Source organism: Methylobacter svalbardensis, from assembly GCF_037671525.1.
Lineage (GTDB): Bacteria > Pseudomonadota > Gammaproteobacteria > Methylococcales > Methylomonadaceae > Methylobacter_A > Methylobacter_A svalbardensis.
Map to the genome: position 1 here is coordinate 1 of NZ_JAWPOH010000001.1, position 114,843 is coordinate 114,843.

Here is a 114,843-nt window from a genome sequence, read left to right on the forward strand (position 1 = left end):
GAAAAGAAAGTAACCAAAGAAAAGGCGACCCGATTGCCGCTTATTTCCTGCGCTCCTCGCTTTTGTCGAGGGTCAGTAGAAGGGGTTCCTGCCCTTCTACTGACGTGCGGCATACATGCCGCCCCCCCTAACGGGCTATTCTCGACAAAAGCTCCGGTGCTCGGCGCGGCATACGGGACAAAAACCATCCATGCATAACATCAGCTACTTAATTCACCGCAGTCACACGAGGCTTTACCGGTTCACCATTAATTTCAAAATCCATTTTGATACGCTTTGCGGCGGCTTTCATTTCCGTTTTATTTTTAAAAGGCCCGGCGATAACTTGATAGGCATCGTTTTTCTGGATCTTACGGGCAGGTATGATCGGCCCTTGATGATTCAACATCGTTGCCAGTTGTTGAGCCTGAGTTTCATCATTAAAACTGGCCACCAAAATGGACCAGTCACTCTCTTTTAATGCACCAACAACGGGCTGATCATAGAACTGCCCGGGATGTTTCAGTTGCACAGCATTTGCCGAAATTCCCGCCACATCGGCGCTGTTTATCAGTATCGGCGTGGGCACCCCATTTGCCAGCTGGAGTATACGTTCGACTTTATCCCAATCGACTGCCGCATTTTTTTGATCACTGAGGTCATGCAATTGCTTGAGGAGCCGTTTTTTTAACTGGGCTTTATTTTTTGCCCATTTTGGCAACGGTTCGTGCGCTTCAAGGTAGAGCATGCCCTGATGCCAGGCTGTCAGATAGGGCTGATGCAGTATCCGCACCGGCATGCCGACCGCCGCTTTTTTAAACAGCATTTCAATATCCTCAGGATACATCTGTACACAGCCGTGACTGATCTGCATGCCGATACCGTAAGGTTTGTTGGTGCCGTGGATTAAATAACCGGGAATAGCCAGGCGCATCGCATAAAGCCCCAGCGGGTTATCAGGCCCGGCGCCGACGACCTTGGGCAATGCATCGCCTTTTTTGGCGTGTTCGCGATGAATGGACTCGGGAACGGTCCAGCTTGGATTGGCATTTTTAGCGACGATGCGGGTCAAGCCCATCGGCGTACTCCATCCCTGCCGCCCAATACCGACCGGATAGGTATAAACCTTGTTCGACTGTTTTTTAGGATAGTAAAACAGTCGCATATTCGCCAGATTTAAGGCTATGCCTTGATGAGGCGAATCGGGCAGAATAAATTGTACCGGCAACAAAACCCGGCTGCCCGGCTTGGGTGTCCAGGGGGAGACGGCGGCATTGGCTATGCTGATGTCGTTATAGCCTAAGCCGAAATGGCGGGCAATATCCGGCAACGCATCATTCTCGCGGGTGTCGATTGCGGCAATCGTGCCGACCATGTTGTCGCCGTCAGTCAGCTCGAATTCGTGGGTGGCTACGGTTTCGGGTTGAGGTTCAGGAAGCTCGATGGTTGCCGTTGTTTCTTGATCAGAAAAAAGTGACGACATCGTCTGACAGCCACTAAGCAACATTAATCCAAACGCCAGCATAAGCGGCAGGGCTGATTTTTTAATATTGAAATTTTCTTGGCTAGTCATGTACATAATAAGCTACGCGTGGGGGGTGACAAACGCCCAGTATAACGAGTTGAATATTAAGAAATGATTAAATACGGGGCAACGAGCGAACTCGAACACGCGATACATTGTAGGGGCGACCGGCCGGTCGCCCTTACGCAACAGTGTTTATTCCTTAACCGCCCGGTCGGCATTTAAAGCAGTCCAGCCGATGACGATTCTGTATACCATCAGTATTAACGTGGCAATCAGAATAAAAAATCCGACACCGAACTCAAAAGTCAATCCAGCCAAGGCGAAACCGGCCAGAGCTATCCAAACGGTCATGATCTGCCAGTCAAAATGGGATTCCAGCCAAGTTCCCTGAACTTCGGCTTGCTTCATGAAGTTGATAGCCACGCCTACCAGCAACGGCAATCCGGCAAATGCGAAAGCCAGTACCTGACACAGATATACGGCTGCTGTCAGGCGCTTTAATGTCTTTAATTTTTCAGCATCGATTTGATTAGTCGAATTACCATTCATAGCCCACCTGCCCGTTGATTTTTCAGTTATCACAACCGCGAATAATTGTTGCCTTCGTTATTTAGATATACGCTTTAATACAGACATGTCAACCGGAACCAAGCTTATTTTATGCTTTAAATAACCTCAAAAACCAAGTTCGGACAGTCCGGGGTGGTCGCCTGGTCTGATCCCCAACGGCCAATGAAATTTCCGCTCCGCCTCGGTTATCGGCAAGTCGTTGATGCTGGCTATGCGGCGCTGCATCAGACCGTTCCGGTCGAATTCCCAATTTTCATTGCCGTAAGAACGAAACCAGTTGCCGGAAGCATCATGCCATTCATAGGCAAAACGCACTGCAATACGCGCATCAAAAAAAGCCCATAGCTCTTTTATAAGGCGATAATCCAGTTCCTTAGCCCATTTTTGCTGTAGAAACTGCACAATCTGAGTGCGACCGACAAGAAACTCGGCACGGTTACGCCATTGGCTATCAACAGTATAAGCCGAAGCGATTTTTTCCGGGTCGCGGGCATTCCATGCGTTTTCGGCGGCACGTACTTTTTGTGCCGCAGTTTCGGCAGTGAATGGCGGCAATGGTGGACGGATATTTTCGGTCATGTTCTGAGCCTCTTTATTGTTCAGTAGAACCTGAAACGTAGTCTCTACACATCTTTATCGCAACACAAATTTAAGCCCTATTAACATCAGAATAGCCGCCAAAATCGGCCGTAAAATTCTTTCAGGAATCTTGGCGCCCAGATGGCTGCCAATCCAGATGCCGGGTAAAGAACCGATCAGCAGGCTGCCCAATAAAACCAGATCCACGTTACCCAAACTAAGGTGACCCAGTCCAGCGACTGCTGTGAGCGGAATAGCATGAGCCAAATCGGTGCCGACAATTTTCAGCGTCGTCATTCTCGGGTAAAGAAATAACAGCGCGACAGTACCCAGCGCACCGGCGCCCACCGACGACAGCGTCACCAATATGCCCAGCACTGCGCCGATCAATACGGTGGCGGGTATTTGCAGATGCTTGAAGCGGCCGGCATTTTCGGGAGTGCTATGCTCATCGTCAATAGGCTTGAGCTTTGCAGCCCGGCTTAATAACACGCTGCGCACGATCAGCGAGAAAGCGGTCAGCAGCAACGCGACACCCAAGGTAAAAGTAATCGCTCCCGAGGTTTCCTTGCCGATTGCGCTTAAATGTTTCAGTACAAATAAGGTAGCCACAGCAAAAGGTAGGCTGCCCAGAGCCAACCAGCCGACGATTTTCCAATCGACCGAGCTATGTTTATTGTGATGCACCCACACGCCGCCGGTTTTAGTGATCGCGGCAAACAAAAGGTCTGTACCCACCGCGACGGCAGGCTTAAATCCAAACAGGAACACCAGTAATGGCGTCATCAGCGATCCTCCACCTACGCCAGTCAATCCCACTAAAATTCCTACGGCAAAGCCGGAAACAGTGTATCCCCAATTCATCTTAACTAACCCTTGTTTAATGCGTCTAAAAAGCCGCTCATTATAACAGGCGAGTAGCTCTCTATATTAAGAGTTGTTGCTTCGTATTTTGTTTGGGCAGTAAAATTGATGTCTTGTGTTTTAATGATGTCCTCGATGCGCCCCTTTGAGCGCAAAACTAGGATTAGGATAAATAAACCAAAACCAATACATCGATAACCCTAAAAATCTCAGGGCTTTTCGCTTTTTCCCATTTAGACAGTTCTGCAAACCTGCATCTGGGGCAGGCTATTGCTTGACCAGACCCATTGGCAATCTCTACCTGTCTAATTCCTGACGGCGTTCCATCAGCCTAATAAATCCTAATATTTCTTCCAAAATTCATGCTATTGCATATTCTTTATGAAACATAATCGATAATCATATAGTTCTCTGCATGTTATCTTAATTTAAGACCTTTACGACATTGAATCGTGATATGGCTTCTACAAATTCAAGGCATAAAAAACCCGGATTCCAGCAAACAAAGTTATTTACCAAAATCCGGGTTTTGATTAACGCTGCAAGCTAAAGCTTATTTACTCATAATACCGATGCCTTTTAGCAAGGTCAGCGCCTGATACAATGGATAATCTTTTTCCAGGGCCTCCTTCTCCTTCACATCCTCCGAACTCTCTTTGCCTTTGCCGTTTTCCAAATGATGCGACAAATCCGCCTCTTTGACCGGCTTGAACTCCGATGTTTCCAATGCCTCCAACTTAACGTGCGCCAAGGTAATGTCCGGCTCAATGCCCTCGGCCTGGATAGATCGCCCTGAAGGCGTATAGTATCTCGCTGTCGTCAACTTAACTGCCGATCCCTTACTGGTTGGCAATATGGTCTGTACCGAGCCTTTACCAAACGATTTCTCGCCCATGATGACAGCGCGCTTTTGATCCTGCAAAGCTCCGGCTACAATCTCCGAGGCCGAGGCAGATCCGGCATTAATCAACACAACTATCGGCGCCCCGTCAATAAGATCACCAGGAGCGGCACTAAAGCGCATTTCCGAATTTTCAATACGCCCCTCAGTATAAACAATAAGACCACTCTTTATGAAGGCGTCACTCACCTCAACCGCCGCATTCAGCACTCCGCCCGGATTATTTCTTAAATCCAGCACTAAGCCTTTTAGATTGCCTGCGTTTTCCTTTTTCAGCGAGGCTAGAGCCTCTTTAAGGTTTTCACCCGTTCCTGATTGAAAGCTACTAATGCGCACATAGCCATAACCTTTTTCGAGCATTCGGCTTTTTACACTTTTAACTTTTATGATGGCCCGAGTTATAGTAATTTTTAAAGGAGCACCCTCCCCTTCACGAATCACGGTGAGTAAAATCTTGCTACCCGGTTCGCCGCGCATCAGCTTGACAGCATCACCCAAGGCCATGCCTTTTACCGGCTGATCATCAAGCCTGACAATCAGATCTCCGGTTTTAATGCCTGCTCTCTGCGCGGGGGTATCATCAATAGGGGAAACCACTTTAACAAAGCCGTTTTCCATGGTGACTTCGATGCCTAAACCGCCGAATTGCCCGGTGGTGCCTTCTTTTAATTGCTGATATTCATCGGCAACCAAATAAGCGGAATGAGGATCAAGTCCACTCAACATGCCGCGAATAGCATCCTCCAATAATTTTTTGTCCGAAACGGGCTCGACATAATCCCTTTTAATTCGGCCAAAAATTTCTGTGAAGGTGCGCAATTCCTCATAAGGCAGGACTTCTGTCTCCGCCATAGGCTCAACAATTTCCTGCTCCGCAAAGACGCTAGCGCAGATGCCCATAAAAACACCCAACATAATCCCTAAGGACAAAATGAAAATATTTTTCTTTTTTAACATGTACCTGATAACTCCAAACGCTCGATTTCCAAAAATAGGCTCATACACCATTAACTAACTTGATCCCGATTACTTTCGGCACCACTCAAGCGGATCAACCGGCTTACCTTTGTTGCGTATTCCAAAATATAACCCGGAATGACTACGACCACCGCTTTGTCCAACAGAAGCAATGACTTCGCCAACATCCACCCATTCACCAACCTGCCGATATAAACTCTGATTAAATGCATAAAGGGTCATGTAGCCCTTACCGTGATCAATAATAATCAACAAACCATAACCGCGCAGCCAATCGGAAAACACCACTGTTCCGCTGGTAATCGCCCGTATCTCTGTTCCCTCACGGGCATCAATTAACACCCCATCCCAAATAGCCTGAGTACTCTCGGCTCGAACACTGCCGAACTTATTGGTCAGTCGCCCCTTGACAGGCCAAGGCAGCTGCCCCTTAAGCGTAGAAAAATCACCCTTAAGTTTAGAAAAATTATCCCCGGAATCCGGCAAAATTTTGGCAGGTTCGGACAAAACCTCAGTAGTCTTCTGCGATTTTTTTGTTTGCTCGATCTCAACAGCAAGATCGTTAGTCGATCTCTGCAATGAAGATACCAGATTTTTCAGCTTATTTTCGCTTTCTTTCAAGTGAATTATTTGTTGCTCATTTGAAGAAAAGTCTTTTTTTAATTGCGTTAATAACCCAGTCCTTCGTTTTCTAACACGGTCTATGGCTATCTGCTCTGTTATTTTTTGCTCAAGACTTTTCTCTAAAAGCTCGGTTTCATGCTGCTGTTGCTTGTCCAAGCTTTCCAGATGCTGCATAGACTCCGAAATAACAGCCAGTTTTGTCAAACGAGCCTTATTAAGATAATCGTAATACACCAGCATTCGACTGGATAATGCAGGATCTTGCTGATTAAGCAGCAGCTTCAACTTTTCCTTTTTCCCCATTGCATAAGCCGCTTTTATTTGACCCGCTAATTCTTTATTTTGTCTATCAACTTCACTCTTAGACTCACGCATTTCCTGCTGAATTTTACTCAAATTCTGGCGCTTTTGTTCAACCTGTTGTTGCAATGTCCTTAATAAAGCAGCCGTCCTACCATAGAGCGTCTCGACTTCACCCAACTGAGTGCTTAACGTATTTTTTTGCAACTGAATACGTTGCCTATTTTTGCTGGCCGCTTCAATACCCGATTGAACTTGATTTAGTTCCTCGTTTTTTCTCGAGACTTCTGCACTCCCCTCGCGGACAAATACACTCAATAAAAAACAACAAATCAGTTTCTTTCTCATCCACAGATTAAACAAACTTGATAAGTGACCGACCCGTCATTTCAACAGGTTGCTCAACCCCTAACATTGCCAGGATTGTTGGCGCTAAATCCGACAAACTACCGCCCGATTCTAATGGCTGATCACCACCGACATAAACCAAAGGCACTGGATTTGTAGTATGAGCCGTGTACGGCTGCCCGGTCTCTTTATCAACCATTTGTTCGATATTGCCATGATCTGCAGTTATCAACATTTGCCCACCTACCGACCTTAACGCGTCAACTACGCGTTGTAATGAAGCGTCGACCGCTTCCACAGCCAAAATCGCCGCATCAATTATGCCGGTATGCCCGACCATGTCGCAATTAGCATAGTTACAGATAATGACATCATATTTACCGCCGGTGATGGCATTGACCAATTTATCCGTAACCTCTGCCGCATTCATTTCCGGCTGCAAATCATAGGTTCTGACCTTGGGTGACGGCACCAATATCCGGTCTTCTCCTGGAAAAGCAGCGTCTATGCCGCCGTTAAGAAAAAATGTCACATGAGCATATTTTTCGGTTTCTGCCAGCCGCAATTGAGTCATGCCCAACTTGGATATATATTCGCCCAGACAATTTTTTATATCGGTCGGCGGATAGGCCACATCATAATCGAAATCCTGCTGATATTCCGTTAACGTACAATAATAACCAGTGTGAGACGCACGGTTTCTATCGAATGCATCGAATGTTGTTGCCGTTAATGCCAGAGAAATCTCGCGGGCACGATCTGCGCGGAAATTCATGAACACTACCGAGTCTTCGGGATCAAGGGCGACCGTCCGATGCTCGGTATCCAAAATAGCGGTCGGTAAAACGAATTCATCCGTTTCGCCTCGTTCATAAGCCGCTGCCAAACCCTGTAGCGCAGAATCCGCACTAAACTCAGCCTCACCTTTGGCAATCAGGTCATAGGCCTGTTTTACGCGATCCCAGCGATTATCCCTGTCCATCGCATAGAAACGCCCAACAATTGAGGCAATACGACCGACACCCAGCGCCGCAAATTTTGCCTCCAGCAGCTCAAGGGAAGCCATTGCACTCTTGGGCGGAACATCCCGTCCATCCAGAAAGGCATGCAGATAAATTTTATCGAGGCCTCGTTTGACGGCCAACTCGACCATCGCAGCAATCTGCTCCTCATGACTGTGTACGCCGCCAGGCGACAACAATCCCATGATATGCAGCGCCTTGTTTTTTTCTTTGGCAAGATCCACGGCTCGACAAAGAACCGGATTGAAATAGAAACTGCCGTCAATTATTGCGTCATTGACCTTGGAGAAATCCTGAGGAACGTAACGACCCGTGCCTATATGAACATGTCCCACTTCTGAATTACCCATTTGTCCGCTGGGCAATCCTACGACAGCACCGGAACAACTGAGCAGAGTCATGGGACAGTCTTTCTGCAAATTGTCCCAACAAGGTGTATTAGCCATTGCAATGGCATTATTTTCTTTGTCCAACGAGTAACCGAATCCGTCAAGGATCAGCAATACCACAGGCTTTGGCCGCTTAAACATCTTTATCTTTATCTCCCGATATTAAAAAAAATCCGCATCACTATTTCACATACGAAATAAATCACTTTATACGCCATTTTGATTCTTCATTACCCAAAATGGTCGTAGTGATGTATTATTTTGCCAGATTCACTGGTTTTTTTGTATTTTGGCTTGTGCCAGTTACGTAACCACGTAGTCATTATATTAATACACGTTGACAACAGTTGTGTATAAATAATTCTTCACGGGTTGTTTTTTAATCGGATTCAATAAACTAGAAACATTAAGCAGACCAATGAAAATTAAACACAAGCACACAAGCACAGACGATATCAATATAGCCAAAGCGGCTCACTGCTTAAAGGCAATGTCACATCCATTGCGTTTAAAAATATTGTGCCTTCTGGGCAACAATGCAATCTGTGTGCAACAAATTGTCGAACAGGTTGGCACCAGCCAGAGCAACATTTCCCAACATCTGGCCATACTCAGGAAAAAAAACATTCTCGGCTCTAAAAAAGAGGCTAACCGTGTTTATTACTTTATTGACGATGCCCGGATGCTGCTGCTTATTAAAATGATGCAGGATGTTTTTTGCTCCAACGACTAACTTATCTTTTCTCCATTCACTTAACTTGACAAACCTATCCATGGACCGTTATCTAGAATTCATTTTAAATCACTATATTTTATCTCTCGCTTTGGCAGTTGTTACTTATTTACTCATCCAGGAATTGTTCGATACTGCATTTAAAAAATTCGGTACCGTTTCGCCATTACTAGCTGTAACCAAAATGAACGATAGCGATACCCTTGTTATCGACGTACGCGAACCGGAAGAGTTTCTTAAAGGTCATATCGAAAATTCGATCAGCACCCCACTGGGCAGCTTGCCCACTCAGCTGTCAACGCTGGAAACGCACAAAAACAAACCCGTCCTTATTGCCTGCCAAACCGGAACGCGCTCTGCCTCAGCCGGAAAAATATTGACTAAAGCAGGATTCGAGCAGGTTTTCGTTATTGCCGGCGGCATGCAAGCCTGGGAAAAGGACTACAAATTACCTATCAAATCAACCGGCAAGCACAAAAGCTAAATCAGTGTTCCGAGTAGCCCTCACATTCATTAATCCCTAACCTTAGAAATTCATCATGAGCGAAGAAAACAAAGAAATAGAAAAACAATTCTCCATCCAGAAAATTTACACCAAAGACATGTCTTTTGAGACGCCGAACTCGCCCAAAGTCTTCACCGAAAAATGGGAACCGGCGGTCGAGTTTAATCTGGGCACCCATGTTTTGCCCTTAGAAAATTCAATGTACGAAATCGCCCTCACAGTTACCATCACCGTAAAAAATGGCGATGCAACCGCCTATCTTGTTGAAGTCAATCAAGCCGGTATTTTTTCTTTAGGCGGTTTTACCGATGCGGAAATGGGTCCGATGGTTGGCAGTTTCTGCCCCAATATTTTGTTTCCTTACGCAAGAGAAACTATTTCCGACCTCGTCACCAAAGGCGGCTTTCCGCAAATGCTTTTAGCCCCGGTAAACTTTGACGCCTTATACTCACAACAGTTGCAACAAGCGCCAGGTTCTGACGCTATCAATTAATCTGCTTGACCTTAAAAACCGCAGTTAGTCCACAAAAGACACGAAATACACAAACGAAACCAATATGTTATATTGCACAGTCATTCGCCTTCCGGGTGGCGTTCTACAATTTGGCATTTCTTTGAATATTTTCGTGTTTTTCGTGGATCAAATGATTTTTCTAGCGTGATGAATAAAAAAATAGCCGTTCTGGGCTCAGGTTCATGGGGAACGGCCTTGGCAATTCTGGCAGCTAGAAATGGTTACCGGACGCTGTTATGGGGTCATAATCCCGAACACATGGCCTTGCTTGCACAAGATCGCCAAAACCAACGTTATTTACCTGGTTTAGCATTCCCTGCAAACCTCAGCGTCACCTCCGACTTGGCTGAGGTTGCCGCTTTTTCCAGCCTGATGCTGGTTTCGGTACCCAGTCACGCCTTTAAAGATACCTTGCTTAAACTCAAGGCGCATTTAACTAATGGCGTACAAATAGCCTGGGCAACCAAAGGCTTTAATCCTGATGACGGCTCCCTGCTGCACGAAGTCGTCGCCGACATTTTTTCTGCGCAAACCCCGGCGGCCTTGCTTTCAGGCCCCAGTTTTGCAAAAGAAGTAGCGGCCGAGCTACCGACAGCCATCACTATTGCGTCATCCCAGCCCGATTTTGCAGGCCTTCTGGCCGACATCCTGCATAGTGAGCGTTTTCGAACCTATACCAACTCGGATTTGATTGGCGTAGAAGTCGGCGGCGCAGTAAAAAACGTCATGGCGATAGCCGCCGGTATTGCCGACGGTCTCGGCTTTGGTGCCAACACCCGAGCGGCGTTAATTACCCGTGGGCTAAACGAAATCATTCGTCTGGGCGTTAAACTGGGCGGCAAACAGGAAACCTTTATGGGACTCGCAGGCCTAGGCGACCTGATCCTGACCTGTACCGACAACCAATCCAGAAACCGACGTTTTGGTTTAGCCCTGGGACAAGGCAAAGACACCCTGGCCGCTGCACAGGAAATCGGCCAGGAAATAGAAGGTATTTCGGCAGCAAAAGAAACCTATTTACTCGCTAAAAAATACGGCGTAGACATGCCTATTACTGAACAAACCTACAAGGTTTTATATGAAGGCTTAGCACCGCTGGCGGCCGTGCAAAATTTATTGGCCCGCGAACAAAAGGCCGAGTCATGAGAACGCCGATGACACAATTGTATATAGGCGAAGGGCAAAAGGCGCAAGGCGAAAAAACCCCGCTTCAACACGACCGGTCTTTAGCCTTTAGCCTTTAGCCTTATATTTTCGGGCTTTTCGTGGACAATACTTTATTTCTATTGCTAACGCCTGAGAGGCTGTGAAAGATTCGTTTTTAGCATAGATCTAAGAAATAACCACGAAGAACACGAAGTTTTTGATGCATTGAATTAATGCGGTTATTTTCTCCGTGCCCTTCGTGTTCTCTGTGCTAAATAATTTTTTCAGCTCGATCTGGATAATACTTTCACTGTCTCTGAGTCGTTATTTTATCGCAGCCCCCGTAAAACCCAACTGCCGCCAAGCCTCGTACAAAACTATAGACACAGTATTGGACAAATTCAGGCTCCGGCTTTCCGCCTGCATCGGCAAATATAAGCACCGCTCGGAACCTAAGTACGCCAACACATCAGCAGGCAAACCACGCGTCTCGGGGCCAAACAACAAAGCATCCTCAGACTGAAAACTAACTTCACTGTATATTTGCGTACCTTTAGTCGTCAGCGCAAAAATCCGCCCAGGCTTAATGCTATCGACAAAATCGGCCAATGAATCGTGCTCTTTAACCGCCACCCATTCATGGTAATCCAGACCTGCCCTGCGCAATTTTTTGTCGTCCAACTCAAAACCCAAGGGCTTGATCAAATGCAACTGCACGCCGGTATTTGCGCAAAGCCGGATAATATTCCCGGTGTTAGCGGGAATTTCCGGCTCAAACAAAACAATATGAAACACGCTTAAAACTGGTTATCGATACTGACCGGCTTCAGTTTCCAGATCTCATCGTTGTATTCGGTGATGGTTCTGTCGGTAGAAAATTTACCGCTATTGGCGCAGTTTACAATACTCATTTTGGTCCAGTTTTCCTGATCTTGATAAGCCGCTTCTACCCGTTTTTGTGCATCGATGAAGCTGCGGAAATCCGCTGCCGTCATCCAGGGATCATGCGGGCTTTTTATCGACGCCAATATACCGTCGAAAAGTCCCGGTTCGAATTGATTAAAATGCCCGCATTCAAGCAGCTTAATGACTCTTTGAAAATCCTCATCCTGATTGATGATCGCAACCGGATCATAGTGCTGACTCATGGCTTCAACCTGCTCTTCGGTCAAGCCGAACAGGAAGAAATTATCGTCCCCGACTTCTTCGAGAATTTCAATATTGGCGCCATCCAGCGTGCCGATAGTCAACGCGCCGTTCATCATAAACTTCATATTGCCGGTGCCCGACGCTTCCTTGCCGGCCGTTGAAATTTGCTCGGAAAGATCGGCGCCCGGACAGATTTTTTCCATCGCGGAAACCCGATAATTAGCCAGGAAAACCAGCTTTAATCTTTTGCCCACATCAGGATCGGCATTCACGACACTCGAGACATTATTAATCAGCTTGATGATCTTTTTCGCCATATGATAGCCCGGCGCAGCTTTGCCGCCAATCAATACGCAACGATCCGTCCAGTTCGACGTATCGCCGCGCTTAATGCGGTCGTACAGATGAATCACATGCAGCACATTCAACAATTGCCGTTTATATTCATGAACGCGTTTAACCTGCACATCAAAAATGGCGTCCAAATTAAAATCGACATCATGTTCAAGCCTCTTGAAATCAATCAATCTTTGCTTTGCGCCTTGCTTGATTTCACGCCAGCGCCTGCGAAACTCCTTATCTTCGGCAAAAGGTTCAAGCTTCTTTAACAACGACAACTCGGTCAGCCAGCCATCGCCTATGGTCGTCGTGATCAGTTCGGCCAGTTCGGGATTGCATGCTGCCAGCCAACGACGCGGAGTAACGCCATTGGTTTTATTATTGAATTTTTCCGGCCAAAACTGATAAAAATCCCGGAACAAACCTTGCTGCAATAATTTCGAATGCAACGCGGCTACGCCGTTGACCGAATAGCTGCCGACGATAGCCAGATAGGCCATTCTGACCTGTTGTTCGCCGCCTTCTTCAATAATAGACATGCGAGCTAAACGCTCGGTATCGCCCGGCCAATGCGCAGAGACTTTGGCCATAAAATGGGCGTTAATATCGAAAATGATTTCCATCAGCCTCGGCAACATCTGCTTGAACAGGCTAACCGACCACCTCTCCAGCGCCTCAGGCAATAAGGTGTGATTGGTATAGGCCATGGTTTTACGGGTAATAGCCCAGGCATCATTCCAGCTTAAACCATGGACATCCAACAGCAGGCGCATTAACTCGGCAACCGCTATGCTTGGATGGGTGTCGTTTAATTGAAAGGTATTTTTCTCCGCAAACTCCGAAAAATTATTACCGTGACGACCCACCCAGGTAGCGATCACATCCTGCAAACTGGCAGAAGCCAGCAGATATTGCTGGCGCAAGCGTAATGCCTTACCGTTTTCATTGGCGTCATTCGGGTACAGCACCATCGTTATATTTTCGGCAGTATTTTTTGCCGCGACCGATTCTGCGTAATCACCGGCATTAAATTCCTGCAAATTGAATTCTTCAGTCGCCGTGGCTTTCCATAAACGCAAGGTGTTTACCGTGCCGTTCCGGTAGCCAGGAATCGGCGTATCGTAAGGAACCGCGTGAATATCTTGCGTATCGACCCAACTGGTTCGCTTATTGCCGAACTCGTCAATATGGGTCTCGGTACGCCCGCCAAATTTAATCCTGAAAGTGTATTCGGGGCGTTCAATTTCCCAGACATTACCGTTACGCAACCAATGATCCGGTTTTTCGACCTGCTCGCCATTCACTATATCCTGCGAAAACATCCCGTATTCATAACGCAAACCGTAGCCAGTCACCGGCAACTTCAAGGTTGCACAACTATCGATAAAACAGGCGGCCAAACGGCCCAAACCGCCATTGCCTAAACCGGCATCCGGCTCGCTTTCAACCAACTCTTCAATCTCTAGGCCCAAATCATACATGGCCTGTTCAACCGCCTCGGTAATGCCCAGATTCAGCATCGCATTGCTTAAAGTGCGGCCCATTAAAAATTCCATCGACAGATAATAGGCCCGCTTGCAATCCGTATCTTTGTAAGTATTGTAGGTTCTTTTCCAGCGCTCTATGAGCCGGTCGCTAATAGCCATCGACAACGCTTCATAAGCATAATGCGGCGACCTACAGTTTTCATCACGTCCCAGACGGTGGCTGTAATAACGTTTGAAATCGGCAACAAAGTCTTGCTCCGACATGCCCAAATCAGGAAGTATGGTAATTGTGGATTTTGGTTTACTGATTTTAAAACATCTATACGGCATACTTTTTCCACTATAAAATTGATATCGGAGTGATGTTAACTATTTTTTGTTGTTTGGACAAAGATATTCTTTGGCTGGGTGTCTGCTTGCTACCCTGAAAAACCTATTGCCAGAATTCAGCCGGATACTGGGCAAGCCGTTACCGGACAGATCAATGCTTAATGGACTCGCCATTTTATTGGCCTGCGGTTTAAACTATCGAAGCTGAACATCAATCAGCTATGTTCAGCGATATGTTTGTGCGGTAATTCAACTTCGGTAATCACACCCGCTTCCGGGTCGTTATAAATAGCTTCGTCTATTTCATTTTCACCGCGTGCGACGATGCAGGTTACCGTTGCATCGCCGGTGACATTAACGGCGGTGCGTACCATATCCAGCAATCTGTCGACGCCTAAAATCAGCCCGATACCTTCTACCGGCAAGCCGACTTGCTTAAACACCATCGCCAGCATGATTAAACCGACTCCGGGCACGCCGGCTGTGCCTATCGAAGCCAAAATGGACATGCCGACCACGGTTGCATATTCACTAGGCCCCAAATCTATGCCATAGACATTGGCGATAAAAACCGTCGCCACGCCTTGCATGATCGCGGTGCCGTCCATGTTAACGGTTGCGCCCAGCGGAACGGTAAAAGCCGCCGTGGCATTATTAACCCCTAAGCGTTTTTCAACCACTTGCAAGGTGATAGGAATGGTCGCATTGGAGCTGGCGGTACTGAAGGCAAAAATATGCGCCGGACGCATTTTTTTGATAAAAATAATCGGGTTCAGTTTGGCGAACACCGCCAGTAATAGGCTGAGCGTCCCGAAAGCGTGTATTAACAGGGCGACGATAACGACGCTGAAATAACCGATCATCGGCACAATTAAACCGAAACCTTGCTCCGAAAAGGTTTTCGCCATTAAGAAAAATACGCCTACCGGTGCGACATCCATGACCAGCATGACGACTTTCATCATCACTTCATTGAGCTTCTCGGCTAATTGATTCAGTTCCCGACCGATTTCTCCGCACATCAGCATGGCTATCGCAAATAAAATCACAAAGAAAATAATTTGCAACATATTGCCTTCGGCAAAGGCATTGAACGGGTTGCTGGGAACGATGTTGATAAAGACTTCGGATAATGGCGGCGCTGGTGTTGGGGTAAAGGTACTCGCACCTGCAATCCGTTCAAAACCTTTACCTGGTGCTACGATAATGGCGATCAATAAGGCCAACATAATCGCCATGCCTGTGGTTAAGATATATAAACCGAAGGCTTTAAAACCGATTCGCCCTAAAACGCTGACATCGCCTATGCCGCAAACCCCGCAAATCAGCGAGAACGTCACCAGCGGCACGACCAGCATTTTCAAGGCGTTAACAAAAGCCGCGCCGACTACATAAAACAGACCGTTAACCAGATAAGTTTGTACAAAAACGACTTCGCTGAAAAAGACATTAATCAGGCTGCCGAAAATTAAACCGACGCCCATCGCAATCAGTATTTTGATGGAAATGGACATTTTTTTTATCATTATTATTTCCAGGTAATTAAAGTAGGAAACCAAAAGTTTTTTTTAACCAAGCGGAAAAAACTATTTACCACGAAGGACACGAAGAAAAGCAGTAACTTCCGCGTCCTTCGTGGCGAATAAAAGCCTCTACCCCGCTAACAACAGCGCTTAATGCCATTCCACTTTTCATCCTGCCACTGCTTGAAAAAAGCAGTCTTGCTTAAGGCTATATCCGCTTGATGATGCGCAGCATGATGCCGTAAATAACGCTCGTAAGCATCGTCGCCGGAAAGATGACGCACTCCACGCCAAAACGCTTTGATTTTGCTTAACATCAATCCCTCGCCCAATCTTCGACCAAACGGCTCGGGCTATGCGGCGATTCCGAAAGCGCCAACACCGGCTTTCCGGTCAGGTAACGACTGCAAACGCGCAGCATGTCGAGTACGATCAGCCACAATAAAGCCACAAAAAACAGCGTCAGCCAACCGTCCAGATGCAAATTGAAGATCAAATGCGGTGCAATAGCGGCTTTCTCCGGCGGCAAAACGCCTGCCGCCAGTTTGTCCGCCAAATCGTTGGCCGCCGCAAAGAAACCGATGCGCACATTGTCGCTGGTAATTTTCTCCCAGGCTGCCGCACTGGTAATCGTCACCAGCCACGCTAAAGGCAAACAGGTCACCCAGGCGTATTTGAGTTTGCCCGATTTAACCAATATACCCGTTGCGACACTCAGCGCAATCGCTGCCAGCATCTGATTGGCAATGCCGAACAGCGGCCACAAAATATTGACCCCGCCGTTCGGGTCGATCACGCCGATATAGAGGAAATAACCCCAGCTTGCCACCACCAGCGCACTGGTCAAAACCACCGACGGCGTCCACGAGGTTTCGCCCATTTTCGGCCAGATATTGCCCAGCATATCCTGCAACATGAAGCGACCGACCCGGGTTCCGGCATCCAGCGTGGTCAGTATGAAAATAGCCTCGAACATAATCGCAAAGTGATACCACAAGGCCAGCATGCTCTCGCCGAACGCGCTGCCGAAGATACTCGCCATGCCCACAGCCAAAGACGGCGCGCCGCCGGTTCTGGCGAACAAGGTTGCCTCGCCCATTTGATTGGCTAACAGCTGCATCTGCTCTACGGTAACCGGAAAACCCCACGATGAAATCACCGCAACGGCATCGACAGCTTCCTTGCCGACCACGCCCGCAGGGCTGTTGATCGCAAAAAATACGCCGGGATCGAGTACCGTTGCCGCTATCATCGCCATCATCGCGACAAAGGATTCCAGCATCATGCTGCCGTAACCGAGCATAGGGATATCGCGTTCATTGGTCAGCAATTTCGGCGTGGTGCCGGAAGCGATCAGCGCATGAAAGCCGGAAATCGCCCCGCAAGCGATGGTAATAAACATGAACGGGAATAACTTGCCGCCGAAAATAGGCCCGGTGCCGTCAATGAACTGCGTCAATGCGGGCATTTTTACTTCCGGTTGCAACATGACAATCGCCACCGCCAGCAAGGTGATAGTGCCCAATTTAATGTAAGTCGATAAATAATCGCGCGGCGCCAGCAACAGCCAAACCGGCATAATGGCGGCCGCAAAACCGTAAGCCATCACCCACCAGGCCAGCGTCAAGCCTTCTTGATCGAACCAGACCCGCAAAGTTTCATTGCTATCAATCCAGCCGCCACCCATCACCGACAACAACAACAGAATCACACCCAAAGCGGAGGCTTCCAGCACCTGACCCGGGCGAAAACTGCGCATGTAAAGACCGACGATCATCGCAATCGGAATGGTCGCGGTCACCGTAGCCGTCGCCCACGGACTGTGTTTCATCGCGTTAACCACCACCAGTCCCAGCACCGCAATCAGGATGATCATGATCGCAAACGTGCCGATCAGCGCCGCCGTGCCGCCCAAGGCGCCCAGCTCGTCGCGCGCCATCTGCCCCAGGCTTTTGGCATCGCGCCGGGTAGACAAAAACAGAGTCACCATATCCTGCACACAACCGCCCAACACCGCGCCGAACAAAATCCACAGTGTCCCCGGCAAATAGCCGAACTGCGCGGCCAGCGTCGGCCCCACCAGCGGCCCAGGCCCTGCAATCGCCGCAAAATGATGACCGAACACGATCCATTTATTGGTCGGCACAAAATCGCGGCCGTTATCGAGCCGCTCGGCCGGAGTCGCCCGCGTTTCGTCAACCACCAACACCGTGGCGGCAATCCACGCCGCATAAAAGCGATAGGCAATGGCATAGACGCATAAGGCGGCAGTTATAAACCACAGCGCGTTGATGCTCTCGCCGCGATTTAAAGCGATACCGCCGACGGCTGCCGCACCGAGCGCGGCGATCAGTATCCAGACAGCGTTTTTCAGTAATTTATTCATCAGTCATCTTCTTATTATTGATGTTCTTGTATCGAGGTTAAGCGGTGGGTCGTTTTTTTGAGCAATAAATGACTTCCGGCAAGTCCTTAAAATGACCGTCCGCCGTTATCAGCGGCACATCAACCAATCTTGCGGAAGCATAAATAATTGCGTCGGCAAACGATAATCGATGTTGCAAAGCCAAGTCTGCCGCATACAGAGACAGCCGGGTAGTCAACGGCAAAACCCGGCCTTGTTCGGTTAAAGCGATAACTTCCAAGGCTTCAACCTCGCTTTTTTCCCGCTTTGCCCATTTATACAGTTCAAATTGCAGCGTAGTGGGGATGATTAGTTCGGCCGGATCGGCCAGATAGGGAGCAAAGGCATCGGCCAACAGACCGTCGGTTAACCATTCTATCCAGCCGCAGGTATCAACCAGAACGGCCATTAGATTCTGTCCTGATGATCCCTGTAATCGTCTGGATTGCTGTCTTTAAAGCTCCCCCTGGCCGCTGCCAATGAGCGGACAGGAATCAGCTCAATAATGTCGCCTTTAGCGATCAGCGTAAACTGCTGGCCCGCCTTCAGATCAAGCTGATCCCGGATAGCCTTAGGTATTGCCAATTGGAATTTGCTGGATAATTTAGCTGAAATCATACTAACCTTGTGATGATGCTATCGATCGAGTGAAAGTAAAATCATAGAGACTACTCGGGGCTGAAGCAAGGATTGGTTTGATTGTTAAGGCGGATTTGCTTGGGTGTCATAGATGGACGGAGAGAACTTTGCCCTCGACCTCGTTCCCACGCGCTGCGTGGTAACGAGATATGTGACGCGCTGCGTCCTACGTTGAGATTCTCTGTATTTCGGCAAAGCAATTCTGGAGGGAGTGTTTAAAAGCGAACAGGAACGTATGCTTTTAAGCCGACCGGACGATTTGCGGGTTCGTGCGCTAGAGTTCACAGTCTAATTTAGCGCATAATTCATTAAGTTCGGCAGCCAAATTTTTACTTTCACAGTGGCCTAGGCCACTCATTAGTTGATCAACAGCCTCAGCAATGGTTTCTGGATACTGAAAGTTTTTCTACGAATGGTCTGTCCAGTTTTTGATCAATTTAACTAAATCCCTAAGTTTACCAATGGTTAGCGTGTAATATGACAACTAAAAGACAGGGTTATCCACAGAATAATGTGGATAACCACAAGGCATTACTATATTGCACTAACATATCCGCTACGTTAGGAATAAATTATGTTCAACAACTAAGAGTGACATAGCCTTATTTTTTGATTACGTGCAATAGCATCATCAAGCTTAAACTGACGCTTCCCCAGTCGAGGAAATATCCTCTGCATGGGCATTTTTAAAAATTTCTTTTACTCGATCACGCTCTTCGCTGCTATCCGTATGTACAGAAATCAAGGCACTTCCTCCCGTAATCTTTCCTTCATAACGTTTGGCCTCATACTCTGGAATGCCCAGGCCGACCAGAGCGCCAGTAATGCCACCGGTGGCCGCGCCCACTGCCGCACCGCTCAAGGCCCCCATGATCGGTCCTGCGGCGATGAATGGACCGACTCCAGGAATGGCCAGGCTACCGATACCCGCCAGCCATCCCAGCACAACACCCACACCAATGCCGGTTGCTCCGCCGATAGCCGCACCTTCGGGTGCCTTGGTGTGCTTTTCATGGGCGAAGTCCTTGGTACTGGATTTGTCCGGGAACAGCACGGAAATATCGTTATTCGAGAAACCGACTGTTTTCAAATGGCTGACAATATGCTCTGCCTGTTCGATATTTTTGGCGATACAAAAAACTGCTTTTTTCATGATTTATCTCCTAATGCTGGTTAAGGTGCTTTGATTTCGAGTTGATTATCCACCTGCTTCACTCCCCGTATTTTTTTGGCGATTGATTGCAGTGTGTTTTTTTCCGCAGCATTTTTGACAGGGCCGCGTAGGGTTACAACACCGTTGCGGGTGATGATTTTGGCGTTGTGAGCGTTCAGTGACAGTGATTTGTCTTTGACGATGGTTCGGCGGATGGCCGCAGTGATCTCACGATCTCCACGATTTGCGCCTTGATCTTCCGGGGTGAGAGTGGCGCCGCCACTGTCGCGAACATTGCGCTCGGTATTTTCTAGATTCGAATTGGGGGGAGGTGTCGGCCTCTGTTGAACATTGCGTTCGATATGTTCGAGTTCTGAAGCACGAGGTTCTGCTGGCGGCGTATTAGTGATCGGTTCGTCTCGGGCGCAGCCGGTCGCCAGCAACAGGCTCGCCGTCAAGGCGAATGTGAATAACCCTAATCGCTTCGGCATAGTGAAGTCCTTACGCTTAATGTTTCTAAGTTCAATTTTCGTGACTGAGTCGTCGGTGTTGTTTATGTTGTCCAGGGTTTGCATGGCGGTTCTCCTTTGAATGAATGTTAAATCAGGTAATTACTCTTAAAAAACCGTAAAGACTTTGCTGAGACTGCGTCGCCTAATGCGGTATGAGTTGTTTTTCAATGCTTAACGATGACCTAGCCATAAGTTAAGACTTATTCGTTCAACTGTTCGATAGACTCACTGCTCGCCACGAACGGTAGATCCAAACCCTGCGCGTCGCGCCCATCAGCATGTTGAATGCGTCTAACGCACGAATAACGCAATCAGAATAATGATGGGGATAGGGATACCGAGAAGGTACAAAAGTATTGAGCGCATTGTTTGTCTCCTAAGTTAGTTGTAAGTATAATTACATGTCACGCTGCCGACCGCCATAAGTAGCCGCAAAGCTGGCGACGAATGCACCGATGAGCAACGAGATGAACAGCCACAGCGAAGCATAGACAAAAGCTTTGCGTGCGGAGTCGGCCGCTTTTTTAGCCGCAGTTTCCTCTTCGCTAAGCTTGGCCTGTACGCGTGCATAGGTATCAACCACTCGCTTTTCAGCATCCAACTGTGTCAGACCGGTGCGCTGTGCGACAACCTGACCGACATACCGAAGGTCTTCTGCGGGCAATGGTCCCGTGTGAATGCTGTTCATGAAGATGCGGGCAACTTCGGTTCTGTATACGGCAGCGGTTGACTCAGAAATAACGCTAGACATGCCGCCGCTTTCGTCGGGAGTTAAGACGGTTACAGATGCATTGACGTCCTTTCGGAACATCGAATCCACGAAGTACTTCATAGGCTCCCATTTCGCCATTTCTGATCCGCCTGCCATCCCGCTAGTTGTGGCGGTAGCCGCTGTAGTCGCGACTCCCCCAGCCTGAATTTCACCACTGACAATCGATCCAATCACGGATGTCAGTAGCGCGGCGGTTGCAAGCGCGGCGACCGCCCAAGCCAGGAAGCCGTGAGCGGTGTCGCGGAAGTAGACCTCGTCCGTATGTACCGAAACCCACTTTGTCCTCAGCCTGCCGGCGAGGTAGCCACCCATTCCTGAAGAAACGAGTTGCGTAAAGGTCAGCCACAGTATGGACGATACGCCGAAAGTGGTTGCACTTACGCCGCTGTATGCCCAAGGCGACACCAAGGACAGACCTAAACCTGTTCCCAGCATCAAAAGAATCAACGCCAAGGCTGCTGTCGCCGCTGCTCCAGCCACAATAGCGCTCCACGACACAGCACTTGCATTGGCATGCATGGATTCTGGGTAGACACCGGATAAGGTACGTTCACCCCCAAATTCGTTTACGGCTGAGCTATTAGGATAGGTCATGATGAATCTCCTGAAAATTGCGTTTGAAATAGTATTGCGCGGGTCTTCGCCACGCATCTGTACGCCATCGTACATAACGGAAAATAAAGATTGAACAGCCCGACTTTGACATTGTTATGGACTCTTCTTGATCCGGCTAACGTGAACTTTCCCCGTCTTAGTCATCATCCATAGCTTTCCATTGCCTACTGGATTCATCCTTCTCATATCTCTTTTTGACCGAACTCCAAGCCACCTTGTGCGCCCGCTCTTCGTCTTGCGCGTATTCATCCCAAGCGCTGTTAAAAGCCGCTCGGTAAATCTCCTGTGCGTGTGTCATCGTTAGTTATGGAATTTTTTATTTCTTTTTCATAAAATAAGCCATGTAGGTTTTCAATTGGAGATCATCATGAAAAACGCCGAGTTTTTTCAATTAATTACTGCAATCCGTGAATTAGACCATCACCAGCGCAAACTGCTGAACGCTGCCTTAAATCAACTATCCGACGAACCCAAAGTCCTCGAATTGATTGAGTCCTGCTTTGATGCTAGAAATGCCTACCCGCACTGTGCCAGTGTCAAGTTATACCGCCACGGATTGGTCAGTCCGGTAGGCCGGAATAAGCCGATTCGAGCAACAGCGAGGTGGGGGGTGGGGGGCCCACCCCCCCCCCCACCCCCCCCACCCCCCCCCCCCCCCCCCCCGCTACCCGCTTGGATTGGTCTTATTCCGGCTTACGCTATACTGAAACGCTGATCAAACTACCCCATTTCTTCAAAAACTTTACGAAGTTTATTTGGGTTACGCCTACAATCAAGAGCACGAAAGACGATAGCTTTGCTATCAATTATTTTGTAATAAATTGCGTAAGGAAAACGCTTTGCCAGCAGCCGATGAAATCCGAAATGAATTGAATGAATCCCGCCGTAAAGCGCCAGTGAATCGATTTCGGCAAAAAGGCTGTCGAAAAAATAGTCGCCTACGCCTGCTTCTTGACGATCATAAAACTTTCGGCCTGCGGCAAGGTCTTCTATAGCTGACCGGAGAATCTGAACTTTCATTCAAATTGCGAACGTAATGCTTTCTTGGCTTGCTGCCAATCCAGTACGTCAATGTCGCCGGAAAGAAATTTTTTTTCAGTCTCTATGAGTTCGGTTTCATGCCAAGACGGGCTGGAGAGATTATCTTCGTCACCGACCAAATCGCCCCAAAGCGCCTCGATAATCTTTAGCTTTTCTACGGCGGATAACTTGTGAAGTTCTTCGATGCTCATATAGGAAGTACCTGTGATTGATATTGCGTCTTTACCACGAACAGCTTAACCTTAAAGGAAAAGCACTGGTCTTGCAATCACACCTTCCGTCGACTCGGCAACAATGCGGCGGAAAGGACCAGCTCGTTAGCTTCGTAGGTCAACAGTTTTTTCGTTGCCTGACTTTAGCTCATTTGATTATATGGCATAAATAAAATGCCCGACTTAGCTCTACTTTGTCATATTTCATGTGTTGAGCAGACTAAAACCCCGCCCACCCCATTCGACAGGCTCAGGGCGAACGGAGTTTTAGTCTGCTCAACTTCATTTTTTGATAATCTGATAAAGTAGAACTGAGAAACTAAAACCTCTAACCGTATTAACCATGCCCAAAAACAAAACAATCCCAAAAATCAAAGGCGAATTCCTATTAGGTAATCTACGCCAGATGAAAGCCAATCCATTTCAAGCGCTTTGCGACTGGCAGCGTGATTATGGCGATTTGGTCAGTTTCAGATTGGCGACGCGCCATTTTTATCTAATCAGCCACCCCAAGCTGATCGAACAGGCTTTAATCAAGCAAAGCGATATCTTTGTCAAAATGTATGATCCTAAAAAACCCACCGGTCTGGCTTTGGTGTTAGGACAAGGATTAGTGACCAGTCAGAGCGAGTTATGGCAAAGACAGCGGCGCTTAATGCAGCCGGTTTTCCAGAGGAGTAATTTGGCATCTTTGCACGCGCAAATTGTCACGGCCGGCAATAATTTGCTAGCTAGATGGCGGCTATTGGGTGACGGGCGCAAGTTAATCTCGCCGATGAAATGATGCAGGTAACGCTTGAAGTGATCACTCAAACCATGTTCAGCACCAGCGTCCTCGATAAAATCATGCACATTGCGCCGGCTTTAGACACGGCGCTCCGGTATGCGGCTAAATCGGTCATGAATCCTTTGCGCATGCCGTTATTTATACCCACTCAGGCCAATCGGGAATTTAATGCCGCAAGCGCCCTATTGGATGATGTCATTTACGGGATCATCGAGCAGCGCCGCGCGCAAACAGCGGTAAACAACGATTTGTTGGATATGTTGCTGAACGCAAGCGATGACAATGGCAAGCTTATGTCCGACAAACAGATTCGCGATGAAGTCATTACCATTTTTAGCGCAGGCCATGAAACCACTGCCAATTTGTTAACCTGGACGCTGTATTTATTGGCCCGCCACCCGGATGTACTGGCTAAATTACGCCAGGAACTCGATACCTTAGTGCAAGGCAAAATCCCAACGGCAGAAGACTTGCAGCAGCTTGTCTATACCAGAGCCGTACTGAATGAATCGATGCGCTTCCGCCCGCCTGTCGGTATTATGATGCGCCGGATCAGCAGGGATACCGAGCTTGATGGCTATTTATTAAAACAAGGCAGGCTGGTGATTTTCAGTATTTACAATATTCACCATCACCCGGATTTCTGACAACAGCCTGAACAGTTCGATCCCGAACGTTTTCTGAACGGTGAAAATCGCAGGTTTTCATTCATGCCGATTGGAACGGGCGAACGCGTCTGTATCGGCAACCATTTTGCGTTACTGGAAAGCCAGCTTTTGTTGAGCATGATCATTCAGCATTTTGATTTGCAGTTGCTCAGTACGGATGAAGCCGAGATTGAAATAGCGGTAACGCTGAAACCGAAGGGTGGGGTTTCGGCGAAGTTAGCTGTTCGACATGTATGACGCTGATTCCCGACTCTCCAACAGGACAGTGCCATTAAATTAGCAAAGCAGGGCTAACTTATCAGGCTTAAATCTCAAACATATCAACCAAAGTTGCTGAAATCATTTTTTGTGTTTTGGCATCTATAGTACCCAGCTTTTTAACCAGCCTGAACTTATCGACCGACCTTAATTGATCCAGCAAAACAAGCCCGGTCTTATCCTGAAACTGAAGCTCGACCCTTGAGGGCGCATGAAACCCTTTAGTAGTCATGGGTGCGATTAAAACAGTTTTTAGGCAATTCATTTCATTGGGCGAAACGATGACGCAGGGTCTGGTTTTTTTAATTTCACTGCCAATAGCCGGATCAAGTTCGATCAGATAAACGTCAAATCGTTTAACTACCATTCCCACGCCTCGCCGGTCGGAAGTTCTGCGCTATGGTCAAGATTGCTATGGGTGCTGTTAAAATCTTGCTCAATTTGAGCCGCTGTAATGCTTTTGAATTGCTCTTCCCAGCCTTGTCTGGTTTTTTTGATCGGCGTGATTAATAAGCCATTATCGACAACGTGTATTTCAAACTCCTGATCTTGAAGATTGGCTTGTTTAATAAGCGGTTGCGGTATTCTGATGCCTTGAGAATTTCCTATTTTGATTAAATGCGCCATATTTGACCTACTCTTTGTTGCTTGAGAAAATATAGTTACATTGTAATTACTTTTGAAGTCGGAGGTCAAATAGTTCCGTTAGCGCCGATTCCTAAGCTCCAGCCTTTATTACTAAACACAAAGCTGCCCCCAGAGTCGTCCATACTGGCAGGAATGCCGGTATCCAGCGCCATGGACGGTAACTTTCGAAATTTAAGACGGTATCTGCCGGTATGACGGTGACCCGAAGACGCTTGGCATATACCGAGGATTGCTCCAGTTTGGAAGAAACAGCAACTTGACCTATAAATTTACCTCATGGCAAAAAAAAGCCCATCATAAAGACGGGCTTTTTTTAAACGCATAAACCAATCTAAAATCAGTTTTTGGTTTTATCAACAATCTGGTTGGCTTTAATCCAAGGCATCATGCTGCGCAGTTTTGCACCGACAACTTCAATCGGATGTTCTGCATTCAAACGACGCTTGGCGGTCATTTCAGGATAGTTTGTCATACCTTCCATAATGAATTTCTTGGCGTATTCACCGTTACGAATGTTTTTTAAGGCTTCACGCATCGCCCTGCGGCTTTCTTCGTTGATGACTTTAGGGCCGGTGACATATTCGCCATACTCTGCATTGTTGGAGATTGAGTAGTTCATGTTGGCGATACCGCCTTCAAACATTAAATCAACAATCAATTTTAATTCGTGTAAGCATTCAAAGTAGGCCATTTCAGGCTCATAACCCGCTTCAACCAAGGTTTCAAAACCCATTTTTACGAGTTCAACTGCACCGCCGCATAATACCGCTTGTTCGCCGAATAAATCGGTTTCACATTCGTCGCGGAAAGTGGTTTCAATAATACCTGAGCGACCGCCACCAATAGCAGAGGCGTACGATAAACAAATCGCTTTCGCTGTCCCTGACGCATCTTGATGAATAGCGATTAAGTCAGGAACGCCGCCGCCGCGTACAAACTCGGAACGAACAGTGTGCCCTGGTGCTTTAGGGGCGATCATAATCACGTCCAAATCGGCGCGCGGCACAACTTGGTTGAATAGAATCGCAAAACCGTGGGCAAATGCTAATACGGCACCTTGTTTGATGTTCGGTTCAATTTCGTCTTTATATAGCGTAGATTGGAATTCATCAGGCGTCAAAATCATGACTATGTCCGCACCTGCAACCGCTTGTGCAACGGATTGTACGGTTAATCCATGTGCCTCAGCCTTAGCCACTGAAGGTGATCCTGCGCGTAAGCCCACGACAACTGAAACGCCAGATTCTTTTAAATTAAGGGCGTGAGCATGACCTTGCGATCCGTAACCGATAATGGCTACTTTTTTACCTTTTATGATTGAAAGGTCGGCATCTTTGTCGTAATAAACTTGCATGGTTTTTCCTGTTTTTGGTGTGTTTGAAATTAATTAGGCGAAAGGCTAAAGCTTATAAATGCAGCCCTTTTTCGCCTCTTGAAATGCCTGTCGGCCCGGAGCGGACGACTTCGATAATGGTATCGCCGTCGATAGCCGCGATAAAAGCATCTAGTTTGCTGGAGGGACCGGTCATTTCCACAACATAAGTGGTTGGCGTCACATCGATAATACTGCCGCGAAATATGGCCGCCAAGCTTCTGACTTCCTCGCGGGTCTGCTCAGAGGTTTTGATTTTGACCATCATCAGTTCCCGTTCGATATGACCGGAGTCAGCCAAGTCGATCAGTTTGACCACATCAATCAGCTTATTCAACTGTTTGGTGATTTGCTCAATGATGTCATCGCTGCCGCTAGTGACCAGGGTCATACGCGACAGGCTGGGATCTTCCGTAGGCGCTACGGTCAAGGACTCGATATTGTAACCGCGCGCAGAAAACAAGCCTGCCACCCGCGATAATGCACCGGATTCATTTTCAATCAGGATAGAAATAATATGTCTCATTACGCCAACTCCCTGTCGGTCGATGTGCCTGGCGCGACGCGTAAAGTCATATTATGATGGCCTTTGCCCGATTCAATCATCGGGTAAACATTTTCGGTTCGGTCGGTCAGGATGTCCAAAAATACCGTGCGGTCTTTCAGTGCAAAAGCTTCTTCCAGGGCTGGTCTGACGTCTTCGGGCTTATCGATACGCATGCCGACATGGCCGTATGCCTCGGCCAGTTTGACGAAGTCAGGGATGGAGTCCATGTACGAATGTGAGTAACGGCTTTCGTAGGAAAATTCCTGCCATTGCCGAACCATGCCCAGATAGCTGTTGTTCAGGTTGATGATTTTTACCGGCGTATTGTATTGCAGCGCGGTCGATAATTCCTGAATGCACATCTGTATGCTGCCATCGCCGGTCACGCAGGCAACTTCCGAGTCTGGAAACGCCAATTTAACGCCGATGGCCGCGGGCAAACCAAAGCCCATCGTGCCCAAACCGCCCGAATTAATCCAATGCCGCGGCTTGTCGAACGGGTAATACTGGGCCGCCCACATTTGATGCTGGCCTACATCCGAGGTGATATACGCCTCGCCTTTGGTAACTTCGTACAACTGCTCGATCACGTATTGCGGCTTGATTAACCGGCTGTTGCGGTCGTATTCCATACATTTGACGGCGCGCCATTGGTCGATCTGGTTCCACCAGCTTTCCAACGCTTTCTTGGACGGTTTCTTTTTGCTTTCCCTGATCATTTCAAGCATCTGCTCCAATACCGGTTTGACTTCGCCGACGATAGGGATCGCGACTTTAACGGTCTTGGAAATAGACGCAGGATCAACATCGATATGGATAATTTGAGCGTGCGGACAAAACTCGTCCAGCTTGCCGGTGACCCGGTCATCGAAACGCGCACCTATGGCAATAATCACATCGCTCTCATGCATCGCCATGTTGGCCTCATAAGTGCCGTGCATGCCCAGCATGCCGACAAACTGTTTGTTGGTTGCAGGATAAGCGCCCAGGCCCATCAGGGTATTGGTGATCGGAAAGCCCAGTGTGTGCGTGAATTCGATCAATTCCTTGCTGGCCTCACCCAAGATCACACCGCCACCGGAATAAATGATCGGCTTTTGTGCAGTCAATAATAAATCCACGGCTTTTTTAATCTGCCCTTTATCGCCGGAAACCTCCGGATTATAAGAACGGATAGTGACTTTTTTAGGGTATTTATAAGGTATTTTTATCCGGGGATCGGTTATATCTTTAGGTATGTCAACGACAACAGGGCCGGGACGGCCAGTTGTCGCCACATAAAATGCCTTCTTGATGGTTTCAGCCAGTTTGGTAATGTCCTTGACCAGAAAATTATGCTTTACGCAGGGACGGGTAATACCGACCATGTCGACTTCCTGAAATGCATCGCTGCCGATAACCGGCGACGGCACCTGCCCGGAAATAATCACCATCGGGATTGAATCCATATAAGCGGTAGCAATGCCGGTTACCGCATTAGTGGCACCCGGCCCGGAAGTGACCAGTACCACGCCCGGTTTTCCGGTAGCGCGGGCATAACCATCCGCCGCATGCGTAGCGCCCTGTTCGTGACGAACCAGAATGTGTTTGACATCATCCTGCTGGAAAATTGCATCGTATAAATGCAATACCGCCCCGCCGGGATAGCCAAAAATATATTCTACGCCTTCGTCTTTAAGACTCTGAATTACGATTTGTGCGCCGTTTAGCTCCACGCTAATACCCTCAAATAAACTTTCGAATTAAGCCGATTATATGCGTTTTCAAAAATTCAAGACCCAAATACCCGGTGTATTTTAAAGAACGTCATATAGACTGCTGCTGGTAGCTGCTTTTTTCAAGCAACATATATTAATTATTTTACTTGGTTTTTGATGGGATTGCACTCGTGTCTCTTTTAATTCTTGCCTGGCCGATAACAACCGATTATTCGTTTTTGTTAATCGGTGTTATCGGTGGATTTGCGCAAGCCGGTCTTGAGCTTAATACGAATCACGGCCTTGGCTCAAATCCTACGCCGAGAACTCAACCTCGTAACCGGCAAACTTGCGGATATTAATCACGCCGGTATCCAATAATAAATATTGACCTTTTATGCCATGCAGCACCCCGAAAACTTCGGGGTTCTTATCAAGATTAAAAGACTTGACCTTGACCGGATAGCTGTCCACCGGAAAATGAATATCCACAGGCGACGCATCGACTAATAATTCAATCGCCTGCGCGCCAAAATCCCGGGTTATTGCACTCAATTCTACTGTACAAACAGTGATTAATTCATCCCGTTTTGCCACCAGATCGACAGGCTCGGCCTTCATTTTAAGCATTTTCTGCCAGCTGGTTTTATCGCTGACATGCTTGGCAATGGCGATTTCGACCAGACCTGAAATATAACGCGACTGCACTTTAAAAATCGGCAAGGCCTGCACCGCGCCTTGATCTATCCAGCGCGTCGGAATTTGAGTCTGCCTAGTAATGCCGACCTTAATACCGCTGGAATTAGCCAGATAAACCACATGCGGCTGAAAACAAAATTCCTCGCCCCAAGAGGGTTCCCGACAGGTACCTGCTGCATAGTGACAGGTCTCCGGTTTCATGATGCACATGTCGCACTGCGCCAATGAAATAAAACAGGGATAGCAATAGCCCTGATTAAAGCTCTTTTTAATTGACCTGTTGCAATGTGCGCAACAGATTTTACCGGCATAGGTCAGCTTAATCGGCTTACCGATCAGCGGATTTAAAGCGACCAACTGATCACCCACCGGCAATTCATACTGAACCGGCTTTGAACTATCCAGTTCCAACCGGGCGTGCATTTTTCTTAATGGTCCCTGCATTCAGGTGGTTCCTATAAAACTCATAACAACGGGTCGGTTAAAAATAACCGTCGGTATTTTTTACCAGCCAACGCTCGGCTTGGGATTTTAACAGCTCTTTTTTCCAGAAAGGGGCTCTCGACTTTAATGCTTCCATAATGTACCGACTCGCATCGAACGCATCGCCACGATGTGATGTCCATACCGCTACCAGCACTATCGGCTCATTAGGCAGAATATCGCCCACCCGGTGCACCACCAACGCGTCAATAATCGGCCATTGTTGCAGGGCTTCGGCAACGATTTTTTCCAGCTGCTTTTCGGTCATGCCAGGATAATGTTCCAGCGTCATGCCCTTAACATCATCACCGTCATTGAAATCGCGCATCGTGCCGATAAAAACGCTGGTTGCGCCAAACTTTCCGGCCAACTCCTTTGCCGAATGCTGATGCGCCTGAATTTCCTGCCAGGGATCAAAAGCTTCTGCACAAATTTTTATGTGCATGATCAGCCCCCGGTTACCGGCGGAAAAAAAGCCACTTCATCGCCGTCCTTAACCGGACTTTTCAATTCAACATAGTCCATATTCACCGCCGCCAAACTATTATCCGGCAACGCTTTATTCGGATTGGCGTAGCGCCATACATCGGCGACGGTAGCAAGACCTGCAAACTCCAGATGGTCTTCCGAGCGGCCGATAGCTTCTTTCAAGCTGGCAAAATAACGCACCTTAATTGACATAGTCATCACTCAGTCGCAAAAAAATAGGGTTGGCATAGAGAGCATTGCAAGGAAGACAGGTCGGTCGCCTTTTTAGTTTTCTTAACCGGCAGTTGTTATAATAAATCGTGCCTGCCTCTTTCATTGATAATTTTACAGAAAAATGACTGCATTAACTCACTTTAATCAATCCGGCGAAGCCCACATGGTTGACGTCGGCGGAAAAGCGATCACTCAGCGTACCGCCGTCACCGAAGGCTATATTGAAATGCAGCCGTCTACGCTCAAATTGATCGTAGACGGCGGACACAAAAAAGGCGATGTGCTGGCCATAGCTAGAATTGCCGGCATCATGGCCAGTAAAAAAACGGCGGATCTGATTCCGCTCTGCCATCCGCTACCCCTGACGCATGTGGAAATCCAGCTGAGCGCAGAAATCGACAACAACCGGATACGCTGTCAGACCACGGTAAAAACCAACGGACAAACCGGTGTAGAAATGGAAGCACTCAATGCCACGCAGATTACCTTGCTTACCATTTACGATATGTGTAAAGCCGTAGATAGAGGTATGGTTATTCAGTCAGTCCGATTACTGGAAAAAGATGGCGGCAAGTCGGGACACTGGCATTGCAATCAACATTGATATTTGGCTGCTAGAAAGCAGAAAAATACCGCTGATTCGGCTACATTTAAAACCCTTATCAACCAGTATGGCCAACCAATCCAGCTAATGTGGTTGTTTATAGGATTTGGTATACTGAATTTATATTTCCAACAACGTGCCGACTGGTTTGGCGCTATGTATGAATAACAGCAGAGATAACTATGCCGATTATATTAAAAGAACTTGCCGATTTTTGTAGCGCACGAATTGAAGGCGGCGATCCATCAGCAATGATCGAATCAGCGGCAGAGATTACCTCTGCACATCAGGGTCAAGTAACACAGCTGACCAACAGTCGCTATGCTCGGCACATTAAAGGCTCAACCGCTTCCGCCTGCTTTATTGCAGAGGGTTTTGGTGTTGAGAATGTACCTGAAGGCATGGCGCTGTTAGTTTGCTCCGACCCGGAACTCAGTTTCATTAAGGCTGTCGAATTACTGCATCCTGCCAGAACTTATGATCGGCAAATTGCAACGCAGGCAGTGCTTGGAGCTAATGTGACCTTGGGCAATAAGCTGTATATCGGCCCTTACGCGGTAATTGGCGAAGATTCAAACTTAGGCGATGGCAGCGAAATCCACGCAGGCGCCTATATTGGTAGCAATGTAAAGATAGGTCAAAACTGTCGGATTCATCCTTATGCAGTTATTTATGACGATGTCGCCGTGGGCAATAATGTCATTATTCATTCCGGGGCCATTATCGGTGCCGATGGCTTCGGTTATAAGTTCAGGAATAACGAGCACGTTAAGGTTCCTCAGGTCGGTAATGTAGTCATTGAGGATAATGTCGAGATTGGCGCTAACACCTGCATAGACAGGGGTGCATTGGGCAGCACATCAATAGGCGCGGGCAGCAAAATCGATAATCTGGTACAAATCGGGCACAACAACAAAGTCGGCAAACACGTCATCATGTGCGGTTTAACCGGCGTTTCCGGCTCATGTAACATTGAAGATTATGCGATTCTGGCAGGCAGTTCAGGTATTGCCGATCACGTTACGATTGGTAGCGGTGCTGTAGTCATGGCGCGTTCCGGCGTAGCTGGCGATGTCAAAGCGGGTATGCAGGTTTTCGGCAGTCCGGCAAAAGATAAGAAAACGGCTTACAAAGAGCAAATCGCAATCAGCAAACTGCCAGAGCTATTGAAAAGAGTAAAAATGCTGGAAGAAAAAATCCAGATACTGGAAAAAGAGGCGTAGTTAATGCCACGAACTTACGCGAGCCGGCTCAATTCCGAGTTATGTTGAACTATTCAGAGAAGCGTTTTTGAGAGCGTTTGCGCCAGGATACAAGCTCGATACTTTTGTTGCTTAGTACAGGATAGACTTGCGATTGCAAGCTCAGGATACTGGAGTGTTAATTGGAATGTAACAACACCCCCCGTCATTTTTTATAACGGGGGGTATTATTTTTAGTTACCTACGTTACCAGTAACGTTGCTGGTCTTTCTTTTCTCGATATTCTTGAAAGTTTCAGCTTGAAGCTGTTCTACCGCACCACTTTGTAAATGCTTAGTTTCATCTTGTTTCAGCAGTACAACTAATAGAATAACAGCAGCAATAGCAACACCAGCGATCAACCATGTGTTGTCTTTTTCTTTTTCTTCAGCCATTTTAAAATCCTCGAATGTGTATTAATTATATTATATTATTTATCCCCTTTCCTCAAAGGGGGCCACTCAATAAATCACTTTAATGAGTAGCTTGTCGAATTAAGTAATAAACGACAGGGTACTTTTTATCATGAGATACAGCATCGTGTCAAAACTAAAAAAGAAAACCCCCCGCCCGCATCTGGATTCATGATACCAGAAAAGTTGTTTTCGCTTGAGAAACAGCAAGACTTCAGAACTAACACGTTGAATATTAATTCAAATATTTTTCAGGATTGATAAAAAACAGAACAAGTTAAAGATATTTTCAATAAAAAAATATTGCAAATTAGAATATGATGACTTGAAATAAAATCATCAGGATTAGAGCAAAGTATGCTTAAAACCACTGTCCAGGGACATGCGCTAAACGTGCCGAATACGATAAGCAGACCCCAACCCTATACCTCGCCATGATTTACTCTCTGACCGGCTTCTTATCCAGTTTCCGTTGCAAGGTGCGCCTGTGCATGTTTAACGCCCTGGCGGCCGCCGAAATATTGCCATCGTGCTGCATCAGCACTTTTTGTAGGTGTTCCCATTCCAGGCGTTTTACGGATAAGGGATTTTCGTTAATCGAGACCGATGAATCGCCTTCATTTTTATGCAGTGCATTAACAATTTCATCCGCATTGGCCGGCTTGGTTAAATAATGAGTGGCACCTAGTTTTATGGCTTCAACCGCTGTGGCAATGCTGGCAAAGCCGGTTAACATCACGCAAGTGGTATTGTCATCCAACGAGATCAGCTTTTTCACCAGTTCCAGCCCGGATTCATGTCCGATACGCAAATCAATCACCGCATATTCGGGTAGATAGCGCTCGGCAAATGCTATTCCGGTCTTGACATCGTTAGCGACCAATACCTCATAATTTCTTTTTTCTAATGCGCTTTTCAGCACCTTACAAAAGGTCTCATCGTCATCCACCAGCAACAGCCGTGGCCTATCTATTTCCTGAGTTGTCATTATTGCTCTCTGTATTTAAAAGGGGCAGGGTAATTTCCACGCATGCCCCCCCCAGCTCGCTGTTGTAAAGATTAATTTTACCGCCCAAACGATTAATAGAGGAATAGGCTAAAAACAAGCCCACACCCAAACCGCGCTTTTTGCTGATAACGGGTTGCTTACCGGCAAAATTGATTAATTCCGGCGGCAGACCGGGGCCAAAATCCCTGATTTTAATAATGGCGTAATCCAAATCCCATGACGCATGAAATTCAATTCCCTTTTCCGGCGGCGACGCTTCAGCCGCATTATTCAAAATATTAATGATCGAGTGAGTCAGCGTGAGTTCGGCAACAATTTTTGCCTGCATTGCGACTTCAGGATCGATAATAAAATTTAACTTTGCAGTCGCTTTGTGAGTTCGCCATAGATTGATGACTTCATCGATATAATCGGTCAGCAACATGACGCTCCCCGATTCGGCGCGCATTTCACCGGCAGAAGCCGACATCACCGATAAGGCTGTTTTGCACCGGTCAACCTGTTGCTGCATGATTAATAATTTCTCGTGCAAATCCGGAAAACGATGAACCGGGTACTCTTGCTCAAGCTCATGAGTCACGATCGCGATAGTACCTAATGGCGTCCCCATATCGTGAGCAGCGCTGGCGGCTAATGTACCCAGCGACACAACACGCTCATCCCTTAATGCATTTTCCCGAGCTTCAGCCAGATTTCGCTCCTGAGCCTTCAGCGTTTTAGCCAGCTCAACCACGAAAAAGGCAACCAATCCGGCACTAAACACAAAACCAAACCACATGCCAAAAATATGAAGGTTAAAATAATGACTGTCACTCATAGCGTGAACCTGCCGGAACAGCTCATAATTTTTTGTATCGGCATACAACATTGCCGAATCGGGCATGTGAGGCTCTATCGACGGCAGAGGAATATTGTAAGCCATTAACGCGGTGTACATGGATGTGGTTAAAATCACCATATACCAGGCATAGGATTGATGCAGCATGATGGCTGTAATAATAAGAGGCAACAGAAATACCCAGGTAATAGGGTTTGATGCGCCTCCGGTCAAATACAGCAATGCGGTAATAGCAAAAACATCAATCACTAACTGAGAAAAAATTTCCAATTCGGTAACGGGGTCTTCTGTCTCCAAGCGCATCGACGTATAAATATTCACTATAACTATCGACAATATAACCAACCAGAGCGGCTGCTCCGGCAGACGAATATTAAGACCGTATACGGATAGAATAATGAGTATAACCTCACTGAGTATCATCAAGTTCCTGAGAATAAACAGCCATTTCAGGTTTTGCCGGGCAGAAAATTCCGATTTAGGGGAGGCGTATGAGAGCATTTTTTATAAAAACAGTGTGTTGTAGACGTGCCTTAAAATAAGAAACCATTAAGTATTCACGTACATACATTATCGTTTTTTTATTATAAATTAAACAAAAAATAGCTGCGACAATATGTCACATTTTATGTTGCAATATTTGTTGCTATTATTAATCTAACTTTTTAAAGCTCTTGTAGAGCTCCATAGCTGAGAAGTTGCGTTATATTCATCCTAAAGATATTCCAAGGCGGTTTTATAAAAACCGCCTTTTTTTTACCTTTCGTATCAGAAATCCACACCTAACCCACCTAAACCGCAGTAACCCATAGGATTCTTGGCCAGATATTGCTGATGGTAATCCTCGGCATAATAAAATTCGCTTGCCGTCATAATCTCTGTGGTTATTGATTTAAAACCTGCTTGACTGAGTTGTAGCTGATAGCTTTGTTTTGATGCTAGCGCTTCCTCAAGTTGATGCTGAGAGTAGGTATAAATCCCGGATCGATATTGCGTACCGATGTCATTGCCTTGTCTCATACCTTGCGTGGGGTTGTGGGATTCCCAAAAAAGCCGAAGTAATTCACCGTATGAAACAACAGCCGGATCATAAATGACTTTGACAACTTCATTATGCCCGGTTAAACCGGTGCATAATTCCTCATAGGTCGGATTAGGTGTACTGCCGCCGGTAAACCCAACTGCCGTACTAAACACGCCGCGACATTGCCAGAATTTTCGCTCCGCTCCCCAGAAGCAACCCATGCCAAACAGTGCCTGCTCCAGGTTTTCCGGAAACGGCGGAACTATAGGGTTGCCTGTTACAAAATGCCTGTTTGTAACCAGCATGGGCGTATTCCGGCCGGGTAAAGCCTCTTTAGTGCCGGGTAAAGTCAATTTTTTTGATGAAAAGATCATGGCCTGTGGTATTTTTATAAAACGATTTGGGCAAAGATCATTATGATCCTGATGCCATAAAATGCACTACTTTTTAACGGGAAAAACATGATAGAGCAGGATTTATTACGCCGTTTTTTATTTGAAGAGCTGGGCGTTCGCGGAGAATGGGTTAAATTAACCCACAGTTGGCAAGCGGCAAAATTTTATCAGCGCGGCTCTGAAAACGTGCAACAGCAGTTGGGACAAGCTCTTGCGGCCGTAGTCATGTTATCGGCTACGGTCAAGTTTACAGGCTCGATGATCCTTCAGGCCCAAGGCGACGGCGACATTAAAACCTTGGTTGCTCAGGCGACGGATCAGCGAAAAATAAGAGGTCTAGTTCGAGGCAAGGACAACGTAGCCGAAGGTTCCTTAGAAGCCATGTTCGGCCAAGGGCGACTGGTGTTAACCATAGAATCGGAAAATGGTCAGCCTTATCAGGGCATTGTACCTCTCCTGGGCAGCAATTTAGCCGCCGTCGTGCAAACCTATTTTGAGCAATCCGAACAACTTAAGACTCGCTTATGGCTCTTTGCCAATGCAACTCATGCGGTAGGATTATTATTGCAGGAACTGCCGACACAGGAAAATCATCAGGCTGATTGGGAGCACATCGAAATACTGGCAAATACGGTAACCGAACAAGAACTGTTTGATCTGGATTGTGAACAACTACTGTATCGATTATTCAATCAGGAAAAAATCAGATTGTTTGACCCAGAGCCGGTTGAATTTAGCTGCGCCTGTTCACGACCAAACATCGAGAAAACATTATTCGCTATGGGCCGGGCTGAACTAGAAGACATGCTAAAGGAGCAGGACATTATTGAGGTCAACTGCGAATTCTGCGGTGAACAATACCGCTTTGATAAAATTGATGTCGAAAATATCCTGTCACAGCAAAGTAATGTTAATAACTCCAAAACACGACATTGAAACAATCCTATGAAAACCGGAATAATTAAACGAAGTCTTCGCCTTGTTTTTTTACTAGCACTGACAGCTTCATTATCCGGTTGTATGTACTGGATTCGGGCGTATCAAGTCTACTTGCAAATGGATGAATTCGATCGGAACTTTTCCGTCGAGGCCAATGATGAATTTACCTTGCGCTTCAAGAACCCTATTCTTTACAGTAAAGACTTTGTTTCCCTGTCCAAACTTTATGCCAGCCAGGACGATCCGACGGCGGACGGCAGACGCTGGCGCTACTGGTTTCGTAAGGTTGACGGCAACAATGTGCTGATCAAGCCCGAAGTGAAATTTTATTCTGCTTTAAATTTCAATAAAGAAAATAGATTAATTGCCTGGTCGTTTTCTTCACTTTTTTTGGCGATTGCCCCGCCCAAATTTTTAGAGATTTCTTTGCGCTCTATTGGAGGTGCCGAGATTGACAAGGAAAAACAACAACTCAAAGCCAACCCGGCATTACTGGAAAAAATTTCCGCGGATTTGCCCAAAAAACCGGCTGTTCTGGCGCAGTTGGGCGAGCCTTTTGAAATCAAAGATGAAGCGGAGCAGGAAGTGTATATTTACCGTTTTCTGCTGGAAACCAACCATATAGAAGAAGGTTATGAGGATCGCGCCTTAAACGAGGTTAAGATTACCTTTGATAAAAAAACCCAGGAACTGGTTAGAATGGCAGGGCGTTTTGCAGGGCTTAAGGTTTCAATTAATTATCGAAAGTTTCTGAATGAAGCGCAGGATGTCGCACAAAACAAACTGGAATAAACTATATCACTGCTCCCGCACACTTTCCGATTGGCCATAAAAAAAGGCTTAGGCAATCAATGCCTAAGCCTTTTTTACAATACGCAGCTGTGTTAAGACCGCGCACTAATGATCAGCTATAAATTACAGCTTATCGGCATTTTTATCCAGGTACTCTGCAACACCGGCAGGGTTTGCGCTCATGCCTGACTGGCCTTTTTTCCAGCCGGCTGGACATACTTCGCCGTGTTCTTCATGGAATTGTAACGCGTCAATCATGCGCAACAATTCATCCATATCGCGACCTAAAGGCAGGTCGTTAACGACCTGATGCCGGACTTTTCCTGAGCGGTCGATCAGGAAAGTGCCACGGTAGGCAACGGCAGGTGCATCCGCTTCAACATCATAATCTTTACAAATAGCGTGAGACATATCTGCAGCCATGGTGTAACGAACAGGACCTATACCGCCTTTATTAATAGGGGTATTACGCCATGCGTTGTGCGTAAAATGAGAGTCTATAGACACGGCAATCACTTCAACATTACGGCTTTTGAATTCATCGATACGATGATCTAAAGCGATCAATTCACTTGGACAAACAAAAGTGAAATCTAACGGGTAGAAAAATACTACCGCATATTTGTCGCTAGTCGCTTCAGAAAAACTAAATGAATCAACTATTTGACCATCGCCCAGAACGGCAGGAACTGTAAAATCAGGTGCTTGTTTACCGACTAATACGCTCATTGATTATCTCCAATAAATAGTGAAAAAACAAAAGACTGTTAACTTGATGTTAGCCACTGAAGCAGTGGATCAGCGAAATTGTACACCAAGTTAGTAGGGATTTGTCGAAATTGTTGTTATTTTTAGCTTGCTTTAATTTTAATTTTATCCATAATTTGTCATCAATAGCTTACAATAGTCTCAAAGGTTTACCCTATACGGGGATCTTGAAAGCTAGTCGGCCTAACATGGCTGTTAAATTCACATAGCTTACTCGTTTGATGAGGTTCTATCATGGCAAAAAATAAACATATTACCGAACCCGATGTGTTCGGTTTTCAGGTACGCATCGTAAGACGCGGCAAAGAAAGCAGTCGTTATTTTTCACATAAATTATGGGGCAATAAAGGCAAATCGTTGAAAGCCGCAATTACCTGGCGCGACCAGATGCTGACCGTTTTAAAAGGCAGCAAGACCCGGTTTCTTAAACCACCCAAAAATAAAACGACTACCGGCGTCACGGGCGTATCCAGAACCATCAAGTATGATCATCGTAAAGATAAAAGCTATCTTTGCTATACCGTTTTTTGGGTCAGTAATTGCAAATCCAGAAATAAAACTTTTCAGGTAGGCAATGTCGATAAGGTCACGGCGGACGATGAGTTGCATGCGTTTCGTACGGCCAAGCTGTTCAGAAGTTGCTATGAGCATTCAATTGATAATGACCTTGAATTTTATGACAGCAAATTTGCCGGCTGGAAAAAACTACGCTTGTATGAAGACGAGAATTTGAACGCAGTCGCGATATAAGCAAAGATTTCGTGTTAGAGGCATGGGGCCGATCCATCAGCCTTTTGTGAAAACACACCCCGCACAGCTTCCGGTAAATAGCGGGGGTTCCGTTTTTTAATGCTGCTAAAGTTCGATGCGGATACCCAGCTCAATGACACGCTCGACGGGGATTTTGAAAAACTCTATCGCGCTTGAGGCATTGTGGAATAAAAACCGGAATAAGGGTCGACGCCATTTAGCCATAGGACTTTTTTTCCGGAAAGAGAGGCGTTCACTACTGATAAAAAACGATGTCTGTTTGAAATCAATGTTTAAGCCTTCCTGGGCGCACTGCTCCAAAGCTTGCCGCACATCAGGACTTTGCTGGAACCCATAGTAAAGCTTAACCCGGAAAAAATTGCTGTCCTTGCCAAATGCCCGAATTTTGACCCGGTGCGCCACATCAACGTAGGGCTCGTCTTTAGTGACGATGGTCAATACAACGATTTGTTCATGCAGCACATGGTTATGCTCGAAATTGTGCAAAAACACCTGGGGTACGCCATGTAGGCTTTTTGCCAAATAAATGGCTGAGCCTTTAACGGTGACTGCCTGATGACTGATTATCTTATCTTCCAAGTCCTCAAAAAGCATCCGTCTCTCATCCATATATTCTGCCAATAAGGCACGACCTTTAATCCAAGTAGTCATCATTAAGAACAATACGGTTCCGATGAGTAAAGGCAACCAGCCCCCAGTGGGTATTTTTAAACTGTTAGAAGAAAGAAACAAGAAGTCTACGGTTAGAAACGTTGTCAAGAAGGTAATACTAGCCGATCTTCTCCATTGCCAAAGCTCTTGAATGACAATAAACACCAAAACAGTATCGACAATCATAGTGCCGGTAACGGCAATGCCATAAGCAGAGGCGAGCGCCGAGGAAGATTTAAAGCTCAATACCACGACAAATACAGAAACCATCAATAACCAATTGATCGCAGGAATATACACTTGCCCCACTTCTTGACCCGAAGTATGCAAGATATTCATGCGTGGGCAGTAGCCAAGTTGTATGGCTTGTCTGGTGACTGAGAAGGCACCGGATATGACCGCTTGAGAGGCAATAACCGACGCCAGTGTTGCCAAAAGTAATAACGGATACATCGCCCAAGTCGGTGCCAACAAATAGAATGGATTTTTCACCGCCTCAGGGTGTTCAAGCAGTAACGCTCCTTGTCCAAAATAGTTGAGCAGTAAGGCCGGAAAAACAAAGCCGAACCAGGCGTAACGAATGGGTTTCAAGCCGAAATGCCCCATGTCGGCATAAAGCGCTTCAGCACCGGTTATTGCCAATACCACCGCCCCCATAATTAAAAACCCCTGCCATCCCAATTCAATCAATAAATGAATCGCGTAATAAGGGTTAACTGCTGCCAATACGGCAGGAGCATTGATAATATTATTTATACCAAGACAGCCCAAAGTAACAAACCAAAGACACATGATTGGTGAAAACATTTTCCCAACGGTTCCTGTGCCTTTAGCCTGCAAAATAAAAAGAGCGAAGAGTACCACTATGGTAATCGGCAATACATAATGCGCTAAGGGCGGTGCAATGATCTGCAAGCCTTCGACTGCACTTAATACCGAAATTGCGGGGGTAATAATGCCGTCGCCGTAAAACAAGGCGGCACCGAGCAAACCAATAGTGATGATAAAGCGTGTTTTTTTCGGATTATCCTTAGCGCTTTGCAGTGCAAACGTCATTAGCGCCATGATGCCACCCTCACCTTTGTTGTTAACGCGCATAATAAAAATCGCGTATTTGATTGCTACAACCAAGGTTAACGCCCAAAAAATCAGCGATAGCACACCCAGCACATGGGGTTTATCAATCGGCAAATGACTGCCGAAAATTTCCTTAACCGCGTATAAGGGACTGGTGCCAATATCACCAAATACGACACCGATTGCACTTAGCGCCAAAACCGTTACTTGTTGTTTGGAATGACCCTGTGATCTTGTCGACATAGTAAATATTGAATTAGGTGAAAAAATCAGCAAGAAATCAACTGGATGTCATTCTATAGCTATTTTAGGATCGGCCTAAAAATACCGACCATTAATAAGAAAGTGAACTGCGATACTGCCGAAGTAACCCAGCGCGATGACCGGCGCCCATTTCAGATGGCTGGTGAAGGTGTAAATTCCTTTAGCTTGTCCCATTAAGCCAACGCCTGCTGCGGAACCGACCGCCAACATGCTGCCGCCCACACCGGCGGTCAATGTCACCAGCAACCACTGGCCTTGAGATATATCAGGTGCCATGGTCAGTACAGACAGCATAATAGTGCCGTTATCCACGAATGCTGAGGCGATGCCGACCAGAATGTTGGCTACAGTGGGATCGATGCTGCCGTAAAGATGGTGGGATGCCACTTCCATATAGCCGATGAAGCTCAAGCCTCCGACACCCACCATTACACCGTAAAAAAACAGCAAGGTGTCCCATTCCAGGTTGGCGACCTTCTGGAAAATATCAAAGGGCAGTTCCTTGGCCAGTTGTTGATTTGCCTCTGCTTCCGGATTGTTCATGTATTTCATGGGCGCAAAATGATCGATTTTGACATCGGTCAAATCCACGGGTATCAATATTGAATGGGAGTCTCGGGTTTTTTGCAGGTAATAACTGAAAAACTTCAAATAGGTCAAGCCCATCATCATCCCGGCAGCGGGAGGCAGGCTCAGGAAATTTTCGAAGCAAGCCGATGTAATGATGGTCAATACGAACAAAAAGATGATTATCCAGGCGCCCCGCCTCATATTCTGAGCTTCCATTACCGCTGCGGGTCTTTCTCGTGGGATAAAGAAATGCATGACGGCTGCGGGTATAGCGAAGTTAACGATGGCCGGAATAAGCAGGGAAAAAAAGTCGGTAAAAGGCACTACGCCTTTTTGCCAGACCAGCAACGTGGTGATGTCGCCGAAGGGACTGAATGAGCCGCCTGCATTAGAAGCTACCACAACATTGATGCAAGATAAGGTAACAAAGCGCGGGCAATCTTTACCCATAGCCAAAATAACCGACCCCATCAGCAAGGCGGTAGTGAGATTGTTGCAGCCGGACGAGATAAAGAACGCCTGGAAACCGGTAATCCAGAATAATTGCCGATAGCTGAAGTTCTTGCTCAATAACCAAACCCGCAGGCTGTCGAACACGCCTCGGTCTTCCATCGCATTCAAGTAAGTCATCGAGACCATGATGAACAAAAATAATTCGCCATAGCTTTCAAGAGTAGCGCGGAACGCAACCCCCGCTTGTTCGCTCATTCCGGCCTTGTTATAAAAAACGGCAATAAATATCCAGATAAGACTTGCCGCAAACACCATAGGCTTTGACTTCCGTAACTCGGTAACTTCTTCGGTCATGGCGAGGAAGTAGGCAAGGGCAAACACAACCAATGCCAGATAACCAACCCAATGCTGAGTCAAATCTAATGATTGTACTTGGCTAATAGAGCCTGTTTCATCGGCTGCCATTGATAAGGAAGGAAATAGGAGGGCAAGTATAATCGGAATATATTTTGAGCAAAGCGACATTTTTTTCCTTAAGCGATAGGCAAAATTGAATAAAAGCTGTTGATTTTCATACGCATAGTGAAACTGTTTTTATTCAATGCGTTTAAAGATAGGTGCGTTTTGATGAGCAATAACGCATGACTTAATGCAAACAAAATGGATAAAAACACTTCAAAAATTGAATTCGCATAGGTTTTTTTTCATGCAGGAAAGTCTAAAAATTGAATATATGATACATCTGATCGATGAAGGGCGACACCGCCACCCATACGAATCAGTTGAAAGTAGACTAAAAGCTTACGCTAATCAAGGAATGAATTTACATATAGAGTGTATACAAAACATTAGCCAATCACGAAGAATACAGATTTTTTACGGTGACTTTTCTGCGTTTCTTCGTAGCTTTAGTCTTTGAAGGACGGCGCTACCGTTTCTCAGTCACGAACGCTATTTTAGCGATCCCCGAATATTGTACAGTTGCCATGACTTCGGCGACTTTTGCATAAACGACGTCTTGATCGGCGTATAAATGCAAGCCTATTTCAGGATTTTTTAACAGTTCAGCCTTCAGCGCTGTTTCCAATGCGGCAAGGTCCGCGAGTGGAAGCTTGTTCAGTGTTATAGCCCCCTGCGCATCAATGCCAAGCTGCAACGGCTGCGCTTTAATATCCGCAGTGGTCTCGGCGGTTTTCGGTAAGGTCACATGCACCGATACTGGTCGAGCCGCTGGCAGTAATTTCATGCATCGCGTGTATGATGCCTAAAACCGTACCGAACAAACCGACGAACGCCGCAGTGCTGCCGATGCTGGCAAGCATGGTCAGGCCGCTTTCCATTGCGTGTTGCTCCTGTTGCATGTGCACGAGCAGCGAATGCTCCAGTAATTCAGATCGGACGCCTCGGTATTTAAGGCTCTTGCCGGCAGACTGCTGACTTTCATCCAAGCAAACCCTTGCTGGGCTATGCGCGCTTCCGGCCCCCTGGCTACTACTGTGGGCAAGGTTTTTGCCTGCTCCAGATTAGAGGCATCCCAAAACGCTTTGTTATAAGCCCGATTATAAAAACTGTTCTTGGTGAGCTGCCAGATTTTGAAAAAAATAACCGTCTATGTGATCACCGAAAAAGCCAGCAGTGTGTATAAGGTACCGTCGATAATTACTTCCGGCGAAATGTGAGAGGGCATTAAGATCTGCTTTTTTAGTTATTCAAAATAAACGCATGGGTGCAATCATCGGACTGATTGCTGTTTTTTTAAGCTCACGGCATCGGCTGAACAGTTGTCCCGATAGGGGGCAATATAGGCCGGTAAAGCGCAAACCAATTATCTTGTTAATTTAAATTGCAGGGTCTGAACGGCTCTTTGGGTAACCCCGACACCATCAACTATTTTTCCCTTGAATTTCCACCGGCTAATAGCCTGTAGCGCGGCATTATCAAAGATACCCGCAGGCTGAGCCTCTATAACCACGGCATCTTCAACATCTCCGTCTGTGGTGATGGTAAATTCGACTTTAACCCAGCCCTCAATATGACGGTTAGCCGCCCCTCTCGGATATTTGGGCGGAACCCGTTCCAGCGGAACAACACCGGTGCTGACTCCACCAGAAGCGGCGCCTTTACCGGCATCATCTTGTGCATTGCCGGTTTTCCCGGTATCGCTTGTTGTCCCTGCTGTCCCTGCTGTGCCTAAGACGTTCACCGCAGGCCCACTGGATTTTACCGCTTGTACCGGTATATCCAGCTTGGGCACATCCATAGCAGGTATTTCCTGCTTTACCACGGGTGCCTTTTGGATTACCGGCTGCTTTTTGGGCGGCGCTTTCTGGCGTTGCGGAGGCTGCGGCTTATCCTGCACCTGCTCCACCTTTTTTTCAGGCGGTTTTTCGATTTTAGGCTTTGGTGGTGGCTCACGTTTTAAGCGCACAAACTCCATCATGTTCAGGTGTTCGGTTTTTTTAACCACATGCTGGTTACTCATCAGCATGAATTGCATCAGCCAGAACAGGCCCAGCGAGACAAGAATACCGGTCAATAAGGCGGCAACAGACGACTTCACTGAGACTCCGCTTCGGTAGCAATGGAAGCGTTATTGATACCGGCCAGGCGAATCTGATCCATAACGCTGACCAGAACATGGGTTTTGGCCTCCCTGTCAGCGGTAATCACCACCGAACCTAGCGGATTTTCGGCATGCAACCTGGCGACATTGGCTCTAACCGCACGAATGTCGATGACCTTCTTATCTATCCAGATTTCACCGGCGGGGCTAATCGCCACAATAATATGCGCCTGTTCGAGTTTCTCGGCAGTTTTAGCTTGCGGACGATTAACGTCGAGCCCTGATTCCTTAATCGAGGAACTGGTCACTATAAAAAAAATCAACATAATAAAAACGATGTCGAGCATCGGTGTCATATCAAGTTCAGCATTTTTGTCAGCTGACGACCGGCTATTTTTGCGGCGCATGGATGCTCCTAGTGATATTTTAATAAATCGGTCAGGTGATGAACTTCATCATTGACCAGCTCTTCAATACGCTTGCTGAAATAAAGTCCGCCTATTGCGATAATCATGCCGGCCATAGTCGGTATGGTGGCCTGGGATACGCCGGATGCCATTGCCCTGGCGTTGCTGGTGCCGGTCACCGACATCACGTCAAAGACGCTAATCATCCCTGTTACCGTGCCTAGCAAGCCTAACAACGGACACAAAACCACCAACATATTGATAATAGGAATAGTTTTGCTCATTTTAATTTTAGCCTCAGAAATAATACATTCCCTGATGGATAAGGCATGTGGCGTATGCCGGTCTTCCCGGCTGTTCCACTGGTCCACCCAAAGAGCCTTGAGCCCGGGATAGGTCAGCCTGAAAAAAAAGAAGCGCTCAGCCACCAGCGTCCATAAACAGATGGAGGTCAGCAGAATCATCCATAGCACGTCGCCGCCGGTATTTAAGAAATTGCGTAGCGACTCCAGCAACGTTAACAACGCAGACATTACTTGCCTGCCCGGCGGCTGATTAAGCCGGCCGTCTGCTCATCGAGAATTTGCACCAATACCCGGCTGCGGGAAGCGACAATGCTGTGCAGAAACAATAAGGGAATGGCGACAGACAATCCCTGCACGGTAGTCACCAGCGCCTGGGAAATGCCTTCAGCCATCAGTTTTGGGTCGCCTGTGCCGAACAAACTGATCGATTGAAACGTCACAATCATGCCGGTCACGGTGCCAAGCAATCCCAGCAAGGGCCCTACGGCAGCCACCAACTTAAGAATCGACAAGCCTTCTTCCAACGGCGGCACTTCCCGGGTAATCGCCTCATCCAGTAATAACTCCAGATTATCGGTATCCTCAGCATTGCCTTTCTCGACAACAGCAAAAATGCGTCCCAGCGGATTGTCCTCATTAGCAACAGAACTGTTCATCTGCAGCTCCATTTTTCGGCTGACTGACGATAATTGAACCAATCTGACCATGCCATAAATAAAACCGACCACACCCAAGATCATGGTTATGTAACCAATCAATCCGCCTTGCTGCAAACGTTCAATGAAACTCGGCGTTTGAATCAGCATGCCGAGAATAGCGCCGCGGGTAGGATCAAGGGCAATATCGGCTTGTCCTGATGTAGACTCTGCGAATTCTTCAGCCAAATCAAGGAACTTGCCTTCCGGTTGACGCGGCAGATCGGCCAGTTTCCCGGTTTCCGGCAAATAGCGCAAATATTGGCCATCCGCCAGCGCATTGAAGACACCCACCCGCACGACTTTTGCCTGGCGCGGTTCTCCTGCTGCCGACAGGATTTCAGCATCGTAATGGACAACTTTGCCGGATTCGGTCATTTCCTGTTGCAGGGTAAACCATAATTGCTCCATCTGCGCCATGGACGGCAGGGCTTTGTTATCGGCAATCGCAGATAACACGGCGGTTCTGTCAGGGAACTCCGCAGAAATAATAGAATTTTTCAAGTTGGCTTTTAAATCGCCGGCGACTTGCCGGGCGACGCCGAATAGTTCGCCCAACGGCCCGCTACGCTCGGTCAGTTTGGCTTCCAGCTGGTTTAACTGTTCGGTGTTGGCCGTCAGTTGCGCCTTCAGTTGACTGCCGATGCTTTCCTGTTTACTCAGCTCCGCTTTGGCAGCGTCTAATAATTGTTGCTGTTTGCCGGGGTCGGCAACAAACTCGGCTTCCCGAGCGGCATTGACTTTGCCTTCCTCGCCTTGAGTTTGTTTAATTTCCTGTAATAACTTATCCAGATCCAGGTGATCGGCAAAAGCAGTATTGCAAAGCAATAGCATTAAAAAAACAAAGATCAGCTTATTCATTTGGCGGCCTCAGGTGCAGAAACGGGAACGATCAACATGTCGGGCGCGGTTTCCTTGCGGGCAATACGCAAACCGTTACGAATCGAGTTGCTGTAACCGGAAGATAATGGCTGCCAGCGTTTTTCCTCTTTATCCCAGAAACCGGTTTCACTGCCGTCCAGCCGTTGGTAATAAAGGGCCACACGACCCAGGCGTAAAAAATCAACCGAACTGGTCACTCCGTTCAACACGATATTCGCCTTATAGGCTTCAATCGTATTGCCGTATTCATTTTCAACCTGAAAGGCCTCCATGATCCGGCGAAATTTTTCGGCATTGCTGACATCGGCTTTCGTGACCAGCTCTTTTAATTGGCTCAAACGCTGCTTGCGCTCCTCGGGTAAGAACGGCAAATCCAGCTGAATAAATTGATCCAAGCTATCGAGCATGTGTACGATCAACGGCACGATTTCCTGCTTGGTAACTTCAATATCTTGCAGTTGTTTTTCCAGCGAGGCTTTTTCTTCAACCTGGGATGCCAGCATGTCTTTAATATGCTGATTATAGGTTTGCAAAATATCCGTTTGCCGGGTAACTGAGTGGTATTGTTCCTGCAGCGTATTTTTTTGATCGCCAGGCACCGCCGGCTGAGCTATCGTTGCGGCGGTTTCCCGGGCAGGCGCAGCAGCCTGCACCGATAACGCACAAACGCCTAAGAAAGCGGCGGCCAGACAGGTGTGATGTCGGCTAGAATTAAGCATAGTAGTCCAAATAGTCATAGTATGAAGTTAAGAAATTCCGACCGGAAAAGTCGTTTCGATTGCTATCTATTATAAAGCCTGATCTGAGTTTATTATCAAGGTGTCAGTAAAATTACCCTGCCTGCGCTGGCGTTTAAACCGCGTTTTACGGCTTTGCGAAGCGGTTGCGCAACATGATCAGCCCCCCTGATAAAAAAATGCCGACCAACAACTGCCTTACTAGCACCGTCCAAGCTGTGGCCGCAGTCAGCAACGGTGTAAAGATCGGCTGTTGTTGATAATCCGAGGTCGTCATGGCTTGCTTGCCGATGATTCTGCGGACAAAAAACGCCCGCCACCGGTCTTCAAATTGATTAACCGTGTCAATGTATTCGGCATAACGGGGCGCGTCGATACCCGCCAGACGGTCGGCCGTCAACACGACGGCCAAGCCTGGCGACAGTGCGGACCAACGCTGCATAAACTCGAAATGCGCTTTCCGAACCTCATCGAAACGATACATCAACGGCCGCACCTTGCCATCAAGCTCCAGATTGGCGGGCAGACCGGTAATTTCGCGCGAAAGCTCCGATACGGGCGCGATCTCAGGATGAGACAGATACCAGGCCGACAGCAATCCGGCTTGTTGTGTAGCCGTTTGCGCCTGAACACGCCGAATATCGACAATCGCTTCGAGCCGGGAGGGCATGGCTTGCTCGCCGCTTGCCGCCCAGCTTAAACCCGCCGGTAGCGCAAAGGTCGTGACCAGCCATACGCCTAGCAAGCCTACCGCCGCCGCACCCGATGAAACCGGCAGCAACAAAAACAGTCCGGCAATTGCAATCCACAACCCGGTAAACAGCCCGACAAAAACCAGCCAATAACTTGCCACGTAAACAGTCGCGCCGGAATCCAACATAAACGCAAGCAGCGATGCCGCGACCACAGGCACCAGCACCATTACCCAGCGCACCGCGAGTGCGGTAAATACCATCCGCCAAGGCTGGGCCATTTGCGCGCAAACCAAACGCCATACGCCCCGCTCCCGATCTTCCTGCACCAGACCGTAACTAACCGCTATCACGGTCAACGGCAGCAATAACGCCAGTACAGTCGCAAAATCGGGCAAGCCCAGTTCGCGCAGCAGCGGATTGAATAGCTGATCGCTGTTACGGCCATCGGTATGACGACTGCGGCTTGAGATCCGCAGCTCTGAACCGAGCAGATCGACTTGCCGCACGCTCAAGGCCAAACCGCCCAGCGCCGGAAGGCGCACCGTTGTACTATCGGCCAGTTTGCTGGTATAGCCGCCTTGGCCGGTACCCGGCGCATCGTGCATTTCCGTCCGCACCTGCGTGCCTGCGGAGGGGTGTTGCGACGGCAATGCCCTGGCACGAAACTCACTGGCAGCAAGCCCCGACCAAAGCGCGCTGGCCGCCAACAGAGTAAAGAATGCGGCAATAACCCACAGATTGACCGGATTGCGGATGAAGCGCCGCCATTCGGCTGGCAACAACGGCATCATGGCTTCAGCCTCTTGGCAGAAAACAGCAACGCTATCAGCGCGGCGACCAGCCAAGCCAGCAATACCAGCAGGTCCGCCAGCGCATGATGCAAGGCAAAGCCCACCGGAGGCGATTGATAACGGAATGCCTTAACGCTGGCCCAGTCGTCATCATGGCCCTGAGCGCCATGCTCCGTGCCGTGGCTGCGTTCACGATCCCAGTCATCGATCAGGCCGATAAAATAATGCCGGTAATTTTCGGCGGCATCCTCAAAATGGCGCTGATGCGCCAAATCCATGCCCGACAATGTCATCGACACCGAGCGCATCGCGATACTCGGGCCAAGCAGCGAGGCGATATGGATAAACCGGCTTTGGCGTTCGAACGCATCACTCAACCTGTCGAAATGCAAGGTATGAACCCGTTCGGAATAACCGTCATTAAAACTGCGTTTGAGTGCGGTATAGCCTACCGGCAAATCTTCAATCCGCGTCACACCGTACTGTTTTAACAGCTGAACATTGAATAACGCCTCCCGCTTTTCATGGTCGCCATCGTTATCCAGACCCTGCTGAATATCGTCTTTGATCGCCGCCCAAAACGCCGTCGCAGCGGGTATCGGCATCCACACCTCTGCGGCAGCGGCGCCCAATCGCGGCGCAATCAGCACACTGCCAGACCAGAAAGCCAACAACGCAAACAAAGCCAGACGGCTGCTGTTAAAATGGATCGAGGTGGACATAGCCAGGGCCGCGAATACCGCATAATAGATAAAAAAACTAGCGCCCAACGCCAACAGCCTGAGACTGTCGTCACCGGTGAGGTCGAAATTACGATACAAAATAATCATCGCAAGCCCCATTACCGGCAGCAACACCAGCAAAAAAGCCAGCAACAAACCGATAAATTTGCCCAGCAACAGTTGCATAGCCGATACCCCGAGACTGTGCAACATGCGCAACGTACCTTGCTCCCGCTCCAAAGTCACCGCATTAAAAGCCAGCGCCACGACCAGCAGCGGCAACAATGCAACCAACACAAAACCGGCGCCGGCCTGCCCGAAGCGACCGGCTAATCCCTGGTCGGCCGCCGGACTGAAACGCGCGCCGTTGCGTTTGTGCGGCTCCAGCCAGAGCGTCTGACCGGTATAGTGTCTCAAGCCGGGATCTATCGATGCCAGCGGCGAATCCGGCTTAACCACATAAATGCCGAAATGCGCCGCCGCATGCGGGTTCTTGACGCCTTGCGTATCCCATTGTTGCTTGGCGCTTGCGCCCACTGCCTGTTTTTCCTGCTGCAACTGCTGATGTTCGCTGATGGAAGCCAGAAAAAAGCCGCTTAATAGCGCGAACACCGAAAAGGCCAACACCAACAGCCTTCCGTCCCGCACAACCGCCAACAGCTCCTTGCGGATAATCGCAACAATCACAGCAAGCCCCGCGCGTGCGCCAGATATTTGTGTTCCAACTCATCGTGCGCCACGGTGTGCGCATCGAACTCTTCAACCAGACGACCCGCTTTCATGATGCCGATACGGTCGGCGACCTGCTTGGCATTAAACAGATCATGAGTCGCCATCAGCACCGCCATGCCCAGATCGGCGGCCGCCCGTATGCGCTGGGCAAAATCATTGGCCGCACTGGGATCGAGCCCGGAGGTCGGCTCATCCAGCAGCATGACTTTCGCCTGTTTTGCCGAGGCGATAGCCAGACCGACTTTCTGGCGCATACCCTTGGAGTAAGTCGACACGCGCCGGTCATGGGCGTCGGTTTGCAAGCCGGTATTCGCCAGCAAATCGTGCGCGTGCTGCCGGGATAGGCGGATATCAGCCAGCGTACAGAAAAAATTCAGATTTTTCCACTCCGGTCAGGTATTCATACAACGCCACATTTTCCGGCAAATAGGCCAGCTTGGCGCGCACCACCGCCGGGTTTTGCTCAGGCGACTCGCCATCAATCAACACATTGCCGCTGGTCGGCCGATGGAAACCCAAAAAGGTATTAATGGTTGAGGTTTTCCCGGCTCCATTGCCGCCCAGCAAGGCATAGACGCAACCGGCCGGAACCGACAAATCGAGCCCATCGATCGCGCGATGGTTTTTATACTTGACCACCAGTTGTCTGGCTTCAAGCAGGAATTTGTTTGGAGGCATAATTAGTTTCGGCTTAAAGCAATTAAGGACACATCAAGAATCCGATCCGTAGGAAAAAGCACTGTCCACGAAAAGCACGAAAGACACGAAAAAAATCGCGTCGTGGTTTTTCGTGCTTTTCGTGTCTTTCGTGGACATTTCTTTTAGTGGATTGGGCTGAGCGTTGTTTAGCCCATCTTACCGCCTTACTCACCAATAAGTTTCAATTGATAATTCTGCTGCTGCGTTTTCCAGGAAAGATACATCTTCTGCCCATCGCTGACCAAAAACGGCTGATCGCCGGATAGCGCGGTTTGAGCAATCACTTCAGGCTTCGACCAGCTTTTGCCGTCGTCGGCGGATTTGATCAGCTTGATAACATTGTGGGTACCGTCGAACTCCTGCCAAACCACATTGACCCGTGGACCTAACGCCAGCACATGCGGATGGCCTGAGCTTGCCTTGCCGAAGTTAAGCGGCGTGGAAAAATGCCGCCCTGAATCGGTCGAGTAGGCGTAAAACAGGCCCTGATTGGTAGGGGAATTGCTGAACCATACTGCATGATAAATGCCGGAATCGGCAATCGACAGACCGGGGCCGTGATGCGGACAGGCATCGATTTTCCAGTTATCCTGACCTAAACGGTGGGTATCGCCGGGGGTATTCCAATCGTTAAATTTAACCAGCGCGTGATCGCGTATGCCGCCTTCAAAAACATGCCTCCAGGTGACCACCGGCGTATTATCCGGCGCTATCGCGGTATCCAGCCGGCAGCACTGGCAGGTATGGGTGGCGATTCTTTTATTCGGATAAAAATGCTGTCCGCCGTCGTCAGACCAGCTGTAATACAGCGAAGAGCCCTCGAATTTTTGGCCGGCTTTTTTTGCTGTTTCAACGTCTCTGGCATCGAGCCAGGCAATAAATATTTCGCCGTTTTTGCCGACCGCCATACTGTCAAAGCGATGGCTGATGATATCCCGGTTATCGTTGACGGTAACCGGAGCGGAAAAATGCCGGCCGCCGTCAGTCGAGCGACTAAAGCGGATATGGCCGCTATGACGGCCTTCCAGTTTCAGCGTCCAGCTTAAATACATATTGCCCTTGGCATCCAGCTTTATTTTCGGGCGGTATTCGCCTTTGGCTTCTATTTTTTCGGCGACGGGATTGACCATCACCGGCGCGGAAAAGCTTAAGCCCTTATCTTCCGATGATTGCACATAAACATGATCATTGTTTACCCAGGCAATCCATAGCACACCCTTGCTGTCAAACGCGGCGCTTATCGTTTCAGCGCATTGGTTTGAAGGCAACGCTTTGACATCGGCGCAAGCGCCTTTTGCCTCTGCAGAATGAGGACCAGCATGCTGCTGCTTGTCAGCACCTGCCGATTTTATCGGCGCTTCATGTGCACAGCCGGAGACGGCCAGCGCTGCAAGCAATAAAACAGAGGTAAGAGATTTCATGGATTACACCGAATTAAAAAGTCGAACTGAATTATAAAGAGAAAAACAACAAATGCCATTCTACCCTCTATGCAGTAAAGCCTGGCTCTTAACAAGCCAGGCTTTTTTGTTTTCGCTTTATAAAATTAACGTATCAATAATTATACTTCAACTCAGCAAAGTAAGTGCGCGATGGGAAGGGATGAAATAACCAGACTTCCTGGTTGTTAACATTATCAATACCTGCCGAAGCGCTGACTTGCTTGGTAATTTGATATTTGGCGTGTAAATCGACAATGAAGTAAGCAGTACCGCCCGACGCATAAGTGCCTGGATTGGTATCGCTGTTGTTCAATTGGCTAAACTGCGGACTGCTGTAACGGCCGCTTACCGAGGTAGTCAACTTGTCGGTCGGACGATAGGCAACTGTCGCACTGGCGCGCCACTCGGGAACCCTGGGTTGGCGTTTACCGGTTGAAGGCTGGTCGGCGTTGGGGTTGGCGGCAGTAGGGCCTGCGGCTGCGGCGGCCACATCTGCAACCCCGTTCTCGGTGATTCTGGAGTCGGTCCAGGTGGCGTTGCCGGAAAGGTCAAGACCCTGTATGCCTACATCGCTGGCTTCGCCGGCAAATTCAATCCCGTAGGTTTGAATTTCGCCGACATTTTGAGGGGAGTTAACCGTGCTGCCATCGGCTAAAAAGCCTCGTTGCGAAAAATGGCATCCTTTACGCGTTCCTGAAATAAGCTAAGACGCAATTTGCCCTGATCCAGGAAATATTCGCCGGAAAGTTCGGAAGACAGTGCTTCTTCGGGCTTGAGATTGGGATTGCCATTGACAATATTATTTACCCCGCCCACATTAACCGTAGTCGTTTGAAACAGCTCGGTCACGGTTGCAAAACGATAGGCCTGGCCGATAGCTAAACCTGTTTGTACACGATCCATAGGCTTCCAGGTCAACTTGGCCTTGGGCGAAAATTCCAGCTCATTGCGCTCTGCCTGATTGATCGACTGGATTGCTCCGCCAACTGTTGCCGCATTATAGCCATCGTAAGCATGCCAGTTTTCCAGGCGTCCGCCCAAAGTCAAATTCCAGTCTTTAGTAAAATCCCAGGCATCCTGCAACCAATAGCCCTCGGTTTGGGTCTTGCCTTGCGAATCGGAAAAAATGCTGCCACCATCGCTGGATTTCCAGTTGGTCGCGTTATAAACCGTATTATCCAGATTGTATAAATCATGGTGAAAACCGAAGCTGACTTCATGCTTGCCCAGCAGGTCCGCGTCGGGACGCCAGATACCCTTCGCGTCGGCGGTATGCCAGCCGGTTCCGGTCAAGCTGGTGGTTCGGCCGGCGCCGTTATTAGCGGCTTGCGCCGGCGTTTGAGTCGATGTGCGACTCAGATCCGTGCCGTATTCGACCACGCTGCCTGCCAAATCCCAATCGAATAGCCCGCCGGTGTCGGATTTAAGATTCATGCCATGCGACCAGTGCAGTTGTTCGGCGCGGGTTTCTGCGAAATTAACAGCATAGCGCCTTCCGTCAATATTAACGTTGCCGCTGTCTACTATGGCCCCGGTATTGGCATTGCGCAGAAAGCTGTTAAAACCGGCGTTAGCATCATTTTGCCACAGTCCCAATGTATACGCCGCATGGATGGTCGGAGTAAGGTCATAGCCCAATTTCCATTTGAAGTTGTCCTGTACGGTATGATTGAGCGCAGACTCGCCCAACACCAGGGCATTAACACCGGCCCCATTCAAGTTGGCAATAGCGCCGGTTACCGGCGTGTCCACACCCCTTGCATTGGTCGTCGAAACAATCGGATTCACAAAGACGATAGGCTGGCTATGGCTGTCCAGGTGACTCACATCAAAACGAAATGACAGGTCTTTGTAGCGATCGCCGACATTGAAAGAATATTCCTGGCTGTCGAACGTCTTGTTCTTGCCGTAGAAACCATAATCCTGCCAAGTCGATTTTATATCGCCGCCCGCCTCGAATTTTTCCGGCATACGCGTGGTAATGTCGATCACGCCGCCAATGGAATTGCCTGAGTACGCCGCCGAAAACGGCCCATACATCACATCAACCCGTTCGATTTCCGAGGGCGATACCATGTTCCAGCGCGGTGAACCGGTGTTGCCGTTATTATTGCCAAGCAGGGAGGAGAGTATGATGCCATCGGCATAAATCAGGCCGCGGGCGCTCTGGCTGGTGCCGGAAGTACGCCAGCCCACCGGCGCATTGGTGTCGCCGATATAGCGTTTGCGCACTTGAATGCTGGGCAGGTATTTAATGACGTCCTCGGCAGTCATCGCATTGATGGTGTTGTCGATTTTTTCGCGGGTGACGCTTTCTGTGGTCGTCGGCAGCCGGTATCTTTCCTTGGCGGTCGGCTTTATTTTTTCGGTTACCGTCATATCGGTCATCACCGCCTTGGCGTTGTCGGCAGCGGCTGCTTTTCCGTCTACGGTTTGCTTGGTTTCAGCCATAGTATGCGGAGATGCCAGGATCAGCAGGCAGATCAAAGCGCGTCTGGAGTTGAGCGGATAAGGCGGTTTGGAAGGATTCATGTACTCGGACCTGTGGAGATTATTATTATGGGATTTAGCATTTAACGGCAGCACATCCTGGTGCTGCTCAATAAACTGTTTTTTACGCTTCGGTTAATATTTCAGCGAGGCTCGAACATAGTAGGTACGTTGCGGATACGGATGATTTTCAAAGGCATTGACATCAAACACGTTATCGATTCCCGCTGAGAGGGTGCTTTTCAGTTGTGTATTGATAGGCAACTTATACGAGGTTTTCAAATCGACAAAGGTGGATTCATCGGTGCCGCCCATCACATTGGCAGCGGTATCAGAGTTGTCTAATTGTTGAAAGGCGTCACTGCGATAACGAACGCCTACCGACGCATCCCATGGCTGGGTAATATGATACGTTGCCGAGCCGTTGATTTGCAGTTGGGGTAAGCGATCCCATTCGTTGCCGACCAATGAAGGATTGCGACTGTTTTTGGTGATTTGTTTGTTCATGATGGTGGTATTGACCATCAAATCGACCGGCAGGTCAAACACTTCGTTTTGTTGATAAGTCAGATCCACACCGATAGCCTCGGTTTGCTCAATGGGCAAAAAGGTGGTGATGTTTTGTCCGTTGATAGTCTGCAAGGTATTGGCAATTTCATTATTGATCTGATCAAAAAAGAAATTGGCGCGCAGATAACCTCGGGGAATATCGTATTGGGTCATGAAATTATGAAAATAACCATTCTCCGGGCCTAAATCGGGCGCTGAAATACTCAGGCTATTCAGCCTGGATACGCTGGCGAACATTTCTTCGGCAATCGGGAAGCGATACGCCTTGGAAAACGAGTAACGGAATGTCCAGGCATCCGGTGAATATTCCAGCGAGGCTTTCGGCGAAATGCGAGAGGCGTCGCGGTTGGCATAGTTTTGGATATTATTGGTCGCGCCAAAAGTATGCACATGGCCGTCAATCGCCTGCCAATGGTCAAATCGCCCTCCGGCCATCACGCTCCAGTCCGGCAAAAATCGCCATTCCAACTGCGAAAAAGCGCTGTTGGTTTGAGTCGCGCCACCGCTGTCGCCGGTTTTAACATCGGCAGTTCCAGCCGCATAGTTATTGCTGGAGTAAGTATCCAGATTCAGGCTGGCATGGTTAAACTGATAGCCGCCCATAAACGACAAATCATCCCGTCCCAGAAACTTGTCGGTCGCCAATTTCAGGTCGTAAGTGGCCCACCAGGGTTTTTCATCAGTAACCTGGCCTTTGTTTTGGTTTTGCGGATGGTCGGGATTGAGATTTGAACTGACCGTTCTGTCCTTGAACGCGTCGTAGTAACTGGCGGTGGTATCGATGCTCCAGTTATCCGAGATTTTTCCCTTTAACCCCAAGCCATAATTTAAAGTCTGGCGCTCCGAGTCGCTGACCGAAAAAACCGAGCCGGGAACGGTAAACCGTTGTCCGTCAACGGTTCTGTAGTTTTGGTTGGCTGACACTCCGGCTGCTGTGGCGCCGCCCCATGCCGTATTGCCCGCAGCATCTCTTAATAAACTGTTCGGGTCGTCAACTTTTCCTACGCGGTCTTCATAGGCAATAGTAAAGCGTCCTTGCAGTTCTTCGGTAAAGTCATAAGCGAATTTGGCCTTGAACAGATCCGTGGTTTGTTGGGCAACGCCGATATCACCGTAGGCAATCGCCGGATCGCCTTTAGGGGTTTGATAACCTTCTCCGCCGGTAACGGCAATTCCGCCTCTTGCCGAGCTTAATTGGGCGGCATTGATGGTCTGCGGTTGGCCTTCGTTTTCAAAGCGGTTATAAGAAGCCCAGACGCTGAACTTATCAAAACGGTCGCCTGCGGAAATAAAGGTTTTATAGCCCATTAAGGTTTCATTGCGCCCTGAGCGATGCACATTCTGAAAAATCCCCATGGCATCCATTTGGGCTTCAAACTTTTCCGGCATTTTAGTATTCAGATTAATCACACCGCCCATCGAGTTGCCGCTGTATTGCGATGAGAACGGGCCGTAAAGCACTTCCGCCGAATCCAGTTCATTAGGTGACACCATCGACCACCGGGGCGCTCCATTGAATGAAGTGCGCAGAGGGTTGTGCAGCGGCATGCCGTCCGCATAAACCATGGTATGTGCAGATTGAAAGGAATTTGAACTGCGTATGCCCAAGGTGCCGTTTGGATCGCCAATAAAGCGTTTGCGTATCAGTACGCCTGGCGCATACCGAATAGCATCTTCTACGGTCGTCGCATTAACCTTGGTCTCAACCTCTGCTGCGTCAATCGTATAGGTCGGGGTTGCCTTGGCAGTATCCGGAAACTGCCTATCGGTCACGGTCCCGTAGGTGACCATGTCCTCGCCCTGATATTTATCGGTTTTAGTCGCCTTCACCGGTTCGGCCGCAATCCCGCTGCCTAAATAACTCACTCCCAGTAATAGTAGGTACTTTTTCATTTTTTTAATTTTTATTGTTGTGAACGATCCAACAATAAAAGCACATTGCATGCCAAGCAATCAAGGCCGCCGCAGTATCGAATATCAGCGCTACTGAACTTGATTTTTTAATTTACCGCAATTCATTGCTTACACTTAAGCAATCAATCACTTATCTTTTAGCTGCGAATTGATTTTGCTTACTTGACAGCTTTTTTAAATTAATGCGCTTGTCCTATCCTGGCTTACAGGCGCTTATTGGCGGTGTGTTTTTTAATAAAAACACGGCATATGCCGTACTTTAGTATGTTAAATAACACAGTTTAATTAGATTTCTGTCCGACAGGCTAACTTACCTGGACGTCCCGCAGGACAACTTGCAAGACCATGAAAGTGCTGTGCAGGTTGTGGGTTCGTCTCTTTACCGGCGTCCCCACAAAGCACAAATGAACGGGGTGTAAATTCCGTTCAGTTAAGTAGACCGGATGAAGCACTGCTAAACCTGAAACAATTCCGGGGGCGAACTATTCAGGCTTAACGCGCTTCATCCGCTTATATTTGCTAGTAGTTTACCGTCATGCCGACATTGAATGAACGCCCCATGCCGGGTACCGCCGTTCCCGGAATGCTTCTTTCTCCTATATAAGTGCCGCCTAAAGGCAGGGCGTAATTCTTATCAAGAAGATTATCTATGCCGCCATCGATTCGCAAATGTTTCCAGGTATAACTGCTGCGCAGGTTGAGCAATGCGTAACCCGCGGCTTTAGGCTCCAAGCGGACGGCTTGCACGTCGGTTTTAGGCGCGACTATTTGCGTTTCGATCGTGTTGGACCAGCCGCCGCGTTGATGCTCGAGCGCTACCGTCGCATTGAACGGCATCTGTTGGTACAGGTTGCCGCCGGTGTCGTTGTTCTGTCCCCTGACATAATTTAAAACGGTTTTACCGGTCAGGTTGCCGTATTTACCGGTTTCCAATAACAGCTTGGATCCGGAAACATCGACACCGAACAGATGCGCATCGAAGTTGGCCAGTTGCAGCAGATTAAAGCTGCCAGGAGTGCTGACGCATGCCTTGCCATTGGCCAGCTGACAGAGTCTCGCATCAATATAGTTCTCGACATGGGTGTAAAAGGGCGTGATTTTAGTTTCCCAATCCTCCTGATTGGCGTCATGCCAATTGGCTGTCGCGCTGACGGTGTGGGCGACTTCCGGTTTAAGATTGATGTCGCCTACATAGCCGTTGCCATCACCCACCCAGTTATTCATATACATAGCCATTGATCCGCGAGACCAGGCAAAGCGTTCGTAAAGGTTGGGCGATCGGGTTTTTCTGGCAGCCCCCAGCTCATAAGTCTGCATGTCGTTGAAGGTGTAACGCGCCAATGCCGTCCAATCAATATTCACATCGGTTTGTTTTTTATTTTGGCTGTTAACCGTCCGTGCTTCTGGCGTGACTGCGCCATAATCCATCACATCACCCGCATTCATTTCCACGACACCGACACGGACGCCGAGTTGAGTCAGCCATTGCTGATTCCAGCGGCCTTCCCATTCGGTAAACAGGTCGATCCGATCTCGTTTTCCTTCGTTGATATTCCAGAATGGAGCGGGGCCGCGCATCATATTTTGCATCATCATTGCTGGCGGCGGCAGAGTCGGCCCAAGCGGATCCCACCAGTCGTCTAAACGATAACGCTGATACTCGCTGCCCACGGTCAGCAAATGCTTGTCGGTTATATCGATATTGGCTTTTACCGACAGGCCCTGGTTAACGCCATGGGTATCCATTGGCATACTGCGGGTTGGCGTAGTCATTTTGTCCTCGAGGAAGTTCATCTTGTGCTGAGCATCCTCGTGATAGGCGCGGGCTTCCAGATTACCCCACCGGAACTGGCTTTTGGTGAAGACATTGGCAAACCAGCTGTCATCTCCGGTCATGTCCATACGCACATTGGGAAAAGCTTGATAAGGAATGTTTTGCTGCCCTACCTTGATCACGGCAAGATGGTCGTCGTTGCGTAAGGCCAATGACAGCGATTGGTTCTCGGATTTATAAGACGAAGAACTGACAACATCATTGCCGTTTTTGGTATTTCGGGTGGTGAAATTTCCGCCCGCCTTGTAATTGCGCGACTCCACCGTTGAGCCGGTGTACTTGATCTCGGCATGTTCGTTGGCTATCGAGGCGGCAATATTGCCGCCTTGTGCATCGCCGTTGCTGCGATAAAAGACTGAACCCTGACCTTTAATCAATGGCGCTTCGCCATCTTCGGCAAATTCAGGATCGGCCGAATTAACACGAATAGTACCGCCGATACTGTCGCCGCCCATGCTGACCGGCGTGATTCCGGCAAGCACCTGGGCGCTCAACACGCTGGAAGGGGAAACATAAGAAAGCGCAGGGTTCATGTGATTGGCGCAAGCCGAAATCAAATTCATGCCATCGACTTGAACCCGTAAACGGTCGTCGGCCATGCCGTGGATAATGGGTCGGCTGGAAATACCGCCGCCGCCGGAGAAGCTTATTCCAGGTGTACCTTTAAACATTTGTGCGGTGTCGCTGGTAGCCGTTCTGGAAAGGGCTATTTTGGAATGATCGAGATAGCTGCCGAACGGCTGATCGATATTGGATGATTGGGCCTTGATGGTCAGCATGTCCAAAACCAGCGGTTCGCTGTCCTTTTTTATAGCCTGTTTTTTCTGGATCGATTTGTCGGTCGTTACCGGCTCGGCGGCAATTCCAGCACTTAAATAACTTACGCCCATTAATAATACGTATTTTTTCATTTTTTATTTTCTTATAGCGATGACAGATATAACAGCTTAAGCACATTACATGCCAAGTCACCAAATCCCCTGCCAGCACTGGCTATCGCTTATCCATTAAATGGATACCATAATAAAAATAGGTTATATGACGCACCTTAATGCTAAATAACATAGTTTAATAAAATTGCTGCTTCAGTCGGCCATAAGATAAGACTTTGAAGAATTAGCCGACAAGAACCGGTCGATTAGAAAAAGGCAAGCTAATTTACATAGAGTCGACCTGCATGGACACCTCGTAAAACAGAGGTTTGTGACCTTATTTTATGTAGGTTGTGGGTGCGCATTTATTCGCGCGATAGCTGTTAAAAAGCGCGCCTACACTATAACGCAAAACGTTTCGGAGGGGCAGCATGCCTCGTTCAGCTCGGGTACCCTGAGCTTTTAGAAGGATTTAATCAGCACCTTCCTGCACGACTGCTTAAGATGATTGCCGCGCCGGATAATCTCTGTTCCGGCGCGGCAAAAGCAGACCAAGGCCGATTAATATTTGACCGTCAGGCCAACGAAAGCCGAACGACCCATGCCGGCTACGTTTCTGCCCCAAGGCACGGTTACGCTTGCATCAGCCGTTGGATTCATGCCATAGCGATCACCCAGATAGGAGCCTGCCAATGGTTGGTAATACTGCTTATCCAGCACGTTGTCCAAACCGACATCCAAACGCAGCATCTTCCATTCGTAACCGGTACGGGCATTCAGCAAAATGTAGGACGGTATCGTGGTTTCATTTCTGATGCCTTGCACATCGTCCTTGCTGTCAACAAACTGCATTTCCACAGCGCTGTCCCAGCCATTCCGTTTGTGATCCAGACTCAGTTTCATATTGAACGGCATCATGTGATAGAGATTGCCGCCATCCATACGCTGTCCACGCACGTAACTCATGACGGTGTGGGTGGAGAAATCCCCATAGGTTTTATCGCTGAACAAATCCGCGCGGCCGGAAACATCCATCCCCCATAAACGCGCATCGTGGTTGGCATATTGAAGATAAACGAATCTTTCAGTTGCGGTCTGGTTACTGGCGTCACAGCCGCTAGCCCCATTGGTAGATCCAGAGCAACGATCCGCATCGATAAAATTATTCACATAAGTAAAGTACGGGGTCGCCTTGACTTCCCATAAGCTGTTTTTCGGCTCATGAAACGCAGCGGTAAAACTGACGGTATGCGCTGTTTCCTCAGTCAAATCCATGTTGCCGACATAGCCGTTACCGTCGCCAAACGCGCCGTTCATAGCCATATCCATTTTGCGTGCACCCCAGGTATAGCGCTCGTACAAGTTGGGCGCACGATTTTTACGGGCATATCCCAGTTCATAATCGCTGTTGTCGTTAGGCGTGTATTGAACCAAAGCGGTGACATCGAAAGTGTCGGTGTTGCGTTCGCGGTCTTTTGCATTGAAGGCATTGGCGGCACTCAGCGAGAACCCTGCACCCGCTGCCATGGCCCCACCCAGCAGCTTGGGATTATAAGGCTGCACAGCCCCGGTATCGGTGTTGGTATGGTCGTAACGCAGCCCCAATAAGGTATCCCTTAGGAGACCACCTAGCTTCCCATTCGCCAAAGAAGCCGACCCGGTCACGCTCGGCATTGTTGAGATTGACGAAATTTTCCGGCGCCATCATCCAGTAAGCCGCTCGCGCATTTGCCGGCTGGCTCGCAGGAATAGAGGTATTGTTATGGACCGCCGGCCAAAAATCATTGATCCGGTTGCTGTGAAACTCGTTACCGATTCTGAAAGTGTCGCGCTCGGTGACCGGTATTTCCGCCTGAATCTTATACCCTAAGTTCCTGCCGCGGCTTTCCATTGGCATGTAATCATTGGGCGGCGCAAAGCTCCCGCCGCCTGCCGCGTTAAGAAAACGATTATGCTTGTCTTCGCCGATATCCATGCTGTGTTTGGTGCTTTCAAAGTAAAAATTGCTGTCCAGCGAACCCCAGTCGAATTTTCCCTTGTGCGTGATATTGCCAAAAATGCTGTCATTATTGGTCAGGTCCATACGCGCATTAGGAAAGTTCTGATACGGAATATGCTGTTGCCCGCCTTTAATGACAACTAAATGGTTGTCGCTTTTGAATGACAAGGAAGCCGCGTGATTCTGGTTTCGATAGGAGCTGGACTGAACATTGTCGCCATTAGCATCGTTGTAGTTCATGCTTTCGGTATGCGAACCGGTATAGTCCAGGCGCACGTTTTGATTGGCAATGCCGGCGGCAATACTGCCCCCAAAGGCATCGCCGTTGCTGCGATAAAAACTCGAAGCGCTGCCGTCGAGCAGAATATCCTTGCCGGGTTCGGCAAAAACCGGATCAAGCGACTCAACGGAAATGGTGCCGCCGATGCTGTCGCCGCCCATACTGACCGGTGTCACCCCGGACATTATGGTGATTTTGCCAATGTTGCTGCGATCGATATAAGATAGCGGCGGATTCATGTGATTAGCGCATGCCGAAGTAATCGTCATGCCATTCACGTTAATCTTAACCCGATCATCACCTAAGCCATGAATAACTGGAAGACTCGACACCCCGCCAGATCCGTAGAGACTAACTCCAGGTGTATCTTCAAGCAGCTTTGCCGTGTCGCTGACGGCGGCCTGTTTGCTACGGACTTTTTTATCGTCTATCTCCGTTGTATTCAGAGTATTGACGATTGAACGTTTATGGGTAACGGTAATAGGCTCGAGTGTTATCGCCGAACCGGATGGATTGATATTGTTGTCTGCGGCCAATACAGCTGGCGCAAAGCATAGCGGTATCAGTGCAATCATTTTGCTGTTGCACAAATATCCGCTGATAGCGTTTGCGCCGTGCATTTTTTGAACAGATTTTTTCATTTTTACCTGAATTTTAAATTGAAAAATAATTTTGGAAAATTCTAACGTCTGAATAGATAAGGCAAAAAATAGGCCATAATTTAACTTATTAGTATATAAGGAAATTATAATTTACTTACTAAGACAGTTGCGTCATATGCCGCACTTTGTTTAATTAAACTGCGTCATATACCGCAGTTTTTTAATTTCTTATTTACGCCGCCTTCAAGCCTAACGGCCCAATTACCGGATTTATAAGCTTTCAACTGCTGGAGGGTGATGGGTACCTACCCCGCCCGGATTGTCAGGCTAAGCTATTTCGGAATACCAAGAACACTGTCCGAGAGGTTCGCCACAAACGGTAAGTCGCTGATTCCGTTCGTGGCGAGCTTGTCGAGCCATGAATGGAATCAACTTGCTCAGTGCTTCCCTAGCTCACCACATAGATATACCGGCATGTCCCTGGCAAGAACTCACAAAAGCAGTTTAAAATCGGTTAAAATGATAAATTCTGACAATAATCCTGTAACGGGTTGAAAGCGTAATGCATACAAAATATAACACCGACGACTTGAGAATTTGTGGGACTACAGAAGTCATAGCCCCAGTTCAGGTTCATACTGAAATGCCGATTAGCGAGGCTGCGGCGCAAACCACTGCACTGGCCCGGCAGGATATCCACAAAATACTGGCCGGCCTGGATGATCGCCTGGTCGTGGTCGTGGGGCCCTGCTCCATTCATGATCCGATAGCCGCGCATGAATATGCCCGGCTGTTGAAAGCGGTTAAAGACGAGTTAATCGATGATCTGGTAATCGTGATGCGGGTCTATTTTGAGAAACCGCGCACCACGGTGGGCTGGAAAGGCCTGATTAACGACCCCGACCTGGATTCCAGTTTCAATATCAACAAGGGCCTGCGTATTGCCCGACACTTGTTGCTGGACGTGAACGAAGCGGGCGTTCCGGCCGCAACCGAATACCTGGACCTGATCACGCCGCAATATATTTCCGACCTGATCGCCTGGGGCGCCATCGGCGCCAGAACCACCGAAAGCCAGGGACACCGCGAGCTGGCATCGGGCGTGTCTTGCCCTATCGGCTTTAAAAACTCCACCGACGGCACCATAAAAATCGCCATCGATGCGATAGGCGCGGCGATGAGTCCGCACCACTTCATCTCGCTGAACAAAGCCGGTCATTCGGCCATTTTCTCAACCACCGGCAATGAAGACGTGCATATCATTTTACGAGGCGGCAATGATCGCCCGAATTATGATGCGGTCAGTGTGGAACAGGTCGCCGAAGGCCTGGTCAATGCCGAACTAAAGCCGAATATCATGATCGATTTCAGCCATGCCAATAGCTTGAAACAATGCCAGCGGCAGTTGATCGTCGGTGACGATGTCGCCGAACAAATTGCGGGCGGCGACCACCGGATTATGGGCGTGATGATCGAAAGTCACCTTAAGGCAGGCAGCCAAAAAGTTGTTGAAGGACAGCCGCTGGTCTACGGCCAAAGCATTACCGATGCCTGCTTGTCCTGGGATGATACGGTTCCGCTGCTAAGAGAGCTGGCGCAAGCGGTACAACAACGCAGAACCGTGGACACCAGCCGGAGTTTAATCAGATGATAGTTTATGTGAATGGCGAAACCCGCGACTGCACCGAAAACAGCACCGTTGCCGATGTGGTTAGCGATTTGGGCTTAACCGGCAAAAAAATTGCGATTGAACTGAATAAAGAAATTTTGCCGTTTCAACAATACGACACTCAGGTGCTACAGGCAGGGGATCGCCTGGAAATTGTGCATGCGATTGGCGGCGGCCAGGATGATTCTTTCATGCTCGCCGGGGTCAAGTATCACTCAAGATTATTGGTCGGCACCGGCAAATACAAGGACATGGAAGAAACCCGTTTGGCCATTGAGGCCAGCGGCGCGCAAATTGTGACGGTGGCGATTCGTCGTACCAATATCGGCCAGAATCCCGGCGAGCCCAATTTGCTGAATGTCATTTCGCCGGATAAATACACCATATTGCCCAATACCGCCGGTTGCTATACGGCCGAAGATGCAGTCAGAACCTGTCGCTTGGGCAGGGAATTGCTCGGCGGCCACAAGCTGGTCAAGCTGGAAGTATTGGCCGACCAACTGACCTTGTTTCCCGATGTCGCGGAAACTTATATCGCCGCCGAAATGCTGGTCAAAGACGGCTTTGATGTGATGGTCTACACCAATGACGACCCGATTGCCGCCAAAAGACTGGAAGACATTGGTTGCGTCGCGGTAATGCCGCTGGCCGCGCCGATTGGTTCGGGTTTGGGGGTGCGCAATCCTTATAACATTTTGACCATTGTCGAAAATGCCAGGGTGCCCATTTTGGTCGACGCCGGTGTCGGTACCGCTTCCGATGCCGCCATTGCGATGGAACTGGGTTGTGCCGGGGTATTGATGAATACCGCGATTGCCGCCGCTAAAAATCCGATACTGATGGCTTCGGCGATGCGCAAAGGCATCGAAGCCGGTCGTGAAGCATTTTTGGCCGGACGTATGCCGCGTAGGCGTTTTGCTTCGGCTTCATCGCCGATAGACGGCTTGTTTTTTTAATTTTGCCGGAATGCCCAACCCGCAATTTGTCCACGAAAAGCACAAAAGACACGAACAAACCAGCATGCAGTATTGGTTTAGCCATTCACCATTAGTGCGAAGATCGATACTCCGCATGGTCGAGCTTTCGGTTGTTGTAACTCACTGTAGGGTACGCTGTGCGTACCTTTTACGTTGAGTTTTATGGCAATTACTAAAAGTACGCACAGCGTATACTACAAAAAATACCGAAAATCTGACCGTATAAAGTATATAACTTGGCATCTCTTTGGAAATTTTCGTGCTTTTCGTGTCTTTCGTGGACGAAATGCTTTTTCTCAGCCTATAGCTCTTCGTTTTTATGCTCACTCCTGAACAAACTCCCCCACATAGAATCCGCAGCTTTACCCGCCGACAAGGGCGCATTACCCAAGGCCAACAATTGGCTTTGGATAGTCATTGGGACAAGTATTGTCTCGATCCTGATGTCAACTATGACTTTAACCAGGTCTTTGGCCGTGTAGCGCCGCTGATTGTTGAAATAGGTTTCGGTACCGGCGACAGCTTGGCGAAGATGGCGGCGGAAAATCCTGATAATGATTATATCGGCATTGAAGTGCATAAACCGGGTGTCGGGCATTTAATGCTGCTGCTGGATCAACATGGCCTGAGCAACGTCAGAATCTATTGCCACGATGCGATCGATATTATCGAGCACAAGATTGCCGACAATAGCCTGGCTGGAGTGCATTTGTTTTTTCCCGACCCGTGGCCGAAAAAGAAGCATCATAAACGGCGTATCGTCCGCCCCAGTTTTGTTGAACTATTAGCCAGAAAATTGCAGCCTGACGGTTATTTTCATGCGGCGACCGATTGGCAAAATTATGCCGAACACATGTTAAAAGTATTGTCGGCAGGAGTCGGCATCAGCAATACCAGCCCTACCGGGGACTATTGCGAACGCCAGGAATACCGTCCGTTAACCCGATTTGAGCAACGCGGCATTCGCTTGGGACATGGGGTATGGGATTTGATTTTCAGGAAAAAGAATATTTAAGGCTAAAGGCTAAAGGCTAAAGGCTAAAGGCTAAAGGCTAAAGGCTAAAGGCTAAAGGCTAAAGGCTAAAATAGCTTGAGCCTTAGCCTTTTTATCTGTCTACATCCAAGTGCATCATATTAATGATGAACTTCAGCTCGTCACGTTGCCGTTTTAACGGCTCCAGTTCTGCTTCAAGGCTGGCAATGTTTTCAATAATATTGCCTTTTGACTCGTTAATTTTTCTCAGCATTTGCAAGCGACCTTCAATTTGTTTTTTATGATCCTTAATTTGATGCATCAAAGGCGTTAATACCCCGTTACTCCATGTTGTCGCATCGGCATTCGCCTGTCTGATTATATTTCTGGCCTTGACGATCAGCGTGCCGTAAAGCTTGTTGATAACCACGCTTTGTTCCGACATCGTGGTTTTGGTGCTGGTTCGAAATACTTCACCTTCATCAAAAATCTGTTCCAGCTCAATCTGATAGTGTTTGATCGAAAACAACTGCGGTTCGATCTCCTTAAAGCCGTATTCATCCTTGAATTTTTTGTGTATCGCCTTGACCAATCGCCGGGTTTCATTGGTAATGTCGATAGAGTCCTGCAACAAATCACGTAACTCATCAAACAGTTTACGAATATTTTGCTTCATACCATAAGTTGTCAGGCTCTTAGCCATGTCGTGCTTAGTGGTTTTGATGATGTCATCAATTTTTTCTTTGGCGAATGAATCGATCAACATCTGCGCTTGGACGCCAAAAATCCGACGACTGGCCTGGAAGTTCTCGACATTGGCCATATAAAGATTTTGCCGGTCGCGCGTTTCCGCCATCAATTTTCCGGTCATATCCTGGTTTTGAAAATCGATTTTTTTAAATTCTTCAAGTTGTGCAATCGCATTTGCCAATGAGGTGCCGGTTAAGTTGGACGACTCATTAACCAGAAAACCGATGTCGCGAGTAATGGTTCCCAGCAGAATGTCTTTGCGCTGTTTCAAAATATCATTGGCAAGATAGTTTTCCAATGCGGCCAAACGGCTTTTTGCCAGCAAAGACTGATCGTCTTTAACCTTCGCAAGCAGGGCTTGTTTGGCTGAAACGGGGAAAATGACGTTCTCGTTGACTTTTAAAGTCGTCGCCGACGTTTTTATTTGTGAGCGTATCGAATCGTCATAGCCGTTTTCGTCGGCAAGATCATCCCACATCGCATCGATTTTATTCATCACTACGGCTAAACCCTGCTTATTGCCGCCCCGATTATGACAAACATGATTGTGCCACATTTCCAGGTCGCTTTTGGTAACGCCGGTATCGGCAGCAAGCACAAAAATAATGGCCTGAGCACTGGGTAACATGTTTAAGGTGAGTTCCGGCTCGGTTCCCAGTGCATTCAAGCCGGGCGTATCCAATATCGATAAGCCTGCTTTTAATAACGGGTGGGGGAAACTGATCAAGGCGTGGCGCCAGCAAGGAATTTCAACTTTTTCCGGATTGATTATACCTTGCTCTGCCGCTTCACGTTCATTCCACAAACCCAGTTTATCGGCAATGTCCCGATCAACCTGTTTGGTAGCGACTAGCTCCTTAAACGCTTCCTGCATTTGCGTCGGCGAAGTACAGTCAAGGTCAATCTGCGTCCAGCGATCCGGATTTTTTTTAAACTCAGCCAGTGAAATGTCTTCAAGCCGGCTTTCAATATTGAGCAGACGGATATAGTTACCGCCTTTTTCATCGTGAAAAAGTTCGGTGGGCGACATTGTTGTGCGACCCGGCGAAGACGGCAGCAATCTGACCCCTGTTTCAGCAAAAAACAGCGCGTTAATCAGTTCGGTTTTACCACGAGAAAACTCAGCAACAAAAGCCAGTGTGATCCTGTCCGCTTGCAGGCCATTAACAATATTTAAAAGGGTATCGGTGCTGTGAGCATCATTCATTCCATAGCGACTACGCCATTGATGATACATTTCTATAGCTTGAATCAGTTGTGCACGCCATTGCGAATATTCGTGTATTTGCTCTTTAAATTCCATATTGCTCATGGCATGCCTTTTTTTATTAACATGATTTTATCAGTTAACCGATATTGATAATTGTTCCATGCATCGCTCAACCGCCTTATCCATAGGGTCGTCAGATGACGGTGATTTTTTTTGGGTAATTGTAGTCTATATCTAAAGAACTGTTAGCTTAAGTATCGTTTAAATACCGTAAAGACCTTGATAAGCTTTTATCGCCTGAAGTAAAGACGCATCTTGGTCAGTATCAGCCGTTAAATAGTCAATAATATTTGCCAGGGTGATGATGGCAACCACCGGCATTGCAAATTGATTTTCAACTTCCGCAATAGCGGACATAGCATTTTGGCCTTTTTCCTGTCTATCCAGCGCAATTAATACGCCTGAAGGTGTTGCATGGGCATTTTTTATGATGTCTACCGACTCCCTGACTGAAGTACCGGCAGTTATCACATCGTCAAGTATCAGTACCTTGCCCTGTAACGGCGCCCCCACCAGACTGCCGCCCTCACCATGATCTTTGGCTTCTTTGCGATTAAAGGCAAAAGGAATATCTTCACCGGTTAACCGGGCATAGGCAATCGATGTTGCACTGACCAACGGAATGCCTTTATACGCAGGGCCGTAAAGAATATCCGGTTTAATGTCGGATTGAATCAATGCCTGGGCGTAAAACTCGCCTAATTTTCCCAATTGAGCGCCGGTATTGAATAATCCGGTATTGAAAAAATAAGGACTGGTACGGCCTGATTTTAACTGGAATTCGCCGAATTTGAGTACGCCGCATTCCAGCGCGTAGGAAATAAAGTCTTTTTGATAATCAAACATGATGTTATAGGGCTAAGGGCTAAGGGCTAAGGGCTAAGGGCTAAGGGCTAAGGGCTAAGGGCTAAGGGCTAAGGGCTAAGGGCTAAGGGCTAAGGGCTAAGGGCTAAGGGCTAAGGGCTAAGGGCTAAAAATTGTAATGCCCTTAAGCCTCAATGCAAGCTTTTTTCGCCATTCGCCATTCGCCCTTCGCCTTTATTTATTTCGTGGATCAATTGCCGTTTTCAGGAATGAATTTTTCTAAAATATTGTCCAGAAAATTCCAGCCGTGTTCTGAGCAATAATAATGATTATTCTGCCGGATAAGCAAACTCTGTGTCACACAAGCGGATAAAGCAGGCTCCAGTGTTGCCGCCGCAAGACCTGTTACTGCCTGATAAGCTTCCAACGTAAACCCCTGCTTCAGGCGCAAATGATTCATGATAAATTCTAAAGGCAGGTCTGTTACAGAAATAACGTCGGCGCCGCCGTTTTGATGCGAGCCCCTTAAATACTGTTCCGGGCTTTTGGCTTTAAAACTGCGAATAATTTGCTGAGGCAATGCTTGGCTGATCTTCCCGTGAGCGCCAGCGCCTATACCCAAATAATCGCCAAACTGCCAATAGTTTACATTATGCAGGCATTGCAAACCTTGTTTACTATAGGCAGAAACCTCATATTGTAGATAGCCCTGATCTGCCAATAGCTTCTGACACTGTTTTTGTGTGCTGAAGATGGTTTCATCATCAGGCAGTTTGGGCGGAAATTTATAAAAAAAAGTATTGGGCTCCAGGGTTAATTGGTAAAACGAAACATGGGTAGGCTTAAGGCTTATAGCGGTTTCTATATCTATTTTGCTGCTGTCCGGGCGTGCACCCGGCAAGCCGAACATCAAATCCAGGTTGAAGTTGTCAAAACCTGACTGGTGGGCAATCTCGGCAGCATGAATGGCTTCCTGCGCCGAATGAACGCGACCCAGTTTTCTTAATAGGGAGTTGTTAAAGCTTTGTATGCCGATCGATAAGCGGTTGATACCCAGAGCCCTGAACTCGGCAAATTTATGGCTCTCGAAAGTACCGGGATTGGCTTCAAGAGTGATTTCCAGCGACTCTTTAAGCACCAGCTGTTGCTCTATGCCGCGTAATAACCGGTCAATCGATTCGGGTGAAAACAGACTGGGCGTGCCGCCGCCGATAAAGATACTGTTGATCGGCCTAGTGATGTTATAGCGCTGTATATCGACGGCTAAATCATTCAGCAATGCGGTTATATAAGCGGATTCAGGCGTATCGGATTTAATCGCGTGTGAATTAAAATCGCAATAAGGACATTTTTGAATACACCAGGGGATGTGAATATAGAGACTAAGCGGAGGCAAGAGATTTTTTGCTATATAGTTTAAAATAGCAGTTAGTTTAACACGTGAGACTCTGATTAATAAGACGCCATGTCGGCTTTCAAGTCTACCTGGCACTTAAGTAGGACTTAACTTTGCTTGATTACGCTGATACCTTTTTGTTGATGACTAACTATTTTAAAGCGAGAACATATGCGACTGTTACTGGTTGAAGACGACGAAATACTGGGCGATGGACTGGTTGAAGGTTTAAAAATGGAAGGTTATGCGGTTGACTGGCTAACCAACGGCAAGCTTGCCAACGAGGCGCTGAAACTCAATTGCTATGAGCTGATCGTACTGGATCTGAACTTGCCGGACATGGAAGGCCTGGATATTTTGAAAGCGTTAAGATCGCGTAAAGATGAAACGCCGGTGATGGTGTTAACAGCCAAGGATACGGTTCCTGATCGCGTACTGGGCCTGGACAGCGGTGCCGATGATTTTGTCATTAAACCGTTCGAGCTGGATGAAGTTTGCGCACGGTTAAGAGCCTTGGCGAGAAGAAACGAGGGCCGCAGCGCTCCCAATATTGAATATAAAGGTATTGTTTTGGACCCTGCATCGCACCAAGTAACCTGGAACGATGAAAAGGTCGATCTGTCGCAAAAAGAATTTGAGATACTGAGCTTTTTAATGAGCAATATCGGCAAGGTTATTTCCCGCGCCCGGCTTGAAGAGAGCTTGTATTCATGGGATTCGGATGTGGAAAGCAATACCGTGGAGGTTCATATTCACCATCTGAGAAAAAAACTCGACCCGTCCATTATCCGCACCGTCAGGGGTGTGGGTTATATTATTGATGAAGATTAATGAATTATTCGCTACGCCAGCTGTTGTTGTTTAGCCTGCTTTCCGCATCGATGTTGATCTGGGGAGTGACGGCCTATATGAGTTATAAAGTCACCCGCGCCGAAGTTGCCAGCCTGTTTGACGCCGAATTGGCGCAATCGGCAAAAGTACTGCATGTGTTTGTCGAAAGCCTGGTGCGGGAAGGTTCACTATCCAAGCATTGGGCGCAAGCGCAAACCGACAGACGCCTGCACGTCAATACCAGGCGCAAACAAAAATCGCAAAGCGCCTTTCAGCTCTGGTCCAAAGGAGACAGTTTATTACTGCGCTCGGAAAAGTCACCTGAGTTTACGGTACTTGGATTTAACAAAAAAAGTGTTGATGATCAATTATGGGAGGTATTTGACGGACTTTTGGAATCAAGCACCTTCGGCCATAAATACGAAAGAAAAGTCGCTTTTCAGCTGTGGTCCAAAAATGACGGCTTATTGCTGCGCTCGGAAAGCGCACCATCGTTTGCTTTTTCCCCTACAGCCCTGGGTTTCAGCGAAACCGATATCGATGGACACTTGTGGCATGTGTTTAGCCTTGCCAGCTCAAATGGCGAATATATAATCCATGTCGGTCAGAAGGAAGAGATACGCGCCGAATTAACCGATGAATTATCGGCGCAATTGGTCATGCAATTTCTGGTCGGTTTACCGATTTTAGGCATCGTTATCTGGATTATTGTCGGGCATTCTTTAAAACCGCTTAATCGCCTGGAAATAGCACTATCCAGACGAGAAGCCAGTTTTCTTAAGCCGCTATCCAGTAAAAGGCTACCCAAGGAAATTATCCCGGTAGTCAATGAGATCAATACCCTGTTCGCCCAGCTTGAGCAGGCCTTTGAACATGAACGCCAGTTTACCGCCGATGCCTCACACGAATTAAGAACGCCGTTGGCCGGACTGCTCACCCAGGCCCAGGTTGCGATGCGTACCGGCGACGAAACCGTTCGACATCAGGCGCTAAAGAGAATAGAACAAGCCGTCAATCGCATGACCTACATGGTGCAACAGTTATTGACCTTCTCGCGCATTGAATCCGGCACTGAGTTTTTAGCCAAAGAAATCACGGTACTCAGTCGTGAGGTGATGCGCAATATTGCGGAACTGGATCCTGAGGCGCATAAAAAACGGATACACATGGAATACGATGAAGCTAATGCAATACCCATAGTAGCCAACACCCTGCTGATTAATATTTTGATCCGAAACATTATTGATAACGCGATCAAATATACGCCGAATAACGGCATGATCAGGGTTGCCGTGGTAGGCACGGCACAAAAAATGCTGCTGTGTGTTGAAGACTCTGGGCCAGGCATAGCGCCCAATCAATATAAGAAGTCACTACAACGATTTCATCGCTGCGTAGAAACAGCCAACAAAGCCCAAGGTACCGGACTGGGCTTTTCTATCGTACAACGCATTGCAGCGATACATGACGCTGAACTTGTTTTGGATGAATCCGATCTGGGCGGTTTGAAAGTTACCGTGGCATTTCCCTCGCCGCCAAGAACGGCGGCTAAAAAGAATCCCGGGAAATTAAGTTTTTTCACTCTCAAGAAAAGCGCTTGATACAGCGTTCGCGGCACCCAAACTTGAATCCCGGTGTTGGATCAAACTCATCATAAATTAAACAACCTGGAAAAAAATCACATGAAAGCAGGCATGATCGGCTTGGGTGCGATGGGTATCGGCATGGCGAGGAATATCGCAAAAGCCGGACACTTGACCGGCGTTTATAACCGCACGCCGGCAAAGATGCACAGCCTGTCCGAAGAATTGAAGGTCACAGCCTTCGCTCAGCCAGAAGAGCTTGCGGCAAACGTCGATATAGTGCTGCTTTGCGTCTCTACTGACCAGGATGTTTTAGCGCTAGTGGCAAGACTGGCAACCGCCATTAAGCCCGGATCGGTCGTCATCGATATGTCTACGGCTAGCTGCGACACCGCCAAACTAGCCGCCGCCATGTTGGCCGAAAAACAGGCGGCTTTTTTGGACGCGCCGGTATCCGGCGGCGTTGAAGGCGCTAAAAACGGCACACTGGCAATGATGGTCGGCGGTGACTTGGCTGCACTGGAACAAGCCCGTCCGGTACTGGAGGCCATGACCGGATGTATTATGCACATGGGCACCACCGGTTCAGGTCAGGCTACCAAGGCGGTCAACCAAATTATGGCGGCGGGCATCAATCAGGCGGTGACAGAAGCGCTGGCCTTTGCTCAAGCTCAAAACCTGCCTATGGATAAGGTGATCGAAGTCATCTCCGGCGGCGCAGCAGGCAACTGGTTTCTTCAACATCGCGGCCCGGCCATGACGCTAGGCATTTTTGCTCCGGGCTTTAAACTTGCGTTGCACCATAAAGACTTAAAAATCTGTCAACGCATGGCAAAACAATCCGGCGCATCGACCACGCTGATCGACATGACCATTGCCGATTATCAGCGGTTAATCGCGGAAGGTTACGGCAATGAGGATATTTCCGCACTGTATCGATTAAAAACTATAGACTGAAAGCCGTAGATTCGGATTGAAAATTAGCCTAGACTTGTTAAAGTCAGTGGTGTTTTAAATAGTTAACAAGGAATATCATGTCTGATTACAAAAAATACCAGTGCAGCGTTTGCGGCCATATTTATGATGAAGCGGAAGGCGACCCGGATACCGGTATTGCACCGGGTACCTTATGGAAAGATATCCCCGTCGATTGGCGTTGCCCCGAGTGCGGCGCAGAAAAAAGCGCACATGATTTAATGGACTAATCAATCTTACCGGGGAACAGCATGCAGATTGTTATAATCGGCTCAGGCGTAGCCGGTGTCAGTTTTGTCGAGAAGTACCGCGCGTTATCGGCCGATGATGACATTACCTTGGTAACCAGGGAGCATGACGGCTATTATTCGCGGCCGTTGCTGTCCCGCGGTTTCACCAAGGCCGATATTGAGCAGTCCATCATCCTGAAGCCTTTTGATAGGTTGCGCGAAAACAACATTAAGGTACTCTGCGGCGTGGAAGTAACGGCCATTAATCGCGCCGACAAATCCATTGCGATCAACGGTTCCTGGTCGCATCGGTTCCCTACCGATTGCGACACTTCTGACCTCCATGGATGGAGGGAATGCCGAGGACTGCCGGGAGCAGTCTCGGCCGCCATCCCTGGCAGTTGCCAGGAAAAAACGCTGCACTACGATAAACTGATACTTGCGCAAGGTTCTTCCGTATTCATTCCGCCGCCATTCAGGCCGTATGACCAGCTGTTTTTTTGTCTGAACAGCCTGGTCGATTTGAAAGCCTTGCGACAATTTCGGCAGGGTTTTTTAAATCAAAACCAGCGACCTGACTGGACGATTATCGGCGGCGGTTTAATCGGTTGCGAGGTGGCCTCCGATTTGGCGACGGCGGGCGATAAGGTTACCCTGTTTCATGCGATGGATCGGTTGATGGAGCGCCAACTGGCGGCCGAGGATTCGGTTTTGTTATTCAACGTATTACAGGATTCCGGCGTCAAGGTGCTGTTAAATCAGGCGGTACAGGAATTTATCAAGGAGGGGAGCAAGGTTTGCGTAAAAACCGAGGTGACGACCGAATTTGACGGGCTGATAGTCGCCTGCGGATTTAAGCCGCGCACCGAATTGGCGGAACTGGCGGGTCTCGAAATAGGCCGGGGCATCAAGGTCAATCAGCAGCTGCAGACCAGTGACGAGTCCATATACGCACTGGGCGATGTGGCCGAATTGCCGAACGGCAAGCTTTACGCCTTCATTTTGCCGATACGCAATCAGGCCTTATGGCTGGCGGAATTTCTGGCCGGGCAGCAATCAGAAAGCTGGACTCCGCCTGTTTTCACCACCAAAGCCAAAGTGCATGGTTTTAATGCCGTTCATCCGTATAATGTTTAACACAAAGTAGATGTATCTAGGCCAAAGGCGAAGGGCGAAAAAAACAGCTTTCGTCGTTCGCCTTTCGCCTTTCGCCTTTCGTCTTTTGCCTATAACATGACCCAAAACCGTTACTCCGATGCGGAATGTGCCGCCGTCTATCGCGCCATTTACGAGCGTCGCGATATGCGCCATTTTTTGCCAGACCCGATCGATCCCGAGCTGCTATTCCGCCTGCTTGATGCTGCGCATCATGCGCCCAGCGTCGGCTTTATGCAGCCGTGGCGGTTTATACGCATCAGCTGCCCGGAGCTTCGGAAATCCATACATACATTGGTCGAACAGGAGCGTATCCGCACCGCCAAGGCTTTGAAAGAACGCGAAAACGAGTTTATGAAGCTGAAAGTGGAAGGTATACTGGAATGTCCGGAAGTGCTGGTTGCCGCCTTGTGCGAGCAGCGGGAGCAATATATATTCGGCCGCCGCACCTTGCCGGAAATGGACCTGGCATCGCTGGCCTGCGCGATACAAAACATGTGGCTGGCGGCACGGGCGGAAGGCATAGGCCTGGGCTGGGTGTCGATGTTTGAACCGGAAGCCCTGAAAACCTTGTTAACCATGCCCCAAGACAGTCAGCCGTTCGCGGTTTTATGTCTGGGACATGTGGATAAATTCTACGACAAACCGATGCTGGAACAACAGCAATGGGCGAATCGTAAAGACCTTAAAGATTTATTATTTGAAAACGTTTGGAATACGCCGTGCCGCTAAATTTTGCAATCCCCCCGCTCAAAGCAACGCTTAGTGCCGCCTTACAAGCCAAAATCGACCAGAAAACCAAGCCGCTGGGTTCTCTGGGTCAATTGGAATCCCTGGCGTTACAGGTTGGGCGCTGTCAAAACAGCTTAACCCCGCAATTAAACAAACCGTGTATCCTTATCTTTGCCGGTGACCACGGTATTGTTGAGGTTGAAGCCGGAGTCAGCGCTTATCCGCAAACCGTTACTGCGCAGATGATCGCCAACTTTCTGGCTGGAGGCGCTGCAATCAGCGTTTTTGCCCGGCAACATAACATAGACTTATTAATAGTCGATGCGGGGGTCAATGCTGATTTGGACAGCCATCCCAAGCTGATAGCTGCAAAGATCGGCAAAGGCACGCAGAACTTTTTAACCCAGCCTGCGATGACCTTCGAGGAATGCGACCAAGCCGTGCAAGCCGGAGCGGATCAGGTTTTGCGTCAATACGAAAGCGGCTGCAACTGCATCGGTTTCGGCGAAATGGGTATCGGTAACACCTCATCCGCCGCCATGCTGATGCACCGTTTAACCGGTCTGTCGTTAGTGCGCTGCGTAGGCCGCGGTACCGGCTTAAATGACGGGCAGTTGCAACACAAGTTAATCGTATTGCAAAGGGCGCTAAATAAGCATAAGGATGCGACCGAGCCTTTAGACGTACTGGCCACGTTCGGCGGCTTTGAAATCGCGATGATGGTCGGGGCTTATCTTAAAGCCGCCGAACTGGGCATGCTTACTTTGGTCGACGGCTTTATTGCCGGCACCGCACTGTTAGTCGCTCACAAACTGCATCCTCAGGTGCTGGATTACTGCGTATTCAGCCATGTTTCCAGTGAGCAGGGGCATCAGGCTTTGTTAAATCAGCTCAATGCAAAACCCTTGCTGAACCTGAGATTACGCTTGGGCGAAGGTTCCGGTATTGCCCTTGCTTACCCGCTATTGCAATCGGCGGTGGTGTTTTTGAACGAGATGGCTACGTTTGCCGAGGCTGGGGTTGATCGTTGAAATCGGTTAAAGTTACACTCATTTTTTTAAACTCCCGGAGACATAACCATGCTTAGCAGCCAGGAACTTTACCAAAAGGTTAGCCATTTGCCGCCGTTAGAAAAGCTACGTTTGGCGGAATTATTGCTTGCCGATTTAGATGCACCCAATCCGGAAATCGATGCCATCTGGCGTGAAGAAGCCCAAAAAAGATGGCAAGTCTATAAAGCGGGTGAGCTAAACACAGTAAGCTACGAAGCGGTTATGCAAAAATACAAATGAAAATCGACAACTTGAAACCGCAAACTGAATTGGATAGATAGAGCATAACAACCATGCCCGATCTAAAACTATTCCTGTTAGCCCTCAGCTTCTACACCCGACTGCCCCATCCTAAAATACCGGATTACAAGCAGTTGCCTCAGGCAGCCGTTTATTTGCCGTTGATCGGCTGGTTGATTGGCGGCAGTTGCGCTTTAGTATTTTACTTGGCCGATTTAGTTTGGCCGCAGACTACGGCGGTAATCATGGCGCTAAGCGCCGGGATTTTTCTGACCGGTGCCTTGCATGAAGACGGCTTTGCCGATGTCTGCGACGGTTTCGGCGGCGGCATCAATAAACTGCGCATCCTGGAGATCATGAAAGACTCCCATACCGGCGTTTACGGCTTGCTCGGACTGCTGTTAATGCTGTTGCTGAAGATCAGTGTGCTGACCACAATGCCTGCCGCCGCAGTGTCTTTAGTGTTGCTGGCCGGACACAGCATCAGCCGCTTGTCGCCGCTGTTGCTGATGCAACGCTATACTTATGCGCGTGGAAATGACAGCAAATCATCGGGCGCAGTTTATCAACCTGATTTTCAGGAATTGGCTTTTGCCACAGTCACAGCGCTGTTGCCATTGGCGTTGCTACCTGTCTGGTGTGCGCCGGCAATTATCTCCGTATTGGTTGCGACCATCTTTCTGGGGCGTTATTTTTACCGCCATATCGGCGGCTATACCGGTGACTGCCTGGGCGCAAGTCAGCAAGTTGCCGAGACTGTTTTTTATTTAAGCGTGAGTGCCTTATGGATATTTATTTAATTCGTCATACCCAAACCGCTACCGATCCGGGGCTGTGTTACGGGCAAAGCAATATTGCCTTGGCGGATAGTTTTCTCAACGAGATGAATGATCTGCATGACAAACTGCCCGAGTTTGACGATGACTGTAAAGTTTTCAGCAGTCCGTTAACGCGCTGCCTGCAATTGGCTGAAACCTTTTCAGACACGGTAACCACCGATCCGCGTTTGCAGGAGCTTGATTTTGGCGACTGGGAAGGCAAGCGCTTTGACGACATTGACGCCGATGTTTTGCAGCATTGGACCAATAACTTTGTGACTGCCGCGCCGCCAAACGGCGAGAATTTTGAAGATTTATATCAGCGTGCCGGCAGCTTTTGGCAGGATTTATTAGCCTCGGCAACTGCTCCATGCGTTGCTCTACCTCCTGCATCCGTGCAGTCGACCGAAGCTTCCGCTCCTGCTCACGCCCCTCGCCTACGTCCTGTAGGCGAAGCGGAACAGGTTTTGGTGATCACTCATGCGGGCGTCATTCGCGCCTTGCTGGCGCGCGCGTTAAATCTGCCCTTAGCCAATGCGTTTCAACTGCGGATTGATTCCGGTTCCGTGCACAAACTGCGGCAAGTTGACGATTATCTTTACGTCGAATACATCAACTTATAATGAACCACGGCGGCAATATTTACCAGTATGCCCGGAGAATCGGCTGCCTGCCGGAACAGGTGCTGGATTTTTCGGCCAATATCAACCCGGTGCAGGCGGTCGATTTAAGTTGTTTGCAAAAGGTGCAGCTCAGGCCTTATGCCGACCCTGATTACGGCCTGTTGAAACAGGCGATCAGGCAGCGTTACCCTTATCCGTCTGGCGTTGATATTGAACCGTTTAACGGCGCGAGTGCGGCCATCTTCGCCTTGTTGCGCAGCTTGCAGCCGCAAGACCTGGTTTTGTATGCGCCTTTGTATGGCGAATATGCGCATATTGCCGAAGAACTGGGTTGCAATGTGCAACACATCGACCGATTCAATCGGCTTATGGCGGATATTCCCGCACACAGCACGGTGATTTTTGTTAATCCGTCCACGCCGGACGGTCAGCTTTACGATCTGCAAGAGCTGTTGGCATCATGGCAGGCAGCAGCTTGCACCATTATTATTGATGAATCGTTCCTGGATTTCTGCGAGGCCGATTCGATTGCACAACACATAAGGCATTACGACAAACTTTATGTAATCAAATCGTTAAGCAAGTTTTACGGCTGCGCCGGTATCCGCATCGGCTTTATCCTGGCGGCGACAGCGGCGATAAAGGAACTGCAACGCTTTGAACCTGCATGGAAGCTGTCCAGTCTGGATATGGCCTATATGCAGCAGGCGCTGGCAAATACCGGATTCATCGAACAGACCCGTCAGCAGACCGCGCATTTGCGGGGTTTGCTGCATCAGGCACTGCAAGATTCAGGTTTGTTCGATAAGATTTATCCGGGACAGGCCAATTTTCTGCTGGCACGCTTGGCAGACGGCGGCAGCGGTTATCAGTTGCAGGCGCAATTGGAATCGTCACGGATTTTAATCCGCGTCTGCGACAATTTTGCCGGTTTGGATAAAAGTTATCTGCGTTTTGCGGTCAAGAATGAACAGGCCATAGCCCGACTTGCCAGCAGTTTTAAGAACGTTAAAAAATAAAAAACTCATCACGAAGAACATGAATGCTTTATCCCAGAAAAAACAATTAGTCCACGAAAAACACAAAAAGCACGAAAATGTTAAAAGACATACCAAGCTGTAGATCGTTACCCAAAAGGTGAATACCTTAATTAATTTAATATATTGATTTATTTCGTGACTTTCGTGTTTTTCGTGGATAAATCGCCGTTTTTAGGCTCATGTTTTTTCTTCATGCCTTCGTGGTGCATAAATCCCTTTAAAAGAAACTACCAATGAATCCATTAGCCGTATTCGGCACCAGTTCAGATGCCGGAAAAACCACGCTGGTCATGGCCTTGTGTCGGATTTTTGCCGACCAGGGCTTAAAAGTCGCACCGTTTAAGGCGCAAAACGTGTCCAATAATTCGGCGGTTACCAAAGAAGGCCGGGAAATTTCCAGGGCACAATGCCTGCAAGCCGAGGCCGCACGCGTCGAACCGAGTTATCTGTTTAACCCGGTGCTGCTTAAATCGCACGGCAACGGTTCGGTGCAGGTGATTGTCAACGGCCTGGTTTATCAAAACCAGTCGATTGCCGCCTATTATACTGAAATCGACAACCTGAAACAGCAGGTCAAGCAGGCGTTTTCAGCGCTCAAGCAGGACTATGATCTGATCATCGCAGAAGGCGCTGGGTCGCCGGTCGAGTTGAATTTATTAAACAAGGATTTGTCCAATACCTTTGTCGCCAACAGTTTCAACAGCAAAAATATCCTGGTCGCAGACATCGAACGCGGCGGCGTGTTTGCGTCGATTTACGGCACCCTGGAGCTGATGGACCCGGTCATGCGCAGCAATCTGATCGGGGTGGTGATCAACAAGTTTCGCGGCGACCGGCGCTTTTTCGACGAGGGCGAAAAAATCATCACCGAACGCTTCGGCGTTCCCGTTTTAGGCGTGTTGCCGTTTAAACCGCTGAATATCGACATGGAAGATTCCCAGTCGCTACGCAATTACCAGCAACGTCTGCTTGATGCCAAAATCCGCGTTGCGGTGATCGCCTATCCGGGTTTGAGCAATTATAACGATCTCGATGTATTGATGGGCGACCCCGAGCTTTATGTCGAACTGATCCACGCCTACCGTCCGCTGGCAGGTTTCGACATGGTGCTGTTGCCGGGCAGCAAAACCGTGATCCGCGATTTGCAATGGCTGAAAAAGCAGGGCTTGTTCGAGGAACTTTTGCAGTTCAATAAGCCGGTGTTCGGCATCTGCGGCGGCTATCAAATGCTCTGCCAAAATCTGCATGATCCTGATGCGATTGAGCATGAAATAGCCATTGTCGAAGCGGGCTTGAATTTCATTGACGATACCGTGCTTTATCAGAATCCTAAAATACTCGCACGCGGACACTATCCGCTGTTTTCATACGCCGAGATTCATGGTTATGAAATCCATTGCGGACGCATCGATAAATACCCGCTGTATTATCAGAGTAGACTATTTTGCGGCACCCATGTGCATGGCGTTTTTGATCACAACGCGTTTCGTACCGATTACTTTAAGGCCATTAATCCGCAGTATCAGGGTTATAGCTATGGCCATTATCGCGAAGCCGAAATTCAGGGCTTTGCCGATATGGTTGCGGAAAATCTGGATATAGCCGCTATTTTACAGGCGTTACAGGCAGACTGATGTTTTTTAAATTGGCGATTTTGGCGTATCTTGTCGATCTATTTTTTGGCGAATTCCCCTGCAAACACCCGGTGGTATGGATGGGTGATTTTATTAGTGCGTTCGAGCGGCGTTTTTACGGCGACCGTATTTTGCCCGGTACACTATTGGTGACCGGCTTAATCGCACTGACTCTGTTGATAAGCGTCACGCTGGTTACTCTGTGCGATCTTTTGCCGCCCTGGTTGTCGCTGCTGGTTTTGGCGGTGCTTGCCTCCACCGGTCTGGCCATGAATATGCTGCACGAAAGCGTCGCCGCACTGTTAACCGCCGAGCAGCCCAAGCAGGCGTTACGCTATATGGTCAGCCGCGATACCGAAGACATGAGCGACATCGAAATCTATAAAGCAGGCCTTGAAACCTGGGCGGAAAATCTCAGCGACGGCGTGATTGCGCCGCTGTTTTATCTGCTGTTGTTCGGCCTGCCGGGGCTTGCCGTGTATAAAGCCATTAACACCATGGATTCGATGATTGCCTATAAAACCGGGCGATATTTTTATTTCGGCAAAACGGCGGCGATAGTCGACGATATAGCCAATTACATTCCTGCCCGGCTGACCGCATTGCTGATTGTGTCATTGGCGCAAGACAAGCAACGCGCCTGGCAATGTCTACGGCGCGACGGCAAAAAGATGGAAAGCCCCAATGCCGGATACCCGATTGCAGCAATGGCCGGTGCGTTGGGCGTAGCGTTGGGCGGCGATGCCAGCTATCACGGCCAAGTCAAACATAAACCCACGCTGGGTTTGCCTATCCATCCGGTCGATAAATCCGCATTAAACCAAGCATTGCAAATGAAAATGGGCATAAATATAATGATTCTGGCTCTATTGGCAATAGGAGTGGGGTTGTCATGAAAACACTGTTCATAGGCGGCATCAAAAGCGGCAAATCGCGGTTGGCGGAAGCCTTTATTTTAGAGCAGGCGGCAACGGAAAAACCTTACTATCTGGCGACGACAGAATTTGTTGATGACGAAATGCAAGCGCGGATACAGATTCATCAACAGCGCCGTCAGGACTTATTTGTTACGCTGGAAGAACCCGTTAAGCTGTTTGAAGCCGTGCAAAAATGCCGGGGACCGGTGCTGATTGAATGTGTGTCGATGTGGCTAAACAACCAGCTTTATCACCAAATCCCCGAGGGGGATATTTTGCAGGAACTGGAAGCAGTGCTACAGTTAACCGGTGACATGGTATTAGTACACAACGAAGTCGGGCTGAGCGTTGTCGCCGACAACCGCCTGGCCAGGCAGTTTGTAGACCTGTCCGGCAAAGCCGCCCAATTAATGGGACAACACTGCGCTCAGGTGTATTTTTGCAGCGCCGGCTTAACAGTGAAAATGAAATAGATACTCCTGTTAAATCATTGACCGGAAGTCTTTTACTTTTTTAAAAATTTGTCTAATCCCTGCCATCCATGTTCTATTATCTGTAAATAATGACTACTTCATATCGTTTAACCACAAAAGAGACCACCGTGAAAAATACAGGCTATAAACGCTTATTCAAACTGGCTTTGGCATTAGCGCTTACCGGATGCTCCAGCAATCCGACCGTTAAAACCGCCGCGCCACATGCCAATACCGCCACTATCGCCACTATTCCCGAACGGACTCATGATTATCAAGCGCCGGGTTTAACCGGAACTTACGCCAATTCGTTGCCGGTGCAGAACTTTATCCGCCATATGGTGCTTAAACATCGTTTTTCGGAAAGCTATTTGAACGGCTTGTTTTCACAGGCCAAGCGCTTGGACTATGTTATTCGCCTGGAAAATCCGCCGCCATACCACGGCCCCAAACCTGCTCACCCAACAATGGGCAGTTGGACGCGCTATCGCCAGCAATTTGTTACCGAGGCGCATATATCTAATGGCGTAGCTTTTTGGACAAGCAATGCCGGTGCTATCCAGAAAGCCAGCGTAACTTACGGTGTCGATCCCGAATATATTGTTGCGATTATCGGCGTGGAAACTTTTTTTGGCCGCAATGTTGGCAAGACGTGCATTTTGGATGCTTTAACCACGCTGTCATTTGACACCCAACGACGCGCCAAATTTTTTGCCACGGAACTGGAAAATTTCTTGCTGATGACCCGTGAAGAAAGCTACGAGCCGCTTCAGCCGGTTGGATCATGGGCCGGCGCGATGGGCTTGGGGCAATTTATGCCCAGCAGTTTCCGCAGACTGGCCGTCGATTTCAACAACGATGGACATCGTAATCTCTGGGAGAACTTTGATGCGATTGGCAGTGTAGCGAATTATTTTTCCCATAGCGGCTGGCAAAACAACATGCCGGTAGCGGAACAAACCAAAGCTTATAGCGGTGGATCATCCATTGAACTGAGTGTCACTCAGGGTAGCGAATACTGGCGCATCCACCCCAATTTTAAAGTCATCAAGAAATACAATAACAGCGATAAATACGCGATGGCGGTGCATCAATTGGCGCAGGCTATTAAACAGCGGTATTTATAACCGATGTTATTCAATTTTGGTAATGGGTTAAATCTGTAGACCGGACATGCAGGGTACACGTATGTACCCTGCACCTCTACGCAGTTTTTAATGCGCAGTATCGTGATGCCATCTCGGCATTAGAATGATACTGTTAGGGTTAAGCCCTTGTTTTTTCAGTGTGTCGATGGTAGCTATCACTTCCTGCTTATTCAAGTCGATTACGCTGATTGACCCATCGCTCATATCCGGCAAATTTATAAAACTGTTCTGCACGATCGCATACTGTTCATCGGGTGAAAGCACCACATGATGAGCGCCGCCCGCTGTCGGTATGGCCTTAATCAATTTCGGTTTCAACACGGACTCGCTGATGTCGAAAATATTGAAATAACCGGGATTGGCGGTGGTGATGTACATACGGTCATGCTGGTCATTGAAATAGATTTCCAACGGTACGCCCTGTTTTACAGCGTTAAAGTCAAACACTTGCTCAAAGTCGAAATTCTTGTTGTCAGCATTCCAGATGCCCGTCCACAGTCCGCCACCGAACATGGTGTTGATGTAGGCCAACGGCGGGTTCGATCCGGGCAGGAAAACCGCTTCTACCGGTGCAGAACCGGAAGGCGAGGGTTTGTCGGACAGTTTATGGCTGGATAACACCTTGCCGCTGGAAGCTTCGATAACGGTGACGGTTTCTCCTGCATCGCCGAGATCCGACGGACGCACGGTGCTGGTGACCATGATGCGGTCGATGTCGTCATTGATGCTGATACCGTGCGGATAACGGATAAAAGCGTTTTCCGCATCGGCGGCAATCACCTTGATCTGTTTATCGGTTTGCGCATCGCCGACGATCACGTTACTTGAACCCATGCAGGTTAAATACCAGGTTTTATTGTCGCTGGAGAAGACGACATCTTCACCCACTTTACAGTCAGGCACATCGATTTTTTTGGGGCGGTAAGGCTGACGGGTCATGTCCATCGCATGCAGCGCGCCGTTGTCTAAAGAGGTAATGTAAGCCTTGCTGAGGTCTTTATTGTAGAAGATATGATGGGCGACTAAATCAGTCGGCAACGGAATATCGTTAAGGATTTTAGCGAAATTTTTTGAGGTAGGATCAACGTCAATAATCGCAATGCCTTCGCGCCTTGGCGTTTGGCCTGGTTTGCTTTCGTAATTAACCATCGCCAGTATTTGCGCCTGCGCCAGCATCGGACTAAGCAGCGCTGTACAAACAAACAAGGAGCGGGCCGTTTTTATTAACATTTTTGTAGTCATCGTAGTTTCTCTGATTCTGTTAGTTGACGAAGCTGGTCTTCCTTTATGCCTCTGGATGCCCCAATGCCGTTTAATTAAGCCGCATATCGGTAGAGATTACCGGAACGACGAGTATTCTTAACTCAACGACATTGGGAGACTAATAGGTCATTCAGCAGTGGTAGGATCAATCATGGATCTGATTTGGGAAATGCGGTTGGCCGGGAATCCGCCTTTTTCGGCATGCTCTCTAACCGTTGCTTCATCCGGGGCGATGTAGACGCAATAGACTTTGTCGTCGGTCACGTAGCTTTCCACCCACTGGATTTTCGGTCCCATTTCGCAAAGAATGCTGCATGATTTTTGGGAAATGTCTTGTAACTCGCGATAAGCTAATGCACCTGCGCCGGGGATTTCGCGTTCGATAATATATTTTGGCATCTGTATCTCCTGGTTAATGATAAAAAATAATGGGGCTGCTTTTTAAAGCGCAATCGGAATCACGCTTTAAAAAAATCCCCTAATAAATCCTGACAACACTGCTTAAGCGGTGCCGACGATTTTTCGATTTTCATTCTTAATAAAGCACCCTGCCAAGTATTTACCAGCAAATCGGACATCTCTTCAGCCGACTTATCGGTTCTTACCGTGCCTTGTTGTTGCGCCTTGGCCAAACCTGATTGCAATACATTCCGATAGCGGTTGACCGCAGATTGCAGCGATTTTTGACAAAGATCGCTGGTATCGCCGATTTCGCCCATTAAATTGCCCAACAGACAACCGCCTTTGAAGTTCGCTTTCTCCAGTTCGACAATCCCCTCATTAAAATAACGCTGCAAGGCACCGAGCGCGTCACTTTCAGATTGCTGTAAATGCCCGGTCAATTGCTGAATAAACGGCTCGATATAGTGCTGAATGACCTCCGCGCCGAAATTTTCTTTACTGCCGAAATAATTGTAAAAAGAGCCTTTGGGGATTTGCACCGCATCCAGAATTTCTTTCAGTCCGGTGCCGTGATAGCCCTGCTCCATCAGCAAGGTTACCCCCTGATTTAACAGATTTTCGCGGTTGATTTGTTTTTTTGTGATTGCAATCATGGCGTAATAATACGACCGGTTGTCTCATATTGTCAAAAGGTTTTACCTTAAAAAGAGGCTCAAGGCTCAATCTAAAAAACGGCGATCGATCCACGAAAAGCACGAAAGACACGAACGTTATAGGCAAGCCATCACTTTTTGAACGGACATATAGCCAGACACATCTCCCTGAATATTTTCGTGCTTTTCGTGTTTTTTGTGGACAACCTATAATCCCGGCACTAACAAATTCAAGCTACATAGCAACAGGGTTTGGTATCATAGACTGTTACACCCACTTAACAGGAAACAACATGGGGAACCCGGTTGAACGCAAACAATCAAAGCCTGATCTTATCCTGCCTTGGCTCATTGTGGGCATGATGCTTACCATGCTGGCGGCTTATATTATTGTTTGTCATACCTTGGGCGAACAGCTGCGGCAGCCATTGCCTGAAGCTCGGCGGGTGCTGATTAGAACTGTATTGTATATTGTTGCGATCGCGACCTTTCCGCTGACTAACCTGATCCGACACATTCAACTGCGCTTGAATCAAACCATGCCTCTGCCTGACGTCACTCATCAACACGACTTTTACACCGAGGACGGCATAGTTGCATTGGCAAAAAACCGTTACCTAGTCACTATTATCGTTTCGATGTCGCTGATTGAAGTTGTCGGCGTTTTCGGTCTGATTATGTTTGTGCTGGGCGACGGTTTCAACACCTTGTACATCTTCACCGGTCTGTCCGCGCTGGGGCTGTTTTTATACCGGCCGAAAACCGACGAATACTCCGCAATAATTAAAGCAATGACCGTACAACACCATGAATAATTTATTAGCCGACGCTGACATCTGCGTCAAATGCGGTTTATGTCTGCCACATTGTCCCACCTACACTCAAACCCAAAACGAAAACGAATCTCCCCGGGGGCGCATTGCGTTAATTCAGGCTTGGGCAGGCCGGCATCTGGGAACATCAAAAAAGCTGGTTGAGCATATCGACAACTGCCTGTTATGCCGTTCTTGTGAACGGGTTTGTCCTGCTGTCGTGCCTTATGGGCGATTGATTAACAACTTTCGCGAACAAATCAGGGAGGAACGCGATGCGACGCTGTCGGTGTCGCTATTAAAAAGAGTCTCCCATAACAAAACCACCGCGCGTCTGGCGCAATCGGGTTTAAGGCTTTACCAAACCACTCGCTTGCAAAAAATGGCTCGCTCGCTAAACTTGCCCGGATTGTTAAGACTGGACAAGGTTGATCGCCTATTACCCGATTATCATGAGCCCACAGCATTGGCGCCGCATTATCCGGCAACTACCGAAATCAGGGGCAACGTAGGCTTGTTTATAGGCTGCATGGGGGCTTTGCTGGATCATCAGACCGTCAATGCGGCCATCAAGGTGTTAACCGCAGCAGGATTTAATGTCTCCGTACCCGAACGGCAAGGCTGTTGCGGCGCACTGGATTTGCATGATGGCGATAAAGGAACTTACGATCGCCTGGCGGCAACCAATTGCGGTGCTTTTGCCGATAACAACCTGGATGCGATAGTCACCATCGCCAGCGGTTGCGGCAGTCAGATGCAGGAATATCAACAGGCTGAATTTGCCGGAAAAGTGGTTGATATCAGTCAGTTTTTAATCAAATCAGGCTGTAATCTTAGCGAGCAACTGCTGCCATTGACTGCATCGGTGTGCCTGCATACACCGTGTTCGTTAAAAAACGTGATGCGCGAGGAGCAAGGAGCGCTAAAGTTACTGCAACAAATCCCCGGTATTAAAATATCACCGCTGCCTGCAACGGTACAATGCTGTGGTTCAGCGGGCAGTTATATGCTGGATCATCCGCAAATGGCCGATGCCTTGTTAGGCGACCTATTGGAAGCCGCTTTACAGCAGCCTCCCGAATATCTGCTCAGCTCCAACATTGGCTGCGCTTTGCATATAGCGGCGGGACTCAGGGAGCGTGGAATCGTACTGGAAGTGCTGCATCCGATTACTTTAATTGCGCGGCAATTAAAGTAATCGGATCTGTCGCTAAAAAAATGAACGTTTATAAACAATAATTAAAGCGTAAAGGGCGACCTCCCGGTCGCCCTCATTTAATCAAGATCAGGACTTAACTTCTTCATAACGCTGACGATAATTGTGCCCATAAAAAATTTCGGTCACTTCCTTGTGCAGCTTACTTTCTATTTTCGCTTTTTGATCGACGGACAAGTTGCATTCCTTCTCGAATAAATAGTTTTCCAGCTCGGTTTCCTTGAGCATCATTTTGGTGTGGAAAATATTCTCCTGATACACGTTCACATCGATCATCTGATAACTTTCTTGCGTATCTATAGCAATATAGTTTTGAATAGACGTGATTTTATGATCGATATAATGTTTTTTTCCTGAAATGTCGCGGGTAAAGCCACGCACCTTATAATCCATGGTCACCACATCGGATTCAAAGCTGTGAATCAGGTAATTGAGCGCTTTCAGCGGCGAAATCCGGCCGCAGGTGGAAACATCAATATCCGCGCGAAAAGTGCTGATGCCGTTATCAGGATGGCTTTCAGGATAAGTATGGACGGTAATATGGCTTTTATCCAGATGCGCCAGCACCGTTTCCGGCAAGGGACCGGGCGATTGGCTATTCATGCTGGGCGGTGGCGGCGCTTCGCCCTCGGAGATCAGCATGGTAACGCTGGCGCCTTGCGGCTCATAGTCCTGACGGGCTATATTAAGAACCTGTGCGCCGATGATTTCGGCGACATCCTTAAGGATTTGGGTTAATTTATCGGCATTATAAGCTTCATCGATATACTCGATATAAGCCTGCTGCTGTTCAGCCGGTGCATAACAGATGTCATAGATATTAAAACTCAGTGACTTTGTTAAATTATTAAAGCCGTGTAATTGCAATTTGTTCAAAGTAGTTAAACCTCAATAACTTCAAAATCATGGGTAATTTCCACTGCCTTGCTCAGCATAATGGATGCAGAACAATATTTTTCTGCGGATAACTTTACTGCTCTTTCAACAGCCGACGCCTTTAAATCATGGCCGGTAACGATAAAATGCAGATGGATTTTGCTAAACACGCTCGGGATAGCATCAACCCGTTCGGCAGTAACCTCGGCCACACACTTAACAAAATCATTTCTGCCTTTTTGTAAAATCTGCACCACATCAAAAGAGGAACAACCGCCCACGCCCAATAAAAGCATTTCCATGGGGCGCATACCGATATTACGACCACCGTGGTCTGGAGGACCGTCCATGACAACAGCATGCCCACTGTCGGTTTCGCCGACGAACATCACGCCATCGACCCATTTGACTGTTACTTGCATGTATTTATTTTCCAGGTTAAAAATGAGGCATAGAGTAGCATAAAAATGCTTATTACCAGAGTAACTATGTTGATTTTTTGTTAGAATCTTGCATTATTAGCCGTATTTACCACATTACTTATAATAGATAAATTGTTGCTATGACACTTAAAATCCAAGCCCCCCCCAATAAAGAAGCGTTGGAACATTTTTTACGCTTTTGCCATATCAAAAAATATCCCGCCAAATCCACCATTATCCGGCCTGGCGATATCGGAGACCGACTATATTTTATAGTAGACGGGTCGGTCAGTATCTGTGTTGAAGAAGCTGAGGGCGGACATGAGCTAATACTCGCTTACTTGAATAAAAATGACTTTATCGGTGAAATTGGCGTTTTTAAAGCGACTGAAGCACGAAAAGTCACCGTTAAAACACGTAGCGAGTGCCAACTGGCCGAAATAGGCTACGAACGACTGCGCCAGGTTTTGAAAAAAGAACTTCTGGGGAGACATGGAATTGATATTTTATTCATGATAGGTGAACAATTATCGATACGACTATTAAAAACCAGCCGTAATTTATGCGATCTGGCGTTTATGGATGTTGAAGGGCGAATTGCCCGAACCTTGTTGGATTTGTGTAAAGGTCCCGAGGCAATAACACACCCCGACGGCATGCAGTTGCATATCTCCAGACAAGAAATCGGTCGCATGGTCAGCTGCTCAAGAGAAATGGCCGGACGCGTGTTAAAAGAACTGGAAAATAAAAAACTCATTACCGCACACGGCAAAACCATCATAGTGTTTGGGACAAGGTAACGCCTGGAAACTATTCTTTTAGAATCAGTCGTTCATAGGTTTTACTGAGACGGCGCGAATGGTTTAACCAGCCAAATGTTCGTTCGACGACCCAGCGCCTAGGCAGCAAAGTAAACCCACGCGTTTCTTTTGGACGTAATACTACCGCCAGGCAAAATTTAAAACATTCAGCGGCCTATTGAACCAATAGGCCGCTATATCCGCTATCCGCCCAAATCTTGCGTAACTTTTTGCAACTGCCGGGTACCTTTAACGCTGTGGCTTCCAAGCAACCTGCGGTCGGATGTTTGTGGCGGCTCAGTTTTTGCCGTAATCTTGATCGCAGCGAGCCCTTCTGAAACCCTATGAAATCAGGCTCAAGGAACAGCTATCGAGCAACCCGTCAATGACGTTGAAAGAATGAATGCTTTGGAAATAGTGCGGCAGGATGGCAACTGTCGAGCCAGCAACTGCACAGGATGCTCCACTCTGCCGCCATCGGCGCTGAGAAAAATCCCGCAACCAAAATTACCGCTGACCACCACATCAGCTGAGGTAGCGGCGATGATTTGCTGTTTTAAAGCCCGCAACTGCCCGGCGTTGTCGGGATGAGTCAGCATGTAGCTGCCGCCCGCGCCGCAGCAGATGGGGTTGTCGGCCAGCGCGACAACACTTAGACCGGGGATCTTTTGCAGCAGCGCATAAACGGCTTGCTGGTTTTTGAGCACGTTGCGCTGGCTGCATGGCTCGTGGACTGCGACTTTCAGTTCTGATGCCGTCAGTTGCAGGTCGTCCGGCCAGAATTCCAGCAGAAAATCGTTGATGTCGCACAAGCGTTGCCGGAACAGTTGTCCCGCGTCATCATCATTTTGATACTCGCTTAACATCGCCCCGCAGCCGGTGGCGGTGTGGAGCACGGCATCGACATCCAGCGCATTGAAAACCGCAATATTGTCGTCGATCAAACCGGCGGCAGACTGGCCGTTGTGCTGGTGTATCGCGCCGCAGCAGCCTTGTTGCGGCGGCACCAGCACCTCATAGCCTATCGCATTAAGCAGTTTGATCGCCGCCGGCAAGGTCTCACGGTCGAAATGTTCGGCGATACAACCGGTGAACAGCGCGACCCGGCCGCGTGTCGTGACGCTGGCAGGATAGGAAACAGCCAATGCCTGCAATGCCGGCTTACCCAGCAAGGCTTCGGCATCCGCCAAATGCAGTTTTTTCAGCAATCCGCTACGCCGTAACGGTTTTTGCAAGCCCGATTTCAGATAAACGGCCAACAGCGGCATTAACCGCCTCAGCCAGTCCTTGTTTTCAATCAGCCTGAACGCCAGTCTTGCCAGCCAACCCGATGTAACCTTTAACCCGGCCTGAGCCTGATCGAACAACTGCCCGTAGGCCATCCGGCTTGGGCAAACGCTTTCGCAGGCCCGGCATTGCACGCAGTTATCCAGATGTCGACGTTCATCTGCGCTGATCGGCAGGTTTTCAACCAGAATCTTGCTGATGGTGCGAATGCGTCGGCGCGGGGTTTCTTCGTCAATCGGGAACAGACGGAAGGTCGGGCAACTGCTGACGCACATGCCGCAACGCATGCACTCGCCGGCATCCGGGATATACGGCTCCGACGCTGTTTGCTCGCCGGGTTCATCAAAGCTCATGTCCATGAAATCAAACATCTCGGGCCTACATCACCTTGGTATAGGCGCGACGCAACAATTCCATTTCGGCAGGCGGCCTGCCGCGCAGTTCCGGCAAGGTCCGCATCCGGCAATCCCGGCTTTGCATCAGTTTGTGCGGCGGGTCGAGCAACATGAAGCGCGCCATATGCACGGTGATAATGCCGCCGGGCGTATCGATTTGTTCGCTGAACTCCAATTCGACGCGCAATAGGTCATTGTCCAGTTGCAAAAGCCGGTTGATGTTGTTGACCAACATGGCCGGATGAGTACTGACTTTTTCGGTGATGAATTCTTCAGGTTCCAGAGCGCTGGACAACGCGGGCAAAGGCTCCGGAAAGCAGATGCTGCCGTTGCTGTGCTGGGCGAACAGCATCAAGGCGCTGATGTCGCCTTTATAGTAAAGCAGCAGACGATGATTAGTGAATGCGTCGGACTGAGTCATCAGTTGATTGAACCTCTATGCCGCGCCAAGCAGCGCAGGATTCGCGGCATCCAGCAGGTCTTCAACACCCGCATCCAGGATTTCCAGGCCTATTTTTTTACAATAGCGGATTTCCTTATCGGTCGGGTTCTTGTTCAAAACCCAACCTTTTTTCTCTGCCGCGCCGTAAACGATATCGCTCATCACCATGCGTTCCGAATCCCTGTTTAACGGCATGCCTATAAACAGGTATTGTTTGCCCTTGCGGTACTTTTTAAGGAAATCCGGAATAGCGAAGCCTCCCATTAATTCGCTGATGTAATCGACATAGTCGGCATCCGAAGCGATGTAGTTGGCTTCCGGTTTAGGCGTACCCATCGGTTTAAACAAAATGGGCAGCCTACGGTCAACCTGTTCCTGCGGGATTTCAAAATAATCGCTGCCGTCGAAGTGATATATTTTGAATCGAAAGTCGCTGGCGGTGATTCTTGCAACACCGACAATCAGCGTATGTTCTTCATCGGCATAGCTGTCTTGTAGTTGGGTATCCCGATTGATATCGACGACATAAGCGGGTTTCCATTCCGCCAGCCAATTATGGACTGACGCACTCGTCCATTCGGTTTCGCCGTATAACTTGGTCAGAAACTGGCCCAGAAAGTTCCTGCCTCTTTTGAGCTCCTGATTCATCGCCGCCCTGGGAAACTCATACATGAGCTTGGGTGCCATCGGCTTGCCGTTATTCATCGCCAAAATCAGGCTATGGCTGTCCGCAGGCATGGGCGCCCCGGTTAGTTTATTGGTTGCATCGAAAAGCGCGCCCGGTCCCAGATAAGGCACGACCTTGTTTTCAAACAAACCGTTTAGTATTTCAGAAAAGACAGTAGCAGACATTGCAAACTCCATTATTAAGTAGGTGTGTCTTTTACTTAAGCAATATTTAATCCAGTTTTCCACGGCTTTTGATAAACAGCTTAACTACATGATTAACAACAGGTTAAATATGCCTCTATTAAAAACGCCAGAGATACTTTTGTTCTGTTTGTAACAATCCGCCTACTGTCTGCAAACACAAAACCTTCAATACCCGTCCCACAACTTGACATCGTTCCCCCGCTCCGGCGTGGGAACGATAAATGGCTTGCGTAGATTCCTATGGGTATGAGGACAAGGTTAAATAACCGCACTGTTACTAAGCTTACAGAACATAACAAAATGTTTGAAATACAACGTTGCCTGCTCTTTGCATAAACCAGAATAATCAATACAATTCAACAGCATAAATACAATAACAGCAACTGGCACAGCGCTTGCTTTAGTCCTAATGTCATTAACAACAACGTCCTATAAGAGGAGAAGATCATGGCATTACGTCAATGTGCAATATACGGTAAAGGTGGAATCGGTAAGTCTACTACAACTCAAAATCTGGTTTCTGCGTTAGCGGAATTGGGTAACAGTGTAATGATCGTCGGTTGCGATCCAAAAGCTGACTCTACCCGTTTAATTCTTCATGCAAAAGCTCAAACCACCATTATGAGCTTGGCTGCTGAAGCGGGCAGTGTTGAAGATTTGGAACTTGAAGATGTACTGAAAGCGGGTTACCGCGGCATTAAATGTGTTGAATCAGGCGGTCCTGAGCCTGGCGTCGGTTGTGCGGGTCGCGGTGTAATCACGGCGATTAACTTCCTCGAAGAAGAAGGTGCTTACGATGATGAACTTGACTTCGTTTTTTATGATGTACTTGGGGATGTTGTGTGTGGTGGCTTTGCCATGCCAATCCGTGAAAACAAGGCGCAAGAAATTTACATCGTCTGCTCGGGAGAAATGATGGCGATGTATGCGGCTAATAACATTGCTAAGGGTATTGTGAAATACGCCAACTCAGGCAGCGTACGTTTGGCCGGCTTGATTTGTAACTCACGTGAAACTGCACGTGAAGATGAATTGATCTCGGCTCTGGCTGCAAAAATCGGTACGACCATGATTCACTTCGTACCGCGTGACAACGTCGTACAACGTGCTGAAATTCGTCGTATGACCGTTATCGAATACGAACCAGAACATAAACAGGCGCAAGAGTACCGCGATTTAGCGATAAAAATTCGTGATAACAAGAATTTCGTCATTCCTACACCCATCACGATGGATGAGCTGGAAGAATTGATGATGGAGTTCGGCATTATCGATCAGGAAGACGAATCTATCATTGGTGTAACGGCAGCCGCAGAAGCGGTCGCTTAAAACCTGATTTATCGTACTGTGGGGGCGACTTTAGTCGCCCATCAACTGAAAGGGTAAAGGCGCCTTGCGTCGCCTCCACAGACATTCCGTCCTAAAACCTGCCTGTCGGGAGATTACCCGCGGCATAAGTTGGAGACAATCATGGCAGCTTTAACAAAAGAAGAGACCGAAGCGCTTATTCAAGAAGTGCTGGAAGTCTATCCGGAACAAGCCAGGAAAGATCGCGCTAAACATTTAACCGTTAACGATCAATCCCTGGAAAAATCAAACAAATGTATTACCTCAAACCGTAAATCTTTGCCCGGCGTTATGACCGTTCGCGGTTGCGCTTACGCCGGCTCCAAGGGCGTGGTTTGGGGCCCGATTAAAGATATGATTCATATCTCGCACGGCCCGGTCGGCTGCGGTCAGTATTCGCGTGCCGGTCGTCGTAACTATTATGTCGGTACGACGGGCATCAATACCTTCGGCACGATGAACTTTACTTCCGATTTTCAGGAAAAAGATATTGTTTTCGGCGGCGATAAAAAGCTCGCGAAAATAATGAACGAAATCGAACAATTATTCCCGTTAAACAAAGGTATCAGCATTCAATCTGAATGCCCTATCGGCTTGATTGGCGATGATATTGAAGCGGTCGCCAAGAAAGCCAACAAGGAAATCGGCAAACCTGTGGTGCCGGTTCGTTGCGAAGGTTTTCGCGGCGTTTCCCAATCGCTGGGCCATCATATTGCGAATGATGCGATTCGGGACTGGGTATTGGAAAACCGCGACGGCGACGATAGCTTCCCCACCACGCCTTATGATGTCGCGGTGATCGGAGACTACAACATCGGCGGCGATGCCTGGGCTTCGCGTACCTTGCTGGAAGAAATGGGTTTGCGCGTTGTCGCCCAATGGTCCGGTGACGGTACGATTGCGGAAATGGAAAAAACGCCCAAGGTGAAACTGAATTTGATCCATTGCTATCGTTCAATGAACTACATTGCACGGCACATGGAAGAAAAATACAAAATCCCCTGGATCGAGTACAACTTCTTTGGCCCTACCAAAATTGCCGAATCGTTACGCAAGATTGCTGCGTTGTTTGATGAAACAATTCAGGCAGGCGCTGAAAAGGTTATCGCCAAATATCAGTCCGATTACGATGCGGTTATCGCCAAATACAAACCGCGTCTGCAAGGCAAACGCGTAATGCTGTATGTCGGCGGCTTGCGTCCGCGTCATGTGATCGGTGCGTATGAAGACTTGGGCATGGAAGTGGTCGGTACCGGTTATGAATTCGGCCACAACGATGACTATGACCGCACCATCAAGGAAATGGGCAATGCGACGCTGATTTATGACGACGTGACCGGTTATGAGTTTGAAGAATTCGTTAAGCGGGTTCAACCGGATTTGATCGGTTCCGGCATCAAGGAAAAGTACATTTTCCAAAAAATGGGCATTCCGTTCCGTCAAATGCACTCCTGGGATTATTCCGGCCCTTATCACGGCTATGACGGCTTTGCGATCTTTGCACGAGATATGGACATGACACTGAATAACCCTTGTTGGAAACAGGTGAAAGTGCCCTGGAAAACAGCTGAAAATTCAGCTGTAGCGGTCGCCGCAAGCGCTTAATTTTGTGTAGGAGCGGGATTCCCCCTCAACCGCTCCTACTCCTTCAACCGTCGTCCACAGATTAGTGGCGCGTAGGAGATTATCATGAGTCAAGAAGTCGAAAACATACAACCGAGCTACCCTTTATTCCGTAACGATGAATACAAGGAAAGCCTCGCCAACAAACGTGAAGCTTATGAAGAGCGTCATCCCCAGGAAAAAATTGATGAAGTGTTTCAGTGGACCACCACCAAGGAATACCAAGAACTCAATTTTAACCGTGAAGCGTTAACCGTAAACCCTGCTAAAGCTTGCCAACCCTTAGGCGCGGTGCTTTGTGCGCTGGGTTTTGAAAAGACGATGCCCTATGTTCATGGTTCGCAAGGTTGCGTCGCTTATTTCCGTACCTATTTCAACCGTCATTTCAAAGAGCCTGTTGCCTGCGTTTCCGACTCCATGACTGAAGATGCGGCGGTTTTCGGCGGACAGAAAAACATGATGGCCGGTTTGGAAAATGCCAAAGCGTTGTATAAGCCGGAGATCATTGCCGTATCAACCACCTGTATGGCTGAAGTTATCGGTGACGACTTGAATGCGTTTATCAATAACGCTAAAAAAGCCGGACATATCGAGCAGGAATTTCCAATACCTTATGCGCATACCCCAAGCTTTGTCGGTAGCCATACCACCGGCTGGGACAATATGTTCGAAGGCATGTTGAAGTATTTCACCCTGAATCATATGGACGACAAGAAAGTCGGTTCAAACGGCAAGATCAACCTGGTTCCCGGCTTTGAAACCTATCTGGGCAACTACCGCGTCATGCATCGCATGATGAAGGAAATGGGCGTCGATTACTCGTTATTGAGCGATCCTTCCGAAGTATTGGATACACCGGCTGACGGCACCTTCCGCCTATATGCGGGCGGCACTACCCAGGCTGAAGTGAAAGACGCGCCTAATGCGATCGACACCTTGTTGCTGCAACCCTGGCAGTTGGAAAAAACCAAAAAGTATGTGCAAACCATCATGCATCAACCCGCTACCGCCATCAATATTCCGATGGGCCTGGAATGGACCGATGAATTCCTGATGAAAATCTCCGAACTGACCGGCAAACCGATTCCTGCTTCTCTGGAACTGGAACGCGGTCGCTTGGTGGACATGATGACCGACTCGCACACCTGGATGCACGGCAAGAAGTTTTCCTTGTACGGCGATGCGGATTTCGTGATGGGCATGACCAAATTCCTGCTGGAAATGGGCGCCGAGCCGACCGATGTATTGTGCAACCATGCCAACAAACGTTGGAAAAAAGCCATCGAGAAAATGCTCAGCGATTCGCCTTACGGACAAAAAACTCAAGTCCATACCGGCAAAGATTTATGGCATTTCCGTTCATTGGTCTTTACCAACAAGCCGGACTTCATGATCGGCAATTCTTACGGCAAGTTCATTCAACGCGACACCTTCTATAAAGGCGAAGAGTTTGAAGTGCCGTTGATCCGCATTGGCTTCCCGATCTTTGACCGGCACCATCTGCACAGAATGACAACTCTGGGTTACGAAGGCGCTATTTATATGCTGACAACCCTGGTTAATGCCGTGCTGGAACAGTTGGATAAAGAAACCAAAGACATGGGTACAACGGACTATAACTACGATTTGATTCGTTAAGTTATCGAAAGTATGTGGGGGCGACTGAAGTCGCCCCCACACCCTTAAATGCGTGTAAACGGAGAACGCTATGCCTAGTGTTATGTTGAAAAAAAATGCAGAGGGCAAATTAGTCTTCTATGTGCCTAAAAAAGATTTGGAAGAAGTGGCGGAATCCGTTGAATTCGATAGCCCCGACAAATGGGGCGGTGAAGTTCTACTCAGCGACGGTTCAAAATATTATTTCGAACCGATGAATGAACAGCCCGACTTCCCTCTTACCCTACGCGCCTTACGTTTAGATTCAGGAGAATAATCATGGCTTTATATATTGTTGAAGCGGATTGTATTTCATGCGGCGACTGCGAACCGGTCTGCCCAACCATGTCGATCACGGAAGGTTCTATTGTCTTTAAAATCGACAAAAAAACCTGCACCGAATGCAAGGACGATTTTGACATACCCCAATGTGTCAAAGTATGCCCTATCGATAACTGCATTTTACCTTTAGAGGCATAAGCAGATGAACAGCCAGACTACACTCTCGCGAGAACTGGCTTTACGTATCGGGCTGGCGGCTCGCGCTTTGCCCGATACTGATGCCAAACGCTTGCTTTCAGTATTGACTAATTGCATCGGCCTTCCTATCACTGAAGAAAAAATTGTCGGCATTAATCTGAAAGCACTTAAAACTGCGGTGGCGGGTGAGTTTTTAGATGTCGACGAGCCTTTATTGACGCATGCTTTAAGCATTCTTAAATCCGGTCTGCATTCCCATGCAGGCGTGCAGGAACGACAAGCCTATGTTGACGGCGATATGCCCGGCTCCGTTCGTATCGCCTGCGCCAGTAATGACGGCATTAACGTTGATGGCCATTTCGGTTCTTGCAGCCAATTCATGGTTTATCAGATTTCAGCCGATGAGGCCCGGTTAATCGACATCCGCAACCCTGACATACCTAAGGGCCTGGAAGTGGATGATAAAAACGTGTTCAGGGCGGAACTGATTCAGGATTGCCAGGTGCTTTATATCGCCTCGGTTGGCGGTCCTGCGGCGGCAAAGATTGTCAAGCTGGGCATACATCCCATGAAGCTGCCCGGCATTGACACCATTGCCGACATCATTGATCAGCTGCAAACCGTTATTGCCGGTACTCCGCCGCCCTGGCTGGCTAAAGTTATGGGCATTGATGCAACTAATCGATTCAGGTTTGAAAGGGAAGCGACGGGATGATTACCACAAATCAAGTCAACGCCATAGCGGCAGAAATCGAAGCATTGGGTGTCGATGAAACCACGGATTATGAAACACATCCCTGTGTTTCACCCTCCGGGCCGGCCGCAGGCCGTTCAAATTCGCTCCAGGCGAATTTGTCGGTACTAAGACAGCAATACCCAAGTATCCATTTCACTTACTGCATGGATGACGATCTGCCCAATAACACGCCGGTCATTGAGCATAAAGAGTTCAACCTTTATTTAGTTGATGGCCGGGAACACTGTCTGTGCCTGACCAATGATTATGACGTTGCCACGGGCATCGTCGTTGCAGAAGTCATCGCGGACTAAACGGAAGTTATCGCATGTCCAGTCGTGAAAGCCCTGTCAGCGTTCCTTTTGCCGATTGCAGCCTTTGTCCTTTTCGCGGCAAGACGCTGCTGATGGGGCGCTGCATGCCCGGCGACACCTGTGTATTCGTTGAAAGCGGCCGGCAGATTGACCGCTTTTTTCGCGTTAACCCCGGTTATGCCGAGCACTATCTGCACGACAATTTTTGGGAAAGGCGCGCTATTGCGGTCCGTTATGCACCGCAAAAGGCATTGACCGAGCTGATTCATGATGAAGATGAAGTGGTCAGGCGCGCAATCGCCTATCGGATACCCGTGTCCCAGCTGCATCTGTTAATCGATGATCCGGATAGAGAAGTACGCATGACCGTAGCCGATCGTATTGCGCCCGCCGATCTGGAAAAGATGGCTGGCGATCAAGACTATATCGTCAGATTAACGATAGCCGGAAGACTGCCGGAAGGACGCCTGTTCCGCTTTATTCGCGATATAGACCTGCAAGTACGAAAAATCGTTGCCGAACGTTTGCCCGAAGTCAGCCTGGGTTTAATGGCTCATGACAATGCACCTGAAGTCAGGCGCATTGTCGCCGAACGGATGAACCCCGATGATGTCGTAATCATGCTCAATGATGCCGACTGGGTGGTGCGTTATACCGCGGCCCAACGCGTTGCTGCCGAAGCATTGGTCGGTCTGCTTGACGATCCCGAGCCTGATGTCAGGGCGGTGGCGCAGGAACGATTAACAAGCATTGCCCATGCAACACATGGGCACGAGAAATAGGAAACAGTGTATGGCTGATCAACCTTTTCAGATGAATGGGCAACAGCTTGCAAAAATCTGTAAGCACACCCTGCCCGACCACAACGATGAATTAATACTCGCTAAACTTCAATCGCTGAACCCCGGCTATCCGATTCGCTTAGCCAGAACAGGCGCCGAATGGTATCGCCTGGGCGGCATTGTCGATATGGACGGCAACCGTATCGCCAATGATTTGATCGAATGGACGGAAAGAACCTATATCGAATGCGGCAAAAACCTGCAAACCCTGATCGATCACGCACGGGAGCAAAAGCTGATTGCCACACGGCAGACCGGCAATACCCTGTATTTTGTTATTCAAACCGGCAGCAAAGCGGAACAGTTCATCCAGATCGACATCGATAAAACCCATGAGATGTCGGATCGCTTACTGGTTAATGAGCATAATCCGCCGGAAGATTTAGAAGAATTTATTGATCCACTGGAGCCGGAATGCATAGAAACATTCTGTATTGGAACGTCGCGTTATTCTTATCGACGTAAAACTGACGTGTCGATTTTCATGGATGAAATCAATAAATACCATATCAAAGAACATCCGGCACAACGTTTTATGGATGACTGGAACCGAAGCAGCGCCCAGCAAAAAGCCGCACTTTCCGATGACTGGATTGTCCGGCCTTTCAGGCATACCGGACGCTTCGGGGAACAAATCATCAACGTCGAACTTATCAATACCCAGCAAAAAAACGTGCCGCAACTGGACGATATCAACGGCAAGAAAGGCACCCCGCTGCATAACCTGTTGGCCCGTTTCGACCGGCAGGCGGGTTATCCCTTTGCCTGGTTCTTTTATATGGTTAAAGGCAAGCTGGTTTCCCCGCACTGCGGTTTAGCGGTTTTTAAGGATATCAGCGGAGATTTTTCTTATTTACCCGAACGCGATGTCGCGGTACTTAAAGACTGGATTAACACGCCTTATAGCGTGTAGCGAACACTCGATTTTTCATCAACTGCTTTGTAATGCAAAGCATATTTTTAAACCATAGGAGTAAACACCATGTCAATTGCACAAATAAAAGCATTCTCTGAACTAGCAAAAGCAGATCCAAAATTGAAAGAAAAACTGTTAGCCGTTCAAAAAATCAGGGAGCTGATCGCATTGGGCAAAGAATATAATTTTGAACTGGATGAAGTGGAACTGTATCCGCCCAACGAACCGCAATTTGTCGAAGAACAGCTTTCTGAAAGAATGGCTAAGGCTTTGTTGAGAGTTTAAGACTCTGTAAGGCAGTTCACTCCATACTCTCGAGTCGAGTCACAACTGCATGTAGCCGTCAGTAGAGTGGGCAGGCTTTTTTGCCCGCCCTACTGATGAATCCATGCTTTTGGTATTGTAAGCCGTGCACCCGAGCGAGTACATAAAGGCCCTATCTTTTACCTGACCGCATCCATAGCGCAACCCATCATATCAATCTAAAAAGAAAATGCGCACGATTGATTTTTCGGTCGCATTTCATGCTTCCGTATGTCGCCGAGCAGCAATATGAAAGGACATGAAAACCTATCGCGAATCTTTCCGCAGGATAATGCTCCAAAGCTTCAGGTGATTTTTCAACAACCATCGTGTTGATGTCTTCATTCATTGGGGGCTATTTTTTCCTTATTGTCAGTTTATCCTCAACATCGACTACCCCCTTCGTATTACGAGCTATTTGGCGCACCAAATCAGCCTCGATATCCGAATTCAACTCTCATTCAAGGAATACAACACCATTTTTTGTTGTTATATGAATTTTCAAACCATGCGTATTTGGGTTCAGCAACAGCCTGGATTTCACCTTGGCGGTGATATTGGCATCTTCCACAAAATGCAGGAATGAACTTTGTTCAGGATTGCGTTGCGCTTCAGGACTGGTGTTCAATTTGTTGTCGACATTCTTGACCCCTTTGACGCCTTTCGCAATTTCGCCGGCCAAGTCACTTTCGATGTCGCTTTCCACCGTGCCGGTCAAGGTAACCATACCATTGTTCACATCGACGTCTATCGTGAAAGGATTCAGATGTTCGCTTAAAGCGTAAGTCGTCACGATTTTCGCTTTAAGCCAAATATCCGAAGTTTGCTCGGTTTCCTTCTCGTCTGCGATAGCCGTGAAACCTATTAATGACAAAATCAATGCCAGAATGGCCAAGTATCTTGTTTTCATGTTCAGCTCCCATAATATGAAATAGTTTCAAAGTCTGGAGGTTAATCCCAATGCACCGATCACGATCAGATAAATGGCCACGATAAGATTTAAAAGCTGGGGCATAATCAAAATGAGAATGCCGGAGATCAAGGCCAAGATTGGTTCCATATTGCTTAAAGAGAAATTTATTTTCATGAGTGTATTCCTCGGTTTGCCGGTTGGCTAAGCGCGATCACTATTCCTCACGGCAGTGACCCATTGCACAGCTACTTGAATGGGCATCACATTTTGCCGATTGGCGCTTCCGCAGGCTTCTTAACCCAAAGCCTGCACCACGCATCGGAGCTGATGTTTCCTTCGACCACCATACAGGAATCAGGCGGGATAAAATGCATGCAGTTGCCACACTTCTGATCACCTTTCGGTTGATCCTGGTATTGCGCTTGCGCCTTGGCCATCTTACCCGACTGGGCCAGACTCAAACGTGGCAGGCACAATGCGCATCCGGTAGCAAATAAACTACGCAATACAATTCGGCGGGGATGATTATGAGTAGACATGACTGATTCTCCTTCCATAAAATAAAACAAAATAAAATTGGGATGTTATCTGGGGAAGCACTGAATAAATCGTTTTCGACTTGGTGCGGCAAGGCTCTCCTGAGCTTGTCGAACGATTACACCAATGCTTGCCTCGCACAATTACAAAACCCAAAAATACAGTTGAAGCAACTGCTTAAGGTATCTCTATTTGGGTGCTGATTCCAAAAAATGTAATAAATTTTTACCATGAAGATCATGAAGAACTTGAAGAAATTGGTATTGACTTCAGGTGTTATATTGAAACGAAGTCACAAAAACTAAGCTTTTTTATCCCTTGCTTTGAGTATCATACGCAAGCAAGCACCTTATTCGAAAAAGCGCGTTGGCTCTTCCTTCATTATCTTCATGTCCTTCATGGTAATAAAAACAGGTGAAAAATTTTATAAAAAACATTGTGCTGCATCAGCACCCATCACATGCCTTTGCCAGGATAAACTGGCGCCATTGTTTTGGGGACATCGGTAATGGTCACTTCGACACGGCGGTTTTGTTGGCGACCCGCGGCGGTTGAGTTCGTCGCAATCGGATAATCCTCGCCCATGCCTTGTGCGCTGATTCGTTCCGGTGCGATGCCGTTGCTGACCAGAAAACTTTTAACGGCCTCGGCCCGCCGTTGCGATAGTTCGGCGTTATAGTTCGCAGAACCTTGGCTGTCGGTGTGGCCCTCGATCTTAACCATAGTTTCGGCATACCCTTTCAAATACTCCGCCAAGGGGTAGATCTTCTGAAGACTCCCGGCTTTGAGATTGGAACGCGCCGTATCAAACAGAACATCGCCCAAGGTCACCAGAATGCCTTGCGGGACTTTTTTGGCCTTCAGCTTCGCGATTTCAGCTTCGCGGGCTTGCAGGCGAATCTGGTCTTTTTGCGCACTTAATTCTTCAAAGGCTCTTTTCGATGCAGCCTGACTAGCCATGGCTCGTGCCAAATCAATCTTCCGGCTTGTCAGATAAGAAAGATGGTCTGTTTCGTCGGTATCATTATCCTCCTGCCAGGAGGCTTCGGCTTGCTGCAGCAGTTTTTCCGCGGCAAACAAATCCGCGGAAGCATGGGCCTTCACTGCGGGTTCGTTTGAAGCTTGTTGATAGTCCGTCCGGGCTCGTTCAAGACTCATATTGACGGTTGGTGCGCAAGCTGCCATCAATACGCTCCATAGGACAAGGGATATTCTGATCAGCCATAATGGCTGGAAAGGGATTAGTGATCGCATGGTACGCCTCCAATATGGCTGGTTATTGAGCTTCGCTTGCTCGCGAAGTTTCCTGTTTCAAGGCGTCGATCGCCTTCTTCATTTCATTCGCCTGCTCGGCTTGTTTTGCCGCCTCGGCTTTGGCATTAGCCAAAGTCGCTTCGGCAAGGGCTTGTTCGGCCATTCTGCGTGCCTCGTCATTTTCCTCATCAGCCATATTTTTTTTGGCGCGATCGAGTTTTGTGCGGGCGCTGCTTAGCAGTTGTGGTTCGTACTGCGAGGTCCCAGCCCGCTCTGCGTTCTGAATGGCTACATCGGCCTTGGAGAGCGTCTCTTTTGGCGGTGCCGATGCGCAGCCCGTCAGGAATAAAAGTAAGCTTATCAGTGCTGCTGAAGCCCCTGATCTCAAGAATGTATTAGCTGTAAACATGATGTGTACCTTCTGTTGATCTACGGATTCACAAGAACCCAGGTTAAGAATTGGCGTATAGGCAGTTTTCGATGAAAATCCAAAATATCATTGGCTTTTTTGACATTAAGGGAAATCATCTGACCAAGCCCAGGACACCGATGATAATAAGATAAATGGCGACGATGTAATTCAATAAGGCCGGACGAACCAGAATCAAAATTCCTGCGACCAGTGAGAGAAGCGCATGAGCATTGACATACATAAAATCACCTTTCTTCTGTTATGGCGTTAATTGAATATTGCTCTTGAACGGTTAGCTCAGGATCAGCCCCCTTGATAAAATATGATTTAACCGTGCCGATTTGCAGATTACTTTCATGACACACCTCTCGGATTATTGATTGTCATGTTCTTCTTCATATAAAAAAATCTATCCTGACATCCGGACACAAATCTGTTTCCGAACCCTAATAAAAAAGCTGGACGCCTATCTTTGACTTTAACGAAGTTATCATCAGCTCATAAAACCCCATCAATCACGTCCTAACAATACAATCTTCCGAACTAAATACACAATTCGTATGAACACCTATAGGCACTAGCTCTAAAAATCGGCGGCTTTGGCATTCCCAAGCCTGTTCACGCTATTAAACTATTCACTTCTCTGCAGGCTGATTATTAAAGAAAACATACTTGAATCCTTCGAATCTCAGGACGAAGGTTTAAGTCTGTGCTGGAGTTGTGAATAGTGGTTTTTAAGGCTATTAGCGGAGATTTTTCTTATTTACCCGAACGTGATGTCGCGGTACTTTAAACTGGATTAACACGCCTTATAGCGTGTAGCGAACAAGGAAAAACTGTTGGAAGTACAAAAAATCAGAGAACTGATCGCATTGGGCAAAGAATATAATTTTGAACTGGATGAAGTGGAACTGGAACTTCATCCACCCAACGAACCGTAATTTGTCGAAGAACAGCTTTCTGAAAGAATGGCCAAGGCGCTGTTGAGGGTTTAAGTCTTTATAGGTTGGCGGTGAGGTACGAACCCCAACATTTTGATCCGCTGATTCATGCCGGACGGGATTTGTAACCCCGTTCGAAAGGTTTTGCGCAAGTATTATTCAAAACGTTAAGGTCGGGGTTACAAACCCCGACCCGCACATTTTAAGTCTTTGCAGCTGAATTGCTGGGTTTTCTTACGTCAGTCCCAACCTACAAAATACCCGACATACGGGCTTGGCAAATTTGTTGCCAGGACGGATGGTGTTGCAGGATCGTCAATGCCGACTCCAGCAGCGCGAGGCCTGATTCGGTCCGATGCCAGGTCGATGCACCGGACGGATGGGGCAACGGAATCGCCTCTGTGCGGTGGCCGTGAAAAGTGACAGGGTGAAGTTTACCGATCACTTCGTTGAGTTTTTTGACGGGCATCAATTGGCCGATCGCCAGTTTGCCGACCGGCAGGATCAGATCGGGCTTAAGCAAACCGATTTCCGCTTGCAGCCAGCCCGCGCAGTTACCGATTTCGCCCGGACTCGGCACACGATCGCCGCCCTTGGGATTTTTACCCGGAAAACAGCGGCACACCGCAGCCATATAAACACGCTTTCTAAAATTTTCTTCATCAAGCCCGATGCGCTCAAACCATTTGAACATCGTTTTACCAGCCGTCCAGGCAAACGGTTTGCCAAAGCCCCCTTCCTTATCGCCGGGCGCCTGGCCGATCAGCAGAATCGGCGAGAGTACAGGGCCCCCGCTCACGACCGGGCCGATCATCTCGGGGCATCTGCTGCACTTCGATAATGCAACGCGGTGGGCATGCATCCGTTGCTCGCGTATGGGCATAGCTTAAGAATCCTTAAAGATCGATCTCGATGCCGACCGGACAATGATCCGATCCGACAATCTCCGGCAGAATAAAGGCCTGCTTGACTTTCCCAACCAGCGCTTCACTGGTCAGCACATAATCGATCCGCCAACCGACGTTTCTTGCCCTGGCGCCGGCCCGAAAACTCCACCAACTGTAGGCGACGGTGTCAGGATGAAAATGCCGGAAGGTGTCGACCAGCCCGGCATCGATAAAACGGCTGAAACCATCGATTTCGACTTGGGTATAACCGGCCGATTTATTGTAATTCGGTTTCGGACGGGCGATATCGATTTCCCGGTGCGCGACATTAAAATCGCCGCAGACGATCAGCGGCTTAAGGCTTTGCAGTTGCTGACAATAGGCCAGAAACTCCGTATCCCAGATTTTTCGGTAATCCAGTCGGGCCAATGCCTCGCCCGAATTCGGCACATAAACGTTGAGCAGGAAAAAATGCTCGAATTCGGCGACCATCACGCGGCCTTCGCGGTCGTGCTCGGCGATGCCGATATCGTTGATGATTTGCAGCGGCGTTTGCCGGGATAACAGCGTTACGCCGGCATAGCCCTTGCGTTCGGCGCAGTTGGAGTAAATGCGGTAGCCGTCGATGCCTTCAAGCGCCTTGTCGATCTGGTCGGCCTGGGCCTTGGTTTCCTGCAGCAGAATGCAGTCGGCATCGAGTAGCGCGAGCGTTTCGGCAAAGCCTTTGCTTTGAACCGAGCGAATGCCGTTGACATTCCAGGAAATTATTTTCATGCAATGATTCCGTCTGATGAGTTAGAAGCTGTGTCTTCAATAGTGAAAATGCGTTTGGGCGCTATTTTAGCCTTCTGCTGCTGGCTTAACCAGACGTATTCGGCTTGAATGTTAAGACGGCATCTGCCTGGCTGATATTTCTAACAGCTGCCATGGAAGAGACAGCAGAGTTGCTGCGTGTCGGAAACCTGCGTTAATTATCAGGGAATGTCATTTGTTTTTACCATGAAGAGCATCAAGGGCTTGAAGAATTTACGGTATTGACTCCCTGCATTTTCTATAGAGATGACTTTATAATCTTTCCTTTCATAGTCTTACATTAAAGTCGATTGGGTGCTGATGCAGCACAATGTTTTTTATAAAATTTTTCAACTGTTTTTATTACCATGAAGGACATGAAGATAATAAAGGAAGAGCCAACGCGCTTTTTCGAATAAGGTGCTTGCTTACGTATGATACTCAAAGCAAGGGATAAAAAAGCTTAGTTTTTGTGACTTCGTTTCAATATAACACCTGAAGTCAATACCAATTTCTTCAAGTTCTTCATGGTAAAAATTTATGACATTTTTTGGAATCAGCACCCAGTTGATTAGAAATCTTTGTTTGACAAATCACTCAAGTCTATTTCTTCATGCTCTTCATGGTAATAAAAACAAGTTATAAACTCAATCAGACATGGTTACGCATCAGCACCCACCTAAAGTCAAAGGTGATGCATTGCCGCTATGATTCAGCGATGTTCAAACACCGGTGTCAATCACTAACGCATTCTTCCGAAGCCAGCGCAGACTGCACCAGACACCGGCGATAAGGTAAGACAGTCCGCCGGGCACCCACATAATCAGGCCGGCCAGTTGCTGATCCTGAATATCGAGTAAATCGCCGTACAGGGGCGTCTGTGCAAAGGTCAGCAAAGCGCCGAGCATGCCGGTATGCATCAGAGTAAACAATAGCACCGGCAGGGCCAAAGAGGAGCGCCTGCCCAAAATCGACCACCAGAATACGCCGGCGGTTAGCGCGAAGCTGAGATGCTCGGCGAGATGCCACCAAGGACTTGCCAGCGCCAGGTTATAAAACTTGGGCGCATGCCAGAACCAGATAGCGACGCCCTGCAGGCCGCTCGTCCAGAGCGGATAACGGCTCAGGCGCAATAAAGGCTTGCATAGACTGACCCCCATCCGTCCGCTTGCGGCCAGCCACTGCGGTAACGGCCTCGCCAGCACGTAAAGCGGCGCGATCACGACCATAATCAGCATATGCTGGATCATGTGCGTGGCCGAACCCTTATCCAGCCAGATATCCAGTGAAGCGAAGATGGTCAATGCGGCGATCAGGCTGGCTCCATGAAAGACCAGCGATCGTCCTGTCGTAGGCCGCACGCGCCGCGCACCGATACAGTAGGATAGCCAGAGGAGGACGAGCAGCAGCCCGCCGAGTATTTCCGGGAGCTGCGCTGCGTCCGCGCCTTCAATCAAGCCATGCGCCTGCGCCGGATCAACCGACAGATACGCGAGGACTACCCCTATAAACCTTAAAGACATGGCGGGAATAGCAGCGCCATCAGCCCAAGACAGAACGTCGCTATGGCCCCCGTCAGGTTGATGCCGGCACCCAATCTTGCGATAAACAGGTGTGACTCACTGACCGGTCCAATGCCTTCTCGCGCCGCGCGCCAACAGGCATTGGCCCAATAGAGCAGAAGACCGGTAATCGCCAGGGTACTGGACAGCAGCGCGACATTGATCCAGGTGTAGGGCCCGTGTTCAGGCGGCGGCGGCGCCAGTTCGCAGGCGACAGCCAAGGCCCCGTACATCAATGTAAACCAGACGATCCAGACAGCCAGACCCAGGGCCAGTTGCAGCGGATGATAAGGCGACAGCATCAGAAACCTCCCCAAGCGCCAGGCAACAGCACGATGGCGACAAAGCTAAACCAGAATACACATGCCGTATACAGCCACCAGGGCGCTACAACGGCCACTTCGTAGGGTGCTGCCTTGCCGACATAGCCATAAGCTACCCGCCGGGCCTGCAGCGCGGTCATGATTATGGCGAGTCCGCTGTGGAACAGCTGGTACATCAGCATCACTGCGATAACCGCATCGTGGGCGGTTTGTGTCGAGACCAGCGTCGAAGCCGACCAAATCCAGATCAACAGGCAAAAGTGCGCCAGGCCTAATGCCGATATGCCCCACAACTGGCTCTGTAGACGGCCATCGACGCCCTCGCGTAACCGCCTGACAACATGATTAAACCAGATTGCCGCGCCGGTCAACAGACCGCCGCTGATCAGCAGCGGCAGCCAGGCCAACGGAGCCGTATCGGGCACTTGCCACTGCGGCGCGACGGTCCACAAGTAGAGCCAGCCGAACAACAGGGATAAAAACAGCGCGCCATCGGACAGCAGCGTCACCACCATGCCCCACAAACCGGGGCCATCGAATGTGCGTGAATGCAGGGGCGGGTAGCCGGGCATGACATTGGCATCGGGAGCAGCGCCCAGGTGTGCGCCGTTGATCCAGGACCAGCGCAACAGCAATATCAGGCTGACCAATACGGCGATCACAGCCAGGCTATATGAGCGGATCAGGAGACTGATGCACACTACCGACAACGCCAATGCCGCGTAGAAGGGCAGCCAGGAGTTGCCGGGCAGATGAATGATTTCGCGTATGCTGCCGGTAATCGGGTCCGTACCCCAGGTCTCGCGCCTGCCATGGTCGATCTCGGATAAAGTATGTCGCCCCTCCGCAATCGTCGTTTGCAGGTCCGGCTGATCCCACATCGGATGCCGTGTCGGACAGTCAGGCTGGCTGATAAAGTTATAAGGCTTGGGCGGCATGTCCGTCGCCCATTCCAGTGTATCGGCCTGCCACGGGTTGTTTTCGGCGGGACGGCCGAAGCGAAAATGCAATACGATATCGAGTAAAACCATAGCGATCCCCATCGCGATAATGAAGCCGCCTACCGACGATATGCTGTTGGGCAAGTCCCAGCCAAGGCCAGCCTGATACGTGTAAACGCGACGAGGCATGCCGAGCAGACCGGTCAGATGCATGACCAGAAACGTGATGTTGAAACCGATAAATGTCAGCCAGAAACCCCAGCGAGCGAGTTTGTCGGACGGCATGCGTCCCGAGAAATGCGGCAGCCAGTAGTACAGGCCTGCGATGAATGGAAACAGCATGCCGCCGACGACTACATAATGCAGGTGTGCGACCACAAAATGCGTGTCGTGCACCTGCCAGTTGAACGGCACCAGAGCCAGCATGATACCGGTCAGTCCGCCGGTCACAAAGATGACCAGAAAACCGACCAGCCAGAGCATCGGCACATGATAGACCGGCCGTCCGGTCCATAGCGTCGCCAGCCAGGCGAATAGCTGGATGCCGGTAGGAATCGCGACCAGCATACTGGCCATCGAGAAGAATGCCTGCGCCAGCTTCGGGATCCCGATCGCAAACATATGATGCACCCACAGGCCGAAACTGATGAAACCGGTCGCGATGACCGCCAGCACCATCCAGCGGTAGCCGACGATAGGCTGGCGCGCGAATACCGGCAACAGCGTCGAGACGATGCCCGCGGCAGGCAGAAAGAGGATATAGACCTCGGGATGGCCGAACAGCCAGAACAGATGCTGCCAAAGAATCGGATCGCCGCCGCGCGCGACATCGAAGAACGGCATGCCGGCCGCGCGCTCCAGTTCCAGCAGGATGCTGCCCAGGATCAGCGGAGGAAAGCCGAACACGATCATCAGCGCCATCACCAATATGTTCCAGCAAAATAGCGGCATGTGCAGCAGCTCCATGCCGGAAGTGCGGCTGCGCAAGATCGACACGACCAGCTCGACCCCGGCCGACACCGCCGAGATCTCGACAAAGGTAATGCCCAGTAACCAGAAATCGACGTTTGGCCCCGGCGAGTAAACGGCATTGGTCAACGGCGTATACATGAACCAGCCGCCCGCCGGCGCAATGCCCAGCACCAGGCTAGCCATCAGAATCAGGCTGCCGAACAGATAGCAAAAGTAACCGAAAGCGCTGAGCCGCGGAAACAGCAGATCGCGCGCGCCGATCATTTTCGGGATCAGATACAGCGCAAGCCCCTCCAATACCGGCACCGCGAACAGGAACATCATGACCGTGCCGTGCATCGTGAACAGCTGATCGTAGAGTTTGGGGCCGATGAATGTTTGCTCCGGCAATGCCAGTTGGGTGCGCATCAGCATTGCCATCAGTCCGCCGATCAGGAAGAACACGCCGCCCGTGACCATGAAGCGTATGCCGATCGCGGTATGGTTGACGATGGTCAGCGCACGCCAGCCGCGGGGATTGCCCCAGACCTTGATAAAGGCATCATGCAGAGCGGCGGGGTCTTTCCCGGTTGCCTTATTCATGTTGATGCGTCTCCAGCCATGCCTCGAAATCTTCCTGCGCATGGGCCTCTACTGCCAACACCATGTGGGCATGCCCCGTGCCGCAAAATTCCGCGCATTGTCCACGGAAATGCCCCGGCTCATCGGCTTGCAGCCTCAGGATATTGGTGCGCCCCGGTATCATGTCGATCTTGCCGGCCAGCCGCGGCACCCAGAACGAGTGGATCACATCGCTGCTGGTCACATGGATATCGACCGGGACGCCGGTCGGCAGGTGCAGTTCATTTTTCAACACGATACCTGCATCGGGATAGCGGATTTCCCACCACCACTGGTGTCCGGTTACATTGATGCGCAACGGCGTTTGCCCGGTCAAAGGCAAGGGCCGCATGCGATAGCCCATCGGAATGCCGAAGCCCAGCAATACGGTGATGCTGACAATGGGCAACACCAGTCCGCCACCGACAATCCAACGCTGTTGGAGCTGGCGGGCTGGTGCATCGGTTAAGGGCTTAGGCTTGCGCCACATCGCATAGAGCCATAACGCCACGACGGCCAGCAGCACCAGTGCGGAAAATCCGAACATGCCCCACCATAGTCTGGCTACGGCATGGGCTGACGGCCCGGCAGGATTCAAAGCAGATTGCGGGCCGTTGCAACCGGCCAGAAAAAAAAGGATGATAATCGACATGGGTGAAGCTAAACTGCGAGTGACCGTTAACGATTCCATTTTTAACCGCGAAAGGAGGCCACCATGCCACAAGAACCTATCATCAGTCGCATGTCTATTGCCGGGCATCCGATTCATCCTATGGTGATTCATTTTCCGGTAGCCTTCCTGCTCGGACTGGTGGGCGCCGATCTGGCCTATCTCTTTCTGGCCGACCCGTTCTGGGCGCGCGTCGGCTTGTGGCTGGCGGGACTGGGCAGCTTGGGCGGCTGGTTGGCCGGGTTGGTGGGCTTGGTCGATCTCGTTACTGTGTCGCGCATACGTAATCTGGTCATCGCCTGGAGCCATGCGCTGATGGCCGTCATGACCTTGTCTCTGGCTTCGTTCAACTGGTTGCTGCGCATTAATGACGCCAATGGTTTTAATTCCTGGTGTTTGTATATCTCGTTGCTGACGGCGGCACTGATTACCGTCACCAGTCTGCTGGGCGGACAAATGGTTTACGGGCACGCTGTCGGAGTTCATATTGAGCCCTGACCCATCGCTCTGACTATTCATGCAACATCAACTCCTATAAGGGTTTGGTCAGTACCACCCAAACAATCGACGGTATCAGGATTGCAACCACAATTATCAGCAATACGCATGATAGCGTTACGTTTTTGTCGGGCATTTTTTGCGTCAGCAGCATCATCCAGCCGCTAAGGGCATGGCAGAATACCAATGTGCTGACCAGCGAGAGCTTTAGAATAAGCCAAAGCCCGGTAATGCCGCCGGTGATGAATAAGGCTGTACCGGAAGCGATCGCGATCAACGCGGCCGGAGTCGAGAACAGCCTGTAGACCATGAGCATCAAGGACTGCTGGCGTTCCCGCTCAATATCCGTTTGCTGGGAAGCCGTGCCGGCTATCAGTGCCGGCAGATACAGCAATGAACCGCACCAGCACACCACAGCGGAAATATGTAACAGTAAAAGCCATAGCATAATCCTCTCCCTTTCCAAAATTGAAACCAATCTCGACAACTAGCGATTCCGTCATGCCAAGCTGTAATGGGTATCAACTTCATACAGA

The 114,843-nt window shown here is 48.6% G+C and carries 120 protein-coding genes and 3 pseudogenes; 45 read left to right on the top strand and 78 right to left on the bottom strand.

Annotated elements, in window-relative coordinates; genetic code table 11:
• Positions 1-198, top strand: a 198-nt coding sequence (locus RW114_RS00005) for a hypothetical protein (protein ID WP_340120658.1), incomplete at its 5' end; no start/stop codon positions are given.
• 10 nt (positions 199-208) lie between these two features.
• Here RW114_RS00005 and RW114_RS00010 read toward each other — a convergent pair.
• The 7 genes from RW114_RS00010 to gpmI all read right to left on the bottom strand — a co-directional run bounded on the left by RW114_RS00010 (position 209) and on the right by gpmI (position 8,223).
• A complete protein-coding gene (locus tag RW114_RS00010) occupies positions 209-1,552 on the bottom strand; it encodes a L,D-transpeptidase family protein (protein ID WP_340120659.1) in 1,344 nt (447 codons plus the stop codon).
• Between the two features lie 147 nt (positions 1,553-1,699).
• Positions 1,700-2,056, bottom strand: coding sequence for a DUF4870 family protein (locus tag RW114_RS00015; protein ID WP_340120660.1), 357 nt, complete (start codon positions 2,054-2,056; stop codon positions 1,700-1,702).
• Between the two features lie 126 nt (positions 2,057-2,182).
• Positions 2,183-2,656 (bottom strand): nuclear transport factor 2 family protein, encoded by a 474-nt coding sequence (locus tag RW114_RS00020; protein ID WP_340120661.1) that lies wholly within the window; start codon positions 2,654-2,656, stop codon positions 2,183-2,185.
• 54 nt (positions 2,657-2,710) lie between these two features.
• The gene (locus RW114_RS00025) at positions 2,711-3,520 is read right to left on the bottom strand and encodes a sulfite exporter TauE/SafE family protein (RefSeq protein ID WP_340120662.1); all 810 of its coding nucleotides are present in this window, start codon (positions 3,518-3,520) and stop codon (positions 2,711-2,713) included.
• Positions 3,521-4,073: 553 nt separating this feature from the next.
• The gene (locus tag RW114_RS00030) at positions 4,074-5,378 is read right to left on the bottom strand and encodes a S41 family peptidase (protein ID WP_340120663.1); all 1,305 of its coding nucleotides are present in this window, start codon (positions 5,376-5,378) and stop codon (positions 4,074-4,076) included.
• Positions 5,379-5,447: 69 nt separating this feature from the next.
• On the bottom strand, positions 5,448-6,671 hold the full coding sequence (locus tag RW114_RS00035; RefSeq protein WP_340120664.1) for a murein hydrolase activator EnvC family protein: 1,224 nt from the start codon (positions 6,669-6,671) through the stop codon (positions 5,448-5,450).
• Positions 6,672-6,678: 7 nt separating this feature from the next.
• Positions 6,679-8,223, bottom strand: a complete 1,545-nt coding sequence (gene gpmI / locus RW114_RS00040; RefSeq protein WP_340120665.1) for a 2,3-bisphosphoglycerate-independent phosphoglycerate mutase — start codon at positions 8,221-8,223, stop codon at positions 6,679-6,681.
• 277 nt (positions 8,224-8,500) lie between these two features.
• Between gpmI and RW114_RS00045 the strand changes: the two genes are divergently transcribed.
• The 4 genes from RW114_RS00045 to RW114_RS00060 all read left to right on the top strand — a co-directional run bounded on the left by RW114_RS00045 (position 8,501) and on the right by RW114_RS00060 (position 10,980).
• On the top strand, positions 8,501-8,815 hold the full coding sequence (locus RW114_RS00045) for an ArsR/SmtB family transcription factor (protein WP_340120666.1): 315 nt from the start codon (positions 8,501-8,503) through the stop codon (positions 8,813-8,815).
• Positions 8,816-8,855: 40 nt separating this feature from the next.
• Positions 8,856-9,299 (top strand): rhodanese-like domain-containing protein, encoded by a 444-nt coding sequence (locus RW114_RS00050; protein ID WP_340120667.1) that lies wholly within the window; start codon positions 8,856-8,858, stop codon positions 9,297-9,299.
• A 55-nt stretch (positions 9,300-9,354) separates the two neighbouring features.
• Positions 9,355-9,813 carry a protein-export chaperone SecB gene (gene secB / locus RW114_RS00055; RefSeq protein ID WP_340120668.1) on the top strand — a complete coding sequence of 153 codons (459 nt, stop codon included), beginning with the start codon at positions 9,355-9,357 and terminating at the stop codon, positions 9,811-9,813.
• A gap of 168 nt (positions 9,814-9,981) precedes the next feature.
• Entirely contained in the window at positions 9,982-10,980 is a 999-nt protein-coding gene (locus RW114_RS00060; protein ID WP_340120669.1) for an NAD(P)H-dependent glycerol-3-phosphate dehydrogenase, read from the top strand.
• A 324-nt stretch (positions 10,981-11,304) separates the two neighbouring features.
• Here the strand turns inward: RW114_RS00060 and trmL are convergent, their stop codons facing one another.
• The 11 genes from trmL to RW114_RS00115 form a co-directional block, all read right to left on the bottom strand.
• On the bottom strand, positions 11,305-11,775 hold the full coding sequence (trmL, locus tag RW114_RS00065) for a tRNA (uridine(34)/cytosine(34)/5-carboxymethylaminomethyluridine(34)-2'-O)-methyltransferase TrmL (protein WP_340120670.1): 471 nt from the start codon (positions 11,773-11,775) through the stop codon (positions 11,305-11,307).
• Between the two features lie 2 nt (positions 11,776-11,777).
• Positions 11,778-14,285, bottom strand: coding sequence for a glycogen/starch/alpha-glucan phosphorylase (locus tag RW114_RS00070; RefSeq protein WP_340120671.1), 2,508 nt, complete (start codon positions 14,283-14,285; stop codon positions 11,778-11,780).
• Positions 14,286-14,500: 215 nt separating this feature from the next.
• Complete coding sequence (locus RW114_RS00075; RefSeq protein WP_340120672.1) at positions 14,501-15,811, bottom strand: dicarboxylate/amino acid:cation symporter; 1,311 nt, start codon at positions 15,809-15,811, stop codon at positions 14,501-14,503.
• 134 nt (positions 15,812-15,945) lie between these two features.
• Complete coding sequence (locus tag RW114_RS00080; protein ID WP_340120673.1) at positions 15,946-16,125, bottom strand: YbdD/YjiX family protein; 180 nt, start codon at positions 16,123-16,125, stop codon at positions 15,946-15,948.
• The gene (locus RW114_RS00085) at positions 16,125-18,194 is read right to left on the bottom strand and encodes a carbon starvation CstA family protein (protein ID WP_340120674.1); all 2,070 of its coding nucleotides are present in this window, start codon (positions 18,192-18,194) and stop codon (positions 16,125-16,127) included. The genes RW114_RS00080 and RW114_RS00085 overlap by 1 nt, the downstream gene beginning before the upstream one ends.
• 37 nt (positions 18,195-18,231) lie before the next feature.
• A complete protein-coding gene (locus RW114_RS00090) occupies positions 18,232-18,621 on the bottom strand; it encodes a type II toxin-antitoxin system VapC family toxin (RefSeq protein WP_340120675.1) in 390 nt (129 codons plus the stop codon).
• Positions 18,621-18,830 carry an AbrB/MazE/SpoVT family DNA-binding domain-containing protein gene (locus RW114_RS00095; RefSeq protein WP_340120676.1) on the bottom strand — a complete coding sequence of 70 codons (210 nt, stop codon included), beginning with the start codon at positions 18,828-18,830 and terminating at the stop codon, positions 18,621-18,623. Before RW114_RS00095 ends, RW114_RS00090 begins: the two co-directional genes overlap by 1 nt.
• 658 nt (positions 18,831-19,488) lie before the next feature.
• Positions 19,489-20,004, bottom strand: a complete 516-nt coding sequence (locus RW114_RS00100; protein WP_340120677.1) for a hypothetical protein — start codon at positions 20,002-20,004, stop codon at positions 19,489-19,491.
• Positions 20,005-20,024: 20 nt separating this feature from the next.
• On the bottom strand, positions 20,025-20,579 hold the full coding sequence (locus tag RW114_RS00105) for a BON domain-containing protein (protein ID WP_340120679.1): 555 nt from the start codon (positions 20,577-20,579) through the stop codon (positions 20,025-20,027).
• A gap of 334 nt (positions 20,580-20,913) precedes the next feature.
• On the bottom strand, positions 20,914-21,882 hold the full coding sequence (locus RW114_RS00110) for a hypothetical protein (RefSeq protein WP_340120680.1): 969 nt from the start codon (positions 21,880-21,882) through the stop codon (positions 20,914-20,916).
• A 157-nt stretch (positions 21,883-22,039) separates the two neighbouring features.
• Complete coding sequence (locus RW114_RS00115; RefSeq protein ID WP_422614769.1) at positions 22,040-22,201, bottom strand: ChaB family protein; 162 nt, start codon at positions 22,199-22,201, stop codon at positions 22,040-22,042.
• 69 nt (positions 22,202-22,270) lie between these two features.
• On the opposite strand from RW114_RS00115, the pseudogene RW114_RS00120 reads away from it, so the two are divergent.
• Positions 22,271-22,480, top strand: a pseudogene (locus tag RW114_RS00120) (hypothetical protein); the annotation flags it as partial.
• A gap of 143 nt (positions 22,481-22,623) precedes the next feature.
• Here RW114_RS00120 and RW114_RS00125 read toward each other — a convergent pair.
• The gene (locus RW114_RS00125) at positions 22,624-22,923 is read right to left on the bottom strand and encodes a type II toxin-antitoxin system RelE/ParE family toxin (RefSeq protein ID WP_340120681.1); all 300 of its coding nucleotides are present in this window, start codon (positions 22,921-22,923) and stop codon (positions 22,624-22,626) included.
• On the bottom strand, positions 22,920-23,135 hold the full coding sequence (locus RW114_RS00130) for an addiction module protein (RefSeq protein WP_340120682.1): 216 nt from the start codon (positions 23,133-23,135) through the stop codon (positions 22,920-22,922). Before RW114_RS00130 ends, RW114_RS00125 begins: the two co-directional genes overlap by 4 nt.
• A 364-nt stretch (positions 23,136-23,499) precedes the next feature.
• Here RW114_RS00130 and RW114_RS00135 point away from each other — a divergent pair, with 364 nt between their 5' ends.
• Together RW114_RS00135 and RW114_RS00140 are read left to right on the top strand one after the other, a co-directional pair.
• Positions 23,500-23,940, top strand: coding sequence for a cytochrome P450 (locus tag RW114_RS00135; protein ID WP_340120683.1), 441 nt, complete (start codon positions 23,500-23,502; stop codon positions 23,938-23,940).
• Between the two features lie 32 nt (positions 23,941-23,972).
• A pseudogene (locus RW114_RS00140) lies at positions 23,973-24,848 on the top strand (cytochrome P450).
• A gap of 67 nt (positions 24,849-24,915) precedes the next feature.
• On the opposite strand, the gene RW114_RS00145 reads toward RW114_RS00140, so the two are convergent.
• From RW114_RS00145 to RW114_RS00180, 8 genes are all read right to left on the bottom strand, one after another.
• Positions 24,916-25,236 carry a type II toxin-antitoxin system PemK/MazF family toxin gene (locus RW114_RS00145; protein WP_340120684.1) on the bottom strand — a complete coding sequence of 107 codons (321 nt, stop codon included), beginning with the start codon at positions 25,234-25,236 and terminating at the stop codon, positions 24,916-24,918.
• Positions 25,230-25,496 carry an AbrB/MazE/SpoVT family DNA-binding domain-containing protein gene (locus RW114_RS00150; protein ID WP_340120685.1) on the bottom strand — a complete coding sequence of 89 codons (267 nt, stop codon included), beginning with the start codon at positions 25,494-25,496 and terminating at the stop codon, positions 25,230-25,232. The genes RW114_RS00145 and RW114_RS00150 overlap by 7 nt, the downstream gene beginning before the upstream one ends.
• Before the next feature lie 358 nt (positions 25,497-25,854).
• Positions 25,855-26,871 carry a ketol-acid reductoisomerase gene (gene ilvC, locus RW114_RS00155; protein ID WP_340120686.1) on the bottom strand — a complete coding sequence of 339 codons (1,017 nt, stop codon included), beginning with the start codon at positions 26,869-26,871 and terminating at the stop codon, positions 25,855-25,857.
• Between the two features lie 52 nt (positions 26,872-26,923).
• Positions 26,924-27,415, bottom strand: coding sequence for an acetolactate synthase small subunit (gene ilvN, locus RW114_RS00160; RefSeq protein WP_340120687.1), 492 nt, complete (start codon positions 27,413-27,415; stop codon positions 26,924-26,926).
• Positions 27,415-29,151 carry an acetolactate synthase 3 large subunit gene (locus RW114_RS00165; RefSeq protein WP_340120688.1) on the bottom strand — a complete coding sequence of 579 codons (1,737 nt, stop codon included), beginning with the start codon at positions 29,149-29,151 and terminating at the stop codon, positions 27,415-27,417. Before RW114_RS00165 ends, ilvN begins: the two co-directional genes overlap by 1 nt.
• A 297-nt stretch (positions 29,152-29,448) precedes the next feature.
• Entirely contained in the window at positions 29,449-30,276 is an 828-nt protein-coding gene (locus RW114_RS00170) for a DUF2797 domain-containing protein (protein ID WP_340120689.1), read from the bottom strand.
• A gap of 37 nt (positions 30,277-30,313) precedes the next feature.
• The gene (locus tag RW114_RS00175) at positions 30,314-30,760 is read right to left on the bottom strand and encodes a molybdenum cofactor biosynthesis protein MoaE (RefSeq protein ID WP_340120690.1); all 447 of its coding nucleotides are present in this window, start codon (positions 30,758-30,760) and stop codon (positions 30,314-30,316) included.
• A 2-nt stretch (positions 30,761-30,762) separates the two neighbouring features.
• Entirely contained in the window at positions 30,763-30,996 is a 234-nt protein-coding gene (locus tag RW114_RS00180) for a MoaD/ThiS family protein (protein ID WP_340120691.1), read from the bottom strand.
• A 142-nt stretch (positions 30,997-31,138) separates the two neighbouring features.
• Between RW114_RS00180 and moaC the strand changes: the two genes are divergently transcribed.
• The gene (gene moaC / locus RW114_RS00185; RefSeq protein WP_340120692.1) at positions 31,139-31,621 is read left to right on the top strand and encodes a cyclic pyranopterin monophosphate synthase MoaC; all 483 of its coding nucleotides are present in this window, start codon (positions 31,139-31,141) and stop codon (positions 31,619-31,621) included.
• Positions 31,622-31,803: 182 nt separating this feature from the next.
• A complete protein-coding gene (gene lpxD, locus RW114_RS00190; protein WP_340120693.1) occupies positions 31,804-32,844 on the top strand; it encodes a UDP-3-O-(3-hydroxymyristoyl)glucosamine N-acyltransferase in 1,041 nt (346 codons plus the stop codon).
• Between the two features lie 212 nt (positions 32,845-33,056).
• Here lpxD and RW114_RS00195 read toward each other — a convergent pair whose 3' ends face one another.
• The 4 genes from RW114_RS00195 to msrA form a co-directional block, all read right to left on the bottom strand.
• Positions 33,057-33,257: a hypothetical protein gene (locus tag RW114_RS00195; RefSeq protein ID WP_340120694.1), complete on the bottom strand. Its 201-nt coding sequence runs from the start codon at positions 33,255-33,257 to the stop codon at positions 33,057-33,059.
• 457 nt (positions 33,258-33,714) lie between these two features.
• On the bottom strand, positions 33,715-34,263 hold the full coding sequence (locus RW114_RS00200; RefSeq protein WP_340120695.1) for a response regulator transcription factor: 549 nt from the start codon (positions 34,261-34,263) through the stop codon (positions 33,715-33,717).
• Positions 34,241-35,623, bottom strand: coding sequence for an ATP-binding protein (locus tag RW114_RS00205; protein ID WP_340120696.1), 1,383 nt, complete (start codon positions 35,621-35,623; stop codon positions 34,241-34,243). Before RW114_RS00205 ends, RW114_RS00200 begins: the two co-directional genes overlap by 23 nt.
• Before the next feature lie 267 nt (positions 35,624-35,890).
• Positions 35,891-36,520, bottom strand: coding sequence for a peptide-methionine (S)-S-oxide reductase MsrA (msrA, locus tag RW114_RS00210; protein WP_340120697.1), 630 nt, complete (start codon positions 36,518-36,520; stop codon positions 35,891-35,893).
• Between the two features lie 87 nt (positions 36,521-36,607).
• On the opposite strand from msrA, the gene hslO reads away from it, so the two are divergent.
• Both hslO and RW114_RS00220 read left to right on the top strand, forming a co-directional pair.
• Positions 36,608-37,477 carry an Hsp33 family molecular chaperone HslO gene (gene hslO / locus RW114_RS00215; RefSeq protein ID WP_340120698.1) on the top strand — a complete coding sequence of 290 codons (870 nt, stop codon included), beginning with the start codon at positions 36,608-36,610 and terminating at the stop codon, positions 37,475-37,477.
• Between the two features lie 9 nt (positions 37,478-37,486).
• The gene (locus tag RW114_RS00220; protein ID WP_340120699.1) at positions 37,487-38,272 is read left to right on the top strand and encodes a hypothetical protein; all 786 of its coding nucleotides are present in this window, start codon (positions 37,487-37,489) and stop codon (positions 38,270-38,272) included.
• 123 nt (positions 38,273-38,395) lie between these two features.
• Here the strand turns inward: RW114_RS00220 and RW114_RS00225 are convergent, their stop codons facing one another.
• Entirely contained in the window at positions 38,396-39,001 is a 606-nt protein-coding gene (locus RW114_RS00225; RefSeq protein WP_340120700.1) for a peroxiredoxin, read from the bottom strand.
• A 273-nt stretch (positions 39,002-39,274) separates the two neighbouring features.
• Here RW114_RS00225 and RW114_RS00230 point away from each other — a divergent pair, with 273 nt between their 5' ends.
• Entirely contained in the window at positions 39,275-39,790 is a 516-nt protein-coding gene (locus tag RW114_RS00230; protein ID WP_340120701.1) for a hypothetical protein, read from the top strand.
• Positions 39,791-39,895: 105 nt separating this feature from the next.
• On the opposite strand, the gene RW114_RS00235 is transcribed toward RW114_RS00230, so the two are convergent.
• The 20 genes from RW114_RS00235 to RW114_RS00330 form a co-directional block, all read right to left on the bottom strand.
• Positions 39,896-41,782: a potassium transporter Kup gene (locus RW114_RS00235; RefSeq protein ID WP_340120702.1), complete on the bottom strand. Its 1,887-nt coding sequence runs from the start codon at positions 41,780-41,782 to the stop codon at positions 39,896-39,898.
• A gap of 75 nt (positions 41,783-41,857) precedes the next feature.
• A complete protein-coding gene (nhaD, locus tag RW114_RS00240) occupies positions 41,858-43,291 on the bottom strand; it encodes a sodium:proton antiporter NhaD (RefSeq protein WP_340120703.1) in 1,434 nt (477 codons plus the stop codon).
• 463 nt (positions 43,292-43,754) lie between these two features.
• Complete coding sequence (locus tag RW114_RS00245; RefSeq protein ID WP_340120705.1) at positions 43,755-44,072, bottom strand: ExbD/TolR family protein; 318 nt, start codon at positions 44,070-44,072, stop codon at positions 43,755-43,757.
• On the bottom strand, positions 43,993-44,274 hold the full coding sequence (locus RW114_RS00250; protein ID WP_340120706.1) for a MotA/TolQ/ExbB proton channel family protein: 282 nt from the start codon (positions 44,272-44,274) through the stop codon (positions 43,993-43,995). The genes RW114_RS00245 and RW114_RS00250 overlap by 80 nt, the downstream gene beginning before the upstream one ends.
• A 377-nt stretch (positions 44,275-44,651) precedes the next feature.
• Positions 44,652-45,386, bottom strand: a complete 735-nt coding sequence (locus RW114_RS00255; RefSeq protein ID WP_340120707.1) for an energy transducer TonB — start codon at positions 45,384-45,386, stop codon at positions 44,652-44,654.
• A complete protein-coding gene (locus tag RW114_RS00260; RefSeq protein WP_340120708.1) occupies positions 45,383-45,796 on the bottom strand; it encodes an ExbD/TolR family protein in 414 nt (137 codons plus the stop codon). The genes RW114_RS00255 and RW114_RS00260 overlap by 4 nt, the downstream gene beginning before the upstream one ends.
• Before the next feature lie 8 nt (positions 45,797-45,804).
• Entirely contained in the window at positions 45,805-46,329 is a 525-nt protein-coding gene (locus tag RW114_RS00265; protein ID WP_340120710.1) for a MotA/TolQ/ExbB proton channel family protein, read from the bottom strand.
• Positions 46,329-47,657 carry a MotA/TolQ/ExbB proton channel family protein gene (locus RW114_RS00270; RefSeq protein ID WP_340120711.1) on the bottom strand — a complete coding sequence of 443 codons (1,329 nt, stop codon included), beginning with the start codon at positions 47,655-47,657 and terminating at the stop codon, positions 46,329-46,331. The genes RW114_RS00265 and RW114_RS00270 overlap by 1 nt, the downstream gene beginning before the upstream one ends.
• Complete coding sequence (locus RW114_RS00275; RefSeq protein WP_340120712.1) at positions 47,654-48,415, bottom strand: DUF3450 domain-containing protein; 762 nt, start codon at positions 48,413-48,415, stop codon at positions 47,654-47,656. The genes RW114_RS00270 and RW114_RS00275 overlap by 4 nt, the downstream gene beginning before the upstream one ends.
• 127 nt (positions 48,416-48,542) lie before the next feature.
• Positions 48,543-49,901 carry a DUF3526 domain-containing protein gene (locus tag RW114_RS00280; RefSeq protein WP_340120713.1) on the bottom strand — a complete coding sequence of 453 codons (1,359 nt, stop codon included), beginning with the start codon at positions 49,899-49,901 and terminating at the stop codon, positions 48,543-48,545.
• The gene (locus RW114_RS00285; protein WP_340120714.1) at positions 49,898-51,310 is read right to left on the bottom strand and encodes a DUF3526 domain-containing protein; all 1,413 of its coding nucleotides are present in this window, start codon (positions 51,308-51,310) and stop codon (positions 49,898-49,900) included. Before RW114_RS00285 ends, RW114_RS00280 begins: the two co-directional genes overlap by 4 nt.
• Positions 51,307-51,675: an ATP-binding cassette domain-containing protein gene (locus RW114_RS00290; protein WP_340120715.1), complete on the bottom strand. Its 369-nt coding sequence runs from the start codon at positions 51,673-51,675 to the stop codon at positions 51,307-51,309. The genes RW114_RS00285 and RW114_RS00290 overlap by 4 nt, the downstream gene beginning before the upstream one ends.
• 31 nt (positions 51,676-51,706) lie before the next feature.
• Positions 51,707-52,033: an ATP-binding cassette domain-containing protein gene (locus RW114_RS00295; protein WP_340120716.1), complete on the bottom strand. Its 327-nt coding sequence runs from the start codon at positions 52,031-52,033 to the stop codon at positions 51,707-51,709.
• 185 nt (positions 52,034-52,218) lie between these two features.
• Positions 52,219-53,475 (bottom strand): sialidase family protein, encoded by a 1,257-nt coding sequence (locus RW114_RS00300; RefSeq protein WP_340120717.1) that lies wholly within the window; start codon positions 53,473-53,475, stop codon positions 52,219-52,221.
• Between the two features lie 133 nt (positions 53,476-53,608).
• Positions 53,609-54,196, bottom strand: a complete 588-nt coding sequence (locus RW114_RS00305; protein ID WP_340120826.1) for a TonB-dependent receptor domain-containing protein — start codon at positions 54,194-54,196, stop codon at positions 53,609-53,611.
• The gene (locus RW114_RS00310; protein WP_340120718.1) at positions 54,148-56,028 is read right to left on the bottom strand and encodes a TonB-dependent receptor; all 1,881 of its coding nucleotides are present in this window, start codon (positions 56,026-56,028) and stop codon (positions 54,148-54,150) included. Before RW114_RS00310 ends, RW114_RS00305 begins: the two co-directional genes overlap by 49 nt.
• A 93-nt stretch (positions 56,029-56,121) precedes the next feature.
• On the bottom strand, positions 56,122-58,449 hold the full coding sequence (locus tag RW114_RS00315) for a TonB-dependent receptor (RefSeq protein ID WP_340120719.1): 2,328 nt from the start codon (positions 58,447-58,449) through the stop codon (positions 56,122-56,124).
• 540 nt (positions 58,450-58,989) lie between these two features.
• Positions 58,990-61,215: a TonB-dependent receptor plug domain-containing protein gene (locus tag RW114_RS00320; RefSeq protein WP_340120720.1), complete on the bottom strand. Its 2,226-nt coding sequence runs from the start codon at positions 61,213-61,215 to the stop codon at positions 58,990-58,992.
• Between the two features lie 522 nt (positions 61,216-61,737).
• Entirely contained in the window at positions 61,738-62,781 is a 1,044-nt protein-coding gene (locus tag RW114_RS00325; RefSeq protein WP_340120721.1) for a TonB-dependent receptor, read from the bottom strand.
• Positions 62,726-64,096: a TonB-dependent receptor plug domain-containing protein gene (locus tag RW114_RS00330; RefSeq protein WP_340120722.1), complete on the bottom strand. Its 1,371-nt coding sequence runs from the start codon at positions 64,094-64,096 to the stop codon at positions 62,726-62,728. The genes RW114_RS00325 and RW114_RS00330 overlap by 56 nt, the downstream gene beginning before the upstream one ends.
• Before the next feature lie 523 nt (positions 64,097-64,619).
• Between RW114_RS00330 and RW114_RS00335 the strand changes: the two genes are divergently transcribed.
• From RW114_RS00335 to trmB, 3 genes are all read left to right on the top strand, one after another.
• Entirely contained in the window at positions 64,620-65,708 is a 1,089-nt protein-coding gene (locus RW114_RS00335) for a 3-deoxy-7-phosphoheptulonate synthase (protein ID WP_340120723.1), read from the top strand.
• Positions 65,705-66,682 (top strand): sulfur carrier protein ThiS, encoded by a 978-nt coding sequence (gene thiS / locus RW114_RS00340; RefSeq protein WP_340120724.1) that lies wholly within the window; start codon positions 65,705-65,707, stop codon positions 66,680-66,682. The genes RW114_RS00335 and thiS overlap by 4 nt, the downstream gene beginning before the upstream one ends.
• A 340-nt stretch (positions 66,683-67,022) precedes the next feature.
• The gene (gene trmB / locus RW114_RS00345; protein ID WP_340120725.1) at positions 67,023-67,718 is read left to right on the top strand and encodes a tRNA (guanosine(46)-N7)-methyltransferase TrmB; all 696 of its coding nucleotides are present in this window, start codon (positions 67,023-67,025) and stop codon (positions 67,716-67,718) included.
• A 91-nt stretch (positions 67,719-67,809) separates the two neighbouring features.
• On the opposite strand, the gene RW114_RS00350 is transcribed toward trmB, so the two are convergent.
• From RW114_RS00350 to hemW, 3 genes are all read right to left on the bottom strand, one after another.
• Positions 67,810-69,738: a dynamin family protein gene (locus tag RW114_RS00350; protein ID WP_340120726.1), complete on the bottom strand. Its 1,929-nt coding sequence runs from the start codon at positions 69,736-69,738 to the stop codon at positions 67,810-67,812.
• A 159-nt stretch (positions 69,739-69,897) separates the two neighbouring features.
• Complete coding sequence (gene pyrE, locus RW114_RS00355; RefSeq protein ID WP_340120727.1) at positions 69,898-70,542, bottom strand: orotate phosphoribosyltransferase; 645 nt, start codon at positions 70,540-70,542, stop codon at positions 69,898-69,900.
• Positions 70,543-70,750: 208 nt separating this feature from the next.
• The gene (gene hemW / locus RW114_RS00360) at positions 70,751-71,896 is read right to left on the bottom strand and encodes a radical SAM family heme chaperone HemW (protein ID WP_340120728.1); all 1,146 of its coding nucleotides are present in this window, start codon (positions 71,894-71,896) and stop codon (positions 70,751-70,753) included.
• Between the two features lie 171 nt (positions 71,897-72,067).
• Between hemW and RW114_RS00365 the strand changes: the two genes are divergently transcribed.
• From RW114_RS00365 to RW114_RS00435, 15 genes are all read left to right on the top strand, one after another.
• On the top strand, positions 72,068-72,727 hold the full coding sequence (locus tag RW114_RS00365) for a response regulator (protein ID WP_340120729.1): 660 nt from the start codon (positions 72,068-72,070) through the stop codon (positions 72,725-72,727).
• Positions 72,727-74,328 (top strand): ATP-binding protein, encoded by a 1,602-nt coding sequence (locus RW114_RS00370; protein WP_340120730.1) that lies wholly within the window; start codon positions 72,727-72,729, stop codon positions 74,326-74,328. Before RW114_RS00365 ends, RW114_RS00370 begins: the two co-directional genes overlap by 1 nt.
• Before the next feature lie 36 nt (positions 74,329-74,364).
• Positions 74,365-75,267 carry an NAD(P)-dependent oxidoreductase gene (locus RW114_RS00375; RefSeq protein ID WP_479687015.1) on the top strand — a complete coding sequence of 301 codons (903 nt, stop codon included), beginning with the start codon at positions 74,365-74,367 and terminating at the stop codon, positions 75,265-75,267.
• 77 nt (positions 75,268-75,344) lie between these two features.
• Complete coding sequence (locus RW114_RS00380) at positions 75,345-75,515, top strand: rubredoxin (RefSeq protein WP_340120731.1); 171 nt, start codon at positions 75,345-75,347, stop codon at positions 75,513-75,515.
• A 21-nt stretch (positions 75,516-75,536) separates the two neighbouring features.
• Positions 75,537-76,652 (top strand): NAD(P)/FAD-dependent oxidoreductase, encoded by a 1,116-nt coding sequence (locus tag RW114_RS00385; protein WP_340120732.1) that lies wholly within the window; start codon positions 75,537-75,539, stop codon positions 76,650-76,652.
• A 96-nt stretch (positions 76,653-76,748) separates the two neighbouring features.
• Complete coding sequence (bluB, locus tag RW114_RS00390; RefSeq protein WP_340120733.1) at positions 76,749-77,402, top strand: 5,6-dimethylbenzimidazole synthase; 654 nt, start codon at positions 76,749-76,751, stop codon at positions 77,400-77,402.
• Positions 77,393-78,433, top strand: coding sequence for a nicotinate-nucleotide--dimethylbenzimidazole phosphoribosyltransferase (gene cobT, locus RW114_RS00395; protein WP_340120734.1), 1,041 nt, complete (start codon positions 77,393-77,395; stop codon positions 78,431-78,433). The genes bluB and cobT overlap by 10 nt, the downstream gene beginning before the upstream one ends.
• A gap of 48 nt (positions 78,434-78,481) precedes the next feature.
• Entirely contained in the window at positions 78,482-78,694 is a 213-nt protein-coding gene (locus RW114_RS00400) for an addiction module protein (RefSeq protein ID WP_340120735.1), read from the top strand.
• A 53-nt stretch (positions 78,695-78,747) separates the two neighbouring features.
• A complete protein-coding gene (gene cobS, locus RW114_RS00405) occupies positions 78,748-79,494 on the top strand; it encodes an adenosylcobinamide-GDP ribazoletransferase (protein WP_340120736.1) in 747 nt (248 codons plus the stop codon).
• The gene (gene cobC, locus RW114_RS00410) at positions 79,479-80,135 is read left to right on the top strand and encodes an alpha-ribazole phosphatase family protein (protein ID WP_340120737.1); all 657 of its coding nucleotides are present in this window, start codon (positions 79,479-79,481) and stop codon (positions 80,133-80,135) included. Before cobS ends, cobC begins: the two co-directional genes overlap by 16 nt.
• Complete coding sequence (locus RW114_RS00415; protein WP_340120738.1) at positions 80,135-81,154, top strand: aminotransferase class I/II-fold pyridoxal phosphate-dependent enzyme; 1,020 nt, start codon at positions 80,135-80,137, stop codon at positions 81,152-81,154. The genes cobC and RW114_RS00415 overlap by 1 nt, the downstream gene beginning before the upstream one ends.
• Positions 81,155-81,408: 254 nt before the next feature.
• The gene (locus RW114_RS00420; RefSeq protein ID WP_340120739.1) at positions 81,409-82,809 is read left to right on the top strand and encodes a cobyric acid synthase; all 1,401 of its coding nucleotides are present in this window, start codon (positions 81,409-81,411) and stop codon (positions 82,807-82,809) included.
• Positions 82,809-83,705, top strand: coding sequence for an adenosylcobinamide-phosphate synthase CbiB (gene cbiB / locus RW114_RS00425; RefSeq protein ID WP_340120740.1), 897 nt, complete (start codon positions 82,809-82,811; stop codon positions 83,703-83,705). Before RW114_RS00420 ends, cbiB begins: the two co-directional genes overlap by 1 nt.
• Positions 83,702-84,199 (top strand): bifunctional adenosylcobinamide kinase/adenosylcobinamide-phosphate guanylyltransferase, encoded by a 498-nt coding sequence (locus RW114_RS00430; protein ID WP_340120741.1) that lies wholly within the window; start codon positions 83,702-83,704, stop codon positions 84,197-84,199. The genes cbiB and RW114_RS00430 overlap by 4 nt, the downstream gene beginning before the upstream one ends.
• A gap of 128 nt (positions 84,200-84,327) precedes the next feature.
• Complete coding sequence (locus RW114_RS00435) at positions 84,328-85,326, top strand: lytic murein transglycosylase (protein WP_340120742.1); 999 nt, start codon at positions 84,328-84,330, stop codon at positions 85,324-85,326.
• Between the two features lie 87 nt (positions 85,327-85,413).
• On the opposite strand, the gene RW114_RS00440 is transcribed toward RW114_RS00435, so the two are convergent.
• The 3 genes from RW114_RS00440 to RW114_RS00450 form a co-directional block, all read right to left on the bottom strand.
• The gene (locus RW114_RS00440; RefSeq protein ID WP_422614770.1) at positions 85,414-86,577 is read right to left on the bottom strand and encodes a YncE family protein; all 1,164 of its coding nucleotides are present in this window, start codon (positions 86,575-86,577) and stop codon (positions 85,414-85,416) included.
• A gap of 159 nt (positions 86,578-86,736) precedes the next feature.
• Complete coding sequence (locus tag RW114_RS00445) at positions 86,737-87,009, bottom strand: DUF4242 domain-containing protein (protein ID WP_340120744.1); 273 nt, start codon at positions 87,007-87,009, stop codon at positions 86,737-86,739.
• 59 nt (positions 87,010-87,068) lie between these two features.
• Positions 87,069-87,665, bottom strand: coding sequence for a TetR/AcrR family transcriptional regulator (locus tag RW114_RS00450; protein ID WP_340120745.1), 597 nt, complete (start codon positions 87,663-87,665; stop codon positions 87,069-87,071).
• A gap of 293 nt (positions 87,666-87,958) precedes the next feature.
• On the opposite strand from RW114_RS00450, the gene RW114_RS00455 reads away from it, so the two are divergent.
• Together RW114_RS00455 and RW114_RS00460 are read left to right on the top strand one after the other, a co-directional pair.
• Complete coding sequence (locus RW114_RS00455) at positions 87,959-88,480, top strand: hypothetical protein (protein ID WP_340120746.1); 522 nt, start codon at positions 87,959-87,961, stop codon at positions 88,478-88,480.
• A complete protein-coding gene (locus tag RW114_RS00460) occupies positions 88,473-89,675 on the top strand; it encodes a (Fe-S)-binding protein (RefSeq protein ID WP_340120747.1) in 1,203 nt (400 codons plus the stop codon). Before RW114_RS00455 ends, RW114_RS00460 begins: the two co-directional genes overlap by 8 nt.
• 87 nt (positions 89,676-89,762) lie before the next feature.
• Here the strand turns inward: RW114_RS00460 and speD are convergent, their stop codons facing one another.
• Both speD and RW114_RS00470 read right to left on the bottom strand, forming a co-directional pair.
• Positions 89,763-90,569 (bottom strand): adenosylmethionine decarboxylase, encoded by an 807-nt coding sequence (speD, locus tag RW114_RS00465; RefSeq protein ID WP_340120749.1) that lies wholly within the window; start codon positions 90,567-90,569, stop codon positions 89,763-89,765.
• 5 nt (positions 90,570-90,574) lie between these two features.
• Positions 90,575-90,991, bottom strand: a complete 417-nt coding sequence (locus RW114_RS00470; protein WP_340120750.1) for an OsmC family protein — start codon at positions 90,989-90,991, stop codon at positions 90,575-90,577.
• A gap of 140 nt (positions 90,992-91,131) precedes the next feature.
• Here RW114_RS00470 and crp point away from each other — a divergent pair, with 140 nt between their 5' ends.
• Complete coding sequence (gene crp, locus RW114_RS00475) at positions 91,132-91,791, top strand: cAMP-activated global transcriptional regulator CRP (RefSeq protein WP_340120751.1); 660 nt, start codon at positions 91,132-91,134, stop codon at positions 91,789-91,791.
• Between the two features lie 25 nt (positions 91,792-91,816).
• On the opposite strand, the pseudogene RW114_RS00480 reads toward crp, so the two are convergent.
• From RW114_RS00480 to RW114_RS00495, 4 genes and pseudogenes are all read right to left on the bottom strand, one after another.
• A pseudogene (locus RW114_RS00480) lies at positions 91,817-91,936 on the bottom strand (transposase); the annotation flags it as partial.
• Between the two features lie 211 nt (positions 91,937-92,147).
• Positions 92,148-93,449 (bottom strand): (Fe-S)-binding protein, encoded by a 1,302-nt coding sequence (locus tag RW114_RS00485; RefSeq protein ID WP_340120752.1) that lies wholly within the window; start codon positions 93,447-93,449, stop codon positions 92,148-92,150.
• A 7-nt stretch (positions 93,450-93,456) separates the two neighbouring features.
• Positions 93,457-93,894, bottom strand: a complete 438-nt coding sequence (locus tag RW114_RS00490; RefSeq protein ID WP_340120753.1) for a hypothetical protein — start codon at positions 93,892-93,894, stop codon at positions 93,457-93,459.
• 15 nt (positions 93,895-93,909) lie between these two features.
• Positions 93,910-94,767, bottom strand: a complete 858-nt coding sequence (locus tag RW114_RS00495; protein WP_340120754.1) for an SIR2 family protein — start codon at positions 94,765-94,767, stop codon at positions 93,910-93,912.
• A gap of 468 nt (positions 94,768-95,235) precedes the next feature.
• Between RW114_RS00495 and nifH the strand changes: the two genes are divergently transcribed.
• From nifH to RW114_RS00545, 10 genes are all read left to right on the top strand, one after another.
• Entirely contained in the window at positions 95,236-96,117 is an 882-nt protein-coding gene (nifH, locus tag RW114_RS00500; protein WP_340120755.1) for a nitrogenase iron protein, read from the top strand.
• Positions 96,118-96,258: 141 nt separating this feature from the next.
• Positions 96,259-97,740 (top strand): nitrogenase molybdenum-iron protein alpha chain, encoded by a 1,482-nt coding sequence (nifD, locus tag RW114_RS00505; RefSeq protein ID WP_340120756.1) that lies wholly within the window; start codon positions 96,259-96,261, stop codon positions 97,738-97,740.
• An 84-nt stretch (positions 97,741-97,824) separates the two neighbouring features.
• Positions 97,825-99,396: a nitrogenase molybdenum-iron protein subunit beta gene (gene nifK, locus RW114_RS00510; RefSeq protein WP_340120757.1), complete on the top strand. Its 1,572-nt coding sequence runs from the start codon at positions 97,825-97,827 to the stop codon at positions 99,394-99,396.
• A 70-nt stretch (positions 99,397-99,466) separates the two neighbouring features.
• The gene (nifT, locus tag RW114_RS00515) at positions 99,467-99,691 is read left to right on the top strand and encodes a putative nitrogen fixation protein NifT (protein ID WP_340120758.1); all 225 of its coding nucleotides are present in this window, start codon (positions 99,467-99,469) and stop codon (positions 99,689-99,691) included.
• Between the two features lie 2 nt (positions 99,692-99,693).
• Positions 99,694-99,894, top strand: a complete 201-nt coding sequence (locus tag RW114_RS00520) for a 4Fe-4S binding protein (RefSeq protein ID WP_340120759.1) — start codon at positions 99,694-99,696, stop codon at positions 99,892-99,894.
• A gap of 4 nt (positions 99,895-99,898) precedes the next feature.
• Positions 99,899-100,609 (top strand): nitrogen fixation protein NifX, encoded by a 711-nt coding sequence (gene nifX / locus RW114_RS00525; RefSeq protein WP_340120761.1) that lies wholly within the window; start codon positions 99,899-99,901, stop codon positions 100,607-100,609.
• A complete protein-coding gene (locus RW114_RS00530; RefSeq protein ID WP_340120762.1) occupies positions 100,606-100,944 on the top strand; it encodes a DUF6129 family protein in 339 nt (112 codons plus the stop codon). Before nifX ends, RW114_RS00530 begins: the two co-directional genes overlap by 4 nt.
• Positions 100,945-100,958: 14 nt before the next feature.
• A complete protein-coding gene (locus RW114_RS00535) occupies positions 100,959-101,726 on the top strand; it encodes a 4Fe4S-binding leucine-rich repeat protein (protein WP_340120763.1) in 768 nt (255 codons plus the stop codon).
• A 10-nt stretch (positions 101,727-101,736) separates the two neighbouring features.
• Positions 101,737-102,699: a hypothetical protein gene (locus tag RW114_RS00540; RefSeq protein ID WP_340120765.1), complete on the top strand. Its 963-nt coding sequence runs from the start codon at positions 101,737-101,739 to the stop codon at positions 102,697-102,699.
• Positions 102,700-102,768: 69 nt separating this feature from the next.
• On the top strand, positions 102,769-102,987 hold the full coding sequence (locus RW114_RS00545) for a Nif11-like leader peptide family natural product precursor (RefSeq protein WP_340120766.1): 219 nt from the start codon (positions 102,769-102,771) through the stop codon (positions 102,985-102,987).
• 475 nt (positions 102,988-103,462) lie between these two features.
• Here RW114_RS00545 and RW114_RS00550 read toward each other — a convergent pair whose 3' ends face one another.
• The 12 genes from RW114_RS00550 to coxB all read right to left on the bottom strand — a co-directional run bounded on the left by RW114_RS00550 (position 103,463) and on the right by coxB (position 113,791).
• Entirely contained in the window at positions 103,463-103,915 is a 453-nt protein-coding gene (locus tag RW114_RS00550) for a BON domain-containing protein (RefSeq protein WP_340120767.1), read from the bottom strand.
• A gap of 27 nt (positions 103,916-103,942) precedes the next feature.
• On the bottom strand, positions 103,943-104,092 hold the full coding sequence (locus RW114_RS00555; protein WP_340120768.1) for a DUF3096 domain-containing protein: 150 nt from the start codon (positions 104,090-104,092) through the stop codon (positions 103,943-103,945).
• A gap of 86 nt (positions 104,093-104,178) precedes the next feature.
• On the bottom strand, positions 104,179-104,457 hold the full coding sequence (locus RW114_RS00560; protein WP_340120769.1) for a hypothetical protein: 279 nt from the start codon (positions 104,455-104,457) through the stop codon (positions 104,179-104,181).
• A gap of 454 nt (positions 104,458-104,911) precedes the next feature.
• Positions 104,912-105,709, bottom strand: coding sequence for an OmpA family protein (locus RW114_RS00565; protein WP_340120771.1), 798 nt, complete (start codon positions 105,707-105,709; stop codon positions 104,912-104,914).
• A gap of 22 nt (positions 105,710-105,731) precedes the next feature.
• On the bottom strand, positions 105,732-106,118 hold the full coding sequence (locus tag RW114_RS00570) for a DUF4398 domain-containing protein (protein ID WP_340120773.1): 387 nt from the start codon (positions 106,116-106,118) through the stop codon (positions 105,732-105,734).
• Between the two features lie 115 nt (positions 106,119-106,233).
• The gene (locus RW114_RS00575; RefSeq protein WP_340120774.1) at positions 106,234-106,362 is read right to left on the bottom strand and encodes a DUF3096 domain-containing protein; all 129 of its coding nucleotides are present in this window, start codon (positions 106,360-106,362) and stop codon (positions 106,234-106,236) included.
• Between the two features lie 950 nt (positions 106,363-107,312).
• Positions 107,313-107,924 (bottom strand): uracil-DNA glycosylase family protein, encoded by a 612-nt coding sequence (locus RW114_RS00580; protein ID WP_340120828.1) that lies wholly within the window; start codon positions 107,922-107,924, stop codon positions 107,313-107,315.
• A gap of 34 nt (positions 107,925-107,958) precedes the next feature.
• The gene (locus tag RW114_RS00585) at positions 107,959-108,723 is read right to left on the bottom strand and encodes an exodeoxyribonuclease III (RefSeq protein WP_340120775.1); all 765 of its coding nucleotides are present in this window, start codon (positions 108,721-108,723) and stop codon (positions 107,959-107,961) included.
• Positions 108,724-109,463: 740 nt separating this feature from the next.
• A complete protein-coding gene (locus RW114_RS00590; RefSeq protein WP_340120777.1) occupies positions 109,464-110,264 on the bottom strand; it encodes a cytochrome c oxidase assembly protein in 801 nt (266 codons plus the stop codon).
• Positions 110,255-110,605 carry a hypothetical protein gene (locus RW114_RS00595; RefSeq protein WP_340120778.1) on the bottom strand — a complete coding sequence of 117 codons (351 nt, stop codon included), beginning with the start codon at positions 110,603-110,605 and terminating at the stop codon, positions 110,255-110,257. Before RW114_RS00595 ends, RW114_RS00590 begins: the two co-directional genes overlap by 10 nt.
• Entirely contained in the window at positions 110,605-113,121 is a 2,517-nt protein-coding gene (gene ctaD / locus RW114_RS00600) for a cytochrome c oxidase subunit I (RefSeq protein ID WP_340120779.1), read from the bottom strand. The genes RW114_RS00595 and ctaD overlap by 1 nt, the downstream gene beginning before the upstream one ends.
• Positions 113,114-113,791, bottom strand: a complete 678-nt coding sequence (gene coxB, locus RW114_RS00605) for a cytochrome c oxidase subunit II (protein ID WP_340120780.1) — start codon at positions 113,789-113,791, stop codon at positions 113,114-113,116. Before coxB ends, ctaD begins: the two co-directional genes overlap by 8 nt.
• 63 nt (positions 113,792-113,854) lie before the next feature.
• Here coxB and RW114_RS00610 point away from each other — a divergent pair, with 63 nt between their 5' ends.
• Complete coding sequence (locus RW114_RS00610) at positions 113,855-114,307, top strand: DUF2231 domain-containing protein (protein ID WP_340120781.1); 453 nt, start codon at positions 113,855-113,857, stop codon at positions 114,305-114,307.
• A gap of 34 nt (positions 114,308-114,341) precedes the next feature.
• Here RW114_RS00610 and RW114_RS00615 read toward each other — a convergent pair whose 3' ends face one another.
• Positions 114,342-114,755: a CopD family protein gene (locus tag RW114_RS00615; protein ID WP_340120782.1), complete on the bottom strand. Its 414-nt coding sequence runs from the start codon at positions 114,753-114,755 to the stop codon at positions 114,342-114,344.
• Between the last annotated feature and the right edge of the window lie 88 nt (positions 114,756-114,843).

Coding starts and splice junctions, on each gene's coding strand:
- RW114_RS00575 (WP_340120774.1), bottom strand. CDS start 106,362: ATGTATGTCAATGCTCATGCGCTTCTCTCACTGGTCGCAGGAATTTTG.
- ilvC (WP_340120686.1), bottom strand. CDS start 26,871: ATGCAAGTTTATTACGACAAAGATGCCGACCTTTCAATCATAAAAGGT.
- RW114_RS00295 (WP_340120716.1), bottom strand. CDS start 52,033: ATGCCTCCAAACAAATTCCTGCTTGAAGCCAGACAACTGGTGGTCAAG.
- RW114_RS00450 (WP_340120745.1), bottom strand. CDS start 87,665: ATGATTGCAATCACAAAAAAACAAATCAACCGCGAAAATCTGTTAAAT.
- RW114_RS00235 (WP_340120702.1), bottom strand. CDS start 41,782: ATGTCGACAAGATCACAGGGTCATTCCAAACAACAAGTAACGGTTTTG.
- RW114_RS00430 (WP_340120741.1), top strand. CDS start 83,702: ATGAAAACACTGTTCATAGGCGGCATCAAAAGCGGCAAATCGCGGTTG.
- RW114_RS00415 (WP_340120738.1), top strand. CDS start 80,135: ATGAACCACGGCGGCAATATTTACCAGTATGCCCGGAGAATCGGCTGC.
- RW114_RS00400 (WP_340120735.1), top strand. CDS start 78,482: ATGCTTAGCAGCCAGGAACTTTACCAAAAGGTTAGCCATTTGCCGCCG.
- cbiB (WP_340120740.1), top strand. CDS start 82,809: ATGTTTTTTAAATTGGCGATTTTGGCGTATCTTGTCGATCTATTTTTT.
- RW114_RS00135 (WP_340120683.1), top strand. CDS start 23,500: ATGCCCAAAAACAAAACAATCCCAAAAATCAAAGGCGAATTCCTATTA.
- RW114_RS00580 (WP_340120828.1), bottom strand. CDS start 107,924: ATGCATGCCCACCGCGTTGCATTATCGAAGTGCAGCAGATGCCCCGAG.
- lpxD (WP_340120693.1), top strand. CDS start 31,804: ATGCCGATTATATTAAAAGAACTTGCCGATTTTTGTAGCGCACGAATT.
- RW114_RS00490 (WP_340120753.1), bottom strand. CDS start 93,894: ATGACTCAGTCCGACGCATTCACTAATCATCGTCTGCTGCTTTACTAT.
- nifT (WP_340120758.1), top strand. CDS start 99,467: ATGCCTAGTGTTATGTTGAAAAAAAATGCAGAGGGCAAATTAGTCTTC.
- RW114_RS00330 (WP_340120722.1), bottom strand. CDS start 64,096: ATGAAAAAATCTGTTCAAAAAATGCACGGCGCAAACGCTATCAGCGGA.
- RW114_RS00115 (WP_422614769.1), bottom strand. CDS start 22,201: ATGACACACGCACAGGAGATTTACCGAGCGGCTTTTAACAGCGCTTGG.
- RW114_RS00555 (WP_340120768.1), bottom strand. CDS start 104,092: ATGAAAATAAATTTCTCTTTAAGCAATATGGAACCAATCTTGGCCTTG.
- RW114_RS00180 (WP_340120691.1), bottom strand. CDS start 30,996: ATGTCAATTAAGGTGCGTTATTTTGCCAGCTTGAAAGAAGCTATCGGC.
- ilvN (WP_340120687.1), bottom strand. CDS start 27,415: ATGAGACATATTATTTCTATCCTGATTGAAAATGAATCCGGTGCATTA.
- RW114_RS00025 (WP_340120662.1), bottom strand. CDS start 3,520: ATGAATTGGGGATACACTGTTTCCGGCTTTGCCGTAGGAATTTTAGTG.
- RW114_RS00050 (WP_340120667.1), top strand. CDS start 8,856: ATGGACCGTTATCTAGAATTCATTTTAAATCACTATATTTTATCTCTC.
- RW114_RS00170 (WP_340120689.1), bottom strand. CDS start 30,276: ATGCAGGGACCATTAAGAAAAATGCACGCCCGGTTGGAACTGGATAGT.
- RW114_RS00610 (WP_340120781.1), top strand. CDS start 113,855: ATGCCACAAGAACCTATCATCAGTCGCATGTCTATTGCCGGGCATCCG.
- RW114_RS00080 (WP_340120673.1), bottom strand. CDS start 16,125: ATGTTAAGCAAAATCAAAGCGTTTTGGCGTGGAGTGCGTCATCTTTCC.
- nifH (WP_340120755.1), top strand. CDS start 95,236: ATGGCATTACGTCAATGTGCAATATACGGTAAAGGTGGAATCGGTAAG.
- RW114_RS00320 (WP_340120720.1), bottom strand. CDS start 61,215: ATGAAAAAATACGTATTATTAATGGGCGTAAGTTATTTAAGTGCTGGA.
- RW114_RS00470 (WP_340120750.1), bottom strand. CDS start 90,991: ATGCAAGTAACAGTCAAATGGGTCGATGGCGTGATGTTCGTCGGCGAA.
- RW114_RS00440 (WP_422614770.1), bottom strand. CDS start 86,577: ATGTTAATAAAAACGGCCCGCTCCTTGTTTGTTTGTACAGCGCTGCTT.
- RW114_RS00030 (WP_340120663.1), bottom strand. CDS start 5,378: ATGTTAAAAAAGAAAAATATTTTCATTTTGTCCTTAGGGATTATGTTG.
- RW114_RS00150 (WP_340120685.1), bottom strand. CDS start 25,496: ATGGCGCATTTAATCAAAATAGGAAATTCTCAAGGCATCAGAATACCG.
- RW114_RS00385 (WP_340120732.1), top strand. CDS start 75,537: ATGCAGATTGTTATAATCGGCTCAGGCGTAGCCGGTGTCAGTTTTGTC.
- cobS (WP_340120736.1), top strand. CDS start 78,748: ATGCCCGATCTAAAACTATTCCTGTTAGCCCTCAGCTTCTACACCCGA.
- RW114_RS00100 (WP_340120677.1), bottom strand. CDS start 20,004: ATGAAAAAAGCAGTTTTTTGTATCGCCAAAAATATCGAACAGGCAGAG.
- pyrE (WP_340120727.1), bottom strand. CDS start 70,542: ATGTTTGATTATCAAAAAGACTTTATTTCCTACGCGCTGGAATGCGGC.
- RW114_RS00560 (WP_340120769.1), bottom strand. CDS start 104,457: ATGTCTACTCATAATCATCCCCGCCGAATTGTATTGCGTAGTTTATTT.
- RW114_RS00280 (WP_340120713.1), bottom strand. CDS start 49,901: ATGATGCCGTTGTTGCCAGCCGAATGGCGGCGCTTCATCCGCAATCCG.
- RW114_RS00520 (WP_340120759.1), top strand. CDS start 99,694: ATGGCTTTATATATTGTTGAAGCGGATTGTATTTCATGCGGCGACTGC.
- RW114_RS00365 (WP_340120729.1), top strand. CDS start 72,068: ATGCGACTGTTACTGGTTGAAGACGACGAAATACTGGGCGATGGACTG.
- cobC (WP_340120737.1), top strand. CDS start 79,479: ATGGATATTTATTTAATTCGTCATACCCAAACCGCTACCGATCCGGGG.
- nhaD (WP_340120703.1), bottom strand. CDS start 43,291: ATGGCAGCCGATGAAACAGGCTCTATTAGCCAAGTACAATCATTAGAT.
- RW114_RS00455 (WP_340120746.1), top strand. CDS start 87,959: ATGGGGAACCCGGTTGAACGCAAACAATCAAAGCCTGATCTTATCCTG.
- RW114_RS00445 (WP_340120744.1), bottom strand. CDS start 87,009: ATGCCAAAATATATTATCGAACGCGAAATCCCCGGCGCAGGTGCATTA.
- RW114_RS00545 (WP_340120766.1), top strand. CDS start 102,769: ATGTCAATTGCACAAATAAAAGCATTCTCTGAACTAGCAAAAGCAGAT.
- bluB (WP_340120733.1), top strand. CDS start 76,749: ATGACCCAAAACCGTTACTCCGATGCGGAATGTGCCGCCGTCTATCGC.
- RW114_RS00380 (WP_340120731.1), top strand. CDS start 75,345: ATGTCTGATTACAAAAAATACCAGTGCAGCGTTTGCGGCCATATTTAT.
- RW114_RS00370 (WP_340120730.1), top strand. CDS start 72,727: ATGAATTATTCGCTACGCCAGCTGTTGTTGTTTAGCCTGCTTTCCGCA.
- RW114_RS00565 (WP_340120771.1), bottom strand. CDS start 105,709: ATGCGATCACTAATCCCTTTCCAGCCATTATGGCTGATCAGAATATCC.
- moaC (WP_340120692.1), top strand. CDS start 31,139: ATGACTGCATTAACTCACTTTAATCAATCCGGCGAAGCCCACATGGTT.
- RW114_RS00010 (WP_340120659.1), bottom strand. CDS start 1,552: ATGACTAGCCAAGAAAATTTCAATATTAAAAAATCAGCCCTGCCGCTT.
- RW114_RS00550 (WP_340120767.1), bottom strand. CDS start 103,915: ATGAAAACAAGATACTTGGCCATTCTGGCATTGATTTTGTCATTAATA.
- RW114_RS00070 (WP_340120671.1), bottom strand. CDS start 14,285: ATGCCGTATAGATGTTTTAAAATCAGTAAACCAAAATCCACAATTACC.
- RW114_RS00245 (WP_340120705.1), bottom strand. CDS start 44,072: ATGAAATTACTGCCAGCGGCTCGACCAGTATCGGTGCATGTGACCTTA.
- RW114_RS00570 (WP_340120773.1), bottom strand. CDS start 106,118: ATGTTTACAGCTAATACATTCTTGAGATCAGGGGCTTCAGCAGCACTG.
- RW114_RS00540 (WP_340120765.1), top strand. CDS start 101,737: ATGGCTGATCAACCTTTTCAGATGAATGGGCAACAGCTTGCAAAAATC.
- RW114_RS00485 (WP_340120752.1), bottom strand. CDS start 93,449: ATGTTTGATTTCATGGACATGAGCTTTGATGAACCCGGCGAGCAAACA.
- RW114_RS00085 (WP_340120674.1), bottom strand. CDS start 18,194: ATGAATAAATTACTGAAAAACGCTGTCTGGATACTGATCGCCGCGCTC.
- RW114_RS00300 (WP_340120717.1), bottom strand. CDS start 53,475: ATGAAATCTCTTACCTCTGTTTTATTGCTTGCAGCGCTGGCCGTCTCC.
- RW114_RS00590 (WP_340120777.1), bottom strand. CDS start 110,264: ATGTCTTTAAGGTTTATAGGGGTAGTCCTCGCGTATCTGTCGGTTGAT.
- RW114_RS00060 (WP_340120669.1), top strand. CDS start 9,982: ATGAATAAAAAAATAGCCGTTCTGGGCTCAGGTTCATGGGGAACGGCC.
- nifK (WP_340120757.1), top strand. CDS start 97,825: ATGAGTCAAGAAGTCGAAAACATACAACCGAGCTACCCTTTATTCCGT.
- RW114_RS00230 (WP_340120701.1), top strand. CDS start 39,275: ATGGCAAAAAATAAACATATTACCGAACCCGATGTGTTCGGTTTTCAG.
- trmB (WP_340120725.1), top strand. CDS start 67,023: ATGCTCACTCCTGAACAAACTCCCCCACATAGAATCCGCAGCTTTACC.
- RW114_RS00310 (WP_340120718.1), bottom strand. CDS start 56,028: ATGAATCCTTCCAAACCGCCTTATCCGCTCAACTCCAGACGCGCTTTG.
- RW114_RS00615 (WP_340120782.1), bottom strand. CDS start 114,755: ATGCTATGGCTTTTACTGTTACATATTTCCGCTGTGGTGTGCTGGTGC.
- RW114_RS00265 (WP_340120710.1), bottom strand. CDS start 46,329: ATGTCTGCGTTGTTAACGTTGCTGGAGTCGCTACGCAATTTCTTAAAT.
- RW114_RS00145 (WP_340120684.1), bottom strand. CDS start 25,236: ATGGTAGTTAAACGATTTGACGTTTATCTGATCGAACTTGATCCGGCT.
- RW114_RS00260 (WP_340120708.1), bottom strand. CDS start 45,796: ATGCGCCGCAAAAATAGCCGGTCGTCAGCTGACAAAAATGCTGAACTT.
- msrA (WP_340120697.1), bottom strand. CDS start 36,520: ATGATCTTTTCATCAAAAAAATTGACTTTACCCGGCACTAAAGAGGCT.
- RW114_RS00530 (WP_340120762.1), top strand. CDS start 100,606: ATGATTACCACAAATCAAGTCAACGCCATAGCGGCAGAAATCGAAGCA.
- RW114_RS00105 (WP_340120679.1), bottom strand. CDS start 20,579: ATGCAAACCCTGGACAACATAAACAACACCGACGACTCAGTCACGAAA.
- RW114_RS00095 (WP_340120676.1), bottom strand. CDS start 18,830: ATGATTTCAGCTAAATTATCCAGCAAATTCCAATTGGCAATACCTAAG.
- RW114_RS00090 (WP_340120675.1), bottom strand. CDS start 18,621: ATGGCCGTTCTGGTTGATACCTGCGGCTGGATAGAATGGTTAACCGAC.
- RW114_RS00205 (WP_340120696.1), bottom strand. CDS start 35,623: ATGCTCTCATACGCCTCCCCTAAATCGGAATTTTCTGCCCGGCAAAAC.
- RW114_RS00460 (WP_340120747.1), top strand. CDS start 88,473: ATGAATAATTTATTAGCCGACGCTGACATCTGCGTCAAATGCGGTTTA.
- gpmI (WP_340120665.1), bottom strand. CDS start 8,223: ATGTTTAAGCGGCCAAAGCCTGTGGTATTGCTGATCCTTGACGGATTC.
- RW114_RS00315 (WP_340120719.1), bottom strand. CDS start 58,449: ATGAAAAAGTACCTACTATTACTGGGAGTGAGTTATTTAGGCAGCGGG.
- RW114_RS00350 (WP_340120726.1), bottom strand. CDS start 69,738: ATGAGCAATATGGAATTTAAAGAGCAAATACACGAATATTCGCAATGG.
- RW114_RS00130 (WP_340120682.1), bottom strand. CDS start 23,135: ATGAGCATCGAAGAACTTCACAAGTTATCCGCCGTAGAAAAGCTAAAG.
- RW114_RS00020 (WP_340120661.1), bottom strand. CDS start 2,656: ATGACCGAAAATATCCGTCCACCATTGCCGCCATTCACTGCCGAAACT.
- RW114_RS00200 (WP_340120695.1), bottom strand. CDS start 34,263: ATGACAACTCAGGAAATAGATAGGCCACGGCTGTTGCTGGTGGATGAC.
- RW114_RS00275 (WP_340120712.1), bottom strand. CDS start 48,415: ATGACTATTTGGACTACTATGCTTAATTCTAGCCGACATCACACCTGT.
- RW114_RS00195 (WP_340120694.1), bottom strand. CDS start 33,257: ATGGCTGAAGAAAAAGAAAAAGACAACACATGGTTGATCGCTGGTGTT.
- crp (WP_340120751.1), top strand. CDS start 91,132: ATGACACTTAAAATCCAAGCCCCCCCCAATAAAGAAGCGTTGGAACAT.
- RW114_RS00015 (WP_340120660.1), bottom strand. CDS start 2,056: ATGAATGGTAATTCGACTAATCAAATCGATGCTGAAAAATTAAAGACA.
- RW114_RS00225 (WP_340120700.1), bottom strand. CDS start 39,001: ATGAGCGTATTAGTCGGTAAACAAGCACCTGATTTTACAGTTCCTGCC.
- coxB (WP_340120780.1), bottom strand. CDS start 113,791: ATGTCGATTATCATCCTTTTTTTTCTGGCCGGTTGCAACGGCCCGCAA.
- thiS (WP_340120724.1), top strand. CDS start 65,705: ATGATAGTTTATGTGAATGGCGAAACCCGCGACTGCACCGAAAACAGC.
- RW114_RS00335 (WP_340120723.1), top strand. CDS start 64,620: ATGCATACAAAATATAACACCGACGACTTGAGAATTTGTGGGACTACA.
- RW114_RS00595 (WP_340120778.1), bottom strand. CDS start 110,605: ATGCTGTCGCCTTATCATCCGCTGCAACTGGCCCTGGGTCTGGCTGTC.
- hslO (WP_340120698.1), top strand. CDS start 36,608: ATGATAGAGCAGGATTTATTACGCCGTTTTTTATTTGAAGAGCTGGGC.
- secB (WP_340120668.1), top strand. CDS start 9,355: ATGAGCGAAGAAAACAAAGAAATAGAAAAACAATTCTCCATCCAGAAA.
- ctaD (WP_340120779.1), bottom strand. CDS start 113,121: ATGAATAAGGCAACCGGGAAAGACCCCGCCGCTCTGCATGATGCCTTT.
- nifD (WP_340120756.1), top strand. CDS start 96,259: ATGGCAGCTTTAACAAAAGAAGAGACCGAAGCGCTTATTCAAGAAGTG.
- RW114_RS00420 (WP_340120739.1), top strand. CDS start 81,409: ATGAATCCATTAGCCGTATTCGGCACCAGTTCAGATGCCGGAAAAACC.
- RW114_RS00585 (WP_340120775.1), bottom strand. CDS start 108,723: ATGAAAATAATTTCCTGGAATGTCAACGGCATTCGCTCGGTTCAAAGC.
- RW114_RS00175 (WP_340120690.1), bottom strand. CDS start 30,760: ATGCACATAAAAATTTGTGCAGAAGCTTTTGATCCCTGGCAGGAAATT.
- RW114_RS00535 (WP_340120763.1), top strand. CDS start 100,959: ATGTCCAGTCGTGAAAGCCCTGTCAGCGTTCCTTTTGCCGATTGCAGC.
- RW114_RS00110 (WP_340120680.1), bottom strand. CDS start 21,882: ATGACCTATCCTAATAGCTCAGCCGTAAACGAATTTGGGGGTGAACGT.
- nifX (WP_340120761.1), top strand. CDS start 99,899: ATGAACAGCCAGACTACACTCTCGCGAGAACTGGCTTTACGTATCGGG.
- RW114_RS00075 (WP_340120672.1), bottom strand. CDS start 15,811: ATGATAAAAAAAATGTCCATTTCCATCAAAATACTGATTGCGATGGGC.
- RW114_RS00220 (WP_340120699.1), top strand. CDS start 37,487: ATGAAAACCGGAATAATTAAACGAAGTCTTCGCCTTGTTTTTTTACTA.
- RW114_RS00035 (WP_340120664.1), bottom strand. CDS start 6,671: ATGAGAAAGAAACTGATTTGTTGTTTTTTATTGAGTGTATTTGTCCGC.
- RW114_RS00270 (WP_340120711.1), bottom strand. CDS start 47,657: ATGAATAAGCTGATCTTTGTTTTTTTAATGCTATTGCTTTGCAATACT.
- RW114_RS00125 (WP_340120681.1), bottom strand. CDS start 22,923: ATGAAAGTTCAGATTCTCCGGTCAGCTATAGAAGACCTTGCCGCAGGC.
- RW114_RS00495 (WP_340120754.1), bottom strand. CDS start 94,767: ATGTCTGCTACTGTCTTTTCTGAAATACTAAACGGTTTGTTTGAAAAC.
- RW114_RS00045 (WP_340120666.1), top strand. CDS start 8,501: ATGAAAATTAAACACAAGCACACAAGCACAGACGATATCAATATAGCC.